We start from the raw sequence: 115343 nt of genomic DNA, 5'->3' as shown, positions 1-115343 counted from the left end.
ACTCGTTGGCCGGCGGCGACAAGTCCTGGGCCCATCGGCGCGAGGCTGGCGATGGTGCCGCCGTGACCGCCCCAGGTGTAGAAGGTGGAGCATGTATTGATGGTGTCGTCGGTGCCCATGCGGATACGGATTCGCTTGGTGATCCCGAAGGTCAAGGTGTCGCCGAACGCGGCGGACCAGTCCCCGGCGTCCTGGATCCAGTCGAGTCCGAGGGGGTCGGCGTATTGCAGTGGGTTGCCGCCGGTGTATCCGTAGGGGTTGCGGGTGGTGTCAACGAGGGCGTCGATGGTGAGGAACTGAGCGGTGGCAGGGTCGTAGTAGCGGGCGCGGAGGTAGATGTACCCGGTGGGGTCGGTGTATTCCCCGGCGTACCCGAACCGGGTGATCTCCGCGATTGGGTCGGCGGTGACGGTTTGGGGTTGGCCGTAGGTGTCGTAGTCGGCGTCGGAGGTCACCGTGCCGGTCGCGTTAGTGGTGGTGCGCACGGATCCGAGGGCGTCGGTGTGCAGGTAGTCGACCGCGCCGTTGGTCAGCGAGATCTGGGCCAGGGGCGTGGACCTGGCGCCGTAGATGTAGGCGTGGGTGGCGTCGGTGAGCAGTTCTGGGATCCCCGCCTGGGTGTCCCAGGTGAACTCCTCGGTCGTGGACTGACCGCCGGTGGTGGTGGTCGCCGTGGCGCGTAGCCCGGTCGCGCCGTACGTGTAGGCGGTGACGCCACCATCGGCGCCGGTCACGGTGGCGAGCTGGTTGGCCTGGTTGTAGGTGTGGGTGATCGTGCCTGCCGCGACCCCGCCGTCGGTGGTGGTGGCGGCGCGGTTGCCCCGGACGTCGTAGGCGAACGTCGCGGTCACGGCCGCGGTGTCGCCGGTGGCGGGAGTGGTGGCGGTGGTGAGTTGGCGGGCGGCGTCGTAGGCCAGGGTCCGCCCGCCCGCGAGGGTCGTAACCGAACCGGCGGCGTCGAACGCGAACGTCCCGGCGTCGTCGCCGGTGACCTGGGAGATCCGGGCCAGGGCATCCCATGTGAACGCGGACGTGGTCGTGGGGGTGATGGGTGGGGCGCGGGACCCGGTGGAGCGGGTGGTCGACTGCTGCGCCATCAAGCCGCTGTCGGTGTAGCTGTAGGCGAGGTCGAGCAGGTCCTCACCCGCCGAGCTCGTCGCGGTGATACCCAGGGTCTGGCCGGACGCGTCGCGGTCGTAGGCCGTGACCACGCCGTTGGGGTAGGTGACCTGCGCGGTCGCCCCGTCCGGGTCGTAGCCGAACGTGTAGGTCCCGTTGGTCCAGTCCGTGACCGCAGTGAGCTGCCCGGCGGCGTCGTAGGTGCGGTGCACCATGTCCCCGCTCGGGTACGTCAGGTCGGTCAGCTGATTGACGTCGTCCCACGCGTATCCGACGGACGTTGACCCGTGGGTGACCTGCAGGACCCGGCCCAGCACGTCGTAGGTGTACCCGGTGGTGCCGGTCGCGTCGGTGACCGACGTGACCCGCCCGGCCACGTCGAACACCGTGGCGATGTCCGCGGTCGCATCGGAGTAGTCGGTGCCGCTCGCGCGGCCCACCGCGTCGTAGGTGTACGTCGTGACGGCGCCGCCGGGCTGGGTCAGGGTGGTCAGGTTCCCTGCCCGGTCATACCCGTAGACGGTGACGCGCCCGGCGGTGTCGGTGGACATGGCCCGCCGCCCCGCGCCGTCGTAGGTGTACGCCGTCGTGGCGCCGGCGGCGTCAACGTAGGTCGTGACCTGCCCGGCCGCGTTGTACTCCCACACCAGCGCCGAACCGTCGGCCCGCACCACGCGCACCGGACGGCCTGCCTGGTCGAAGGTGCTCGTCGCAGCCCGGCCATCGGCGTCGGTGACCGACGTCGCCCGACCGGCCAGGTCATAGGTCGTCGTGGTCGCGTTCCCCAATGCATCGGTGACTGTTAGTACCTGGTCGGCGGCGTCGTAGCCGTAGGTCGTGCGGGCCCCGGACGGGCGGGCCGTGGCGGTGACCCGGTTCCCGGCGTCGTACTCGGTGCGGCTCACCCGACCCAAAGCGTCGGTGACCGACGTCGTGCGCCCGAGGACGTCATACGCGCTCGAGGTGGTCGACCCGGCCGCGTCCGTCACACTCAGCACCCGGCCCGCGCCGTCGTACGTCATCGACGTCACCGCCCCGGCGGCGTCGGACACCGCCACGAGCTGACCGGCCAGGTCGAACTGGCTGGTCGTGATCCCACCGGCGGCGTCGGTGAGCGTGGTGGGTTGGCCGGCTGCGTCGTACACGGCGGCGACCAGTCCGCCCAGCGCGTCCGTGCCCGTCAGCTGACGCCCGACGGCGTCGTAGGTGAACGCGGACGTGAACTGCGCCCCGACCGCCCCGGGCGCGGTGCCGCGAGGATCAGTGGCGGACACCTTGTTGCCGGCCGTGTCGTACACGGTCAGCGCCTGCGCCCCGTCGGGGCCGGTGACCGAGGACGTGAACCCGCGCGCGTCATAGGTGAACGACGTCACCCGACCGGCCGGGTCCGTCGCGGTGGCGATCGTGCCCTCTGGGTTGACCGTGAACGCGGTGACCCCGCCGTCGGCAGCCGTGCTCGACACCAGGTTCCCCCGCGCGTCGTAGCCCATCGTCGTGGTCTCACCGGCCGGGTTCGTCGTGGACGTCGCGTTGTTCAGGGCGTCGTAGGTGGCGGTGGAGACCCGGCCCAGCGGGTCCGTCACGCTCGTGCGGTTCCCGACCGCGTCGTAGGAGAACCGTGTGACCCGCCCGAGCGGGTCCGTCGTGGACTCGACCTGATTGGTCGGCCCATAGGTGAAGAACGTCGTCGCCTCGACAGTGGTGCCATACGCCTTGGTCTCGGAGAGCACCTGACCGTCGAGGTACCGCTCGATCGTGACCGCGCCGTCAGGGTCGGTGATCGTCGTCTGATCTGGTGTGTACGCGAAGGACGTCACTCGACCCAGCGGGTCGGTCTGGTTGATCACGCGACTGGCGGTGTCGTATGCGTTCGTCGTGACACCGCCCGACGCGTTCGTCATCGACACGACCCGGTGCGCCGAGTCGTACACGTAGGCCTTGGTCGAATCGTCGGCCGCGACCACGCCACTCAAGTCACCCGCGCCCGAATAGGTGTATGTCACCACGCGACCGGCCTGGTCCGTCACCGAGATCACACGAGAACCCGACCAGACGAAATCGAGGGACGCGCCCCGCCCATCGGCGGCGCGCGTGACGTGACCATCGGTGTAGGTCAAGGTCACGCTGTTGGCGTTCAGGTCCTGAAGCGAGGCAAGGCGCCCCGTGGCGTCAAACGCGAACACCTGCCGGTGTTCGCGGGTGAAGACGAACGTGCCATCCGGGCGCTGCTCAAGGGTCGCCTTGACCCGCGCGGGTGCGGCGAACTGTCCGTTCCCGGTGCGGGTGAACACGAGCACGCTGCCGTTCTCCTGCCGGACCTGTGCCTGCAGTGCGCTCCCCAGCGGACCGGTGACCCCGACTGGCACCGTCATCGTCATGTCGAAGTTGCTGGTCCACCCGAACCCCATCGGACCATCAACGCTGTTCCGGGAGGTCGCGAAGCTGCGCGTGAACACCAACGCCGGCGAGGCGTTGCCTGCACCCAGGTCCGTGGCACTCTCCCAGAACTCGCCCGTCACCGAGTTCACCGGGTCTCCGTGACACCGCTGGCTGCACGACACTGACGGGTTCGAGCCACCCGTGGTTTCACCGGCCGCGGTCGGGCCATTGCCCGCCGTGCTCAAACGGCCGCTGATCGCGCGCACGTCATTGGTCGGGATCGAGGCGTTCGGGACGTCTTGGGCCACGTAAGCAGTGAACGTGCGGTTTGCCGCGATCTGGAGATTTTGGGTCAACGTGGTCGCCGCAGTTCCGCACGGACCGTAGTAGTCGTTCGTGCACGACGCGATCAGCGTGCCCAAGTCGTCATAGATCGATAACCAGTACGGACCGTCGAGCTTGGCGCTGGCGATCGCGGTCAACTGGGTCTGCCCGGATGCCTCATTCCAGCCACGAGTCAAGGTGACCGATCCGTTCCAGCCAAAATTCCGAACGCTGATCGTGTTGGAGGTCGCGCGGAGATCGTCGCTAGGAACCGATCCGTCCGGTGCGTGCTGGGCGACGTACGCGGTGAACGTCCGAGTCACGTTCGTGTCCGCGTACACCCGGCGGGTCAACGTCGTAGCCGCCGACCCGCACAAGCCGTACGCGTCGTTCTGACACGAGGCGATTAACACCCCCGCTTCGTCATAGATCGACAACCAGTACGGACCATCCAGCTTGGGGCTGACCGTCGCCGTCAACGTCGCAAACGGGTCATGCACATCCACCTGCGTCCGGTCCACCGACAACAAGACCGTCCCCGACCACCCCGTGTTCGTGGCCGAGGAGGTGTTTGAAATCGCCCGCACATCATCGGTAGGCAAGGATCCTTCCGGGGCGTCCTGGGCGACGTACGCGGTGAACGTCCGGGTCACGTTCGTGTCCGCGTACACCCGGCGGGTCAACGTCGTAGCCGCCGACCCGCACAAGCCGTACGCGTCGTTCTGACACGAGGCGATTAACACCCCCGCTTCGTCATAGATCGACAACCAGTACGGACCATCCAGCTTGGGGCTGACCGTCGCCGTCAACGTCGCAAACGGGTCATGCACATCCACCTGCGTCCGGTCCACCGACAACAAGACCGTCCCCGACCACCCCGTGTTCGTGGCCGAGGAGGTGTTTGAAATCGCCCGCACATCATCGGTAGGCAAGGATCCTTCCGGGGCGTCCTGGGCGACATACGCGGTGAACGTCCGGGTCACGTTCGTGTCCGCATACACCCGGCGGGTCAACGTCATAGCCGCCGACCCGCATAACCCGTAGTAGTCGTTCTGACACGAGGCGATCAACACCCCCGCTTCGTCATAGATCGACAACCAGTACGGACCATCCAGCTTGGGGCTGACCGTCGCCGTCAACGTCGCGAACGGGTCATGCACATCCACCTGCGTCCGGTCCACCGACAACAAGACCGTCCCCGACCACCCCGTGTTGTGAGTGCCCACCGTGTTGGACGTCGCGCGGAGATCGTCGCTAGGAACCGATCCCTCCGGAGCATCCAGGGCGACGTACGCCGTAAACGTCCGGGTCACGTTCGTGTCCGCAAACACCCGGCGGGTCAACGTCGTAGCCGCCGACCCGCAAAAGCCGTACGCGTCGTTCTGACACGACGCGACCAACGCCCCCGCATCGTCATAGATCGACAACCAATACGGACCATCCAGCTTGGGGCTGACCGTCGCCGTCAACATCGCGAACGGGTCATGCACATCCACCTGCGCCCGGTCCACCGACAACGACACCGTCCCCGACCACGGCCCCTCGTCGGCGACCGCGGACACTGCGGGGACCACGACAAAGAGCGAGCTCCCAACGACGAGCGTTATCACCATCGACACGAGCCGCGCGAACCGCAACGTGGCCGAAACCGTGTAGCGCCCCATGACACCCTCCAAGTGAAGGGTGCGCCCGATGTGCCGGACTTTTCCCTGCGTGGATACTAGATGCGCAAGCAATGGAATCACCACGCAAGCGTCTCGATTAACCCAAACGGCGGACCGCCGTTCGGGGCTATCCGGGGGCTGCCGAGAGCCGGTCATGAGCTCCGCTCGACACGGCGTCGACCGAGTCGCGACTACTTCGCTTGTGCCTCTGTGGCGACGCGGGAGGACGAGGGCGACGTCGCCGGACCCGTTTTGTCCGGGCGGTGGTGCGGCGGCGGTGCTGCGCGGCGGACCCTCATCTCCGGGCCTAACGGCATCTTTGGCTCCACCAACGGCCAGACCACGCATACCAAGATGGGCAACGTGCAGGCTCGCGCTCAGGAGTGGCAAAACCTGGTGGGGTGGCTCTCGCCCGCCAAAGTACGAAAGGGAGGGGGTAAACCACGGTCCCATCGGCGCGCGCAGACGCGCGAGACGTGACGCCCTGTCAGTGGACGTCGAGATCCCAAGTCCGCCAGTTTGGCCGTCTGCTAAAGGGCCGTCGTTGGATCCCGTTGTGCCTGTATCGCCCGCAACTCGGCGACGAGCCCGTCGACGCGGGCCCGCTCGTCCGTGTCTGCGGCTTCGGCTGCCGTGATCGAAGCGTCCCGGGCTCGCAGGTCCACGTCATCTCGGGCCAGCAGCGCCGTCGCGCTGGCCAACGTCTCTTCTGCTGGGGCCATGGCCAGGTTCGTCCCGTCCCACCACACCCACGACAGCCTGGTCTGCTGCCCCTGCTCAGGAGACATCGACGCGAGCTTGGTCACTTCGACCTGCAACCTCTGGCGGTAGATGTCGACCGAAGACCTGTCGGTGTCGTACTGGGCGCGGTCTTGTGCGGTGGTGGCCGAACTGATGGCGGAAGCTTGCGAGGTCGCCGTGATGTCGGCCTGCATTCGTTCGAGCAGGCTGCGCTGGCCGGTGTACACCGCGACGACGGCTGCCCGGTCGGTAAAGACGGTGGAGTAAGTCGCCTCGAGCTGCGGGGCCAGTCCCCCATCACGCCAGACCTGTGTGCCGACGTAGGCGAACAGTTCCGTTGGCCGGTTTTCCTGATGGGAGCCGACCGAGCCTGCGATCTGGGCGCGCATGGGGTGGTCCGCTGCCAGCGCCGCGACCTCTACCTCCAGGAGCGCACCGAGCCGGGTACGCGTCTCCCGGCTGAGGCGATCCCATGCAGCGTGCAAGGTTTCGTGGGCAGCGCTCTCGACGACGGACCCTCGCAGCCGAGGGTCGGCCGGGGCGTACAGGACGATGCCCACTCCGTTGTAGCACCCCACCGCGCCGTCACTACGCAGAGTTCCCGCCAGCAACGCGTGCGCTGCTCGCGCTTCAACGCAGCGGCCGGCGAACTCCCGGGCGCCAAGAACCTCAGGCTTCGCGGCGTAGAAGAGCTCCCTGCCTTCGACCGAAAGGTGCGCTTCGTCAGCGAGCGCTACGACCTCAGCGGTCGGAGCCACCGGGGCGGGGGGCGGTACGACGGTGACCGGCGGTGGGGCCGGCTGCTCGATGGCGACGGCGGGCGGAAGTGCCGCGCGGACGTCGTCCGGTAGGGCGGAGGTGCCACTGTTCAGCCACCATGCTCCGCCAATGACGGTGACGAATACCGTTGCGGTGACCGCCAAGCCGCGCCGCGAACCTCGCCGAGCGGGCTGCCAGCCGGGCTGCGTACTGGTCCGCCAACCTTCCGGTTCAAGCCGGTTGCCGGCCGCTTCGTCGAGAACCCACTGAGGTATACGACCGCTGGGCGATCGAGGGAGGTGGTCTGGCACAAGGGGCACAGGTATGACCATCGGCCACTCCAGGCCCGTGGTTGAGTCCCTGATCCGAAGCGATTCGCCTGCGCGCTCACCGAGCCGAGAACCTGATACCCAACCGTCCCGAAGGTCGGGCCCGGACTCGGAGACGGCCCAAGAAAACCATCACATAGGTGGTCTGTTCTCGGCCTGGCGTAGTCCACGCGGTATGCACCGACTCTCGCGAAGCGATGCTCGAGTCCGCAGCCACCCCGCGGAACCACGCGATCGTCGAGCGGACCTTCGCGGATTTGGGGGCCGGGCAAATCGTCCACGTGCCCAGCCCGTGCGGAGTGAACAGCGCATGGACCGTCCTGGCCGCGATCGCACCTGGAAGAGCCGGACAGACCGGTCGCTTCCTCACGCAAGTTCGGAATACCCGGCGCCCAGAACAGTGCCGAGGTCCATTCTCGCGTGAACCGCCACCTTGTTCCAGAGGCCTTAAGGCCCCGCGAAGTAGCGACGAGGCCGAAGGGTGAACGATCAACTAGAGTCATAATCACCATGACTTTGCGTCCTAAATCTGTGACAACCTCGGACATTCGCCGCGAAGTATCTAATTAGTGCACCAAGCAATGGATTCTCGGGACCTACGGGATTGGTGTGACAACAGCGATCTAAAGTGCTACCGTTCGGAACAGACCCTCGGCCGGCTCTCGGATTCTTTCTTGTCAATAGTTCTTCGGGAACAAACACGGGAGCCCCCTAATGGCGCAAGCGGAGTCGCACGTCAAAGGTGCGCTAAATCCCTCTCCGGTAACTCCGATAATTCCACGCCAGGCTCAACGTGCCGTATCTGAGACCACGCCGATCAGCGTGGTGGACAAGCTTGTTTCCGGGTACGGCTTGGTCTCGCGATCCTTCCGGCTCGGCGCCACCGAGGGGGATCCGCGATACCCGATATTCACAGCGTCGCTCGGAAATCCCGGCGAGGTCTTGGTCAATCAGAAGCATTGGCAGCACAACCCCGCGTCCGGGAATTTCGACGGCGCAGGAGGGTCCATCGACCCGGCGTTCGCTCTCCGCCTCGCCGTCGCGGAGTCGTTGGAGCGCTACTCGAGCTGCGCCTGGACCGAGGATGCGCTCGTCTGGGCGACCGAAGAGGAACTGGGCGACGAGTGCATCTCCCTCAGTCGCTGGCCAAGGTGCAGCGAGCGCGAGTACGTGCACCCGGACTCCAACCTCATCGCAGCGGACCCGCGCATTCCGCTGCGATGGGTCAAGGGCTGGTCCGTCACTCGCGAGCGGAGCGTGTACGTCCCCGCCGTGCAGGTGTACCTGCAGTTCCCTGCCCTGACTGCGAGCGAGCGGTTCACCCACCCGGTCTCGACCGGCTGCGCTACCCACTCGAGCTGGGAGTCGGCTGTCGTGAGTGGGCTCGTTGAAGTGGTGGAGCGCGACTCGATTTCGTTGACCTGGCTCCAGCAGCTCCGGCTGCCGGAGATCGACATCTCCACCTTCCCCAGCTCCGCGGAGCTCGACGCCTACCTCGCACCGCAGCGAGCGTCACACATCAGGACGCGTTTCTTCGACGCCACCACGGACTTCGGGATTCCGGTGGTCTACGCGGTGCAGCTGGCCGACCACGACCCGGACCTTGCTCAGATCGTTGCAGCCACCGGGTGCCTCTCCCCTGTCGAGGGTGTCAAGAAGCTTCTGCGGGAGCTCGCTTCTCTGAGGATCGCGCTGCGCTCGTTCACCGGCGACATCGCCAAGTACCGCGCGGAAGAGAACATCACCGACGTCATCGGCGGGGCGCTCCGGCAAGGGCGCCTAGACCGGCGCGGGGTCATGTCTTTCCTGCTCGACCAGCGGCAACCCCCGCGGGACGTGTCGACGATGCCGGCGGTCGGCAACAAGCGCCCGCTTGCATGGATGGTCGACAAGCTCGACGCGGCTGGTGCGGAGGCGATCGTCGTCGATCTCACGACGGATGAGGCCCGAGAGTGCGGGATGAAGGTCGTGAAGGTCCTCGTCCCAGAAGCAATGCCCTTGTCCTTCGCGCACAGGTCCCGCTACCTCGGCCATCCACGGCTCTACGCAGCGCCGGCCGCGATGGGGATGTCGGTGCACGACGAGGACGACATCAATTCCGAGGCCCAACCCTTCGCCTGAGCGTGAAGTGGCGGACGACTACAAGTGGGAGACAAGGATGACGCAAGCAATCGGGCCCGCGATTCTGTACATCACTGATGGCAGTTTCGCCGACGCCGTCGTCGACCGGTGGAGTGAGTCCAGGCCTGCCGGCTTGCGGTTACCGCTCGACGCCGCGTTCATGCCATGGCGTTGGCCGTATGTGGATGCCATCGTGCTTGTTACCGCGGCACCGGCCGACGACGCAGCCAACATGCTCGACGAGATCTGCGCGACCACGCGAATCAAGTGGATGCCGGTTGCCATGGACGAGGCGCGGATCTTCGTCGGTCCGGCAGTCTCCCCTGGGATCAGCGCGAGTTTCGACTGCTTCTTGCGGCGCGGCCGACAGCACGCTCGGTTCGCTCTGGACCGGGGGCTTCCGCGAGGCGTCGACCTCGGGTACGCACCTCATGACGTGGCTTTGACCGCCGCCCTCGCCGAGCAGTCCCTCGCGGGACTCCTGTGCGACGACGTCGACGTGATGGGAACGGTCGTCGAGGTCGACCTGGTCACCGGCCTTGTCCAGCGGTCCCGGGTGATCCCGGTCAACAACTCGCCACGGCGCAAGTCCTCGCACCATAGCCAGAGTTCCCCGGAAGAGATCGGCGCGGCATTGCACCTGGCTCGGCAGCCAGTCGAGCTCTCGAGGAGGAATTGATGTCCAAATCCAGCGAGTACGACGCCCGCAAGATCGGTGCGGCGGCTCGATATGACATGCAACTACGGGTGCCGGTTCGCCCACGGCTCCGGCGCGGACTGGTGCCTGAGTTGACGCACGGCGTGGTCGTCGTGAGCGGCGTGCCCCGCCGGCAGACATTCAAGGGTGTCTTCGCCGCGGAGCACCTGATACCGCTCCTTGAGCTCTCATCGGGCGAGAACTCGCACGAGCAGATCGCGGAGCGACTCGGTATCGAGGAGGAGCAGGTCTTCGACGCGTTGGCGCTGTTGTGGAAGTCGGGAGTCATCGAGGATTCCCCCCACCAGGGCTCGCGAAAACCGAGGTGCCGGAATCCGTTGCGACGCAGCTATCACGGCTCGGCGACACGACGGCGGCGAACGACAGCTGGGAAGTGGCGGCTCGGCGGATGGCCGAGGTCCACGTGCGTGTCGTCGGTGCGAGCGCTCTCGCCGAGCAGCTGCGCGCGCTCCTGAGTTTCTGCAGTCAGGAGTCGGGCCCCCTGGGCGGGGAGTCGACCGACAGCTCCCTCACGATCGTCGTGCTCGAGGATGACGACGAGCTCCCCGTCGACCTGGTTGACGCGGTCTGGCAAGACGGCGGACAACTTCTCCGAGTCATGCTCACGCGCGGCCGAGTTCGCGTCGGGCCCTACGTGCGGCGGGGATCCACCGCGTGTCTCGAGTGCCTGACGGCGACCGAGACCGAGGTCCCCCCACGCCCCGCGCCGACCGACCCGGGCGTGACGACCCAGATTGCCGCCGCGCTGTCGGCCCGTCAGGTGTACGCGCTGCTCTCCAGGTCCTTGCCCAGCCACCTCCCGCTCCACATCCGCCAGACGGACACGGAGACTTTCGAACTCGTCGAGTACACGGCCGCCACCCGCCCCGGGTGCCCTCGATGCTCCGCTCGGGTGCTCGAGCAGCCTCGACCGGCACCCCTGAGCGCCGTGTACGAAGCAGCCGTCGCGATTCCGCCGCGCGAGTTCGCTGATCTCAAGGGCCACCAGAACCACTACAAACCCGGGAATCTGTCCCTGCAGCGGAAGTTCCGTACGTGGCCGACGTGCCCGCACCTACCCCTCACGGCGCCGGCACTTGATCGCCTTGCGGTGCCGTGGGCCCGCGCGACGGAGCCGTCGGCATCAGCTGCGGTCACCGAGGCCGAGGTCTCCATCCTGCTGAAGATCTCCGTCGGCCTCCAGGGCATCACCGAACAACGGGTTCTCCGTTGGACTGCGGCGGGCGGGAACATCGGGTCCGCCCACGCATATCTCATCGTGCGGGACTGCGAAGGGATCAAGCCGGGGCTGTATGCGTACCTCGAAGAGAAACACGAGCTCGCGCAACTCGTCGGCTCGGTCGACGGCCTCGGCGGGGACAGCCCAGTCACCGTCGTCATGACAGGGGACGTCGGCAAGGTGGCGCAGAAGTACGGGCCGTTCGGCCTCCGCGTCACGCTTCAAGACGGCGGATGTTCCCTCGCCTCGCTGGCCATTGCGGGTAACGCCCTCGGGATCGGGATCCGAACGAGGAACGCGTGGGACACCGACAAGATCATGGGCGCGCTCACGATCGGACCCGACTCCGAACTGGTCACCTCCGTTACCGACCTGGTGAGGGCACGATGAAGAGCACGCTGGACACGGTGACCGATCTCGTCGCGCAGTTCAGGATCCCGCACACCGAGCACGGTGGGCCGGTCGAGATCCCTTCGCTTCCCGAAGTCGGGAGCGCCGTCGACGTGGTGTGCGCGACCGACGTGGAGCGAACGGACGTCCTGGGAACATTCGTTGCGCGGCGCTCGAAGCTCAATTTCGCGCCGCACGCGCTGCCGAGGGACGACGTCTTGGACGACGTCATCCAGGGCTTGCTCTTCGACTGCTCCCTTCGGGGAGCGCTCGCGACCCAGGTCCCCCTTGAAGCGTTCGTCTTTCTGAAGCGCGAAGGCAGCGACGCATCTGCGGTCTACTCCGTCAGGGCGGGCGGCGCGCGGAGTTTGCAGATGACGCTCACTCCGCAGGAGATGGAGGACCTCGGCGTACAGCGCGAGTTCGGCAGGGCCTCGGCGATCATCACGATCGCGGGCGACCTCGACCAGGCGGAGATGGCGCAGGGCGGATCCGGCTACCCGATGCTCATCGTGCGCGCGGCCTCGGCCGCGTACGAGATGTGCCTTTCTGCGGTGTCCCGAGGATGGATCTGCACCGTCTACGCCGGCCTGATCCCGGCCTCGGTCCGAGGTCGGCTGGGAAGTGATGGCAGCAGCCGTCACCAACTCTTTGCCCTCGCTATCGGAACAGAGAGGAGGTGAAGAAATTGTCGAACCTTGATCTCACGCTCGCCGTCGACGAACTCGAACTCGAGTCGCTGGCGGAGTCCAGCGCACTTGCGTCGGTCTCAACGGCAGGATCCGCCAGCACGACGTCGTGCCCACTCACGACGGCGTCGTCGTTCACGAGCTTCTCGAGCTACACCTGACTGGTGCTGCACATCAGCCTTGCGATTCGCAACAGGGGGTGAATATGCAGAACATCGACCTCACCGCGGTCGATTCGGGCATCGATTTTGAGTTGGAGACAATGCCTGAATCAGCCGCACTCGGCACATTTTCGACTACGTCGACGGCATCAACCGCGAGCTGCCCGGTCTCGTCAGCAACCAGCGTGATGTGCGCTGGGTGCTCCGGGTAATTGTGGAACGGTAAGGACCTCCACTCGTCGGACGCGAACTCGTCGCAGTGCGGCGGGTCGGGACCCATGAAGTGATCATTCAAATGGAAAGGAGAATAGCGTGCCACGTGAAATTGACCTTGTCGGAACGGAAGGTGCGTTCGACATGGAGCTGCTACCGGACGCGAATGCGCTCGGCTGCTTCTCGTCCGGAACAAGCGCAAGCACGGCCTCGTGCCCGTTGACTTCTGCTTCGACGCTCTCGACCGCATCGACGGCGAGCGCATGAGCGGGGGTAGGTCATGACGCCATCGGGCATCGATTTCGTTTGTCTGGAGGATCAGGGTCTGGACATCGAGTCCCTTCCCGAGTCCAGCGCCCTCGGGTGCTGGTTCTCATCCTCGACGGCCTCGACGGCGTCGTGCCCGCTGACCAGCGCATCCAGCGCGACCTCGGCGTCGACCTTCGGCTGAGTTACACCCGAGCCGCCGCTGGTGCACAGCGGACGTAGTACCAGCTCACAGGAGAGAGTCGAAGTGGGAGAAAGCATCGTAGGCCCTGAGCTCTTAGCCCGTCCGCAACTAAGGGCGGGACTCGAGATCCTCAAGGGGATGGACGGCCTCGACCTGATCTTTGATCCAGGGACAGGTTCCTACCATCGGCTCTCTCCTGCGAGTCTGGCAGTTGTCAAGGTGCTTGATGGAAGCCGGACGATCGACGAAGTCGTCGCGGCGATCGGACCGGCCGGGGCACCGGCGTCGGCCGACCTTCGAGAGCGCGTCGAGGAGTTTGTCGGAACTCTCGCAGAGCGGGGCCTGCTCGAGGGGTCCCAACCGCAGGTCACCCGCCCGATTCGGCGCTACTCCTTCGCCCGCCTCATGCCGCGCATCATCCTCGTGCGCAACATGAGTGCCCTGCTCGAGCCCTTCGCCGCCGTCGTCCGCGGGTGGAACCCGGCCGTCCTCGGTGCCCTGCTCTCAATGGTCGCGATGGTCGGCTTCGGGTTCGGCCTGGTCGAGCAATTGAGGCACGGTGCCGGGATCGCCCCCATGTCGCTCGCCGCCGTCCGCTTGACGCTCCTTGCGACGGCCGTCCAGATCGTCGCGGTTGCTTTCCATGAGACGTCGCATGCATTCGCAGCCCAGGTGTTGAAGGTGCCGGTCCGGGGGCTCGGGGTCGCGATGCTCTTCTACGTCATGCCCGTCGCGTACGTCGACCGGACCGACGCGTACAGGCTCGAGTCGCGCAGGTCACGCATCGCCATCGCGGTGGCGGGGATGGTCCATGACGGCATCTTCACCGGTTTGGTCGCGCTCGTCGCCGGCCACGCGACCGGTGACCTCGGGCAGGTCGCGCGGGTTGTCCTGCTGTTCCAACTGATCATGCTGGCCACGAACCTCAATCCGCTGATCCCCTCGGACGGGTACTCCGCAGTCGAGATCGCGATCGGCGTCGTCGATGCGCGCGGCCGATCCGCCGCCTTCTTGAAGCACGCCCTCCTACGACGTGAGCTTCCCCCGCACCTGCGAGCGATGAGTGCGCGCCAGAAGGCGATGTACCGGGTCTTCGGGGCGATCTGCGCGATCTATGTGGCCTTGCTTGTGGGCATCATCCTGCTGCACACGCTCCAGGTGTTCCAGGCGGCTGTTACTGAGGCCGCTCGATGAGCCTTGACGTACTCGGGACGGGCGTCGTTGTGGCGCCGCTCACTCTCCAACGCGTCGGTGGTCTGCCTGCCGACGTCCTGGACATCGTGAGCGATCGCCTGAGGTCAGTCCTCCTCGAGCACAGGAAAGCCGTTCTGGGTCTGGACGACCTCGCCCTGCGCCTCGGCGACGCGCTCTATGCCGTGATCCCGCGGTTCGAAGACAAGCGCCTACGACGTCAGGTCCTGAGGATCCGGCGGCTCGTGCACCAGCGATCCGGCCTGCAGTGGGAACCGGGGGTCCGGGACGCGCTCGACCAGGAATTGGAGCCGGGCCAACGGGCGGATCTCGACCGGTGGGATGTACTCAGCAATCAGGCGGCAAGGGCTGCGGCTGAGCTCGGCCCGCTCGTCGAGAATGACCACCGGCTCGTGGTTGAGCAGTTGGCGTATGCGTTCGAGGCGGCCGGCTACGCGGAGTCCCTCGCCCTCGTCGCGGCCGATTGGAGCCGATGGGCGGCGACGAGCGCGAAGCACGGTGGGGCGAAGTCGCGCCGGACCGAGCTCCTGTACGCGATGCGCAGCGCCGCCAAGACCAGTCCGCTCTCGGGTCTGACCACGGTCCGTGTGGCTGGCTCGCGGGGAGCAGGGCGTGCTACGAGCCGCGTCTCGTGCCAGGACGCGGTCGGCGTGCTGTACGGGCTGGCGGCGTCGAGCGAGACCGCGTCCTCGCTGAGGTATCGGGCGGCGGAGTCCGTGCTGAGCGGCCCGGCGGCAGATGCGAGCCTGATGATGGTTTCCCTGCCGGCCTTTCGCAACGGACTCGTCTACCGGGACGACCAGGTCGTCCGGTCGAGCTCGGTTCTCCGGTGGCTCGACGCGCTCGGGATTGACGAGCTGGGCTATGACGAGGTGACTCGCGCACTTGGCGGCACACGACCTCGGACACGGTTCACTCGACTGCTCGAGGCCGGCGTGCTGCGCCCGGTGCGGCCCTGGGCGCCGGGCGAGGACCCCTTCGTCGCGATGAGCGAGTTGCCACACCTGCCCGCCGACATCGCGGGCAGGCTCCGGCAGGTCAGCCGTTCCGGCGAGGCTATCGCCGAGGAAGGTGTGCGCGAGCGGCTCGCGCTGATCGACGGCGTCGCCAAGCTCCTGGATGGGCATTTTGCCGACATGGCGCGGCCATCGCCCGCCGGATCGATCTACGAGGATCGGGAGACGCCGGCCCACCTGTCACCCGAGGAATCGTGCCTCACCGAGGAGGTCCTGGGGAGCCTGGCGAGCACGATCCGGCCGCACCTCTTCCGCTCGCATGCCTACGACCTGCTCGTCGAGCGGCTCGTCGCTGAGGTCGGGGTAGGCGGTACCTGCGACGACCCGTTGACCTTCTTCATGCGTATGTGCGTCGACGAGGACGGGGACTCGGGACTCTTGGCGGCGCAGATGCTCGACCTGAGGATGCGCGACGATCCCGGCGAGCGCGCGTGGCTGCCGGTCAGCCCGACGAGCGCGGCTCCGCATGTGGGCGTCTACCTCCAGTCGTGGGCGGCGCGCGACCCGCACGACTCGACGCTCGTCGTCAACCAGCTCGGCACTGGTACCGGCTCGCTCTTCGCGCGGTTCCACGGGCTACTCGGTAGTGAGCTGGCGGACGCCATCCGCGAGCACATCGCCGGGCTCTGGAGCGCGTCGACCTGCTACGAGCTTCGTGTCTGGACGGACGTCAACACGGTCCAGTCAGCGTGCTCCGGGCTGCTTCCTGCCCTGCAGTTGCCGGGGGAACCCATCGAGCCCGACGGGCTGAGCCTTCAGGACTGCAAGCTCGTGCACGACCCGGTACTCGACACCGTCGCTCTGCTCGGAACTGACGGAGAACCGGTCGGGATCGCCTACCTCGGACTCCTCCCTTCGTTCCAGCTCCCCTCGTTGGCGCGCTGGCTGACAATCCTCTCGGACCCTTGGGTCAACTTGTTTGCACCGTGCGACAAGCAGAGCCCGTTCGCCAGTCCGCCGCGGTTCGCGGATGGTCAACAGGTGGTGCACGAACCGCGCCAGGTCTCCGGACAGGTCGTGACTCGACGGGCGTCGTGGACGTTGAGGCGCGCGTCCGTACCGCCGACGGACGGCACCGACGAGGTGGGTCTGCTGCTTGCTTTTGACGCGATCCGTGCGGCCCACGCGATCCCGGAGGAGGTCTACGCATTCCAGGCGACGACCGGTGCGTCCAGAGGCGGGGACACCCGAAAGCCGCTGTGGGTCAACCTCTCGTCCGTCGACGCGATCAGGATGCTCGGAAGTTGGATCTCCCCCGACGCCACGCATCTGCGACTGGTCGAGGCGCTTCCCACCCGGTCGCAATACCAGGTTCGGGACGATCAGGGGAGGAAGTTCGTGAGCGAGGAAGTCGCGCTGCTGAGGTGGTCCCGATGAGTCACGACGACGGCCGGCTGGACCTTGGGCCCGAGTGGTGGTCTGCGAACCTGTACGTCGAGCGGCGGGACGCGGTCGACGCCGTCGCGGCTCGCGTGGTTCCCTGGCTCGGCGCAGTGACCCAGGAGATCGGTGCGCCACGCTGGTTCTTCATGCGCTACTTCGACATGCGCGGGCATCACCTGCGACTTCGCGTACGCGCGCAGCCGGAGAGGGTCGACGACCTGTGCGAGCGGGCGGCCGATCTCGTGGAACTCGCCCGAATGGGAGCAGGCGACAGCCTCGATCCCAGTTTCGTCCCGGACCGGATGATCCCGGACATCGTGTCCCGTCCCGCGCTCGTCAGTCGCGTGTACTCCCCGGAGTATGCGAAGTACGGGGGGGTGCGCGGGATCGAGATCGCAGAGGGGCTCTTCACTTGGACCTCGTCCTGGCACGCCGAGCACGAGGTGCTCAAGCTGCCGAAGTACCCGGACCGGGCCGCATTCGCGCTGGCCCTCGGCCGGGAGCTCGACTGTGCCTTGCCGGCGGACCTGAGGGACCCGCTCTGGCGTGCGCACTTCCAACGTTGGGGTCGCCGGCTGCAGGGATTCGGACGCGGGCCGGGAGAAGACGTGGCGAGCGTCAGGCGCAGGGTCAGCGCCGAACTCGAACCGACGGTCACCTGGCACAAGTCGGGCGCACAGACGCTCGCGGCGCGGATCGTTGATTCTATTGACGAGATTTCAGAGTATCTGGATGAATCAAAGCGGACAATCGTCCTCCTTGACTACTTTCATATGGAGATGAACCGGCTTGGCCTTAATCCCGTCGAAGAGTGCATCGTCGGAACATTGGTAGACGGTGGCGTCGGCGCGTCGCACGCGTTTCCGGTACGCAAGAAAGTGGAGGTAGTCGCGTGACACTGCTCGTAGAACTGAAGGACGTCTTCAAGAAGTATGGCGGAGAAACGTCACGAGAGGCTGCGGTCGACGGGGTGAGCTTCCAGTGCCAGGAGGGACGGGTCCTGGCACTGCTCGGCCCGAATGGGGCAGGGAAGTCGACCTGCATCGACATGATTGCCGGGCTGAAGCGACCCACCGCAGGATCGGTCACCACTCTCGGGGTGGATCCCTTCGTGTCGCGACAAGTGGTGCAGGCCGGTGTGGGGGTGCAGCCGCAGCACGCGGATCTCTTCGAGAACATCACGGTGCAGGAGGTGTTCGAGCTCTGGACCTCCTTTTACGCGAAGGCAGCTACGACGCGGGAGATGCTGCAGCTCCTCAACCTAGAGGCCTCCGCGAAGATGCGGGTGCGGCAGCTCTCCGGCGGTCAACGACAGCGGGTGCTCGTGGGCCTCGCACTGGTGTCCCGGCCGCGGCTCGTGGTGCTCGACGAACCGACGAGCGGGCTCGATCCCAATGCACGCGAAGACCTCTGGAAGATCATCAAAGAACGTCGCGACGAAGGTATGACCGTCCTGTTGTCAACACACAACATGGAGGAAGCGGAGCAGGTTGCCGATGACGTCGTGATCCTCTCCGATGGTGTCGTCGTCGCTGACGGAACGGCCAAGGGGCTCGTCGCACGCTACGGCGCAGGCGACACCGTCACCCTGACTGTGCCAGCCGGTTCCCTTACCGAAGCGCTCGCGTCCATCGCCGGAGTCCAGCAAGTCGTGGTTGAACCCGCGGGAGAACAGTTGCGGGTGACGCTCATGACCCGCAAGGACGTGTTCAAAATTTCGGACGTGATGAGCGCCCTTCCCGTTACGAGCGTCAACATGAGCGAAGGTAGCCTCGCGACGGTCTTCTCACGCGTGACGCGCAGTGCGCCCGTCGACGCCGCCGCCATGGCGGACACGGAGGTATGAAAAGTGAAGAAGCAGCTGTTCTTACTCAATGCTCGCGAGCTCTTCCGTGACCGGAAGTTCTTCATATTTGCGATGATATTCCCCTTCGGGATGCTTCTGATGTTCATATTGATGGGAAAGGCCATCGGCTCGCCGGAGGGTGGGCCGAACATGTCAGTGATATCCGTCCCGATGGCGATCTACCTGGCGGTCACAGGCAGCGGCCTGACCGTGACTGCGGGACCGCTCGCTAGCCTGCGCAAGCAAGGGGTTCTTCGACTCCTCGGCACAACACCCGTGCGTCAATTCTGGTTCATAGGCATGCATCTGCTGGTACGGGTCCTCATGCTGGCCGTCCAGCTCGTGGGACTCTTGCTCGTCGCGTGGGCGTTCGGATCGATTACCCTCGATTCGCTCGCGCCCTTGTTTTTCGCCGGCCTACTGTGTTTGGTGTTCTTCCTTGCCGTCGGGTACTTTATCGGGAGTGTCGTCTCCTCGCCGGATGCGGCTAGCGGAACGTCGACCGCAATCCAGCTGGGTAGTCTCTTCGCGAGCGGCCTCGTGCTGCCGTTTGCTTTCCTGCCCAAAGCCGTTGTGGCCGTCCTGACACTTCTGCCCACCACCTTCGCCGCTGATCTCCTTGTCGGATCCATCCCAACGCTCGATGCGGCGCACCCGGCAGTGATGTCGGTGCTCGTCGTTATGGGTTCGGCGTTATCCGTGCTTTGCTTGGCGGTGTGGAAGTTCCGTTGGAACGATCTTGACAGTTAATAGAGAGGTTGCAGGCGATGACAGAGAATAAGACAGTTGACGGTATTTCGGTTTACGCGATGGGGACGCTCCGGGTCGAGCTCTCGGACGGCAAGAAGGTCAATGCGCAGCGGCGTGCACCACTGCTCGCGCGCGTCGACCTTGAGACCGGACGGGTCGAGCTCTACGTCGACGAGAAGGGCATCCAGATCCTGACCCCGTAGGTGTGCTAACGCGGGTGTTCACGACGCGAGCTGTCATGGACCGATGAAGACTTCCGTGTCGAGGTGGGGCAAGCCCCCCCAACGCGACGCGGAAGTCTTCACGTCTCAGAATGCTGATCACAAGGCGGTGCCGGCGTGGGCCAGGAATCCGGGGCACGGTAGTTGTCGCTGGCAGTAGGCCCGGACTGACGACTTACGTCCTCTGGAGGTCTCCGCCCTCCTGTGCGCCACCTCGCGAGCCCGACCCCCGACAGCGCGGAGCCCCCAGCCGCGCCACCATGAGCTTCCGTTGCGCTGGCTCAGCGCGCCGTCGCTCACGGACCGCGCGCCGGTGGGGCGCAGCCACGCCAAGGGCTCCATCAGCGTCGTCGCGCGGGACAAGATGCGCAGAGGCGGGAACTGCGCTCCGCTCGAGGGCAGGCTTGCCGCCGTACCAACAGGGGAAGCCTGCACTCCCCCGCTCAAAGCAAGTGGGGTAGCCCTCGCCCGCCAAAGTACGAATGGGAGGGGGTAAGCGGACTCGCCTGCCAGATCTACCTAACCTTCAGCGCAGCCGTCGCCGGCCCCAGCCCGGCGCACCACGACGCGGGAGGGGCCCCAAGAGTTGCCCTCCTTGCCGCGCAATCACGTGACTGCAGGCACCTCCGGGGCCGATCCACGGATGGGGTAACAGCGCGTCTCAGGACCGCCTCCGAGTTGCAGCCTGCTGTCCGCGTCAGCGGTCGACGCGGGCGCCGCCGCCGCCGGCGAGTTTGAGCACCTCAGCCTTGGTGGCCATCGTGGTGTCGCCCGGGGTGGTCATCGCCAGGGCGCCGTGCGAGGCGCCGTACTCGACAGCGGTGGCCAGCGGCTCATCGGAGAGCAGGCCGTAGATCAGGCCGGACGCGAACGAGTCGCCCCCGCCCACGCGGTCCATGATCTCCAGGCGTTCGCGGTGGGTGGCCTGCACGACGCCGGTCGCCGGCGACCAGGCGATCGCACCCCAGTCGTTGACCGACGCCGACCGCACGGTACGCATCGTGGTGGCGATCACCTGGAAGTTCGGGTACGCCGCGGCGGCGGTGGCGATCATGGCGGCGAACTTGTCGACCTGCAGCTCAGCCAGGTTCTCGTCGGTGCCCTCGACCTCGAACCCCAGCGACGCGGTGAAGTCCTCCTCGTTGCCGATCATCACGTCGATGAACGGCGCGATCGCCCGGTTGACCTCCTGCGCCTTGGCCTGGCCGCCGATCGCCTTCCACAGGGACGGGCGGTAGTTCAGGTCGTACGAGACCACGGTGCCGTACTTCTTCGCGGCCTTGACCGCCTCGAGCACGGTGTCCGCGGCCGACTCCGACAAAGCCGCGAAGATGCCCCCGGTGTGCAGCCACCGCACGCCGAGCTCACCGAACAGGTGGTCCCAGTCGACGTCACCCGGCTTGAGTTGCGACACGGCGGTGTGGCCGCGGTCGGAGACCCCGACCGCGCCGCGCACCCCGAAGCCGCGCTCGGTGAAGTTCAGCCCGTTGCGCACCGCGCGCCCGATCCCGTCGTACGGGACCCAGGAGATGAACGACGGGTCGACCCCGCCGGCCAGCACGAGGTCCTCGACCAGCCGGCCGATCTCGTTGTCGGCCAGAGCGGTGACCACCGCGGTGCGCAGCCCGAACGCCCGCCGCAGGCCGCGGGCCACGTTGTACTCCCCGCCGCCCTCCCAGACCTTAAAGGAGCGCGCGGTTCGGATCCGGCCCTCGCCGGGGTCCAGCCGCAGCATCACCTCCCCGAGGGACACCGCGTCGAAACGGCACTCGGACGCCGGGCGGATCGTCAGGCCGGTCATCGCTGGGCCCCCGTCGAGGCGGCACCCGTCAGGGACGCGGCCAGGGCCACGGCCTCGGCCGTCAGGGCGGTGATGGCGGCGAAGTCGCCGGCCGCCACCAGGTCGCGCGGGCACATCCACGAGCCGCCGACGGCGACCACCGCGTCGATGGCGAGGTATTCGGCCAGGTTCTTCGGGCCCACGCCGCCGGTCGGGACGAACTGCACCCCGCCGAACGGGGCCGAGAGGGCCTTGATCGCCGGCGCGCCGCCCGAGGTACCGGCGGGGAAGAACTTCACCGTCGTCAGGCCGAGCTCGAGCGCGGCGGTGACCTCGGTCGCGCTGGTCGCCCCGGGCAGGGCGAGCACGCCGAGCTCGGCGCACCGCTCGACCACTGCGCGGGACAGCCCGGGCGAGACCACGTAGCTGGCGCCCGCGGCCACCGCCTGGTCGACCTGCGCGACCGTCAGGACAGTGCCCGCACCGACAAGGATGTCGCCGCGCGCAGCCATCGCGCGGATCGAGTCCAGCGCGGCGGCGGTGCGGAAGGTGACCTCGGCGACCGGCAGGCCACCGGCGACCAGCGCCGCGGCCAGCGGGTCGGCGTCGGCGGCGTCGTCGAGCACGACGACGGGCACGAGGAGGGAAGCGCTCAGGGCTGACAGGACGTCCATTAGAGATCCAATGCGGTGGGGGAACACGGGTGGGTCGCCGGTCGGAAGATCAGCGAGCGGACAGTGCGGTGGCCAGGAGTCGGCGGTCGGCCGTTCGGGTGGGAGTGCGGAGTGAAGTCAGCGAGCCATCCAGCCGCCGTCGGACCGCGGTGGGGCGTTAGCCCTCGTGCTTGGCCGCGTCCCAGACTCCGAGCAGGTACTGGATGCCGAGCGCACGGTCGTACAACCCGTAGCCGGGCCGCGGTTTGCGGGTGGTGTTCTCGTCCCACAGGTGCCGGCCATGGTCGGGACGGATGTACCCGGCGTATCCGGCCTTCGCGTACTGGGTCATGATCCCGACGGTGTCGACGTCGCCCTCCTGCGCCCGGTGGCCGACCTCAGAGAAGTCGCCGTTCGGGTAGTGCTTGATGTTGCGCACGTGCGAGAAGTGGATGCGATCCATGAACGTCGTCACGGCGTCGACCGCGTCGTTGTCGGGGTTTGCCGAGAACGAGCCGAGACACAGCGTGAGCCCGTTGTAGGTGCTGTCGTTGAGCGACAGGACGGTCGCCAGGTCCTTCTTGGTCGACACCACGCGGGGCCAGCCGAACAGGTCGAAGGGCGGGTCGTCGGGGTGGACACCCATCTTGACGTCGTACTCCTCGCACGTGGGGATGATCGCGTCCAGGAAGTACTTGTAGTTGACGTACATGTCGTCGTGGGTCACCCCCTCGTAGGCCGCGTTGAGCTCGTTGAAGCTCGCGAGCCGCTCGGGCTCCCAGCCCGGCAAGGTGAGCTCACCCGCACTGGCCTCCATGTCGGCGATCAGCTTCTGCGGGGTCATCTGGTCCACGACGGCCTTCTCGAAGTACAGGGCCGTCGAGCCGTCGGGCAGCGGGTGCCACAGGTCGGTGCGCAGCCAGTCGAAGACCGGCATGAAGTTGTAGCAGATCACCTTCACGCCGGCGCGCCCGAGCCGCCCGATGGTGGTGATGTAGTTCTCGATCGCCTCGTCGCGGCTGAGCCCGAGCACGGTCTTGCCCAGCTTGATCGACTCGTGCACGTTGACCGACTCGACCACCGTGGCGTCGAGGTTCTTGGTGACGCCGCGCGCGGCGGCCTCGGCAGGGATCGTGGTGATCCTGGCGATCTCCGCCTCGATCTCCGCGGTCTCCCACACCTCACCGGCCTGCTTGTGGTGCAGGCTCCAGACGATCGTCTCGACCCCGGGGATCTGCCGGATCTCGTCGAGCGTGACCGTGTCGTTCCCCTCGCCGTACCAGCGAAAGCCCATCTTCATCGTCGTTCCTCCTCGTGCGGGAGGCCACCGTGCTGCGCAGCGCAGTCAGGCGGCGTCGGATCAGGTCAGTGGGAGCCGAGGTCGGCGGACGCGAGTGCGGTGGCATGCTCGACCACAGCCGCCACGAGTCCCGAATGCGTGCCTGTGCCGTCTGGCAGCACGCCGGGTAGCGCTACGAGCGCTGTCGCCACGGCGGGGACGTCGTCGAGGCCGACCGCGCGCACCGCACTCGTCAGCTGCGCCGCGCCCGCGGGGTCGCCCAGTTCCACGCCGTCGCGCACGGCGCGCCGCACGAACTCGCTCCAGGCGGCAAGGCCGTAGGCCACGCCCTGCGGAACGCGGCCCCGCTCTAGGCTCCACGTCGCCGCGACGCCCCAGCGGAAGGGGATCTTCTGGGTCCCGTCTGTGGAGACCTGGCGCGTGGTGTGTCCGGTTGCCGGGTTGGCGAATCGGCGCAGCAGCTCCTCGCCGTAGGCGCGCAGGTCCGCACCGGCCGGCGCCGTGAGCGTCGGGAGCGCGTCGTCGAACATGAATGCTCGGGCATGGTCCACGATCGCGGCGTCCGTCACGGCCTCTGCGAGGGTGGTGTGCCCGGCCAGGCGGCCGGCGTAGGCCAGCAGGGAGTGCGTCCCGTTGAGCAGGCGAAGCTTCGCGTTCTCCCAGGGGACGACGTCGTCGGTCAGTTCCGCGCCGACCAGTTCCCAGGCCGGGCGCGGCGCGGCGAAGTTGTCCTCAATGACCCACTGGGTGAAGGGCTCGGCGAGAATTGCGCCCTCGTCGCGAGCTCCGATCATGGTGGCCACCCTGTCGAGCACCTCGGGGGTGGTGGCGGGCGTGATGCGGTCGACCATCGAGCCCGGGAAGGTCACCGATCCGACGAGCCAGGTGCGCAGAGCCGCGCCGGCGGCGCCAGGGAGGGCGATGTCGATGAACTCGTCGACGACGGCTTTGAGCACCTTGCCGTTGTCGGGCATGTTGTCGCAGGAGAGCACCGTGAGGGGGTGTCCGCCTGCACGCCGCCGCGCGGCCAGGCCGCGTACGAGCAGCCCGATTGCGGTGGCAGCTGGCGATGCAGCGGACACTTCGTCGGAGCCGGCGGCCTCTTCGTCCGCGAGGGCCTTGAGGTCCGGGGCGGCCTGGCCGGAGTCAAGGTGCCCGTCAGGGCGGCGGGTGTATCCCTTCTCCGTGACCGTCAGCGTCACCAGGTGCGTGGTCGGCGCGGTCATGGCTCGAAGCAGGCGCGGAGTCTCGTCGCCCGGGTAGGCGACGTCGACCACGGATCCGACCACTCGCGCCGACTCAACGACCGTCCCCTCATCGTCCAGGCCGACCGAGAGCACGGTGTACAACCCGCCCTGCGTGCGCACCGCGTCGACGAGTTGCGGCGTCCTTTCGACGTCCCCGAGGATTCCCCATCGCAGGTCGCCGGTCGCGGCCATGGCGTCCTCGGTGTAGACCGCCTGGTGACCGCGGTGGAAGGCTCCCCAGCCCAGGTGCACGATCCCGATTCCCTCCGGGGTCACCCGGGGAGAGGTCACCCCTTCTGCGAGTGGAATACCTGCTCGCAGGCGGGGTAGGTCGGCACTCGGCTCGGTGTTAGCCATCACGTTCCTTAGATGTTGCGGTCGGTGGTCTGGTGTGAGGGGCGAGGCGAGCGATCTCGGCGGGCAGCACGCGCCACCTGGCCCGGCCTCGGTAGAGCTGGAGGCCGTTACTCCCTCGGTAGCGGCTCCGTGGGGTGCTCGGACGGCTGTGCGCCGTCCGAGCACCTCCTTGGTTAGCTCAGACGGAGCATCACTTTGCTGCTGCCGGTGCTGCGGTCCGCTGCCACGCGCATGGCTTCGGCTGCGTCCTCGATCCCGAAGGTGTGGGTCATGAGCGGGTCGACGTCCAGGCCCGCGGCGAGGGCGGCGATGGAGTCGTCGATCTCCTCGGAGAACCGGTAGGAGCCGATCCAGGTGATCTCGCGACTGACCAGATCGCCGAGGGCGGCGGTCATCTCGGGGCCGGGAAGGTTCCCGACCTGGACGAGAGTGCCGCCCTTCGCGGTGGCATGGAGCACTGCGCCGATGGCCGCGGGGACGCCGGAGGCCTCGAAGACCAGCTCGACGTCGGACGGAAGTTGCCCGCTGGATACGTCGACGATGTGGTCTGCGCCCATTGCCCGGGCGACTTCGAGGGACGATGCCGAGACGTCCGCAGCCACGACCGTCGCGGCGCCGGCGAACTTGGCTGCCGCCACGATGAGAGCTCCGATCGGGCCGCAGCCGTTGACGAGCACCGTGCGTCCGGCGACGTTGACCCGCTGTATGGCGTGGATTGCGACGGCTAGGGGCTCCGCGACGGCGCCCTGCTTGGTCGTGACGCCCACCGGCAGCGGCCTGATCTGGTCGGCCCGCACGGCCTTAAGTTGGCAGAAGCCGCCGTCGGTGTGGGGGTCGAACCCTGCGGAGCCGAAGTAGCGCACCTTCGGGTAGAGGTTGGTGCGTCCAGCGAGCCGGGCAGGCAGGAGTCCGTCGCCGACGAGTTGTGCCGGCTGGAAGGTGACCGGCTGTCCCAGCTCTAGGTGCGACACGTCCGACGCGAGGCCGACGATGCGGCCGGCGACCTCATGCCCGAGAACCATCGGGTGCTTGAGGACAGCTGTTCCGGAACGGCCGTGGTGCCAGTAGGCCAGATCCGATCCGCAGATACCGCCCCACTCCATTTCGACCAGAACCTCCCCGAGCGCGGGGATCGGATCGGGCACGTCGTCGACCCGGAGGTCTCCGGCGCCGTGGACCACGACGGCCTTCATACTGCGTCCTCCAGTCGGACCAGGTCCCGTCCGCGCACCTCGGGTGAGAGGACGGCCGAGACGAGGGTGATGAGGCTGTAGCCGACGAGCATCGCGGCGATGGGCCACCAGGAACCCGTGACGGCGGTGAGTGTGGCGGCGAGCAGCGGGCCGATTGCGGTGGCGAGGATGCCACCGATCTCCTTGGCGAGGGCCAGCTGGGTGAACCGGGTCCTCGCTCCGAACAGCTCAGCCATCGTGACGCTCTCGAGCGAGAACAGGCCCAGCACCGCGATGTTGTGCAGCAAGATCATCGAGATGGTCAGTGCGACAGGGTGGCCCTGCTGGATGAGGTTCATGAGCGGGAAGGCGAGGATCGCTGAGATCAACGTCAGGACCATGTAGACCGGGCGGCGCCCGTACTTGTCGCCGAGGAGACCCACGATCGGCACGGTGGCGAAGCCGATCATGGAGCTGTACAGGATCGCGTTTGTCGCGATGGAGCGGTCGAGGAGCATCGTCGTGGCGATGTATCCGATGAGGAAGGTCTGGATCAGGCCGGAGTTGCCAGCCTGTCCGAACCGCAATCCGAGGGCGATAAAGAACGCCTTGCCCTTGCGCTGATGCAGTGCCGCCTCGAGCACACCTGCTTCCTCCGCCTCTGCGGCGGCAGCTTTGAGCTCGTCGCGGGTCAGCGCGACTCCCTCGTCGGTGACGTCGGCACGGCTCTCGAAGACCGGGCTCTCCTTGAGGTGGGTCCGGATCCAGATCGCGAAGATCATGAGCAGGAAGCTGAACAGGAACGGGATGCGCCAGCCCCAGGCCAGCAGCTGCTCGTCGGAAAGCACCCCCAGCAGGATCGCCCACATGCCCGTGGCGGCGAGGGTCCCCGTGTTAGTTCCGAGGCTGACGAGCGACCCGATCACGCCCCGCTTCCGCGGCGGCGCGTACTCGGCGAGCATCACCGTCGCGCCCGCGATCTCGGCACCCGCGCCGAATCCCTGGATGAGCCGGAGCACGACGAGCAAGATCGGCGCGAGGAGCCCGACCTGACCGTAGGTCGGGAGCGCACCGATGAGCGTCGTGGAGGCACCCATCAGAGCGATCGTGATGAACAGGACCCTCTTGCGGCCGATGCGGTCGCCCATTCGCCCGAAGTAGATGGCGCCTGCGAGCCTGGCGACGTAGCCGACGCCGTAGGTCCCCATCGCGGCGATCAGTCCGACTGCCGGGGAGACCTCAGGGAAGAAGATCTGGTTGAAGACGATCGCTGCGGCGAGCGAGTACAGCTGGAAATCCATGAACTCCATGGCAGTGCCCGCCCATCCGGAGATGGCTGCCTTCTTGAGGTCCCCGGAGGTTCGTTCAACGTCAGCCCGGATCGTGACTGGCGGCTTTTCCTGCACCATCGTGTGCTCCTTTGCCTGATGATTCGTTCGAGCTTCGTTCACTCACAGGAGCGTCTGTCGAGCAGCTGTTTGCGCATGACTGCGTTGTTCGCCAAGTGCGACGAGAAGACGGCCGAGCGCCGGCGCTCACGCTTGCTCCTTTGAAACGCGTGGACGACCAGCGCGGCCCGACCAACGGCCAGACCACTGCCGTGCATGTCTTGTATACAAGCCTGTTATGCAAGTGAAGTCAACTCCTGCCGAGCCTCGACTCACCCGGAAGACCATCGGGACGGGATGCGCCCCAACCATCCAGCAAGAGACGCATCAGGGCGAACTACACGATTGGTGCGGTCGACACGTCGTGGGATACTTGGGTTGTATGCAAGGGCGTCCAGCCTGGGTAGCGCTGACTCTCTCTCGACGTATCCCACTGCCGCATGAATCGATGTGAGGAACGAGCGTTGACCGCGACCAAGACAGTCAAATCGAAGGACTCGCGCAGCGGGACTCCCCACGCCGCAGTGCCACGCTCAACCGGCCACGCAGTCTTCACCGAGTTGCGTCGTCGCGTGATCACTCTCGAGCTCGCACCAGGTGCCGTCTTGTCGGAGAACGAGCTTGCCTCCGAGCTTGGAATCTCCCGGACACCAGTCCGCGACGCGCTCATGCTCCTGTCGCAGGAGGGGCTCGTGCAGATCTTCCCGAGGGTCGGAACGTTCGTCTCACGAGTGGACCCCCAACGTGTGGCCGACGCGCAGTTCCTTCGAGAGGCAGTCGAGCTCGCGTCGCTGACCGACGTGCCGCTCGAGCCGGACGCCGAGGTGACCCGACTACTTCGCGAGAACCTGGCGCTGCAGCGACTCGTCGAAAGCGACTTCGAGCAGTTCTTCATACTTGACGAGCTCTTTCATCAGGGCCTCATGCGCCTGGCGGGACACGAGGGCACATGGCCGTCTGTTGTGGCAGCGAAGGGGCACCTCGACCGAGCCCGACGCCTCGGGCTCAACGAGGTAGGCACCGTCCAGATTTTCGTCGAGCAGCACACCCACGTTCTAGACGCGCTGCTGCGCGGCGGCGCAACAGAGGCGCAGCCGCTCATGCGCAAGCACTTACGCGAGGTCTTCGAAGACATCGAACGCGTCCGCGAACGATCTCCGGAACTCTTCGCGACCAACATGGGGACTCCCACGCGCAAGAGCATCGCCATCTGGGACTGACACCAAATGGGCAGCGCCTGCTGCCGTCGCGACCCCGGCCGATAGAACCGTGAGCCAAGAACCAACAGGGGAAGCGTGCACTCCCCGCCTCAACCTTGGCGAAATCGAGAGGTGTAGCCCTCCCCCGCCAAAGTACGAAAGGGAGGGGGTAAGCCGACGCCCCGTCAGCCCTGGCAAGCGCGGGTTCTGGTGCCCCTCGTGCAGGACTGTGAGGACTCAATCCTGCATGACGCCCGCCTGATCCATCGTCCGCGCCAACCCCGTGACGCTGAGCGGGGCTCGATACCGCCGTCACCCCGACGGGCGCGTGCCCAAGCCAAAGCAGCGGGGGTTCGCTCACGCGATTCGCCCTCAAGCTCGACCAAGCCGACCCGTCACCCGACCGCCGCCAGAGTCAGGCCGGCGGCAAAGACGGCCGCGCGCCATCGACGCATAGGTGGCAATTAGCTCTGTTCGACGTGGCCGACACTCAGAGGCTGAGGGGCCAGGGGGTTCCCGCTGAGCGAGTCGCTCGTCCTTCTGGGAAGCGCCAACGACACCCTCAACGTCGTCTGCCAGGTCATGGGCATGACCTACTAGACCGCCGGATCCCGAGCAAGGCCGTGCCCCCACTGCTGTCGACGCCACTCGTGAGCCCGGCCGGATGAAGGCAGCCGAGCGATTAGCGGCATTTCGGCATGACACCACCTTCCGACAGGCAGTTGGTGCCAAGTGCTGAGTCGGCCATCCACACCCTGCGCGACTCGGGCATCGTCGTGCTCCTCATCAGCCATAACTTCGACCAGGTCATGCGTCTGGCCGACCACATCTGGGTGATGCGAGCGGGCGTCGCCGTCGCTGGGCGGCGCGCGTCCGAGACCACGGGCGACGAACTCGTCGCGCTCATCACCGGCGCACGAGCGGCGTAGGGGCGACATGTTCCCTCCGACAGGCGACGCCACGGCGCGCAACCCCCTCCGAGGCGTGGTTCTGCGAGACGTCGGGCGACGAGCGCATGACCAGGCTCGTCGACCGCCACCAGCGGCACGGACGCAGCCCCGCAGTTGCACGGCAGTGGGCGGAGTCCGTCGACGGCAAGAACGCCGTGCTCATTGAGGCGACAAGAAACCGCGCCGACCTGGTCGTCTCGGGCTCGGCCGGGTCTGTGAGCTTGCGGCGCCCACCCCGGGCGTCAGGTCCAGCCCTGCGTCTGGTCGCGCAGCTCGGCGTAGCCGTCGTAGATCTGCGGCTGTGGAGCGGCCTCGAAAGTGGTGAACGCGGCGCCCTTCCAGTCGGGCGGGGTGGCGTCGCCGCTCAGCGCCCACACAGCCTGGCGGGCGGCGCCCAGTGCGACGTACTCGCCGGCATCGGGCACGTCGACACCGACGCCGAACACCTGCGGGGCGATCCGCCGCACCGCCTCCGACTGGGCGCCGCCGCCGATCAGCAGGATGCGCTGTGTGGTGACGCCCGTTGCGGCCTCGAGCGCCAAGACTGCGTCGCGCATCGAGCAGAGCAGGCCCTCCACGAGGCCGCGTGCGAGGTCTTCCCGGCTCGTCGTCGACGTGAGGCCGCGGAGCACGCCGTTGGCGTCGGGCCGGTTCGGGGTCCGCTCACCGTCCAGGTACGGCAGGACGGACACGCCGTTGGAGCCGGGCTTGGCCGTCAGCGCCAGGCGACTGAACTCCTCGTGGCCGACGCCGAGCAACCGCGCGCCGAGCTCGAGGACGCGGGCGCCGTTGAGGGTGCAGGCCAGCGGGAGGTAGCGGCCGGTGGCGTCAGCGAAGCCGGTGACCATGCCGGTGCCGTCATGCACGCTGTGCTCGGCGACCGCCGAGGCGACCCCCGAGGTGCCGATCGAGAGGCAGACGTCACCGGGCCGCAGGCCGAGCCCCAGCGCCGCCGCCATGTTGTCCCCGGTGCCGGGGGCGATCGGGGCGCCGTGCACGGTCTCGCCGACGATCTCGCTCGGGCCGGCGATCCGGGGCAGGCCCACCGCGTGGCCGAGGGCGCGACCGGCCAAGCCGGGCAGGAAGGCCCGGTCGGACGTGGAGTAGTAGCCGGTACCGGACGCGTCACCGTGATCGGTCGTCATCTCCTTGCACCCACCGAGGTGCCAGGTCAGGTAGTCGTGCGGCAGCAGGACGTGCGTGGTGCGCGCGGCGTTCTTCGGCTCGTTGTCCCGCAACCAGCGAAGCTTGGACGCCGTCAGCGACGCGACCATGACCGAGCCGATGGAGTCGGCGCAGCGCTGCGGGCCGCCCAGCTCGTCGATGAGATCGCGGGCCTGGGACGCCGACGACGTGTCGTTCCACAGCATCGCGGGCCGCACGACCTCGCCGTCGGCGTCGAGCGCGACCATGCCGTGCTGCTGACCCGCCACGGAGACGGCCGCGACCTGGGACATCAGGTCGTCGCACGAGTCGGTGAGCGCGGCGCGCCAGGCCATCGGCGCCACCTGGGTGCCGTCGGGGTGCGGCGCGCGCCGCAGATCGTGGATCTTTCCGGTCTCGGCGTCAACCAGCACCGACTTGCAGGACTGGGTGGACGAGTCGATTCCAAGCACGAACTGAGGGGACATCGGTGGCTCCTGGTGGGTGATGCGGGATGGGTCAGACGTAGTGGACCGTGAGGTCGAACCGCTCGAGAGGGGCCCGGTGCTCCGCGGGCAGGTCTGCGTCGACGAAGACGTCGTCGAAGGCCGTCAGGTCGACCACGAAGTAGAGGCCGTTCTTCACCTCGAACTTGGTGGAGTCGACGAGCAGGACCTTCCTGTCGGCCATCGCGACCATGGCCCGTTTGGTCAGGGCCGCCTCGGCGTCGGGGTGGTAGAGCGCGTCGTTCTTCAGCGAGGTCGTGGACACGAAGACGATGTCGGCGGCGACGCGCTTGATCTGGTCGACGACCACCGTGCCGAGGAAAGAGTCGGTCTCCGGGTAGTACTGCCCGCCCAGGCCGACGAGGGTGATGTCCGGGTGGTCCTGCGTCATGCGGCGCATCAGCCCCAACGAGTGGGTGATGAGGGCGGAGGGCCGTCGACCGGCGAGGTGCGGTGCCATCGCCGCGACCGTCGTGGAGTCGTCGAGCGCGACGATGTCGCCCTCGTGCACCAGGCCCGACGCCGCCTTGGCCAGCGCCTCCTTCTGCGGGGAGCGGGTAGCGCGCCGCAGCTGGACGTCCCGCTCCGAGAAGTGCCGCGGGATGGCGCGGGCCCCACCGCGGATGCGCTCGAGCAGGCCCTCGCCGGTGAGCACGTCCAGGTCACGGTGCACAGTCATCGCGCTCACCGAGAACCGCTGGGCGAGGTCTTCGACCCTCGCCGTGGACTGCTCCTCGACGTAGCTCAGGATCCCGACGCGCCGGTTCTCGGGCGTCAGTCCGTCACGTGAGGCGTTCACGTTGTTGTCATCATCGACCGTCTCAGACTTCACAAGCAGGATGCTATCGCATGTGAGAAGTGTGAGCCAAGTCGTGACGTTGGTGTTAAGAGTGTTAAATCGGTGATACTTTTGTGAAGCCCGAGAACTGACGGACCATCGCAAGGACGCGACATGGCTTCACAAGCAGTGCATCAGCAGGCCCCCGGAACGCAGCGGTTTGCGGCCGAGGGCATCCTCGATCGGCTCGGACTGCCCCGCCCCCTCATCTGGGGGTTCGTCGGCCTGGCCCTGTTCATGATCGGCGACGGCGTCGAGACGAACATCCTGTCGCCGTTCCTGCACGCCGACCACGGCTTCTCGATCCCCATGGTCGGGACGCTGGTGACGGTCTACGGCGTCGCCGTCGCGATCGCCGCGTTCTTCTCCGCCGCGCTCTCCGACCTGTGGGGTCCGCGCCGCGTCATGATGATCGGCGCCGGGATCTGGCTGTTCTTCGGCCTGGCCTTCCTCGTCGTCGCCCTCACCCAGAGCAGCGTCTGGCTCATCTTCGTCACCTACGGGCTCCGCGGCTTCGGCTACCCGTTCTTCGCGTACGGGTTCCTCGTGTGGATCACCGCGACCGCCGACGCCCGGCGCATGGCCAGCGCGATCGGCTGGTTCTACGTCGCGTTCACGTCGGGGCTGCCGACCCTCGGCGCGCTCGTCGCCACCACGACGCTCGACGTGTTCCACCTGTCGATGTACCAGACCCTGTGGGTGTCGCTGGCGCTCGTGCTGGCCGGCGCCGTCGTGGCCCTGGTCGGCGTCAAGGAGAAGACCGGTCGGGCACCCCTGGTCGCGCACTCCGACCAGGTGTTCGAGGTCCTCACCTTCGGGCTCCGGCTGCTCGTCACCAAGCCGCGCGTGCTGCTGGTGATGCTCACCCGGATGATCAACTCGATCCCGACCTACGGCATGGCGATCTTCTTTCCGGCGCTGTTCGTCGAGCGCTTCGGCTGGTCCATCGGCCGGTTCCTCATCCTCACGACCGTCATCTACGCCGTGAACATCCCGTTCAACCTGTTCTTCGGCTGGCTCGGCGACCGGCTCGGCTGGAGCCGGACGGTCGTGTGGTTCGGCGCGGTGCTCTGCTCGGTGTCGATGCTCGGGCTGTACGTCGTGCCCGACTACGCGATCAGCCACGGTTGGCCGTTCGCCTACGGCCTCACCCTGCTCGTCGGGGCGGTCTTCGGCATCGGCCTCGCGGGCTTCGTCCCGCTGTCGGCGATCGCGGTCTCGCTCGCCCCGAAGAGCCCGGGCGCCGCCATGAGCTCGTACAACCTCGGGATCGGCGCCGCCGTCTTCGCCGGCCCGCTGCTCGTCGCGCTGCTCTACGACTCGCTCGGTGCCCGCGGCCTCGTGATCCTGTTCGCGCTCCTGTACCTCGTGGCCGCCGTGATGGCCGCCGTCCTGCGCGGAACCCAGCCCGGGTTCCACGGTGTCGGCGCCGCGCCCGACCAGGCAACCGCCGTCGGCCATGAAGCCGACCCCCGCTCCACGGACGAGCTCGCCGCATTGAGCCCCACTGCCCGCTAGCCAGCCGCACGACCACAAGGAGTCACCATGTTGCTCGACAACGCCCACCTGGGGCAGGTCCTCGCACCCGTCGCCACCCCGACCTACGACCGCTCGACGCTGACGGCCGGCATCATCCACTTCGGCGTCGGCGGATTCCACCGCGGACACCAGGCCAAGTACCTCGACGCGCTGATGAACGACGGCAAGGCCACCGACTGGGCCATCTGCGGCATGGGGGTCATGCCGTCCGACGCCCACATGCGCGACGTGATGAAGGCGTCGGACGGGCTGTACACGCTCGTCGCGAAGAACCCCGACGGGACCCGCGACGTCCGCGTGATCGGCTCGATCATCGACTACGTCTTCGCCCCGGACGACCCGATGGCGGCCGTCGAACGGCTCGCCGATCCCGCGATCCGGATCGTCTCGCTCACGATCACCGAGGGCGCGTACAACTTCCATCACGTCACCGGGGAGTTCGACCTCGACAACCCCGCGGTGCAGGCGGACCTGGCCGATCCGACGAGGCCCAGCACGGTCTTCGGACTCGTGTGCGCCGGGCTGCGGCTGCGCCGGGAGCGCGGGATCACCCCGTTCACCGTCATGAGCTGCGACAACATCCAGGGCAACGGGCACGTGGCCCAGGCCATGTTCACGGCGTACGCCCGGGCACTGGACCCGGAGTTCGGCGAGTGGGTGACGGCGCGGGTGCCATTCCCGAACTCGATGGTCGACCGGATCACGCCGTCGACCACCGACGCCGACCGCGCCGACGTCACGGCGACGTACGGCATCGAGGACGCCTGGCCGGTGGTGTGCGAGGACTTCTGCCAGTGGGTCCTCGAGGACTCGTTCGCGGACGGCCGCCCGCCGTACCAGGACGCGGGGGTGCAGGTCGTCAAGGACGTCGCGCCGTATGAGCTGATGAAGCTGCGCCTGCTCAACGCCAGCCACCAGGGCCTGTGCTACTTCGGCCACCTCGCCGGGTATCGCGCCGTGCACGACGTCGCCCGGAACCCGCTGTTCGCGCAGTTCCTGCTCAAGTACATGGACGAGGAGGCCACCCCGACGCTCGCCGCGCTGCCCGGGGTCGACCTCGACGCGTACAAGCACCAGCTGATCGACCGGTTCAGCAACGAGTACGTCGCGGACACGGTCGCCCGCCTGTGCAACGAGAGCTCCGATCGCATCCCGAAGTGGCTCATGCCAGTGGTTCGGGACAACCTCGCCAGCGGGGGAAGCATCGACCTTTCTGCCGCGATCGTGGCCAGCTGGGCGCGGTACGCCGAGGGCACCGACGAGCAGGGTGCGCCGATCGAGATCTGCGACCGGCTCGCGGACAGCCTCCAGGCGGTCGCGGCCCGGAACACCACCGACATCGACGCCTTCATCTCCCAGCGCGAGCTGTTCGGCAACGTGGTGGATGACGAACGGTTCCGCGCCGCGTACGCGCGCGCCCTGCGGTCGCTGCACGAGAAGGGCGCGCTGGCGACCCTGGCCGAGCTCGTCGAGTGAGTTTGGTCGCCCGAGGGACTCTCGTCGCCTGAGGAACACGCTCCCAAGGATCTACGCTGCCGTGCTCGATCGACGGTCTCGCTCGATCAGCTCCGAGATACGCCGGCCCGGGACTCCCCCGGGCCGGCATTCCCGCGTCACGCCCGAGGTCGGCGAGATCCCACCCGGCCGCCGCAGAAAGGAAGTCAGCCACATGCCCACAGCCCTGCGCTACCCCCTCGATCCGCCGGTGTTCACCGTGCGCCCCCACATCCGGCTGATCGCGGCCGACATGGACGGCACCCTGCTCGACGACGACGGCAACCTGCCCGCGGACTTCCTGCCGGTGCTGGGCGAGCTGCGGCGGCGCGGGATCGTGTTCTGCCCGGCGAGCGGACGGCAGTACTACAACCTCTTGGAGCGGTTCGGGAGGTTGGGGGTCGCCGAGGAGATGGTCTTCGTCGCCGAGAACGGAGCGTACGTCGTGCGCCAGGGACGCGAGGTGTCCGCAGACTGCCTGGCCGACGACGCCGTCGGCCGCCTGGTCGTCGCCGCCCGCTCGATCGAAGCGACCGGGGTCGATCTGGGCGCGGTGCTGTGCGGCAAGCGGTCGGCGTACGTCGAGCGGGGCGACGCGCAGTTCCTCGCCGAGGTCAAGAAGTACTTCACCCGCCTGCAGGTGGTCGACGACCTGCTCGACACGCCCGACGACGACATCGTCAAGGTTGCGCTCTTCGACTTCGGCTCCGCGGAACACACCACAGCGCCAGCGTTGGAGCCCTTCCGCGACGAGCTCCAGGTCGTCGTCTCCGGCAAGCATTGGGTCGACGTCATGAACCGCACGGCCAACAAGGGCTGCGGCATCCGTGCTCTCCAACGCGAGCTCGGCATCACCGCGGCGCAGACCATGGTGTTCGGCGACTTCCTCAACGACCTCGAGATGATGGATGCCGCCGAGTTCTCGTTCGCGATGGGCAACGCACACCCGGCGCTACGGGCCCGCGCGCGATACGTCGCACCACACAACACAGACAACGGCGTGCTGCGGACCATTGCGTCGGTGCTCAAGATCGGCGGAATCGAGGGGGCCGCGTAGGTAGGTTCAATCACCCACGCAACGGCGCAGAGCTGTCGTCAACCCGCACCGCGACGCGGGCCCAGATTTGCCGCGCCCCAGGGGCTGCTGTGCTAGTTCAGATGTGGTTCTCGGGCAGGAGCGCCTGGAACGGCCAGGGCTCTACGTCGAGGTAGCGGCGGTGGACCAGGGCTCGCACGTAGGACTCGTCCGCCGGCGGGGCATGGGCATCTTTGAGGTCCTGCAAAAAAAGCCTGCTCAATTTGCGCGACCTGCGCGGCTCAATTGGTGGTAAGCGACGATCACGACCACGTTGGCGTGGCGGGCAGCGATCTCCCCGCGGTTCCCTCGTGTTCGGGCCAACGGGCGAGGCTAGATCGTGCTCACCAACAGGGGAAGGGTGCACTCCCCCGCTCAACAGTTGCGAAAGCGAGCGTGGTAGTCCTCGCCCGCCAAAGTACGAAAGGGAGGGGGTAAGCCAGCGCCCCGTCGCCCTACCCAACGCGCGGCTCTGGTGCTCCTCGTGCAGGACTATGAGGACTCAATCGTGCATGACGCCAGCCGGATCCATCGTTCGCGCCAACCCCGTGACGCTGAGCGGGACTCAATACCGCCGTCACCCCGACGGGCGCGTGCCCAAGCCAAAGCAGCGGGGGTTCGCTCACGCGATTCGCCCTCCAGCTTGACCAAGCCGACCCGTCACCCGACCGCCGCCAGAGTCGGGCCGGCGGCAAAGACGGCCGCGCGCCATCGACGCATAGGTGGCACGAAGACATAATCGTTGGCCGGGCAGTGCCACCACCAGGACACACCCCTGTGCCGTGTGCAGGTCAGGTTCCCTCTCGCAGAACGACGACGCCGCGAGCTGGTACGGGCTCTCCGTTCAGGTGTGGGGACCCGCCAACGAGGTCGAACCCGGCAGCGTGGAACGGGACTTCGGCGTCCGAATGGTTGATCGCGAACAGCCAGCTGCCCTTCTCGCCGGTACGCCGCACGACCTCAAGCCCGCAGGTCCCCTCCACGACGGGTGTCACCCCGGCAGCGTCGACCATGCGCGCGACGAACGCCGCGATGGAGGGCCGGTCGAGCCGCGTCGACAGGTACCAGGCCGCTCCACCGCCTTCCACGGTGCGCCGGGTGAGCGCCGGGCCTCCAACCGACGGACCATCCTCATAGGTGGCCAGCACCTCAGCGCCGTCGGTGGTGAGCCGCTCGGTCCACACCTCACCCGTGGAACCGTCACTGAGCCGGACCGTGGCGTTCTCACGCAGCGGCGCGAACTCCTCTCCCCGCACGCCGAGCAGGTCCCGGAACGCTCCGGGGTAGCCGCCCAGCAGCACACGGTCGGTCTCGTCGACGATGCCCGAGAAATATGACACGAGCACCTGCCCGCCGCGCTCTACCACCGCCGTGAGCCGGTCGGACAGGTCCGGCGGCGCCAGGTAAAGCGTCGGGACCAGGACGACGTCGTAGCCGTCAAGGTCGGTCGAAGCCGGCAGCACGTCGACGGCGACCCCTGAGTCGACCAGTGCGCCGTGCAGGCGTCGGGCCAGGTCGAGGTAGTGCAGGTCGACGGTCGGGTGCGCCTCGAGCTCGGCCGCCCACCACGCCTGCGTGTCCCACAGCAACGCGACGTGCGCCTTCTCGACGACGCTGCCCTGCACCTCGGCCAGCCGGCCGAGCGTGGCGCCGAGTTGGATCACCTCGCGGAACAGGGCCGAGTCGGCGCCGGCGTGCGGCACCATCCCGGAGTGGAACTTCTCGGCGCCCGCCCGGGACTGGCGCCACTGGAAGAACAACACCCCGTCCGCTCCCCGAGCCACGTGCTGCAGGGAGTTGCGCAGCATCTGGCCCGGCTCCTTGGCCAAGTTGCGCGGCTGCCAGTTCACCGCACTGGTTGAGTGCTCCATCAGCACCCACGGATCACCCCCGACGAGCCCGCGGACGCGGTCCGCACTGAACGCCAGCTCAGCCCAGCCGCGCGGATCCTCGGCCGCCAAGTAGTGGTCGTTGGACACGATGTCGAGCAGGGGTGTGGTGGCCGTGTAGTCGATCTGGTCGAAGCTGCCCATGACCATGTAGTTGGTGGTCACGGGCAGGTGGGGCGTCACCTCACGGAGCACGGCCGCCTCGGCCTCCAGGTGCGCGACGAAGGCGTCTGAGGAGAACCGCTCGAAGTCGAGCCGCTGGCCCGGGTTGGGGATCGCCGTCGTGCGGCGAGGCGGCAGGACCTGCTCGAACGACGCGTACCGCTGACCCCAGAACGCGGTGCCCCAGGCGAGGTTGAGGGCGTCGACGTCCGCATACTTGGTGCCCAGCCAGTCACGGAAGGCCGCGGCGGACACGTCGCAGTAGCAGCGTCCGTTGTGGCAGCCCAGTTCGTTCGAGATGTGCCACATGCGGACCGCCGGGTGGTGGCCGTAGCGTTCCGCGAGGACCCGCGCGATGCGGGTGGCGTGCGCGCGGATGACCGGCGAGCTCACGCACCACGACTCGCGACTGCCGTGGGTGTAGCGCAGGCCGTCGGCGTCGACCGGCAGCATCTCGGGGTGGGCCAAGTGCAGCCACACCGGGGGTGCGGCGCTCGGGGTCGCGAGGTCGACGCCGATCCCGGCCTCGTGCAGCAGGTCCAGGATGCGGTCCAGCCAGCCGAACTCGTACCGTCCTTCCTCAGGCTCGAGTTGGCCCCACGAGAAGATGCCGACGCTGACCAGGTTCACGCCGGCCTGGCCCATGAGTTCGATGTCCTCGGCCCACACCTCCTCGGGCCACTGCTCGGGGTTGTAGTCGGCACCGAACGCGATGCCGTCCGTGGGCCATGGGCCCGCCCGGCGCGTCATCGGGTCACGGCCACGAAGACGTCCCAAGACCCGAGGGTGACGGTGTCGCCGGCGGCAAGCGCGCCGCCGGGGGCGTCCGCCGGCGGCGGGTCGGCGGGGGCACCACCGCGGGCGGGGACGAGGATCTCGAGTTCGGTCGGGGCTGTCACGGTGGCGGCCTCCCAGGACCAGTTGTGCACGACGTGGATTCGGGTGCCGTCCGGTCGGGTGGAGGTGTGCGCGGTGACGCTCGCGGGCAGGTTCGCCCAGGCTGCGAGGGGTGTCGGCACCAGCCACGCGGCGAGCGAGCGGGCGAGGGTGAGACCCGGGACCGTGCCGACGACGGTGATCCGGCCGGCGCCGTGCACTCTGGTGGTGATCGCCGACCAGGCACCGAGGTGGGGGTGCACGTAGCGCGCGAGCACCTCGGCGCCGTCCGTGACGAGGCACTCGGCCCAGGCGGTCGCCTCGCCGGTCAGCGTGCCGACCACCGGGACGGGCTCGGCGAGGTTGTCGAACTCGTCGTACCAGGCGCCCGCCGCAGTAGCGAGCCGCGCCGGCTGAACCTCGTCGCGCGCGCGAGCCTCGCGGTCGGCGTACCCGGTTCGAGGGCCGACGACAAGGTGTCCGCCAGCGGCCGCGTACCGCAAGAGCCAGTCGAGGTCGGCGTCCGACGCCGAGTAGTACCCGGCTGCCACGAGCACCGGATGCCTCTCGACGATGGCGGCGGGCGCCTCGTCGAAGAGGTACCGCGGGCGCACCACGCGCACCTGGAGCCCAGCGTCGAAGGCGCCCCGGTAGAAGGCACCGACGATCCGGGGGTAGCTGTTCGGGTCACCGGTACCGTCAGCCTGCTGCAGGGGCGGCTGGGCCGCGAGCGCGAAGCGCGATTGGGTGGACACCAGGATGGCGATGTCGGCGTCGGGCGTTGCGTCGGCGATCGCACCCCCGATGCGCGCGAACTCCGCGCCGAGGTGTGCGATCTCGCGGTAGGCGCGGCCGGGCATCCCGCTGTGCGGCAGCACGCCGCCCCAATAGGTTTCGGCGCCGTAGTGCAGCGTGTGCCAGTGCCAGTACTCGATCATTCGGGCACCGCGGCTCACGAGCGCCCACGCGGCCTGGCGCCATTGGCCTGGATAGGCGGGGTAGTTCGTGCTCGGACCGCCGATGGATTGGGCGTCGGTCTCGGTGACCAGGAAGGGCTCGCCGCGGCTGGAGAACATCGCGTCGCCACCCTGGAACAGGGCCCACGTACCGTTCGCGGTCCAGTTCTGCGGTTCGGACGAGATGCTCGGGTGGGCGAGCGCGTCCTGCATGACGTAGTAGGGGTTGCCGCTGGTGACGTCGAGGACTGCGGCGAGGTCCGCGTCCTCGAGCGCCGGCCGCTCATAGGAGATGCAGGTGGTGACGAATTGGTCGGGCCGTGCGAGCTTGCGCACCGCGCGGGCCTGCCAGTCGATCATCTCGGTGGTCAGGGACGCTTGGAACCGCCGCCAGGCGAGGTCGTACTGCGGTTGGGTGTTGCCGTCCGGGGTCCACAGGTCCGCCCAGGTGGACAGCCGGTGCGACCAGTAGACAAGGCCCCACTCGCGGTTGAGGGTCTCGACGTCGCCATAGGTGTGGCGCAGGTGGTCGACGAACCGCTCGAACACGCCCCGGTTGTGCAGCAGGTGCAAGCCGGGCTCGTTGTCCACCTGGAACCCGACCACGGCCGGGTGGTCGGCGTATCGCGCAACGATCTGAGTGAGGATGCGTTCGGCGTGGAAGCGGAAGGCGGGGTGGGTGAAGTCGGCCTCCTGCCGCGCGCCCCAGCCCATCGGCTGCCCGGTGCGGAGCTCACCGGCGATCTCGGGGTAGCGCCGTACGAGCCACATGGGCAACGCGTAGGTCGGGGTTCCGATCACGACGTCGATGCCGCGGGCGAGCGCGCCGTCCAGGACGGGCTCGAGCCAGTCGAGGTCGAATCTGCCTTCGTCGGGTTCCCAGGTGGACCACACCGACTCCCCGACGCGAATCACCGAGAACCCGGCGGTGTGCATGAGGTCGAGGTCGCGCTCCAGGGTCTCCGGTTTGGGGTCCCGTCCGGGGCCGGCGTACTCGTAGTAGTAGGCCGCGCCGAAGCGCACCGTGTCGTGCTTGATAGCCATGTGTATTTTCTCCACCTTGTCCGGGCTCAGCCCTTGACCGCGCCGCTAGCGAGGCCGGACTGCCAGTACCGCTGCAAGAACAGGAACGCGACGACGAGCGGGATGATCGAGAGGAACGAGCCGGTGATGATGCTCGAGAACAGGGCCCGCGACCCCGAGCCGCCGGCGGCGGTGGCCTGCCACTGGGCCAAGCCGACCGTGAGCGGGTACAGGTTTGGGCTGTTGAGCATGATCAGTGGCAGGAAGTAGTTGTTCCAGGTCGTGACCAGGGCGAACAGCAGCACGGTGACCATCCCAGGGACGAGCAGTCTCAGAGCGACGCGGAAGAAGATCCGCAGTTCGCTGGCGCCGTCCACGCGTGCCGCTTCGATCAGGGTGTCGTCGACGGCGTCGGCTGCGTAGACGCGCATGAGGTAGACGCCGAACGGGCTGACCAGCGACGGCAGGATGACCGCCCAGGGCGTGTTGGTCAGACCGGCGTTGGCGAACAGCAGATAGGTCGGGATGGTGAGCGCCGTCATCGGGATCATGATCGCGCCCAGGACCCCGCTGAAGATCGCGTTGCCGCCGGGGAACCGGTACTTCGCGAACGCGTAGCCGGCCATGGTCGCCAGGAATGCCGCACCCACGGCGCTGACCACGGAGTAGACGAGCGAGTTCCGTAGCCACAGCAGGTAGACGCCGCCGTCCGCGGTGAACACCGCCTGGATGTTGACCCACAGCGAGTTGGTGCCCGAGAACCACAGGCCGAACGTCGAGAACAGGTCCGCGTTGGACTTGGTCGACGCGACCATGAGCCACCACAGCGGGACCAGGAAGTACAGCAGGACGGCGAACATCATGACGGTGAGCACCTTGCTGCGGCGCGGCTTGTCGGAGGAGTGCTTGCGGCCTTTGCGGGGTCGGCCTTGCGGAGGGGTGGGGCTCGGGTGCTCGCCGGTCATGGTGGGACCGGCGGTGGCGGAGGTCGTCATCGTGCTGCACGCTCCTTGCGCTGGGCGGACAGCTGTACCGAGTACGACACGGCCATGATCACGATGCCGAGGATGAAGGCGATGGCGGCCGCGTAGTTGCTGTCGCGGTTGATGAACGCGAGGTTGTACGCGTACATGTTGGGCGTGTAGTCGATGCCGATCACGTTGGGCGCGATCGTGCGGAGCAGGTTGGGCTCGTTGAAGAGCTGGAACGAGCCGATCACCGAGAAGATCGCCGTGAGGAGGATCGCGGGGCGGATCGCGGGGATCTTGATGCTCCAGGCGGTGCGCACCGTGCCGGCGCCGTCCACCGCGGCCGCATCGAACAGGTCGCTGGGGATGGACCGCAGCGCGGCGTACAGGATGATCATGTTGTAGCCGACGAACTCCCACGTGACGATGTTCATGATCGAGCCGAGCATCCAGCCCTGGGACAAGAAGGGCGGCGCGGTGATCCCCAGCGTCTCAGCGATCTGCGCGGCCGGGCCGAAGTCGGGGCCGTACAGGTACCCCCACATGAGTGCGGCGATGACGCTCGGCACGGCGTAGGGGATGAAGATGCCGAGCCGGATGAACTTCTGCAGGTAAAGCACACCCGCGTCCAGCAGCAGGGCGAACACCAGCGCCAGGCCCAGCATGATCGGCACCTGGATGACGAGGAACACCGCCATCCGCCCGACTCCGGACAGGAACGACGAGTCGGTCAGTGCCCGCGTGTAGTTCTCGATCCCGACGAAGGTCGTCCCGCCCACCAGCTGGTCGCGGTACAGGCTCAGGTAGCCCGAGTACACCAGCGGAACGACGATGAACAGTGCGAACACGACCAGGAAGGGCGTGATCAGGAGGTAGGCGGCCGCATGCTCGCGACGACGCATCGGCGACCGGCCGCGACGCTTGAGCGGCTCGGTCGACGCTGGAGTTGGTCTTTGGGGCAGACGGGTGTCAGCTGCAGTCATGGTGATCTCCCTGGATCGAGCGGGGTTGCGCCGCCCCACGGCCGGTGTGGGTCGTGAGGCGGCGCCACGCGTTACTTGACGGTGAAGCCCTGCTGCTTGGCGTAGCTGACGAGATCGTCCTGCCAGGTCTGCAACGCCCCCACGATGTCGCCCTTGTCAGCGATCGCCTTGCCGACTGATTCCTGGCCGGCGGAGTACGCGTAGTCCATGAACGGCAGCCAGCTGAAGTCGTCGGGCACGGTCGTCGAGATCTCCGCGAACAGCTTGTTCACCTGCTGACCGCCGTAGAACTCAGCCTCCTGATCGGTGAACTCGGGGTCGGTGAGCGTGTGGTTCGTCGTCGGGAACAAGAACTGCTCGTTCGCCATCATCAACGTCGAGGCCGGGTCGTGGTTGAGCCAAAGGGCGAACTGCGCCGCGGCGATCGGGTTCTTGGTGCCCTTCATCACCGCGTCGGACGAACCTCCCCAGTTCGCCGAGACCGGGTCACCGGTCGCGTTCCACTGCGGCATGTCGGCGGCGCGCCACAGCCCGGAGGTGCTCGCCGCAGTGCCCGTCAGGAACACCGGACCCCAAGCGGCCGTCGGCGTCCAGCCGGCGTACTTGCCGTTCGCCAGGCCCTGGTACCAGGTGTCGGTGAAGTCCGGGTCGACCGAGACGACGTCGGCCTGGATGAGGTCCTGCCAGTACTGCGCCACCTTTGTCGCCTCGGGCGAGGTGACGTCGATGGTGACCTCCGTGTCGCCGTTCCAGCCGAATGGGCGGGCCCCGGCCTGCCACAGCATGGCCGTGAACTGGCCCATGTCGTTGCCCGGGAGGTTGGTCAGGTAGACGTTCGGATCCGCAGCGTGCAGCGTCGTCGCAGCTGTGGCGAACTCGTCCCAGGTCTTGGGCACCGTGATGTTGTTCGCCTTGAGGATGTCCTCGCGGTACAGCTGGCCCATCGGGCCCGAGTCCTGCGGGATGCTCCAGATCTTCGAGCCGTCCGTCGACTGGACCTGCTTCCACACCCATGGCACGTAGTCGTCGCCCGTGGTCGCCGGGATGTACGGCGTGAGGTCGAGCAGGTTGTCGCCCAACGCGAAGGACTGCACGTGCTGGAACTCGATCTGCGAGACGTCGGGCGCGCCCTTGCCCGCCTGCAGCGCGCTGCGCATCTTCTTGTAGTGGTCGGCACCCTGGCCGACGTTAACCACCTCGACCTTGATCGCCGGGTACGCCGCCTCGAACAGCTTGACCTCGTTCTCGATGTCAGGCACCCACGTCCAGAACGTGAGGGTAGTCGGCGTCGTCATCGCCGTGTCGATGTCGGCCTGGCTGACCGCTTCCGCCGTCCCCGTGGAATCGCCCCCCGAGCTCCCGCCGCTGCACGCGGTGAGCGACAGTGCGGCCACAGCCACCCCTGCGGTAAGTCCCATGGCCTTGCCGCGCCATGTGTTGCTTGTTCTCGACATGCTCCACTCCTTCGTGTGCATTTCGCGTGTGCTGGTTGGGTCCGTCATCGCCCGGGTGGCGGTGCGGCCGTTGTCTCCCGGACCACGAGCTCGACCGGGACGTTCTCGCGGCGGTCTTGCCGCCGCGGGTTCTCGATGGCGTCGATGAGCATGCCGACGCCGAATGTGGCCATCTGACCGAGGTCCTGACGGATGGTCGTGAGGGCCCGCGTCAGGTACGCGGCCTCGGGGATGTCGTCGAAACCGACGACGCTCACCTCACCCGGTACGTCTCGGCCTGCTTCTGCGAAGGCGCGGAGCACACCGATGGCCATCTGGTCGTTGGCGACGAACAAGGCCGTGACCTCAGGGTCGCAAGCCAGTCGGACGCCGAGCTCGTAGCCGGACCGGGTGCTCCAGTCGCCGAACAGGACGGCCGGCTCTCGTGCGCCCGCAGCCTTGATCGAGCTGCGCCAGCCCTCGTGCCTGACCTTCGCCGAATGCCAGTTCGCGGGCCCCGCGATGTGGTGCACCGTGCGATGTCCCAGCCCGAGCAGGTGCTCCGTCGCGCTCCGTGCGCCCGACGCCTGGTCAACGTCCGCGGACACTTCGTTCGTCGAGATGCCGTAGGGGCCGGACAGGCTCAGCAGCGGTAGGTCACCGAGGGCACCCTTGTCCAGGGTGAACGCCCCAACCGGCTCGTTCACCACGATCCCGTCAACACCCTGGTCAACAAGAGCCCGCAGCGAACTGGTGATCATCTCCGGCTCGTCCTCGAACGTGTTGATGACCGACATCGCGTATCCGGCGCGGCGGATGGCTTGCTCCGCGGCAATCATCAGCGAGGACGGCCCGAAGTCCGTCGACCCGACCGACAGCACGCCGATGGTGTGGTTCCGGCCCAGGACGAGGTTGCGGGCAGCGCGGTTGGGTCGATAGCCCAACGCCACGATCGCGCTGTTCACGCGCTCGTGCACCTTGTTGCTCACGTGCGGGTCGCCGTTGATGACGCGAGAGACCGTCTTCTGCGAAACCCCCGCGACCCGTGCCACGTCCATCGCGACAACGCGACGGGGCTTGCTGGCTACGATCTCGTCGCTCACTGCCACGGTCCCTCTCGACGTTCGGTCCGGATGTCTACGTAGTCAAGCACTGGATTGACTGCGTAGTCAATCCAGAAAGGTCACAAGACTGCATCGGTCCTGAGCACAGGCTCCCCGCCCTCACAAACCCCGTCGGCTACCGGAAACCGGGGCACATCCACTTCACCAACAAGACCGGCCACTTACCCGTGTCCGGCGGTGTCGCCGACCCGCCCCGCCAACGAGTGGAGCTGATCGCCAGCCTCGCGGTCGTCGACTCGACCCTCAACGCCCAGACACCCGGTAGGCCTTGATGGCCGAACTCACCAACCCCGCATCGTCGCGCCGGGCTTTCTCGCTACGTGCGATCAAAGTGGGACAGGTCCTATGACGACTTGGTTGGCGCCAAGCGGTGCCACGGTCAGCAAAGACGGCGGCAGGTGCGTCTGCGGATCGGGCCGCTACCTGTCAGTGCCGGACCACAGGTCGAGCACCTGCTGCGCCCACAGCCGGTTGGTCACGCCGTACTCGGGGAAGTTGAACCCCATGAGGGTGTCCTGCGCCGAGCGGACCGAGCCAGGCACCTCAAAGTATCCGCCCGGGACGTAGGCCGTCGTGTTCTGCTCGCGCATCGCCACCAGTGCCTCCGGGGTCGGGCCAAAACCGACTGCTGTCATCTCCTTCGCCCAGTAGTCCAGCTGGTCGTCGTACTCGCCCAGGTGGTCGGACCACCACCCTTCGGCGCGGACCTGGCTGTCGGCGCAGGAGGGCCAGAAGGCGTTCCGGGGTTCGAAGTCGTACCCGCGTTCCCGACCGACGTACTCGTCGGCGAACCCGAACATGGCGTGGCCGAGCTCGTGCGGCAGGTGCCGGATCGACCCGGCCGGATACCCAGGATCCACGATGACCGTGGCGTTCTCGAACGGTTGGTCCGTCTCGCGCGCCAGGTAGACCGGATCCGTGAAGACGCCGTTCTGGCCCGAGGACGAGTTGCCGGTCGAGCCGTCCTGACGCTGCACGGCGAGCACCACGATGACCTGGTCGGTGGCCAAGTTCGGGGCGAGGTCCCGGTCGAACCAGTCGTAGGGCTGGTCGGGTGACTGCGTGGTCGTCCAGACGTTCATCGAGTTGCGGTGACTGCGGAACGGCTCGAAGCCGAACAGCCCGAGGTCGGCGCCACCAGCCTGCGACGGATCGGCTCCGGCACCGAGCGGCAGGCCGTCCTGCCCCCAGAGCTGAGCGTGACCAGACCAGTCGACGAAGGTGCTCGCGACGGTGCGGAACTCGTCGAGATCGTCCCAGCCCCACGGCGCCAAGACGAGGTTGATGCGGTCGGCGCTCGCCCGGTTGTGGCCCGCCACCAGCGGTTCGAGGCCCTGCGGCGCGGGTTCGAGCTCGGTGGGCGGCGGGGAAGGAAGGGGCGGCGAGGCCGGAAGGGGCGCCGACGTCGTGCTCTGCGTGGGCTCGGGCGCGGACCCAGTCACCAACGACGTGGAGGTCGGGCTGGGCGACTGGGTCGGCGAACAACCCACCAGTCCCACGAGAACCAGAAAGGCGGCTGTGGCCGTGGCCACAGAGCGACCACAGGCTCCCGAGGCGCGTTCCCCCCGCGCGGCACGAAGCACGCTGGAGTCTCCACGCCCGGGGACACTGCCCGCGTGGCCGGGTGTTCGGCCCGTCGGAACCGACGGCGCGCGCGGGGACCAGGTCGTTCTTGGTGATCGGTCACGCTCGACGGCGGGTCGGGTGTCACCACCCAGTCGTCGAGCCGGTATCGGTCCACGTCGTGTCATCGGCCGAGCGTCCAGCTGGCTGGGCCGGTCAGCCACGCACCGCCGTCGGGGGGAGCGCCTGCGGGCAGGCCGAGCAAGGAGGTCGCGGCGCCCGTGGTGAGGTTCACCGAGGTCAGCACCGACGCGGCGGTGTCGGTGACGCAGCCCGTTGAGCTCTCCACGACGATCGACCCGCCGGCGACCTTGGTCGTGAACACGGTGGCACGGCGCGAGTCACTCAAGGCGAGCGGTGTGAAGCCGGTGTCGGTGATCAGGAAGGCGCCATCAGGGCAGACATCACCGAGCATCGAGAGATTCGCGTCAAGGACCGGTCCTTGGGCTACCACCTGACGATCGGCGACCCACGCGCTTCCCACGCTCCACGGGTCGATGTCGCCAGCAACGAGCGTCCGGACCAGGTCGCCGGGCTCGGAGGCCGGGCGTTCGAGGCCGATGCTGACCAGCCGTGGGTGAAGGTCGAGGTAGGGCTCCTCCCACTGGCGGGTCGGCTGATCGGTGCACGTGGTGAGAACGGTGTCTGCCGTCCACCACGACACGAATGTGCAAAAGCCGTCCGCCCTCGGGGCGGTGAAGTCCGTGCTGATCGTCCCCGTGGTCACGTCCACCACGACGCTGCCAGCAATGACATGTTGACCGTCGGGTCCCACAGCGACGGGATAGGAAGAGTCGATGGCGATGCTGGACCGGCCGGCCGGGCCGTCGAGCACCAGTGCGTCACGGCCCGTGGTAAGCCACACCAGGGTCTGGCCCGATCGGGCAGCCAGGACCAGGCCGTCGTGCGCAGGCAGGCCCGGGTCGCTGAGCTGCCCCGTCGTCAGGTCGAGCGTGGCGTACTCAGGTGGCGCCCAGGTGTCGGGGGACTCGCCGGCGGCGACCGGGATCCGGGCGACCAGTGCGTCGCTCGCACCGTTGACCCAGTCGACGACGAGCGTCTGGGTCCACGCCGTTGCCCCGCTCGCGCCGGCCACGGGGTCGAGCCGGGTCACCTCGTAGGCCATGCCATCCGGCGACGCGAGCACGACGACGGTGGTGGTCGGCACGGTGAACCCCGTGGTGGCCGCGGCGATCGGGGTGTAGGTCGCCAGGACCCAGCCCGGACCGGCCTGCCCGATCGCGCCCTCGGGAAGGGCATACCGGTCGGGAACGCCCGGTTCGCTCGGCAGCAGGACGGCCGACGCCGAGGACGGCGACGGGGAGGGGCTTGAGGTCGGCGCCGAGTTCGTCGCGATCGGCAGGGGGGTGCGGTCGCTCAGGACCATCCCGCCCAGGGCGATCGCGGCGGCGACCGGAACCACGACCGCGACCCGCACCAGGTGGCGACGGGCACGGCGCGCCCGGATGCGTCCGGTCAGGACCGCAAGCGAATCGTCGGACATGCTCAGCCCCGCCAGGGAACGTCCTCGTTCGTCCTCCGCATGAGCGAGGACCTCGTCAAGTTCACGCATCAGTGCTCCTCCCGTCCGTGACCATCACTCGAACCGTGTCCCGTGAATCCGTGGTGCCCAGTGCACTGTTCAGGGAGGCGACCGCGTCGGAGGTGTACCGCTTGACCGCCCCCTCCGACAGCTGAAGGAGCCCGGCCACGTCCCGGACCGACAGATCCTCCAGATGTCGCAGCACCACGCACGCTCGCTCCCGCGGGCTCAGCCGTGCGAGCGCGGCCTCGACCGACGGGGCAAGGCCTGGCACGAGGATCTCGTCCACGGATTCGCGCTCGAGACGGAGCCGGCTCAACGCGCGACGTTCCACCGCGCGCCGACGACCCGTATCGATCGAGCGCGACACGATCGCGCGCCGAACGTAGGCCTCCGCCTCCGCCAGGCTGGTGAACCGGGCCCGGCCACTGAAGGAGGCGATCAGGGCGTCGGAGACCAGGTCCTCAGCCTCGGATCGGGACGAGGACACGAGCATCGCCCGAGCGACGAGGCGCGGATAACGCTCACGCGCGACCTGTTCAAGCAGAGGTTGCCACGCAGCCATGCCGGTCCTCCTGTCGAAACGCCTTCCCACCCAAGAGAACGAGACAGCCGCCGCCGGGGTTGGGGTCCCAGCTCGATCCTTCTGCGCAAGGCGTCACGCTACGGCCAGCCGGTGCACCATGAACACCGCCGGTCGCGAGTTGAGTCCAGCAGAGTGGTGTACCGGTAGCCCGGTGGTCGTGTCGTCGTCGAGAACGTAGACGTAGGCGCGGCCACCGCGTGATCCTTCGAGAGACCGTCCAAAGCCCACTCGAAGAGGACAACACGATGACCGCTCCGTCGAGTATTGACCCTGCTGACTTCCTGCACGAGCACCTGGCCCAGTCCTCTCCGGACCTGATGCGTCAGATGCTCACCACGTTCATCAACACCCTGCTGTCCGCCGACGCCGACGCCGTGTGCGGCGCGGCCTGGGGCCAGGTCAGCGAGGCCCGCACCACCCAGCGCAACGGGTACCGCCACCGCGACCTGGACACCCGCACCGGGACCCTGGACGTGGCGATCCCCAAGCTGCGGGCCGGCACCTACTTCCCCGAGTGGCTCCTCGAGCGGCGCCGCCGCGCCGAGGCCGCCCTGACCTCGGTCGTAGCGACCTGCTACCTGCTCGGCGTCTCGACCCGCCGGATGGACAAACTCGTCCAGTCGTTGGGCATCACCGGGCTGTCGCGGTCGCAGGTCTCAGTGATGGCCAGGGACCTGGACGCCCAGGTCGAGGACTTCCGCACCCGACCCCTGGACGCCGGCCCCTACACGTTCCTGGCCGCGGACGCGCTGACGATGAAGGTCCGCGAGGGCGGGCGGGTAGTCAAGGTCGCCGTCATGGTCGCCACCGGCGTCAACGGCGACGGATTCAGGGAGATCCTGGGCGTCCAGGTCGCCTCCGCCGAGTCCGGGGCCGGGTGGTTGACGTTCTTCCGCGACCTGGTCGCCCGCGGCCTGACCGGCGTCCAGCTCATCACTTCCGACGCGCACGCCGGTCTGGTCGAGGCGATCGGGGCGACCCTGCCCGGGGCGACCTGGCAACGGTGCCGCACCCACTACGCGGCGAACCTGATGAGCGTGTGTCCGAAGTCGGCCTGGCCCGCGGTCAAGGCCATGCTCCACTCCACCTACGACCAGGTCGACGAACCCGCGGTCAACGCCCAGTTCGACAAGCTCCTGGACGCCGTCGAAACCCAGCTGCCGGCCGTGCACGCGCACCTGGACGGCGCCCGGGCGGACGTCCTGGCGTTCGCGACGTTCCCCAAGGCGCTGTGGCGCCAGGTCTGGTCGAACAACCCCAACGAGCGGTTGAACAGGGAGATCCGCCGGCGCACCGACGTCGTGGGGATCTTCCCCGACCGCACCAGCATCATCCGACTCGTCGGCGCCGTGTTGGCCGAGCAGCACGACGAATGGGCCGAAGGACGCCGCTACTTCGGCCTGGAGGTCCTGAGCCGAGCCCGACTGACCCTCATCGACAACCCCCACCACAACCAGGAGGACGCACCCACCCTGAACACCCTGAGCGCATAGCTCACCGCGAAGAATCACGCCGAACCGCTACACCACTCCCCAGGACTTGACCCGGTCGCGCTCCAATGCGCCACATCATTGGCGGTACGCGACGATCACGACCGCGTTGGCGTGGCGGTCGGCGGTCTCCCCGCGGTTCCCTCGTGATCGGGCCGACGGGCGAGCCTAGATTGTGCTCACCAACAGGGGAAGGGTGCACTCCCCCGCTCAACAGTTGCGAAAGCGAGCGTGGTAGTCCTCGCCCGCCAAAGTACGAAAGGGAGGGGGTGAGCCCGGGTGCCCGTCGATGGTGCAAGCGCGCAAGGTGCAAGCAGATCACGCAGCCGACAACGGACCTGTCGGCGTCGGGTCGAGCACAGCCACCCTCGTCCGAGACCCGCATGGACAGGACCTTGATGGACCCGGTGTCGTACTCAAGCCGTGGGGCCTCAGCCCTCAGCTCCTCGGGATGAGCGTGCCGGCCCAGGCGCGGGCAGAAGTGAGCTCGCCGTCGACCAGACCGCCCGACTTCCCGTTCACGGAGAACGTGTGCGGCGGGCAGGCGCGCACCGCGCCAGCGGACCGCAGGTGCTTGTCGATCGCCTTCGCCGCCGAACCAGGCAGTCGCGGGGTGAGGACCTTGGTGTCGAAGGTGGCGCAGCGCAGTCCAGACCGGACGATCAGGTCATCGAGCCACTCGCGGACCCCGATCGTCGCCGAGATCACCGGACTCATCTCTTTTGTGGCGTCCAGGCGGGTCGAGGCCCTGCTCATCCCGAAGGCGTGCACCGGAGCCCCGACCACAAGGAGGTCGACGTCAGCCGGGAGCATCGGGCCTTCAGCTGCGAGCGCTCCCACCTCGACGACGCGGACCGGGCCCGCCTCACCCAGCGTCTGCGCGATCTCCTCCGCGAGGGCTTTGGTGGCGCCGAACATGGATTCGTACACGACCAGGGATGTCATACGCCCACCATCCGACCAGGCCCGGGTCTTCGCCCCGGCCGTAGGTCCCGGTGCGCTCGCTGACTCGAGTGATCAAGGGATACGCCCCGCTCCCTTCTGGGATGTCGGTGGTCCCTGCGATGATCCGGTCACGGCAACTGGCAGGGGGTGAAGCACATGCCTGAATACGACGTCTACAAGGACGGCGACGCGTGGAAGGCGAAGCGGGACGATGCAAGTCGCGCCTCGTCGAGCCATGACACGCAGGCTGACGCGGTGAGCGCAGCTCGGGGATATCTGGGGAACCAGGGTGGTGGCGAGCTGAAGATCCACGGCACCGACGGGAAGATCCGAGCGAAGGACACCATCGCGCCGGGGCACGACCCGCGCTCCACGAAGGGGTAGTCGGTGAGGCAGGGGCCTGGTCCGCTATGGGCCGGGCCCCCGCCATCTGGTGGGAAGACCGGGACGGCGCTGGGCGCTGCCGACAACGCAACGGCGTGCGCGAGGTCCCGGCGCGACACGTCTCAGGACAAGTTCAAGGCTCCGTTGGACTCGACCCACCAGACCTCGATCTGAGCGGCGGTGAGCGAGCCAACTGTCGCAGCGTGAAGGTCGCGATAGCGCGGGAAGTCGGGCAATGCAATGGCGCTCCGCCACGCTGGCTCCTTGCCGCGCAATCGCATGGCTGCCAGCACCGCCTGAGCGAACCAGTGTCCAGCCTGGGTGCTCGGGCTCGTCGGTTTTGTCTCGTGCGCGCGTGAAGAGTCGGCATACGAACGACTCGGAAAGCCCTTCACCTCGACACCGACCGTCTGATCCTCTCGCTCGGCGATGACGTCGACACCGTGCTCCTTCGTCGCGGTGTTGGCCACAGAGAGGATCTGCCACCCGGCCGCGGCAAGCGCAGTCACGATCGCGGCCTGAACGTTGGCCTCCGTGTGCCACTCACTCGGCGGCCGAACATCGGGAACGCTTCCAGAACCAGAGTCCACCTCGAGCTTTATGGCAGGAGTTCTGACCACGGTCCGCGAGTCGATCTCTCCGTGCACTTCGAACCCGAGTGCGGCGAGGTGGCGGCGAGCGGTGTGCGAGATGAACTCTGATCGCGGGACTCCCCCAGCCACCTCGAACGCCTGGATTGCCGGATACCAGATTCCATTGACTCGCACCGCGTGCTTGCGGATCGCCTCAGGCGCGACATCGCGCAGCCGAGACTCGACCACCGCACGGGACAACTCGTACCGGCGCCCCTTCAGGGTGAACGTAATCCGCTCCATGTCGGCCAACTATGGCACCGGCTTCGAACCCGAACGGTCGTGAGCCGCTACCTGAGCCGTCCCCGTTCGTTATCCGGCGCGTCCTCGGCGTCCAGGTGGGAGGAGTCCTCGCGTGCGTGCTTTGGCGACCCAGCCTTGCGCGGTGCTCAGCGCGACGCGGGGAGGCGCTCGACTACCTGGCGGCAGCTGAGCTGACTCCACTTGCTTCCGGGGCCGGTGCCCGCCGGCGGGGCCATGCGCGGCTTGGTGCCCGCGATACCCGTCACCGGAGGGTCACTCCCCCGGTCGCCTGCTATCGGAGTCGTTTCCCTGGGCCGGTGCCAGGACCGAGATGGCTGAACCGACTGGGAAGCACGCGGATAGCCAGTCGTGTCGCGTACCTAGCTTCAGCTAATATTGCCGAACAGGCGTTCGAGCAATGTGGAGGTTAGCGTGGCTCCGGGCCAGCGGCGGAGCCGCTTCGCCCTGCCCTCTTGACAAACTCGCCTACATATCAGGTGGCATTTAGCGGTGTTCGGCGGCATGTGGAGTAGATCCGCTCCGCGCCGGCCTACCGCCTCAGACAGCATGAAGCCCGGCGACGTCGGGGAGGTCACTCATGGGCTCGATAGATGGGTCTACGCAATGTGGCCGCTCGGCAGCGAGCACAGAGTGCCACTCGAGCACGTCCGGTCGGCGAAGGCGCTGTAGTGCGGTCGGAAGGCGCACGGATCGTGGCTTGAATGCTCGCCGCGAAGCCCTACGCTCGCGACATGGCTCTCTCACGAATCATCGATATCAACGGTGACTTCTCGCTGACGTTTTACTGCGGAGAACTACCCGCGGACGCTGCGATCAGCGCATCGGGCCATGAACCGAATGGATACTTCTGGGAGGGGGTCGCGACGATTCTCGCTCCTGACCTGGTGAACGACCTGGAACTGGATTCCGAAGCCGGCATGTTCAGCGCCGCAGGTACGCGCAGTGACCTCGAACACCTTCAGGAGCTGATCGAGCCCGTGCTAGCGAGCTCCGCCGCCGTCCGCGCGGTGATCGAGCGAGCTGGATCTGAAGGTTTCGAGTTCGATGACTGACCGCGCCCGCTAGTGCCGCATAGCGGTCGCTACATGGCGTTTCCCCGGCCGGCTCGGACGTAGTCGCTTCTCGGGAGCCTGTTGCGGAGTGCCGCGGCGCGGAGGTTTGCCTCAGCGGCCTGCCTCTGTGGGTCGGGCGCTGCCGCCGGGATCCACGGCATTTGTTTGGCGGCCAGTTGCCTGCAGTGCAACGATGTGACCTGCACGGTGTGCGGTTCGGCCGGATCCTCGGGCCACGCCTCCAGCAGGTAGTCCTCGACTGGCTCCTCGGCAACGAGGTCGAAGCGCAGGTCTCGACCGCGGGCGTGCGCCCGCACCCGATACCACCCGACACCTCCATCGACCAGGTCATAGCGCAGGTCGCGGTGCTCGACCCACGGCCCGCGTACGAAGACGGGCCTGCCGTCCGCGAAGAAGCTCACCTCGCCAACGTCCTCCCAGCCCGCCTCGACGACGTCGGGCCGGGCATCGAGCGTACGAATCGTCACGCGGGCCGGGCATCGAGCGTACGAATCGTCACGCGGGCCGGGCATCGAGCGTACGAATCGTCACGCGGGCCGGGCATCGAGCGTACGAATCGTCACGCGGGCAGGTCCCATCACGATGCCAGCGAGGAGACAGACCTGATGCTCCGGGCCCAGGCGGACGATCAAACCCCCGGCAGCGACGTTGGTCGCTGTTGACGCCTGGTCGTACGAGCCCACCTCGAGCACGTGCAGGTCGACCCGGGTGACGTAGCTCGCCTCCACCATGGAGAGCACACTAGCCAAAGCCCTCCGTCTCCGGCCTCACCAGCGTCGCATCTACCCGGGTGAGAGCCGCGTACCGATCTCGACCACGCCGCCAACCGGTCGTCAGCTGTCGCGAAGTGCTGGGTCGTCGGCGACCTGAGTGGCACCGAGGGCCGTCCTATCGGAGACCGAGGCAGCGTCCGCGGCGCAACAGACCGGTGGCCACTTGGTAACGTCAAAACCATGCCCATCAAGTTCGAGAACGTCGGCATCGCAGTCCGTGACCTCGAAGCGACGATCGCCTTCTTCACCGACCTCGGACTGACCGTCGCGGGCCGGGACACGGTCAGTGGAGAGTGGACGGACACCGCCGTCGGCCTCGACGGCAACCACGCCAACATCGCCATGCTCCAGACGCCAGACGGTAACGGTCGCCTCGAGCTCTTCGAGTACATCCACCCCGACGCGATCGAGACGGAACCCACGCGGCCCAACGAGATCGGCATGCACCGCGTCGCCTTCTCGGTCGACAACCTCGACGAGGCGCTCGAGATCGCCGCGAGGCACGGCTGCTACCCGCTGCGCGGGGTGGCCACATACGGGGACGTCTACAAGCTCACCTATGTCCGCGGCCCCAGCGGCATACTCGTGATGCTCGCCGAGGAGCTGAAGAAGAGCTAGATCGATCTGGGTCCAGCTCGTTCGGGGTTTCGCGACGAAATGACCCGCACCCCAGACTCTCAACGAGATGAGCAGACGGCGATGTGGAAGAACACCACGCACGACTGGGCGGCAACAGTAGACGTCGCGCATCTCGCGGATATCCGCGCCGACCCCACCAAGTACGCCCCGAGTGGAGCCCTTCACTTGGTTCTCGAGACCATCGCGTACCCCCTTGACGAGGCGCTCGACACCGGCGGCGGAAGGTGCACCGTGACCCTGCACACCGACGGGTCGGTCTCGGTCCGCGACGACGGACGCGGCACAGACACACGCCACGGCCCTGACGGGGCACCGGTGAGGAAACCCATCATGGCCACCAAAGACCTGCGGTTCTTCGACGCCCTTGAAACGCAGGTGCTCCCGGATGGCCACCCCCGGCGCGGGATGTCCGTCGTGGCGGCTCTGACCGTGTGGCTAGTACACACCAACCACCGCCGAAACGGCGCCTGGACCCAGCGGTACGAGCACGGGATCCCTGTGACAGATCTTGTTCCACTCGACGAGGACGGGCGTGCCGGTACAACGGTTCACTTCATGCCCGACGTTGCGCTGCTCGGACCAACCGCCGTCTCGGCCACTCAGCTCAGCAGTTGCTCCTGGCCGGCACAATTGTTGGTCAGCGTGAGGGACGAGGCCGGCCCGTCCGCTGCGACCACCGCTTGATTGGCGTGATCCGATGCCCGCTGCCCCGCCGCTTCACTGTCGCTACCTAGGGCATGTCTCCTAATCCTGTAGCCAGGTGATGACAGCTGCCAGGAGTGCTGCGGCGCGGTAGACGATGGCGAGCTTGTCGTAGCGGGTGGCCAAGCCGCGCCATTGCTTGAGGCGGGCGAAGGAACGTTCGACGACGTTGCGGCCTTTGTAGGTGACCCGGTCGTAGGTCACTGGTCGTCCGCCGCGTGAGCCACGGCGCGCCCGGTTGGCGCGTTGGTCACGCGGCTCGGGGATGACCGAGACGATCCCACGCCTTCGCAGCAGGGTGCGGATCGCCCGCGAGGAGTACGCCTTGTCGCCCAGGACCTTGACCGGTTTGGTCCTGGGGCGGCCGGCCCCGGAGTGCGCGACCCGGATCTCGGCGAGCAGGTCCGCGAGCATCGACCCGTCGTGTCCTTGCCCGGGAGCGACTATCACCGCGAGCGGTCGCCCGCGCCCGTCGACGGCGTGGTGGATCTTCGTGGACAGCCCGCCACGAGAGCGCCCGATCCCGTGACCTGCAGGTTCACTGAGCTCGCCGGTCCGATTCCTGTGATTCGATCGTGCCCCCTGTGGCGTTCTCGGGGCGCTTGGTGTTCGTGGCGTGCTGGTGGGCCCGGTTGATCGTGGAGTCCACCGAGACAGTCCAGTCCAGGTCCCCGGCCTCGTCGGCCTGCGTCAGCAGCGCGCCCAGGACCCGGTCCCAGGTCCCGTCCCCGGCGAACCGGCGGTGCCGCTTCCACACCGTCTGCCATGGTCCGAACTGCTCACGTGGCAGGTCCCGCCACGCGATCCCGGTCCGGTACCGGTAGACGATCCCCTCCACCACCTGACGATGGTTGCGAAACGGGCGCGACTGCTTGCCCTCCGACGACGGGAGCAACGGCTCGACTCGAGCCCATTGCTCATCTGACAACACGGCGTAGCGACTCACCCGGACAGCATGCCAACGAGCACCAAACGGAGATTAGGAGACATGCCCTAGCGGCCTGCCCGGCTCTCGGACCGATCGGCATGCGAGATCTCAGATCTTTCACCTCGCGCCAACTCCACGCGTTTGGACGGGATCGCATCCTTCATCCGCGAGCTCGTCGAGCGTCTCGACGATCGCGGTCGCGAAACCGCTCGGGTTGTCCAGCATCATGCAGTGCGCGGCTCCCACGACGGTACGGATCGGGACAGTCGAGGTGAAGATCGCCGGATCGTAGGCCAGGTCAGCGGTGAGCTCACCGAGCACGAGCGCACACGGCACTGCGAGGTTGAGCAGGAGGTCCCGAGATACCAGTGCCGCCTGCGACCCGAGCGCGGTCTCGGTGCGGTAGAACGCCACAGGGTCGGCGAGCCGCATCGTGGCCGCCCAGGCCGGCCCTGCCTCGAGCAACGCCTGGCGAAAGCCATGCTCGACGAACTCGGCTTCCGTGAACTCCTCGACGCGGGGGCGCACGCACGGGCCTGACGTCGGCTCGGCGAGCACGAGGCGGCGCACGAGGTCGGGGCGGCGGCGGGCGAGCACGAGCGCGATCGTGCCTCCCATGCTGTGCGCGACGACGTCGACCCGGCTGAGCCCGAGCGAGTCGAACGCGCGCGCGATCGAGTCCGCATGGTCCTCGAGCGTGTAGCCGAGCGTGGCCGGGCGATCGCTGATGCCGAACCCGAGGAAGTCGATCATCAGGATGCGACGCCCAGCCAAGCCCGGCTCCTGGGCCGTCCTGGTGAAGTAGATCGGGGCGCTGGCACCCAGCCCGTGCAGGTAGACCAGCGCAGGATCGGTGCCCTCGAGCTCGACGTAGCCAAGGTGTGCGTCCTCGGGCCCGACCAAAACCTGCTTCACGCTTCTCCCCCGCTCATCGCCCCAACAGCTTCGGAGCGGCGCGCCGAAGCGTAGCTCTCGGCGACGAGCAGGCAGAGGCAATGCGCGGAAGTTGGCCCCAGCCCAGGTCCCCACGCACGCAGCGGTCGTCAAGCACCAGCCCCGCCAGCGACGTGCGCAGCATTAGTTCGATTGTGGCCGGTTCCGCTTGACCACGGTTGCCCCGACGGGCGCTTCCACGTCGTCTGCGATAACCGGGCACTTGACTTGCAGAAGGCAGAACACCCGGGGTCCGGCTTCGCTCAACGTCTCGTAGTGGGCTTGCCCCTTCGCGATAATCAGCGGAGCACTCGCGAAGGCGTCACGAAACTCCGCTGAGCACAGGTCGAGAATCGTGCCAGGGGCGGCGGATCCGTTGTCGACGATGGTTGAGCAGGCCTCAAGTCCTGCGGCGAGTGCGTCTTCTCGGGTGGCGTCATTCAGCACCGGGCCCCCTTTGACGGCATAGACCACCGGCGGATCCAGCTGCTCGATCAGCACCCGGTCGAAGACCGTCTCACCTGCGTTGTCGGCCAGATAGAGCACATGGTCGGCGGTGGCGAGCTCAGTGCGCAGCTCCGCGAGATGGTCGATCGCCAGCGGGGATGCCATGACGCGCTCGACCGTCGCCCAGAGATCTGGAACGTCGTCGCGGACACCGAGGTCGATGATGTTGCCGGCGAGGCTCACCCGAACCGCGGTGTCCAGCGGGTCCGCGCTCTGGGCGACGAGGGCCTTGAGCCGCGGATACAGCGCCAGGGCCTGCCCGGTGCTCTCTGCCTTGATCTTCCGGTAAGGGTCGCTATCGCCTGACACTTGTCGAACGATGCGGTGCACGAGGTGAACGATCTCCGGCGGCCTGGCATTCGATGGTGGGGCCTGGAGAAGAGTCAGCGTCTTGGTCATGACGGACTGTTGCACGTCGTGGTCCGCTCCAGCCATCCGTGCCGCCATGAGCGCCTGTCGCAAAAGGCACGGGTAGCAGTCGAGGTAGGTTCGCATCCGATCAATACTCCTCCGGCCAAGTGCCACGAGCGGAGCCGAAAGTCCCGCAGAGTGCCGCAGTGGTCGCCCTGGCGTCTTTCACCGATTAGGTAGCCCTTCAGTGATTGACGCCAACAGAAAATGGGCGACATCGATCGGGCCACCCGCAGTGCGGGAATTCCCGAGGGCGCGAGCGTCGGACTCCGAGCGAATGACCACCCGATAGTCTCTCGGTCATGCTGACCTGGATGGACCGCGCAACTTCCCGTCTGGTGCTCGGCGCGGTCGCGCCGGTCATTGGTCTCCTGACCGGATGGTGGGGAACGCTCGGCGTGCTGGGCGACCACCCGGCCATCGGTCCGGTAGCGCTGGGCGGCCTCGCCCTCGGCGTCACACTCGACCTCACCGTGCTGCGCAAGCACCTCGACTCATTGTTCGACCTCGGGCCCACTGCACTCGGTGCGCTGGCGCTGTTCTACTCGGTCATGATCTACGGCTTCTTCATGGGACTGCCGGTAGGCAACCTCCTGGTCGGGCTCCTCGGCGGTTACGCGGTCGGTCGCAAGGCCGCGCTGCGCGGCTGGTCACCCGAGCGTGCCCAACCTGCGGCCCGCACCACGGCCGCGATCGCGACCTCGATCCTGGCGGTGCTCTGCGTCGCGACCGCATGGATGGCGCTCAACGAGCCGACGATCGGGCTGCAGGTGCGCGGAATGCTCGGGCTGTCGTTCGAGGTCACCACGCCGATGATCTACGCCACGATCGCGGGCGGCGGCGCAGCGCTGCTCGCAGCGCAGTACAGCGGAACCATCCTGATCGCGCGCCGAGCGAGCCAGATCGCCTAGCGCCGCAGGCCGAAGGGCGCAGCGCGCTGCTCAACTCGGCCAGTTGGGGCAATTCCGGTTCGGACCAGTATCCGCATCCGCACGAGATCCGCGGTTGCCAACTACCGGTCCCGCCTGCGCCTCGAGGACCCAAAGCGTCGACGTGGTTCGTTTCGGATGCTGATCGCTGAATCTTCTCGCGGCAGCCTCCGTGATGCGCCGGCCATGCAGATCAGGCCGTTTCCGGTGCTGTCATCCGCCAGTTCATTCGCCGCGTTGTCGCGAAGGCCGGACACCCCTACCTAGGTCTACGAGGCCCCGAGAGAGAGCGAAACCACCAGCGCTACGAGGGCTCTCGTGGACTGTTCAAGGGCTCCAGCTGAGGGCTTCGGGTCGAACGGTCTGCCAGCTCGCCGCCACAACGGATTCCGTAAGGACAGTTGCGTAAATCGCTGAGCCCCTGTTACGTTATGCGCGCTACGTAATAGGGAGCTGAGTTCACGATGGCAACAGACATTCGAGCCGTGCGCCGCCCGGGCGGCGGGGGAAGCGACCGTGGCCGACCGCGGGACCCGGCTGTCGACGAGGCGATCATCATGGCCACCCTCGAACTGCTGGCCGAGCGCGGGTACGCGGACCTGACCCTGGCGGCGGTCGCGCGCCGGGCGGGGGTGAGCACCCCCGCCCTGTACCGGCGGTGGTCGGACAAGGCCCAGCTCGTCGTGGAAGCCATGGTCAGCCGACAGCCCACGACCCCGCTGCCGGACACCGGCACTACGCGCGGAGACCTCCTGGCCTTCACCGACCAGCTTCTCACCACGTTCACCCACACCCCGGCCGGTGGCGTACTGCCTGGGTTGGTGGCCGCCGTGGCCGCCGACCCGATGCTCGCCGCCAGCTACCGCGAGCTGCTCGTGGAACCCCTGCGCCGACGCATGCGCGCCGCCGTCGTGCGCGGCATCGGCCGCGGCGACCTTCGCGATGACACCGACGTCGAGTTCGCCCTGGACGCCCTGGTGGGCCCGCTGTATGTCCGACTCCTGATCACCGGAGCCCCGATCGACCCGGACTACTCCCACGCCGCCGTCGACCTCGTGCTGGCCCGCTACATCTCGCTCTGACCCGCTCCGGGGTGACCGCAAACCCAACCACCACCCCTTATTCCTGCGCGCTCTCGGCGCCGGCCACTCCCGAACGGACCCGCATGAGCACCCCGAACCCGACCCAGTACCAGAGCACCGAACCTGCACTGGCCACCCGCGAGGCCCTCACAGTGTTCCGGGCGCACGCCACCGACTATGCCGTAGTAAGCCCCGTCCTCGCACTGATCAACCTGGTCGCGGTGCCGCAGTTCTACGGTTCGAGTTCCCCATGCTCGGCCGGGTCGTAGGGCTGTTCGCGCACCACTGGTTCGGCCTGCGCGGCGCCGCCGAGCAGACCACCCGCCGCCAGGGACTCCTCACCCTCGCCGCCACCCAACCCTGACCCCAATCCCCGCCCCCCGTTTCGCCACCGAACGGTCGCGCGGCCGACAACCCCCATTGGAGCTCGTGATGACAGCAACCGCGATCCACACCCACCCCCCAACAGATTCCGACGACCGTCGGCGTCGATCACGGCCCGCACAGCTCGCGTGGCTCGCCGGTGGGCTCGCCCTGTCCTTCGCCATCCCCTATGTGGGCTCCGACGTGCTCGAGCTCCCGCTCACCGGCTACTACCTGTGCTACTTCGTCCTGACGCTGACGTTCCTCAGCGCGTACGTCCGCACCACCGAGATCAACGTGGGCGCACTCCTGCGTCGGCGCTGGCGGACCAGCCTCATTCTCGGGGTCCTGGCCGGGGTCCTGGTCATCACCCGGGTGCTGTCCGAGGTCACCACACCGGGTCCCAGCGGCATCCGGTTCGCCTTCGAACTGATCTGGCGCGGAGCTGCCTACGGCACCGTCGACGCGCTCCTGCTGACCGCGTTCCCGTGCCTGGTCACCCTGAGCCTGGTTGGCGGCAACCTGTCCGGGGCAATCCGCAAGCTCGCCTACGTCGCATGCTCGATGGTCCTGATCTTGACCATCACGACCGTCTACCACCTGGGCTTCGAACAGTTCCGCCGCGACGGCATCAGCGCACCCCTGATCGGCAACACCATGATCTCCATGCCCATGCTCGTCACGACCAACCCGATCGGATCGATCCTCGCCCACGCGTCCATGCACATCGCCGCCACCACCCACGCCTACGAAACCCCCACCTTCCTCCCGCCGCAATCCGCAGCCAACGGCGACCGCTTCACGCATTGAATCGCCCGACGCGACTCGGAGAGTCGTCCGCTAGGTAATGCACGAGCTGATCACGAAACGCCACCAACTTCCCGGAATTCGTCCCGGGAACACCAACGACGAAAAGCACCAACTCATCGGCCAGCCGCGGCGGCGGAAACTCAGCCCTCGCCGCGGACGTACCCGAAACGCCCCGACGTTTCCACCCGACAGCGCAGTGCATCAACGCGGCGCTGTCGGCCCGATCACGACTGGCGACGACACGGTCGGTTTCGTCACACCATCAAGGCGTACGGTGCAAGTACACCCAGTGGCGACGGGACACGGACTCTGGCGACAGTGCCCAACGGTCTACGTCGGCGACGTCCCCACTTGCGGTGAGCAGGGGCCTCGTAATCCCAGAGAATGTTGCCCGCGCCGACATAGCGAATGCCCTTGGCCTCAATCACGAGGCCAGGGGCATTCGACACACCTCCGGCGGCACCCCAGCGGGGGGCCGTGTGGCGCCGTCGACTACGCAACGCTACGCGTCTCGAGAGCCCCACCTCGTCGCTTTGGGACACCCACACTCGACACGGGGCGCACGGCGCCGTACAAGTAGCCGGCTAGGAAGGTTGCACCGATCGCCGCCCGAAAGATGGTTGACGCCAAGTGCTGGGTTCGCCCGACCCGCGCGTTAACTGTCGCGAAGGTGCCTTCGGCGCCGACCTGCGTTGCGGTCTTGGCTGCTCGGCTCAGAGCAGGTTCGCCCGGGAGCACCGTGCGATGTAGGGCAGGTGGATGCGCTGCGCGCCGGCGAGCGAGGGGTGCGTGTCGATGAGATGCCTGACCCGGGTGAGTAGGTCGTGGCGTTCGTCGGCGGGGAGGGTGATGACGTAGCTCCGGGATGCGACCAGGTCGAGCAGGTCGTGGGGGGTGAGGTGGTGCGTCCATTCGACGTCGAACCGCTCGACGGGTCCGAACGGGGCCCCGATGCGCGGATTCGTGGCGCCCATGTCTTGTTCGATGCCTTGGTGCATGAGGCGTCCGAGCTGGGCGACCCAGTCCTCGCGTTCGTCGCGGATGTTCCAGACCAGGCCGAGCCGGCCCCCGGGTGTGAGCACGCGGGCGACCTCGGGGACTGCCTTTTCGACGTCGACCCAGTGCCACGCCTGGGCAACCAGCACGACGTCGACCGACTGGTCGGGCAGGGGGATCTGCTCGGCCCTTCCTGCCAGCGCCCGCACAGCGGGAAGTGCGCGAGTCAGCTCGTCCCGCATCCCGTCGGAGGGTTCCACGGCCACCACGTCCAGGTTCCGCGTCAGGAGTGGGCGGGTGAGTTGGCCGGTGCCGGCCCCGAGGTCGAGGACCGTGCGCGCACCGTCCGGGAGCAGCCAATCGATCGCGACCTCGGGATAGCTCGGCCGGCCGGTGTCGTACTGGCGCGCCGCCGCGCCGAAGGAACGGGCCTGGACCGCGTGCTCGTGATTGCTGATCGACATGGTCACAGTCTCGCGCCGCTCGGCCGAGCGGCGGTCCCACACCCACCGGCTGCGCCCGGTCGGTCCCTGTCGTGCGCACCTCCCTTGGCCGGTGGGCCTGATCCAATCGAGATCGTGAAAAGCGGCAAATAGTTATTGATAATCGGTAACTATGCGCTAGCGTGCTGCCCATGATCCGAGAGACCAAGATCCTCCGTGCACTGTTGGTGATGTTCACGGTCGGCCTCGTCCTGGCGGGCGGAGTGCTGTACTCCATCAGCCTGGACTTTGCCGCGTTCAATCCCGAGCTCGCCCACCTCAGGGCGCCCATCTACCTCGCGGTCGTCGCCGGCCTCGTCCCGACACTCGTGGCCGTCAAGGTCGTGTTTGATCTCCTCGAGGTCGTCGACCTGGGCGAGTCGTTCTCGCCACGAACCGTCCAGTTGCTGCGTCGGCTCAAGCTGCTCTTCGGGATCACCGCTGCCTACCTCGTGCTCGGTTTCGTCGGCGTCACGGTCGCCATCTGGGCCGCCATAGGGCAGTCCCACCCCTCGATCGTGCTGGGCTGGTTCGCCGCCGAGGTCGTGGCGTTGTTCCTGTTCACCTTGGCTGCGCTGCTCGAGCGACTGTTCGCCGCCGCGCTCGAGCTCCGCCAGGACAACGAGCTGACGGTCTGAGCCATGCCGATCATCGTGAACCTCGACGTCATGCTCGCCCGACGCAAGATGCGCCTGAATGAGCTCAGCGACCGCGTGGGCATCACCATGGCCAACCTCAGCAACCTCAAGACCGGCAAGGCCCGCGCCATCCGGTTCACCACTCTCGAAGCCATCTGCGCAGCACTGGACTGCCAACCGGGAGACCTCATCGAATTCCGTCCGGACGAGGAGCCCACCAGCCACGACTGACGACTCGACCCGCCAGTTGGTTGTCGTTGAGCGGCGATGGAATCGGTGGGCAGGAACGAATGATCCGAGTCGGGGGCCGTCTCTTGGGTGTGCGGAATCGACAAGCCGAGCCCACGCCTTATCCTCCCCGGCAGCCGAGTTGCACGAGATCCGCGTTGCACAACAAGGGAGCCTGGCCAGATGCGTTGATTTGGTCGGCTCACTTGTTCGGCTGCAATCGACTGCGAACATCTCAAAGGCCACGGTGAAACATGCGGAATAATACGATCGCCCGCGAAGCTTGGCGTGACATCGGCATGCTCATTATGTGGTCAATTGCCCTTCTACTGAGCGTCATCATTGCTCTAGCAGCATTCGCATCGTCGACGCCCACTCCCAACAAGTCGGACGACGAGATGTGCCAGGACCGCGTTGCTTCTGATCGCCCGTCTGGCTTTTCGGAAGCGAGAGTGTCGGGCGAGTGGAACTGGCTGCCATTGGGCGTGGCGTGTGAATGGAGGTCTGAGGACTCGCTCCTGGTTCAGGACCCTGACTGGACAGCAACGGCGTTTGTGATTCTTCCGTTCGTCACGGCCGGCTTCTGCGTGAACGCGGTTCGCCGTCGGAGTCGAGGGCATCGCATCGGAGGAGTGACCGGGACCTAGCTGGCTGTACTACCTGTCAAGAGCGGGCCGGGGTGTGCGGGATCGTCCGCGGGTCGCGGGGGCGGGTTGCGCTGTCACCGGCGGTGTTTGTCGCGGATCGGTGCCGGGCGCCCACGCTGACTTATGCGACCTCGCCCGGCTGTGCGCGGGGCGGGTCATCTGGCGTCGTTCGGGCTGCCACATGGCGAAGGACCGGGCACCAAGCTATTGATCCGGCATCACCTCGGGAGGTGTGCCATAGCTGTCACGGTGTCTGGTCCGGCCCTTCGTCCGGTCCAGCGTGGCACCGCCGGTGGAGGTTGTGAAGAGGGTCGTGCTCCCTTCGTTCGATGACCAGGGCGTGGGGGGTCGGTCGTCCTCGCCGGCCGGTCAGGGTGCGTCCAGTCGCGGTCGCCGTCAACGTCGTTCGTCCTCGCTGCGCTGCGGGCGCTCCACGTTGACCGCTCGCGCTCCTGGACGGTGGGGCCGGGACGCGGGGACGGCCTCGCTCGGGGCAAGGTGTTCGGTCAGCCCCAGCGGGCAGGGTCGTAGACGTCGTGGTCGCGGACCAGGGCGTAGGCGATCCGGTTGGCGCGGTGCGCCATCGCGCAGGCGACGATCCCGCCGGGCTTACCGCGGGCTTTGAGGCTGGCCGCGTAGGCGCGGGACGGTTTGTCGAACTGCCACAGGCCGATGCCGAGGTCGATCAGCGACCGGCGCAACGGCACGGACCCTTCGCGGGTGATGGACCCGTCACGGCGTTTGCCCGCGGACTCGTACTGCGTCGGGGTCAGGCCCGACGCCCGGTAGAGCTCGCGGTGACCAGGCCACCGGGCCGGGTCACCCACGGCCGCCCCGTAGGTCCCGGCGAGCACCACGCCCCACCCGGGCACGGTCGTCAACGGTGCGAACGGGCTCGCCGGCACGAGCCGGGCGAGCTCGACGTCGGCCTTGTTGACCTGCACGTTCAGGTTGGCCAGCAAGGTCAGGTCCGCGGCCAGCATGCCCCGCGCCACGTCGGCGTCCGAGGTGGGCAGGGCATCTTTGGCGGCCTGCACCAACCGGTCGGCCATGGGCCGGTGCACCCGCAGACCGCGGCCCGCCGCGAACCGGATGAACCGGGTAGCGCCCAACGCCGCCAACCGGGCCGGGTCGGCGAACTCCGCGATGATCAGATACCCGACCTGGGTGGACAGCACGTCCGGCAGCGCCAACGTCAGCCCGGGGAACGTCCGGTCGAGCTGACCGAGGAGTTGGTTCTTTGTCGCGGTGCGCGTCGCGATCCGGCGCCCGCGCATCCCGGCCCACGCTGCGAGCTCACCAAAGACGTGGTCCCTCGCGGTGATGGGTATCCCGCGTCCGGCCAGGACGAGCTCGGTGATCGCCTCGAGGTCGATCGCGTCGGTCTTGACCCGACGCCGCCCCGCGACCCGGCGCTGCTCGGCGACGTGGGCCGGGTTGAGCTCGAGCACCTCCCACCCTGCCGGCCACGTCGAGGGTGCGGTCAACGGCCGGTGGTAGCGGCCGGCCGCCTCGATCCCGACCTTGACCACCCCAGCCCCGGGCAGAACCTGCTGGACCCGGGTCAGAACACCAGCCAGACCGGGCCGGGTCATTGGAAAGACGACCGGGCCGAGCAGCCGAGAACGTGCCGAGTCGGTCACCGACAACGCGACCGAAGTCTTGCCGACGTCGACCGCGACGACGACAGTGGAAGACGTCACAGGGGCAGCATGCTGAACGGACACGACCCACCTCCGGGGGTGCCGGAAGGCCGACGCGTCAGCGTCAGACCTTCGGTTGGGGAACCTGACAGGTCCCTTCCTGGCACCTCCGGAGGTGTCCTGTGAAGGACTCCTCGAGATATATCAGCTGTCGCCAAGTGCTGGGTCGGGCCGTCCAGTCAGCCCGCGAAAGCGGCCCGCAGCGCGTTCCAGCTCTGGGCGCGGCAGTAGACGGGGACGATGTCGCGGGGCACGTCGCGCTCGATCGTGCGGCCGCCGTTGTGGACCTGGCCGGTCCAGACGTCGACCCATTGCCCGGCGGGTAGGTAGGTGGTCCAGGTCGTTGCTCCTGGGTCGGTGACGGGGTGGACCAGGAGGTCGTCGCCGAGCAGGAACTGACCTGGCCAGGCCCACACGGTCGCGTCGTCGGGCCAGTCGAAGAACAGCCCGCGCATGAGCGGGCGGTTCGTCTCGATCGTGGCGCGGGCCTGCTCGGCGAGGTAGGGCACGAGGCGTTCGCGCAGGTGGGCGTAGCGGCGAAAGACGTCGACGACGTCGGGGTCGTCGTTGGTCTCGGCGACGAACCAGGGGGTCCGGTCGCGTAGCGGGAGCTGGTGGTGGTTGAACTCGGAGTGGTACTGCATGACAGGCATGAACGTGGCTGCGGCGGTCGCGCGCAGGTAGAGCTCGGAATCAGGGACGGGCCCGGAGAAGCCGGACAGGTCCCAGCCCCAGTAGACGATCCCGCACGCTGAGGCGGTGATCCCGGCGGTGACCGAGCTGCGGAACGCGTCCCAGGTGGAGTCCTCGTCGCCGGCCCAGAACACCCCGTGTGCCTGGGATCCGGTGAACCCTGACCGCGAGAACGTGACCGGGGCCTTGCCCTGGGAGCGCAGCAGGTCGCCGAACGCGCGGGCGTAGTGGACGGGGTAGAGGTTGTTGCCTTCGTCGCCGCGGCGCCCATCGGCGTAGGTGAGGTCGTGGCCCCAGGCGTGCTCGCCGCCGTCGGTCTTGAAGCCGTCGACGTCGAGGTCGGCCACGAGGTAGCGGCGTTTGGCCGTCCACCAGTCGCGGCCCGGCTGCGTCGACAGGTCCGCCATCAGTGCCTGCGGGAACCACCAGCCGCGGTTGTGGTACTCGGTGCCGTCAGCCTCGCGCACGGCGTGGCCGCCGGCGACCATGGCGCGGGCGTCGGTGAGCACCTGGCTGTCGGCGGGGACGTCGGGCCCGAGGTCGAAGGAGGTCTTCTGCAGCGGGATCTGCCAGAGGATGACCTTGATGCCGCGCGCGTGCAGGTCGTCGATCATCGCCTTCGGGTCCGGCCACGCGCCCCCGGCGGGGTAGGTGAAGTCGCTCGCCTGGTGCGCGGCGCCGTCGGTGGTGACGGTGTACTGGGCGTCGCGGAAGATCGTGATGCCCTCCTCGTCGCTCCAGGCCTCGATCACCACCACACCGACGGGGATGTCCAGGTCGCGGTGGGAGTCCATGCGCGCGGTGACCAGGGCCTGGGTGTTCCACTCGTTGCCCGAGGCCCACAGGTGGAAGACCCAGTCGGGCAGCTCCTCGGCGCGGCCGACGTCGTCGGTGAACGCGCCCAGGACTTCGTGCGGGGCGCCGTCGTACAGGGCAACCTCGAGGTGCTCGTGCGCTGCGCCACCGAGGGCGACGTCGATGACGATCCGGTCGCTCTGGGAGCGGGCGACGTCGAACCAGGTGCGCCGGCTGGTGCGCACGTGCAGGCCCCAGCCGGGGGTGCTCTCGCCGATAATGTGCGCGAAGGGCATGGGCAGGTAGGTGCGGCCGTGCACGCCTTGAGACTTGTACTGCTCGAACACGACGGCGTCCAGGGCGCGGCCGCGCTGGTCGACGGCGTCGAACCGTTCGCCGAAGCCGACGACGTGCTCTCCGGGTGCCAGGCGCAGCGCGAACCGCACGCGGCGCACGCCGGTGGAGTCGCGCAGCCACTGCACGGAGCCGGGCACCAGGCGCAGGTCCGCGACAGCGGCACCCACGAGGGTGAGGTCGCCGCCTTGGTCGGACCAGACCCCGGCGGACACGTCGAACCACTCGGTCGCGGCGTCGGCGCCGCTCTCGCCGGTGCCGCCGCCCTCGACCTGGGCGAGGAAGCGGTAGCGGTAGTCGGTGCCGGCCGCCACGGGCGGGGACTGGACACACCAGCCGCCGTCGGCCGCGAGCTGGGCGGCCTGCGCCTCGGCGAGGTGGCCGTCACCGCCGGCCAGCGCAGCGGTGTCGGCGGCCGAAGCGGCCGCGGTCCGCAGCGGCAGCTCGACGATCGGTCCGCCGGTGGCCTGCCACTGGCAGATGACGGCGGTGACGTCGGCGCGGGCGATCACGCCCAGGCAGATCGTTTCGCCGGCCTCGGGGAGCACGGGGACGCGTTGGTCGGCCGAGGTGGCGTAGGGGTGCTCGATGCCGTGCGGGCGGTGGGTGAGCGCTGGCGCTGTCGTGGTGGTGGCGGTCATCGCTGGGAGCCTTCCGGGAGCAGGCCGAGCTCGTCGGCCAGGATGAGGAACATGCCGTGGGACCACAGCAGCGGGGTCGCCACGGGGCCCCACTTGTCGAGCCATTCGTCGAGGTGCTCGGGGTGGAGCAGGTCGTCGGGTGCCTGTTCGGGCAGGTCGCCGTTGGCGCGGGCGTGGTCGGCGACCCAGAGCAGGTGCCGCAGGGCGCCGTCGTGGTCGCCGGTGGCGGCGAGGTTCCAGCCGAGCAGGCAGGCGAGCAGCAGCCATTGTCCGCCGCCGTAGAACACGTCGGCGCGGAAGCGGTGCACTCCCCCGCCGGAGTCCAGGTCGCGGCTGATCGCGTCCAGGGTGGCGGTTGCGATCGCGCTGCCGGGGGCGACCAGGCCGAACGGGACCACGCAGGCGGCCAGGGACCCGTCCACGGCGTCGGCGCCGAGCCACTTGGCTAGGTGCACGGTGTGCGGGTTGGTGGCGCGCCCGGTGGTCGTGCCCTTGCTCAGGGCGAGGTCGCGGGCGGCGGCTGCGGCGGTGCGGGCGGCGTGGGTGCGGGCGGGGTCGAGGATCTGGGTGTCGGCGACGGCGGTCAGTCCGCTGGCGATGGCGGCCAGGGTGGACACGTGCCGGTGCTCGCAGTGCTCCTCCCACCAGTCGAAGCAGGGGCGGTCCCAGAATCCGGTGAGGTAGTCCACGGCCACCTCCAGGCCGGAGAGCCACCGGTCCAGCGGGAGGTCGTGGCGTTCGGCGTGGGTGACCACGGCCCACAGCCACATGCCGTACCCGTCGGTCTGGAAGTCCCACCACGGGTCGGATCCGTTGGCGCCGTCGAACGTGAACCGGGTCGGGAGCATGCGGTCCAGCGGAAGGTCCTCACCGCGCGCGCTGGCGGCGAGGAGCTCGTCGACCTGCCCGCGCCGCGCCGTCAGGACCTGCGTCGCCCAGTCGTGGAAGCGGTCGGCCGAGGCGAGGTCCCCGTACCGGGAGATGCCCTCGGCGGTGAACGCGCCGTCGCGCAGCCACGCGTAGCCGCGGTAGGCGGAGAACGTGGGTGAGGCGGGGTAGGCGCCACCGGGGTCCTGGTGGGTCGTGATGACCGCGTGGCTGTGGGCGGCCAGGTCGGCCAGCCGGACGCGGTCGACGGTGGCAACGGGGAGGTCGGTCATGGCTCACTGTTCTGGCGAGGGCTGGTCCGGCCGCGGGGCGGACCGGTAGGGCTGAAGGCGGGCAAAGACGTTGCGGGGCCGGCCGACCGATCGGGTCGGCCGGCCCCGCGGTGGGTCAGCCGAGGAGGGCGTCGACCCGGGTCTGGGCGTCGGTCAGGGCGACCTCGACGGTCTTGCGACCGGCCGCGGCGTTGCCGAGCTCTTCGGTGACGATGTCCTGCATCTCCTGCTGGGCCTCGATGACCGGCGGCAGCACGACGGCGTCGAGGGAGTCGAACACGGCCTGGCGGTTGGCCGGGACGGGCTGGTCGAGGTAGGCGGCGAGCTTGGACTCATCCGCGACGGGCGGCAGCTCCCAGGACGTGGACAGCCGGGTCTCGACCATCGCGTCCGAGGCGGTCAGGAACGCGGCCCACTTCTGGGCGGCTTCCTTCTGCTCGCTCTTGGCCGACACGACCACGCCGTTGGTGAACATGGCGGACGCCTTGGTGGTGTTGCCCGGCTCCACTGCGATGTCCCAGCTCAGGTCGGCCTGCTCGGCCATCCCGGAGAACATCCAGATGCCGGTGTGCCACATCGCGAGCTTGCCGGACTTGAACAGGGTCGAGTCGAAGTCGGGGCTGCCCGCGCCCTGGGCCTCGGTCGGCATCGTGGTGCCGGACTTGCCGACCAGCCACGTCGCGGCCTCGATGCCTTCGGGGCTGGAGAACGTGGCCTTGGTCTTGTCCTTGTTGAAGAACTCGCCGCCGGACTGGGCCAGGGCCTTGTAGAACTCGTTGTAGGTGATCGGCTGGTAGTCGCCGAAGGTGCCCGCAGCGGCGTTGGTCAGCTTCTCGGCGGCGGCCTTCTCGTCCTTCCAGGTCCAGTCGGCGGTCGGCGCGGGGATGCCGGCGGCGTCGAACATGCCCTTGTTGTATAAGAGCACGACGTTGGAGAACGACTCGGGCAGGCCGTACTGCTTGCCATCGAGCGTGAAGGCGGTCAGCAGCGACTCCTTGTACGCGGCGGCGTCCACGCCGCTGAGCTCGGCCAGCGAGCCGTTGGTGGCGTAGGTTACGAAGTTCTCGTAGTTCAGCTCGAAGGTGTCCGCCACGGTGCCGCCGGCGACGGCGGTCTGCAGCTTGGTGAAGTAGTCGGCGTACGGCAGCGTCTCGGTCTGGACCGTGATGCCCGGGTTCTCGTCCTGGAACGTGGTGACCAGGGCAGCGAGGTCGGCCTCGTGGCCGTCGTTGGAGGAGAAGTCCATGAACTTCACCGTCACCGGGCCATCCGATGCTGCGGGGGCGGCGTCGCGGGTGGCCGAACCCTGCGCGCACGCGGTGAGCGTCAGGGCCAGGGCCACGCCGGTCGCGACGGTCAGGGCCGTTCGCGAGGGGCGGGTCGTCATGCTGCGGTGCATGGTGTTCCTTTCATAGCCGGTGGCGTCGTCACCATCGGGGTGGAGCACGGAAAATCTGGTCGACGTCGGTCGGGGTGACCGGCGCCAGGTGGGGTGGGCGCGGGGGCCGGCTACTTGAGCCCAGAGGTCGCCATCCCGGCGATGATGTGCCGCTGGGCGAAGAAGTAGACCAGCGCGATCGGCACGATCGACACGACGGAACCCGCCATCACGACCGACCACTGGGTGGTGAACTGGCCCTGCAGGGTGGACAGCCCCAGGGGCAGGGTCATGAGCTCCGGGGAGCGGATGGCGACCAGTGGCCACAGGAAGCTGTTCCAGCTGCCCATGAACGCGAAGATCGCCAGGGTCGCCAGGGCCGGCTTCACCAGCGGGAGCACGATCATCGTGAAGATCCGCAGGTGCCCGGCGCCGTCGATGGTCGCGGCCTCGTCCAGCTCGCGTGGCACGCCCTCGACGGCCTGCTTGAGCAGGAAGATGCCGAACGCCGACGCGATCGAGGGGGCGAGCAGCGCGAAGTAGGTGTCGTGCAGGTTGAGGCGGGTCATCTCGATGAACAGCGGCACGATCAGCACCTGCAGCGGGATCATCAACGTCGCCAGGTAGATGCCGAAGATCGCGGTCTTGCCGCGGAACTGCAGGCGGCCGAACGCGTAGGCGGCCATCGACCCGGTGATGAGCTGCGCGACGGTGGACACGGCCGCGATGCCGAAGGAGTTGGCCACGATCCGCCACATCGGCAGCGCGGCGAACAGGGTGCGGTAGGCGTCGAGGGTCGGGTCCTTGACGATCAGGGTCGGCCCGCCGGCGAGGGTGCCCTGCGGGGTGATGGACGTGATGATCGTCCACAGGAACGGGAAGAGCATCGCGATCGCGCCGAGGGTGACGCCGGCGATCAGGGCCCACCGGCGCCAGGTGGTGGGCAGCGGTGGCTTACGCATGGACGACCCACTTCTTCTGTCCGCGGAGCTGGATGGCGGTGATGGCCAGGATGACGGCGAACAACATCCAGGACAGGGCCGAGGCCTCGCCTGCTCGCCCGTACCGGAAGGTCAGGTCGTAGATCTGCCCGACGACGACCTGGCTGGACCCGGCGGGCCCGCCGCCTGTCATCACGAACACCTGGTCGAAGACCTGGAAGCCGTTGACCAGGGAGATCACGAGCACGAAGAACGTCGAGGGCGACAGCAGCGGCAGCGTGATGAGCCGGAACCGCTGCCATGCGTTGGCGCCGTCCACGCGGGCGGCTTCCTGGACCTCGGCCGGGATGGACTGCAGCCCGGCGAGCAGGATGACCATGACGAACCCGAGGTCTTTCCACGCCGAGGCGAGGATCACCGAGGCCAGCGACCAGGACGGGTCGGTCCACCATCCCGGCTCGGGCAGGTTGAAGAAGCCCAGGACCTGGTTGACGAGCCCGCTGTTCGGGTTGAGCAGCCACTGCCACACCAGCGCCACCACGACCCAGCTCGTGACCACCGGCAGGAAGTACGCGGCCCGGAAGAAGTTGCGGCCGCGGAAGGCCTGGTTCAGCGCGACCGCCAGGGCGAGCCCGCCGATGTACACCAGCGGCAGGTACCCCGCGATGTACAGCAGCGTGTGGCCGAACACACGGCGGGTGGTCGGGTCGGAGAAGAGCTTGACGTAGTTGTCCAGCCCCACCCACTGCATCGGCGAGATGAGGTTCCACTTGTGCAGGCTCACCCACGCCGAGCCGATCATCGGGGCCAAGGTGAAGGCGATCAGCGGGATGGCGGACGGCGCCAGGAAGAACAGCACCCACCACACGTTGCGGCGCGCACGACGCTTGCGGGTGCGCAGGACCTCGGGCGGGACGGCGCGGGTCGAGGTCGGCGCGAGGGCCGGCGCAAGCGCGGCTAGATCAGTGGTGGTCATCGCCGGGCCCCGACTGATACGGCGATGCCGCGCGCGCCGGCGTGCAGGCGTTCGCGCACCAGGCGGCCCTGGTCACCCGACGCGCCGGTGGCGTCGAACGGGGTGGCCAGCACCAGGGCGGCGGCGCCCAGCGCCCACTTGTCCTCGTCCCACGGCTCCACCACGAACGGGATCCCGCGGCGCGCGGGCATGAGGTGGCCGCGGAACGACGGCTCGAAGCCGGGCTCCCAGTGGCCCCACGCGTCGATGCCCTCACCGAGCAGCACGATCACCTCGGGGTCGATGGTGTGCACGACGCCGGCCAGCGCGCGCCCCAGCGTCGCGCCGGCCTCGCGGTAGATCTCCCGGGCGACCAGGTCGCCGTCGTCGGCCGCCCGGCGCAGGTCCGTCGCAGTGCCGGCGAGGCCAAGGACCCCGCGCTCGACGGCGGCGCGCAGCAGCGCGTCCTGGCCGACGTGCGCCTCGAGGCAGCCGTGCAGGCCGCACCCGCACAGGGGGCCGTCGAGGGTGACCGGGACGTGGCCGATCTCGCCGGCGCCGCCGGACGCGCCGCGGTACACGGCTCCGTCTACGACGATGCCGCAGCCCACGCCCCGGCCGATGGTGATCACGAGGTAGGACCCGTGCTCGCGCCCGGCCCCATACAGCCGCTCGGCGACCGCGAGGGCGTTGACGTCGTTCTCGACGAGTACCGGGACGCCGAGCGCACTGCGCAGCACGGCCCCGACCCGCGCGTCCGTCCAGCCCAACGTCGGGGCCTGGACCACACCGGAGGCCTGGGAGTCCACCGAGCCGGGGATCCCGACGCCGATCCCGAGCAGGTGCCCGGGGTGGACAGCGATCGCGGAACGAAGGATGTGCCCGAGCGCATCCAACGCGTCCGGCGCATCGGGGTCGAACGGGTGGGAGGTCGTGTCACGCACGGTGCCGTCCAGGTCGACGTCGACGATCGCGACGTGGTCGGCCGTGACCTTCGCGCCGATGACCCCGCCGGCCGAGCGCACCAGGCCGAGCAGGCGTCCGGGGCGCCCACCCTGGGACGGCGCGGTGTCGAGCTCGACGACCAGGCCGCGTGCGATGAGGTCCTTCGTGAGCTGGGTGACCGTCGCGGGGCTCACGTCCAAAGCCCGAGCGACATCGGCCCGCGAGGTCGGGCCACGGGTACCGAGGAGCCCGAGGATCGCCGACGGGACCAGGTCACCGCGAGCAGTGGGGCGATACGGGCTAGACATCGAACTCCTTCGTTCGTGACTTTCTTTAGACCAAAAGTAACTGAGGAACTGCTCCCCGTCAAGCAGAGGTTCAGCTCGGCGCCGCTTGGGCCCGTACCCGCTGGCGTGAATGCGGGCTCACCCACCACTCGTCTGGCGGGACGCCACTCACGACACAGGGGTTCTCACATCCGGGCGTCGCATGGGGCCATCGTTGGGGAGCGCTCATCACCTTCCGCGTGACCTGACTCGCCCCGGGTGATCCGGTCAGTTCCTTGCGTGCCGATTCGTATCGTTGAGCGCATGGCGAGAGCCGCCCGGTTGGTCGGCCGGGCGGCCCTCGGGAGCTACGTGCAACGCTCAGAATCCGCCGGTTGTCACCCCGCCGCTCCCCGTGGCTGGCGAGGTGAATACGGTGTTGGCGGTTGTCTGCCATTGGTCAGCCGTTCCCGGCAAGTTGGCGTCCTGACGCTTGATGCACTTCCACTCGATCGTGGTTGACGCTGGAAGACCGGTGACTGTGCCGGTCCAGGTCGGGTAGCTCGTCGGGGACAGTTTGAACGCACTGTCCACCGCCCAGCCCCCGAGCTGAGGGACGGATCCAACCGCGTAGACCGACTGGCCTGCCGTTGTGGTGCCGTTGGTGCAGGTGAGCGTCTCCGACACCACGGCCTGGCCGAGAGTCACCTGGAACGCTTTGCTCGCCGAGACGGCCAGGGCCGCGGACTTGGCGATCACGAGGTTGCCCCCTGCGTTGTACCAGCCGCTCGCGGCCGCGTCGAAGGCAGCCTTGTTGGCGAGCTTCGTCAGCGCCGTCCCGTTCAACGTCACCACAGATGCCTGCGTCGAGTCGACGACGAGCTCGACGACGTTGCGGCGGCTTGCCGGTGCCCCCGTGTAGGTGCCTGTTGAGGGCGCGATGGTGACGGTGGCGGTTGAGCCGGACAGCTGTTGGCTGATGACGGTGGTCCGTTTTGCACCAGCCTGGTACGCGGTGCTCGCTCCGTCGTCTTCGGCCAGGGTGAAGTTCGATGCGGTTGTGGACGCGAATACGCGAGCGATGAGCTCGTCCCTTGTGGTTCCGTCGGCGCGTTTGCCCACCACGTTCATGGTCTGGTCGTCGACGAATGCCTTGGGCAGGATGGCTCCGGCCCGTGCGTAGACCGGCAGTTGGAACTTGCCGTTCACCCAGACGGGGCGGTCGATAAACCACTGGCCCGTGCTCGTGAGCTTTTGGTTCGTGTGGTAATCGATCCAGGTGCCGGCGGGCAGGTAGATGTCGCGCTTGCGCTCACCGGCGGAGGCAACGACCCCGACGAGGAGGTCTTTGCCGATCATCTTCTCGTTGCCCATCTCTCGCACGTTCGGGTCGTTCTGGTAGTAGTAGACGAGTGGTGGGACCAGGGGTTCGCCCGAGGTGCTGGCCTTGTGCGCCAGCGAGTAGTAGTACGGGGTGAGCTCGTAGCGCTGCTGGATGTTGGCGAGGTTGCTGGCGACGTCGCCGATCGCGTTGGGCGCGGTCTTGTTGGTTCCGCTGAGGTTCTCGGTGTGCGGGCGTACCGGGACGTCGAACCAGGACGAGTTCGCGAACCATTGCGTGTAGAGCTCGTTGAGGTCGGTGTTGAGCATCTCCCGCCGGAAGCCGCCGATGTCGGAGCCGAAGTAGTCGATCCCCGACATCGACATGTGCATCTGCACGTTCTGCTGATCTGCCAGCGCGGTCAGCTTCGACCCGATGTCCCCGGACCACATCGCGACCCCGTCGCGCTGGATGCCAGCGGCTCCGGCGCGCGCAAGGACGAACGGGCGTTGGGTGCTGCCGCTGTCGGCGTAGCCCTTGGCGACGCTGTCGGCCCAGTTGAGGCTGTACAGGTTGTGGTAGTCGGCGTGGGAGTTCTTGCCTGGCAGAACCCCGGCAGTCCAGTCGGCGCCGTCGTACATCTCCGGCTCACCGAGGTCGAGCCAGTGACCCATGACGCCCGCGTCCACGAGCGGCTTGCGCTGGTTCGTGTGCCACCAGGAGCCGGCGGCTGGCTGAGTCCAGTCGATCATCCCGCCGCGGCCCCACCAGTCGTTGGTTGTGAGGTAGGTGGGGGCGCAGGTGGAGCAGCCTTGCCGTACCAGGAATCCCTGGCTGGCCATGCTCGCGTGCTCGGGTAGGGCCTTGCCGATGTAGGACTCCTCGATCGGAATCACCCCGACGCCCTGGTTCGCCTTCAGGCTGGCGATCTTGCCGGTGGGATCGGGGAAGTTCGTGGTGTCCCAGTCGAGGGAGCCCATCCGGGTGCTGTCCGACCCGGCGGTCACGCCACCGAACCAGTTCAGGTCGAGCATGACTCCGTCGACGGGGAACTTGGCGGCACGAAGGCCTGCGAGGATCCCGTCCACCTCGGCCCAGTTGTCGTAGCCGAACTCGGAGTTCCACAGCCCGAAGACCTTCTTCGGGGGCACGGGGGGCATGCCGGTGAGCTCGAGGTAGTCGGCTCGCAGGTTCGGCAGGTCCGGTCCGCTCATGACATACCAGCGGACCTGGTCGCCGTAGCTGTCCATCGACCAGGGGTCACCGGTCAGGTCCCAGGTCTGCTTGTATATCTGGTCGACGAAGATCCCGTAGTTGGCGTTGTTCGCCCCGACGGCGAAGAGCACGGGGATCTGCGTGTTCCCGACCGGGCCGTTGTCGGTGTCGTAGAGCATGGCGTTGCCGAAGGAGCCCGCCGAGGTGCGCTGCCGGCCGACCCAGTCGCCGTCGGCGCTGCCGCCCATGAAGAACTGCTCGCCCAAGCCGTAGGCGTTTTGCATCGCGGACTTGGTGAAGGTGAGTCCTTTGTATGCCGCCCCGAGGTTGCGCGCGCATGTCGTGCTGAGCAGCAGGTCCGGGGTGCGCGTGGTGTCGGTGACGGTCGCGCATAGGGAGGTGGGGTCGATCACGACCTGAAGGTCTGCGGTCGTGATGGTGCCGCCCACGTGGGTGAAGCTCGTGGGTCCGGGGTAGTTTCGCTTGGCGACCTGGGCGGTTGCGAACAGCGCAGCCCCGGTGCCGGGTCCGGCGCCTGCGCCGGTCTCGAAGTGGACCAGGTCGTCGTCGAGGACTTCGACGAGCAGGTAGTTGCCGCCCGCGGTGTATTGGACGACTTGGGTGGCCGCCTGCGCGGCCGGGGCGCTGGCGACGCCGATGCCGCTCAGGAGGGTGCCGGCGAGGCACAGGACGCCAAAGCCCGCGATGGGTCCGAACCCACGGCGGGTCATGGCCGGGCCGCCGTGACGTTGTCGAGGTTGATGGCCCCGGTGTTGGCGGCGTCGTAGGCGACCTTGATCGTGTGCTTGCCGGCCGTCATCGTCGTGGTGAGGGTCGCGGTTCCCCAGGTGTCCCAGGTGGCCAGTGACGGCAACGAGACCGTGCCCACGCTGACGCCGTCGACGTAGAGGGTTCGGGTAGCGGCCGTTCCGGTCGCGTTGGCGTAGCGCAGTTTGAGGGCGTGACTTCCCGCAACAGTGCTGACCTGGACGCTCACCGATTCGCCGCTGGCGTCGAAGCCGTCAACGAATCCGGTGCCGGTGAACCCGACGTGGTTGGTGTTGGTCGTCGCACCGGTGCGGTCACCGAACTCGGCCTCGTAGGCGGCCTTGTTCACTCCCGCGAGCACGACGCTGCGCGCCGCAGCGCTTGACGCGACCTTCACGTGCGTGAGCTGCTGGATGGGGTCCCAGTACCAACCCTCGGTCGCGGCGGACAGAGCCGCGATGCTGGCCTGCGCGGTCAGAGCCACTCCGCCTCGGGTGACACCGGTCGGTGAGCTGCTGGCGACCTGCAGGGTGCTGGTCGTGGTCAGCGCGGGGACCGAGACGGTCACCTGATGGCTGGCCCAAGCCTCGGTCGAGGTCAGGGTCCGCATCTGGTTGGCCGAGTCCTCGAAGTAGGCGTAGCTCGAGGTCCCCGACGGGTAGACCCGGAACACGAGGTTCGGGTAAGTGGTGACGCTGTTGCCGATCGTCCCGCCGAGCTCGTAGTTCGCGTTCAGGTTGAGCGGGATGATCGCACCGGCTTTGGCATAGACGGGGATCGTGTCGGTGCCGGCGTTGTACACCTTCGTGCCGGGGCCGGTCGCGCGGCCGCCGGTGAAGAAGTCGTACCACTCACCATCGGGCAGGTAGACGTTCTTGGACGTCGCACCCTGAGTCGTGATCGGTGCGACGAGGAGCTGGCGACCGAAGAGGTACTGCTGGTCCAGCGCCGCGGCGGTCGCATCCGCGGGATAGGCGATGCTCATCGCCTGCATCAACGGGAGCCCGGTGACGCTGGCGTTCTTGGCCTCCGTGTAGACGTACGGGATCAGGTTCATCCGAAGGTTGGCGAACTTGCGGAAGGACGGGATGACGCTGGCGTCACCGGTGCGCGCCTGCACGTTCCACGGGGTGCGGGCCTCGGAGACGGCGGGGTTGGACTTCTCCGAGTGGTACTGCATGACCGGGGAGAAGGTCGCCTGGGCTGCGGCGCGCAGGTAGAGCTCGCTGCTCGGGAACGTGCCTGTGAAGCCGGCCATGTCCGAGGCGAAGAACGGAACACCTGACTGACCGGCGCTCAAGCCAGCCCGCACGGCCTCCTGGAAGGCGCCGAACGTCGAGGACTGGTCGCCGGCCCAGAAGATCGAGTTGGCCTGGGCGCCTGCGGTGCCTGCGCGGCTGAAGATGACTCCCTGGCCGGCGGTCTTCGACTTGACGAAGGTGTTGTAGGCGCGGGTGTACTCGTTCGGGTACGCGTTGTGCAGCTCGTCGCCCTTGCGGCCGTCCGCGGCGGTGACGTTGCGGCCCGAGACCGCCTCACTTCCATCGGTCTTCAGCCCGTCGATGCCGATGTCGTCGAATAGGTACGCGCGCTTGCTCATCCACCAATTCGTCGCAGCGACGCTGGTGAAGTCCGGCACGGTGCTGTCACCGAACCACTGACCAGTCGGGATGCGGTACGGGGCACCGGTGCCGTTGCCCAGCACGAAGCCCTGGGTTGCGGCGTAGTCGCGGTCGTTGATGTGCTGCTGGGGTGCTGTTGCCGGGTTGGTGTCGAAGTTCTGCTTGAGAACCGGGATCTGCCACAGGACAACCTTGACGTTCTGGTTGTGGGCGGCGGTGACCATCGCCTTGGGGTCCGTCCACTCACCGCCGGCCGGGAATGTCAGGTCCGGCAGCGTCAGTGCGCTGGCTCCCGGCTTCGGGGTGTACTGCGCGCCGTGCCACAGGTAGAACGTTGCCTCGTCGCTCCACTGTTCGAGAACCATCGCGGAGTGCGGGATCGCGTAGTTGGTGACGTTGGCGAGCTCGGCGTTGACCTCGGCTTGGGTGTTCCACTCGTTGGCCGACATCCACAGGCCGAAGGACCACTTCGGGGGCAGCTGGGGACGGGCGGTCGTGGCGGTGTAGGCGTCGAGTACTTCGGTTCTGGTTCCGGTGAAGAAGTAGTAGTCCAGCGTCGAGGTGGCCGCTCCGCCGGTGTCGGCGGTGAACCCGGCCAGGTCCGGCAGGTAGGTCCCGACGTTGAAGATCGAGTAGCGGGTGCTCGGGATGTAGATCCCGTAGCCGGCCGAGTTCGTGAAGAAGGGCGTGGAGAGATACGTGCGCCGCGTGGCGCCCTGATCCTGGTACTGGTTGTACACGTAGTTGTTGACGTCGGTGCCGCGCTGGTCGATGCGGTCGTAGCGTGCTCCGAAACCCTCGAAGCGCTCGCCCGCGGGTGTGAGCCAGTGGTCTTCGATCTTGGTGACCGTGCTGGTGCCGTCGCTGGCCCAGCCGACGTTGCGGAAGGTCGCGGGGTCGTACTGGCGGGCGATCAGTGTGACGCCGTCACCCTTGTAGACCGACACGCGGTACGGGGACTTCTGGATCTTGAGCTGCAGTTTCGCCGTGGCGATCGTCAGCGTCCCCGCACTGTCTGTGACCGTGTACGCGGCACCGCCGGCAATGTTCAGCCCAGTACCGGTCGGGGCAATCTGCACATGAAAGCGATCGTCGGCCGGAAAGGCGAACCGGACCTTCGGTGTGTAGGAACCCGCGGTATCACCGGTCGTCACGTCGACCGACGTGCCGTTGTTCGTGAAGCCCGTGACGTTGCTCAGCCCGCTCCACGAGGTCACGGTAAATGAGAAGGGGAGCGTCGCCTTGGCGTTGGCGCCGTCGACGTCGGCGTTGACCGTGTAGGTGATCTTGTCACCGCGGACGAACGTGCCCAACGCCGTCTTCCAGTACGAGTTGGTGCCGCTGTTGTAGTCGAAGCTCGCCCCGATCGGGGTCTGGTTGACACCGTTCTTGGTCCAAGTGACCCACACGGTCTGCCCGGTGGAGATCGGCCACGTGCTGGCGTTGAGCACTACCGCCTGACCCGCCATCGGATCACGCGGAGCCCGCTCAGTTGGCCCGCTCGCGTACAGCTCATCGGCACCGGTGGGGTCGTGAGACACCCCGCCGAGACTGCCCGCCCAGGCCGTCGTCGGCAGCAGCGCGACAAGCATCGCCCCCACGACCACGAGCAACGGTGTTCGGATCCTCTTGCGATAGCCGACACGGGCAAGGGTCATGGCGAAGTCTCGTCTCCCCGGCCGAAGCCGGTCTGGTTGCCGTCAACTCACTCAACGGGCGGCCTCTTGCGTCGAGCCGTCGTTGGCTCGCCGGTCTTTCGTTGGGAAACGATCTCCGGTGTGATCGGATCACTCGCCACAGGCGCGGACGGCGCCGAGGTTGACCGTGGTCCAGCCTTCGCGCGATCTGGGCGAAACCAAGCCTGGTTGTCACTGGCGATCACGATCTCGGTTGGCCAGCGATCGGATAGGTAGGCACACGCGTGGTGGCGGCTTCGGCCCGCGAGACCACTTCGTCTCAACGAGCAGCCATGCGCTACATCGAACTCCTATGTTCGGGACTTCATTTAGTTTTAAAATAACGGATCGGGGGCACGGCGTCAAGCCAGCGACCCGTCGGGACCGCACGTGATTAGGGCTGGAGAGCTTCGCGAATCTGGACCACCAGCACGTTGCCGACCTCGTGGTCGATGAACAGCCCCGAGTACTACTCGCTCCTCACCCACCGGGGCTGGACCCCACAGCGGATCGGCGACCACCTCGCCGACGTTAGGACGCGCCCTCTGATCGACCCAGCCATCTGGATGCCCCACGCGAGGGGCAGAGCCTGAGCGCTCCCCTTTAGCCATCCGACACGTACAACGCAGCAACCCGAAAACGGCGACCGCTATCAGCAACGACTCGCCGGTTCGTCGGCGCTAGGTGCCGTCGCCGAGGCGATGCATAGTTCGCTACCGCCCTCCCGTCGTTATCCGGCGCGTCCTCGACGCCCGTGTGGGAGGAGTCCGCGGATGCGGGCCTTCGCCACCCAGCCTTGAGCGGTGCTAATCGCGACTCTGCTGAGTTCGGCCATCGTCGCGGAGGGGTTCGCGTCACCATGCGCGGTGAGTTGGCCGTGCTGGAGCGCGACGAGCTCGTAGAATTCTGGGGTCTGCTTTGGATTGCCCAGCGGTTTGAGCAGGTCGCGCTCGGCAATCTTGCGACCGCTCGCCAGTTCAATCTTGCCTCCGGTGATCGTGCGATCGACGGCGAACAGCCGCTTGTTGATCGCCGCTTCGATGCGGGCCGTCGGCAGTTCTCTCAGGAGCTGGCCCGTGATCGGGTCACCGGGCCGCCAGGGCAGGGAGACGACGCCCATGATGCGGATCTCGTCGGGAACCGCGGACTGGCGCTGAAGCCGGAGGTACACGCGAGTCTTGGTCTTCGCGTGCTTGATGTGGCGCCATCGGCCGTCGACCGTCGCGTTCTGCTCACGGTCGAGCGGTGCGACCTGCTCCTCATCGGTAACGGTCGGGTCTTCGTAGCCGAGGAGCGCGTCGATCTCGCCGCTCGAGTCGTCAGGACGCTTGCCGGGGAGCCAGAGTAGGAACCAGCCAACAGTAGGGTCTTCTTGGACGAGAACGTCGTCCTCCGCCTGATCTCCGTGCCGGTAACGCGCGGTCGACATCGCGGCAGGCTGCCGGGAGGAAGACGCAATCTCGCGTACTTGCGATTACCCAGGTAGGCGTGTTGCCGTGCATCGCCGGCGCCGGCAAGGCGAGGTAAGCGAGCGTCAAAATGAAGGCCGCAGACCCCACGAACGGCCTCGACGGCGCGCAGCCACCCGAGAGTCCCCGCGACTGGGTTCGGCGCCCCGTGGCGCGCATTGCCCTGCGGAACAGACGCCCGCTCAGCTTGCCTTGGCTACCGCCGTGAGGGCATCGACGTGGGCCTTTGCGCAGTCGAACACCGCAAAGCCAGGGTCGAACCCGTTGAAGGCAAGCCCGAGGTCCGTCCCTGCAAGCAGCACGGCTTGCGCGCCGCGCTCTTCGACCATGGCGCGACCGGCGTCAAAGAAGGTGCTGCGCTGCTCGTCGGTGCACCGTGCCGTGGAGGCCATCGCCACGTAGGCCTCGTGAACGTCTTCGAGGGCCGCGCCGGGCGGCGCAATAGCCTCAAGGCCGCGCAGCGCGCCGTAGAACCTGGACTCCATGACGCCCCGGGTCCCCAGGAGACCGACCCGGCGGTAGCCGCGTGCCTGGACGGCGTCGTTCACCACGCTCAGAATGTCGACGACGGGCAAAGGTGAGAGCCGCTCGAACTCCTCGATGCAGAAGTGGCCCGCGATAGAGGTCACCGCCACCTGGTGAGCCCCCGCCGCAGCCAGCCTGCGAGCGAGGCGATCGTAGATGCCGACCTGCGCGGGCACGTTCCCCGCTGCTTGATTCGCCAGGAGCGTCGCGGTGTCGGCGTGTGCCATCGTGAGTTCGAGGTCGCATTGCGCGGCCATCATCCGCCCGATGAGCGAGCGATAGTAGTAGTCCGTCGCGGCCGGCCCGATGCCAACGATCAGTCCGAGGTGCACTGGGGTCCTCCCCCGTCGACGTGCGCGAGTCCTAGCGAGCTGACGGCCAAGCCGTGTGTGGTCGCAAGTTACCGCTCATCGCGACACGGGGACCCGATGACGACGTGGGGCCCGAGCACGTGCCGCTCATCGGCCAGCAGGCCAGACGACGATGTCCGTGGCCATGAGAAAGTCGACCACTGCGAGCGGCTCGCCCAATCTGGAGCTCAGGGGGTGAAGCCCTCCCACGAGTGTCGGGCGGGCTGGGATACCCACATGAAGCGTTCGGGATCCTGGGTGTATTGCTTCCACACGTGTGAAGTCTCAGGACTTCGTGGACGGTTCTGTCTCAGGACAACGTGGACGGTCTGGTTCATGACTTCGTGGCCACTTGACCTGTGTGCTCGTCTCGGGCATGGACTTCAACCACGTGCCCGCCGACGTGCGGTGGGCGATTGCGAACTGGCCCGAGAACTCCGAGCGCGGTGCCGTGACGCGCTTCTGCGAACGGCACGGCATTAGCCGTTCCGTCTTCTACAAGATTCGCGCCCAGGTCCGCGAACTGGGGCGGGTCGGCGCGACCGAGCCGGGCTCGCGGCGCCCGCATCACAGCCCGAGCCGCACGGACCCAGCCGTGCTCGAGCACGCGCTGGCGGTGCGCACCTGGCTCGTCGAACAAGGGCTCGACGCCGGGCCGCTGTCGGTCGCGGACCGGATGCGGCGGCAGGGTCTGACGGCGCCCTCGCGGGCCACTCTTGCCCGCGCGTTCGCGGCCGCCGGGGTGTCCAAACCCGAGCCACGCAAGCGGCCGCGGGCCGCGAACCGCCGGTTCGTCTACCCGGCCTCGAACTGCTGCTGGCAGATCGACGCCTTCGCCTGGTCCCGGGCCGATGGCACGCCCGTGGCGATCCACCAGGTCATCGACGACCACTCACGGATGGCCGTCGCGACGCTCGTCGCGGACGGTGAGACGGCCAAGGCCGCCGTGCTCGTCGTGTCCACAGCCGTGCGCCGCTGGGGCGTGCCGCAGCGGCTGCTGTCGGACAACGGGCTCGCGTTCAACCCCACCCGTCGCGGCTTCACCGGCAAGCTCGTGGACTACCTGATCGATCTGGGCGTCAAGCCCATCACGGGCAAGCCGGAGCGACCGACCACCCAGGGAAAGAACGAACGTTTCCACCAGACCCTGCAGAAATGGCTCAACGCCCGGCCGCCGGCCAAGACGATCGCCACCTTGCAGTTGCTGGTCGACGAGTTCGACCTGTACTACAACCACGAACGCGGCCACCAGGCATTGGGCGGCACGACCCCGGCTGAGGCATGGGCTGCCACGGAGCCCGCCCCCGAGCCGACCGCCGAACCCCGGATGCCCTCGATCCCACCCTCCGCGCGCACAACCACGAGCACGAGCCCGCCGGATACCGGGATGAGTGCCACCCCGACGGCGGGGACGCGCAGCAGGACGCCGCTGGCCCTGCACGCGGCCGAAGGCACCGTCACCGTGAGGATCAAGAGAAACGGCCAGGTCAAGGTGTTGAGCTGCCTGTTCTACGTCAGCACGAGCCGTGCCGGGCAGCAGGTGCACGTCCTGTGGAACGAGCAGAGCGTGGAGATCTTCACCCACGACGGTGAGCACCTCATCGACTACCCACGGCCATCGACGACCGGGCTCTACTACGGACCGCGGACCGCAAGGCAGGGCACCCCGATGAAGACCGCCGGCCAGAGCCCTTCCGCGGGGATCAACGGGACCGCGCAACGGACCGTCTCCAAGGGCGGATACGTCGGCGTGCTCGCCTCCAAGTTCTACGCCGGCTACAAGCGATGCGGCCAGCAGGTCACCATCACCTGGGACGCGACCACGGTGACGCTCACGGACGCCGGCGGAACAACCATCGCTACATACCCCAAGCCCACCGAACGCCGCGGCTGGCACGGGCCCGCCCAGACAAAGCCGTCAACGAAGTCATGAGACATGCCCGTGTCCACGATGTCCCGAGACATGAACGTGCACGATCTCCTGAGACATCACACCAGACCAGCCGTTACACCGTTACCCGGACAGACCCGCCGAGGTCGACCCGCGATGCCAGGACCGCTCGGTGGACTTTTCGGGCTTGCTCGGCTCGGCGCGTTAGGCGCGTTCGAGGTCGGCGCGTACTTCTAGGGCCATGATGGCGCTCAGGAGGGTTGAGTACGCGGTCTTCGCGGTGGGCCCTGTTGACCAGTCGTTCCCCGCGAGAAGCATGTCCGCCTCCTTGGCGTGTTCCCAAAGCGCATTCGTGCTGGTCCGGATGAAGTCTTCGATCTCCAGTCTCGCCTCAGACTGGGTGTCGAGTTCGCCGCGAAACAAACCCGCGTACCGGTAGTACACGCCCTTGAACAGCCCTTCGTCGCCGCCGGAGCCCTCGACCGTGAATACTCCACCGTTGGCCAGTTCGCGGATCGCGGTAATGGCCGTGCGCGATGCTTGATCAAGATAGGCGCGGTTGCCAGTGGCGCGTGCGAGCTCGACACTCGCGCCGATGTAGAGGCCCTGGTTGTAGGTGAATCGCCATTGCGTGTCGATTCGCCCGTCGCCCTCGCGGTCGATCCCGTCTTCCACGAAGGCGTCGTCGGGACGAACGAGGGTGCTCGTGAGCCAGTCGTAGTCGATCTGCGCGTAGCTCAGGTATCGGGGGTCGGTGCTGTGCGCGGCGAGTCGGCAGGACAAGATGATGAAAGGGCCGTTGGCCGGGGTGTTCTTGTAGTGCAACTGCTGCTTCCGCCAGGCCACGCTTTGGCCGTGCTGGTCGTTCCAGCCGAATTCGACGACGTGGTCCCAGATCGCGCGCGCGTCGTTCAAGTACCCCTGGTCGCCGGTTGCGTCATGTAGCCGGAGTATCGCCAGCCCGAGCCAGAGCATGTCGTCGAAGTAGTCGTTGAAGGGCGATCCGTCGTTTCGTTCGAGGATGTTCCGGTAGACGAGCGCCGCGGCCTCGAGCCAGCGGGGGTCGCCGGTCCGTTGGTAGGCGTCGATTCGGACGTCGATGATGTGGGCGAGCCACCAGTAGTTGAAGGTGTCGTTGTCGCCTGGCTCCAACGGGTAGCTGTTGTTGAAGAGCTGGGGCTCGGACGCGCCGAAGAAGTGCTCGAGGCTTCGCTGAGCGGTGTCCGCTCGGGTGGCCCAGGTGGTTGCGGCTGTTGGGGGCATTGGTTTCCGTCCGGTGTGCTTGTGCTCGTGGGGACCTGACAGGAGGCCGCCTCGCGGAAGGCGAGGCGGCCTCCGTTTCGGGCTATCTGTTGGACGCGAGGATCTGATCGCCTTGGTCTTGCGCCTGCTTGAGGGCCTGCTCTGCTGTGAGTTCACCGGACATGAACTGCTGCAGGGCCGGGATGAGGGCCTTGCCCTCGACGTCGGAGTAGCCGGTCACGCTGGGGCGGACCTTGGCGACGTTCAGTGCCTCGATGAAGGCCGCGTAGTGGTCGTTGGTCGTGAAGTAGGAGTCATTGGCTGCGGTCTTGTTGGCCGGGATCCAACCCGAGATCTTGGCGAAGTCGATACCGCTCTGGGGTTCGGTGGTCCACCACTTCATGAATGCCCAGGCTCCGTCAGTGTTCTTGGCACCTTCAGGAATGACTAGGCCGAACCCGCCCATCGATGTTCCCTGGCCGCCGTCGGGCCCTGCCAGGGGCGGCACGATGCCGTACTCGAGACCAGCGACCTTGTCGAGGTCCGCTAGCGCCCACGGACCGTCGTATTTCATCGCGACGTTGCCTTGCGCGAAGGCGTCGACACCCTCACCGAAGCCCTGCTGGTACACGCCGGCATCGGTCAGGCTCTTCCAGAACGCGAGCACGCTCAGTCCCTCGGGGCTGTTGAACGCCGTCTTGGTGTCATCGGGGTTCAGCGCCTTGCCGCCCGCCTGGGCGAGCCACATGTTGAACAGACCCGGGTCGCTCAGCGAGAAGCCCGCCTGGATCAGTTTGTCGCCGTCCTTGATGGTGACCTTTTCGGCGGCCGCCTTGAGTTCGTCCCAGGTCGTGGGGGGTGTGACGCCGGCTTCGTCGAGGATGGCCTTGTTGTAGAACAAGGACCGGTTGTCGACGAGAAGCGGCAGGCCGTAGAGCTTGTCTCCGACCTTCATCTCGCCCAGTGCCTGGTCGTAGAACTGTGTGAGATCAACCTTGTCCTTGCTGATTTGGTCGTCGATGCTCGCCAGCGCGCCCTTGGGGACGTACAGCGAAGTCTGGTACCGGTCCCAGAGCACCACGTCCGGCACCTGCCCGCTCGCCATTCCGGTCAGGAGCTTCTGCTCGACGAGCTCCTGGGGCACGTAGGTAACCTCGAACGTGCTCTGCGACTTGTTGAACGCCGCCGTCTGAGCGGTGAGCTGGGCGACCTGCTCGGCCGAGGTCCACGATCCCCAGAAGGTCACTTCCTTCGTGGCGGCGTTCGTCTTCACGGTCGAATCGGTACCTGTCCCGGCGCTTGCGCACGCGGTGAGTGTCATCGCTGCGACCAGGGCCACGGCGCCAAGGCCGAGTGCCCTCGTAGGATTCTTCATTGAACTCTCTTTCTTTTTGGGTGCGGATCGCGCGAAAGGCTGAAGCGGTCGTCCATGGAGGTCGCCGCCGCTGGGGGCGTCGGTCACTTTGTTGACACGTGGGAGACGCCTTGGATGATGTAGCGCTGGGCGAAAACGAAGACCAGTAGCACGGGGGCGCTGGACAGGATGGTCCCGGCCATCAACGGTCCGTAGGCGGTCTGGTGCTCGCTGATGAAGGACGACAGTCCGACCTGGACCGTGAGCATGTCGGGGTTGTTCAGCACGATCAGCGGCCACAAGAAGCTGTTCCAGCCGGCTTGGAAAGTAAGGATCCCGAGGACGGCCATGCCCGCGGCGGCCAGCGGGAGGTAGACCTGGGCGAAGATCCGGAACTCCCCCGCCCCATCGATCCGTGCCGCCTCTCCGAGCTCGTCTGGCAGGGACTCGAAGAACTGCTTCATGAAGAACACCGCGAAGGGTCCCGCGGCGAAGGGGATGATCACGGCGCCGTAGGAGTTGATGAGGCCGAATCCTCCTTGGCCGAGAAGGTCGTTCCCGCCGATCAAGGGGAAGTACCTCAGGATGAGGAAGGTCGGAATCATCGTCACGATGGCGGGAACCATCATCGAGGCCAGGAACAGAGCGAACACCGCTCGCCGGCCAGCGAAGTGGAGCTTGGCTAGCGCGTACCCGCCCAGGCTGCCAAAGAAGATGTTCGTGATCGTGCCGGCCATCGCCAGGATGAAGGAGTTGAGCAAGTAGCGGGCGAAGGGTGTCTGGGTGAAGACCGTGACGTAGTTCTCGATGGTCGGGTCGCGAGGGATGAGGTTGAGGTACCCCCCGAGGATCTCCGAGACGGGCTTCAAGGACGTGGACACGGTCCAGACCAGGGGCATCACCGTGGCAAGGCTGACCATCACAACAGCGACGTACCAGGCCACTTTGCCGGCGACCTTACGTCTGCTGGGGCGCCGAACTCGGGTCACGATGGGCAGATGCGTTGTGGCGGTCATGCTCGCCCTGCCTTCGGGTTATTGACTCGTGCGTTGATCAGGGAAAAGACCATGATGATGAGGAACAACACAAATGAGATCGCCGACGCATATCCCATCTGCAGGGCGCCGAAGCCTCGGTCGTAGATGTAGTAGACGAGCGTCAAGGTGGAGTTTCCGGGACCACCCTTTGTCAGCACGAAAGCCTGATCAAAGACCTGGAAGGCCGAGATGATGAGCAGTGTCCCGACCAGGAACGTCGTGCGAGATATTCCCGGCAGAGTCACGTGCCAGAAGTCCTGCCATGCGTTTGCGCCGTCAAGGCGGGCGGCCTCGTGCAGGTCGGGTGAAACACCCTGGAGTCCGCCCAGATAGATGATCATGTTGGCGCCGAAGCCGGCCCACACACTCATCATGACTATGGCGATCATCGCCCATTTCGAGTCGTAGAGCCAGGCGGGACCGTTGATTCCGAACCAACCGAGAATGACGTTGAACATTCCATATTGCGGGTTAAGCAGCCAGAACCAGATGGACGCGGTGGCGACGGTCGAAGAGATCACAGGAATGTAGAACAGGGTGCGGAATATGCGCGACGCACGGCTGCTTCGATTGAGCAGCAAGGCAGTGCCCAGGGAAACGACAAGTCCGAGCGGGACATACAGCAGGGTGTAGTAGGCGGTGTTGCGCAGGGCGATCCAGAAGAACGGGTCGTGAAATATCCGTAGGTAGTTGTCGAGCCCTACCCAGCTGAGGTCACCAATGATCGAGTAGTCGCTCAGGCTCAGGACGAGCGCGATGACGATGGGCAAGAGGAGGAACAGCACGAACAGCGTGATGGGGACGGCGAGGAACAACCATCCGTTGACCGTCTGCTGACGTGCGGCGGCGGTGACGTGCCGGCGGCGCCGATTGCGGCGCCCAGACGGCTGAGCGGCGGCGTGGGCCGTTCCGGGATCGAGCTGGGTCAGTGCTACGGCTGCGCGGCCAAGCTCGGTCGGCGCAGTCATGATTCGACTCTCGCGGCGATCGGTTGGCGGTTGTAGGTCCGCAGACCCGCGACGTCCAGTGCGAGCTCGCAGAACATGGCGTTCGCCCAGGAGAACCAGTCCCTGGTGAACGCGGTCGGATCGTCCTTGTGGAACGACTCGTGCATGCGCCGGGTGCCGGCGTTGGTCGCGACCAAGGTGCGCAGTATCGCGGCCTTCTCCTCGTCCGTGCGCGCAGTGAGGCCTTCGACGGCCAGCCCGATGGGCCAGATCGTGTCACTCGGGGTGTGCGGACTCCCTTGACCGCACGCCGCGGAGCCTCGGTGGTAGTAAGGGTTGCGATCGCTGAGCAGGAACGCCCTGGTGGCCAGGTAGAGCGGGTCGTCATCCGCGCACCAGCCCAGGAGCGGCACCGACAGCAAGCTCGGCACGTTGGCGTCGTCCATCAAAAGGTAGTTTCCGAGACCGTCGACTTCGTACGCATAGATGGTGCCGATCTCGGCGGAGGTGACCACCCCGTGGTTAGCGATCCCGTCTTCGATCTCACGCTGGAGGTCGACGGCGGCCGAGGCCAGGTCGGAGTCGTCGAAGACTCCCAAAGCGATCTCGGCGATGTGCGTCAGCTCGACGGCGGCGAAGACGTTCCCGGGGATGTTGAACCCGAGGGTGCAAGCGTCGTCACTGGGCCGGAAGCCGCTCCAGGTCAAGCCCGTCGGTGCCACGACCGGTCCCCGACCCTGGCGAGCCAGTGTGTCCGAAGCTGCCGAGTTGAGGCGCTGGAACTGGTACGAAGAATTTCTTTCGTGGTCCTGTTCGGTACCCCACAGGGCGATGATTGTTCGAGCCGCCGCGACGAAATCGGTGAGATGATCGGTGCGTTCAGTAATGCGCCAGAAGTCGTACGCAAGCTGGATCGGATAGCACAGGGAGTCAACCTCGTACTTGCGCTCCCATACCCACGGGTCCAGCTCGGTGAGGTCATTGCTGTGACCTGCGCCGTTGGCCGCAACGTTGAATGCATTGGCGTACGGGTCCAGCAACACGTAGCGAAGCTGACGGCGACAGACGCGGGCGACTGTATCGGCGAGCTGCGAATCCTCGTTCAGGAAGTGCAGGTACGGCGTAAGCTGCGCCGACGAGTCACGCAACCACATCGCGGGAATGTCCCCCGTCACCACGAAAGCGGTCCCATCCGGAAAAGCCTCGATCGTCGTGCTGAGCGTATTGGTGAAGCACTCACGGAACACCGCTGCGGTCTGCACATCAAGCCGCTCCGCGACCCGCTGGCAAACACTCTCAAGCGTAACGGGACTGAACAAAGACATGCTGCTCCTTTGCAACGACTGCCTCGGCGCAACGGCCGGGTTGTGTAGCTCCTGGTGTAAGTAAAACCTTTGGAGTAACTCTTGTCAAGCGACTCCGCCCAAGCGAGCTGCGGCCTTCAGGATTCCGATCCACTGCGACCGCCCACGGATTCGCCCACCGACCTTCGCCAACCAACGGACAGGTTCAGCGGCGGGAGACGTGCCGTCCCTGTGACCTGGGAGGCAGTCACGCGAGCTGGTTCCGCGACCTGACAGCGGCCACGAGAAACTGCCCGGAGGCGGCCAAGTAACTGCCCGGTAGCGGACATGAGAGTTGCCCGCTGGCGGTCATGAGATCTGCCCGACACGACGTTCTTCGCCTCGCCGCTTCCCGCGGCTGAGGCCCCTCCCGGGGTGCGGTTGGCGGTGCTGATGCGCCGTTCGCCCCCAGGAGGGACACCGTGAAGTCTGCCGAGGAGATCATGAACATGTTGGAAGCGTTCGACTTGACCGGGTCGTTGCGTGACGCCGCGGAGCTGTCCGGGGTGTCCCACCACACCGTGGCCCGCTATGTCGCGGCCCGCGACGCGGGTGCGTTGTCCGATCGGGCCGCGGCCCGCGCGCAGCTGATCGACGAGTTTCTGCCCAAGATCGAGGAGTGGGTCGAGAGGTCCAAGGGCAAGGTCCGCGCGGACGTCGCCCACGACAAGCTCGTCGCGTTGGGCTTCACCGGCTCCGAGCGCACCACGCGCCGGGCTGTGGCGGTGGTCAAGGCGAGCTTCCGGGTCGGGCGGACCCGGGTCCACCGGCCGTGGGTGACCGAGCCCGGGATGTGGCTGCAGTACGACTTCGGCGACGGGCCCGTCATCGACGGGGCCAAGACCACGCTGTTCATCGCGTGGTTGGCGTGGTCGCGGTTCCGGGTGGTGCTCGCGATCAGGGACAAGACTTCACCGTCGGTGATGGCCGCCCTGGACGTCACGTTGCGGCGCATCGGTGGGGCGCCGACGTATCTGCTCACCGACAACGAGAAGACCGTGACCGTCGAGCACGTGGCCGGCATGCCGGTTCGCAACCCGGCGATGGTTGCCTTCGCCCGCCACTACGGCGTCACCTTGCACACCTGTGTCCCGGTGGACCCGGCCACCAAGGGCGGTAGCGAGTCGTCGGTGAAGATCGCCAAGGCGGACCTGGTCCCCAAGGACACCAACCTCCTGGACGCCTACGCGTCGTTCGCGGACCTCGAGGACGCGTGCGAGGCGTTCTGCGCGCAGGTCAACGCCCGCGTCCACCGCGTCACCAGGCGTGCTCCGGACGCGATGCTCGCCGAGGAACACACCCGCCTGCACCCGGTCCCGGTCGACCCGCACACGGTCGCGTTCGGCCTGACACGGGTCGTGCCACCCAAGACGCCGATGGTCACGTTCGACTCCGGGCAGTACTCCGTGCCGCACGAACTGCTCGGGGCCACGGTCTGGGTGCGGGTCCATGGGCGCGGCGCCGACGAGCAGGTCGTCATCGTCCACGTCGGGGCCACTGGACCGCTCGAGGTCGCCCGCCACCCGCGCGCGACCCCGGGCAGCCCGCAGATCATCGACGCCCACTTCCCACCTCCGCCGCCCGGCGCGCTCGGCCGGGTCCCGCTCGCGCGGACCACCGCCGAGGCCGCGTTCCTGGTCCTCGGCGACGGCGCCAGGGTGTGGTTGGCCGAAGCCGCCGCAGCGGGCACGACCAAGATGCGCGTGAAGATGGCCCAGGCCGTGGAGCTCGCCAAGCTGTTCACCCCCGGCGAGGTCGACTGGGCGCTGGGCCACGCCGCGGTCCATGCCCGGTTCGCCGAGGCCGACCTCGCCTCGATCCTGGACCACCACCACGCGGCCACCGCGGCCGGACCGGTCAACCAGGCCGGCGAGGACCGGTCGTTGACCCAGGGCACCCGCGGCTGGGCCACCCTCGGCACGGCGACCTCTGCGACGGAGGTGACCGCGTGAGCGCCCCGACCCGCACCCGCGAGGCGTCCGTGCCGGTGATCGGGGTCCCGTCGGCGCCGGCGATGCCCGAGGACGTCCAGGCGCTGTTGCACCGGTTGCGGCTGCCGCACATCCGCCGCCACGCCCCGGACGTGATCGCCACCGCCAAGGCCCAACGGTGGGAACCTGTCGAGGTGCTGCGCGCGCTGCTGGTCGAGGAAGCCGCGGGGCGCGAACGCTCCGCGCTGGCGACCCGGCGGGCCGGCGCGGGGTTCCCCACTGGCAAGACGTTCGACGCCTGGAACCCTGCCGCGTCCTCGATCCCGGCCCCGACCCAGCAAGCGCTGCGCACCCTGGAATGGGTGCACCGCCGCGAGAACCTGGTCGTCTGCGGACCGTCCGGGACGGGCAAGACGTTCCTGCTCGAGGCCCTGGGCCAGCACGCCGTCGAGCAAGGACTACGGGTGGCCTGGTTCACCCTGGAGGACCTCGGCACGCTGCTGCGCCGCCACCGCGCGGACGACTCGGTGACCAAGGCCATCGCCCGGGTCCTGCGCGCCGACCTCGTCGTGGTCGATGACATAGGGCTGCTGCCGGTGGCGCAGGACGCGGCCGAGGGCCTCTACCGGCTCGTCGACGCCGCCTACGAGAAACGCTCGGTGGCGATCTCGTCCAACCTGCACCCGGCCGCGTTCGACGAGCTGATGCCCAAGACCCTGGCGACGGCCACCGTCGACCGGCTCCTGCACCACGCGCACGTCTGCCAGACCAGCGGCGAGAGCGTCCGACAGGCACAAGCCCTCGCGGGCCAAGGGGTGAGCCCCTTGAGCTGAGAACCCGGGCCGGCGATGGTCAGCACTGGGCAGATCCCATGGCCATCACCGGGCACATTTCGTGGCCGTCACCGGGCAGGTCTCACGACCGCCTCTGGGCAGAACTCAATGGCCCTTGACAGCGACCCGACCACGCCCACCGTTCAACCGCGCCGTCGGACCGGCACGAACCCGGGACTCGAGGTCAACGAGACGAGGACGACGGCACCCAAATGGGCGTAGTGCACGCCGTCATTCGATGACCGGCACACGTGCTCAGGACGGGCAGTCGGCAACAGGTCGCGTCGACGGCAGGCTTCAGCAGAGCGGTCAGGCAGAGAACAGGAGTGCTGACGAGCGGGGTGCCAGCGCGTTGTCGAGCACCAGGCAAGCCGCACCCACGGCCGCTACGTCGCCTCCAATGGCCGACTGGGCTACCGCAATGGGCTGGGTCGTCACCAAAGCGGTCGACATGTTGATCAGGTCGGGCAAGCGGAGCAGGAGAAAGCCCGACACGCGATCCCAGTACGGACCACCAAAGACAACGCAGTCCAGGTCAAGCAGGCTCACGATCGTCACGACGGCCACCGCGATCCGACGCGCCATGGCGTCGAGGATGCTCACCGCCCCAGCGTTTCCCGCGCCGGCGAGCGCCGTCAACTCCGTGAACAGGTCGTCAAGCTCCGTTGGGCCGGGCGGCGAGCCCGGCGCCTCGAGGACCCCCCGCTCGATCGCGAGCTCGACGAGGGTGCGCGGCATGATCGCGTCCCCCAGACAGCCCCTTCGCCCACAGGAGCACATCGGGCCGTCCGGATCAACGATGATGTGGCCGGCGTCGCCCGCGTTGCTCGTCGATCCACGAACAACTTCATGCCCGTAGGCGAGCCCAACACCGACGCCCGTGCCGTAGTAGAAGAACACGAAGTCGTCCCGCTCGTGCTCCTCACTCATCCATAGCTCGGCCACCGCTGCCGCTGTGACATCCTTCTCGAGCACCACCGGAAGGCCCGTCGCCTTCGCGACAGCGTCGCGGAGCGCGACGCCGTGCCACCCCTTCAACAGGGGTGGGTCGAGGACAAGGCCCCGCACCAGGTCGAGCGGACCAGGGGTCGCTATGCCGATCCCGAGCAGGCGATCCCTGTCAACCCCAGACTCGACGATGAGAGATTCGATCGCCTCGCAGATGCTCGCCAGGACACGGTCCGGCCGCGGCGTCGACGTATGCGCGATAACTCGACCTTTCAGGTCGAGGACGACATACGTGATGACCGCGGGGTCGATGTGGACTCCGATCGCGTACCGGCTCGTTGGAACGAGCTGGAGGATCGTGCGCGGCTTACCAACCCCGAGGATCACCTGCCCGACGTCCCGGATGATCGACCCGTCGAGAAGCCTCCTGGTCACGTTGGACACGGTCTGTGCGCTCAGGCCCGTCTGCTTCGCGATTTCGACCCGGCTGAGGCCGTCCGGCGTACGTCGGATCGTGTCCAGGACGACGGTCTGGTTAAAAACCCCGAGCGCGTGGGAGTTCGTGCCCTTCCGCATGCGACCTCCCCGCAAGCCCGGCCGTCGAGCGACGGCTAGTGGCAAGTATGCCGTCACACCCACCCCCGGCACGTCCTACGACTTCACCCCGAGCAGGTCCGGGCGAGTACGACCCCTCGGATCATGGCCACAGTGCTCGTTGGCGGCACGACGACAACGTTCGTTGTGCCCTCCTACACGAACTTCACGGTCGCGGAGTCGAGATGCACGCCAGGAAAACGCCCAGCAAATCGTCCGTCAGGGCTGGCGACCCGCATATCTGTCGTGAGCGACCATGCGACACGCTAGTCGGCGTCAGCCACGCTGGACCGCCCGCATGAGCGCAACGGCCCGAACCACGAAGAGTGTGCTCACTGCCGTGGGTGGTCAGCGAAGCAACGCGGGAGGCAGGTACTCCATCTCCGTCGAGCCGTCCTGGTGGCCGACCACCCGCCAGGCCGCGCCCTTTTCCGTGAGCATCGCCCGGGCTGTGACCAGACCAGTTTCTCGACCCACTCGAAGCAGCGTTTCGAAGACCTCACCATGGGTGCAGATCGCCCACGGCCCCCCCGCATGCGCCAGAACCCACGGCAGCATCAGGGCGGGATTGGCATCCTTGGCCAGCAACGGATGGTCGAGAATCTCAAGTCCTCGAGCGCCAGCAAGCGGGGCCAGCGTCTGGTGGCACCGCGCGGTCGGGCTTGACCACAGCCCCACGAGATTGTCAGCCGCGAGAGTCAGGACGAGGGCTCGGGCCTGCATCTCCCCACGCGCGGACAGCGGCCGCTCGGATTCTTCGCCACCCCATCGCGACTTGCTCTCAGCATGGGAATGGCGAACGAGGATCACCGCACCAGAGGCTACCCGGCATCGCAATGGAAATCTCAACGCGGTCGAACCGATCTCCGCGAACGAACGGCGAAGCACGCGGAGAGACAGTCGCGTCGCGTACTTCGCTTCAGCTAATGTTGTCGAACAGGCGTTCGAGCAACGTGGAGGTTAGTGTGGCTCCGGGCCAGCGGCGGATCCTGAACGAGTCGCGCCCCATCGCCGCCCCCGTTGGGCCCGCAACACGGCGCATCCCTGTCATCGTCAGGCTGGTGTGGGAAGCCGCCGGCGCGCCAGCAGGCGAGGTCGAGTGGCTCCCCGCCCGAGCGAACCGATGGGTTGATGGGCGGGTCCTCGTGCAGCTCACGGACGACGAAAGCTCCCGCGACGACCGGCTCGTCTGGCTCGGGGCTGAAGACGTCCATAGGTCCCTGCGCTGGCTGGTTCCTCCGGGCAGCCTGGCACCACGCACGCTTGGGGCCGGCGCGTGACTTCACCGCGTTCAAGAGCCGGGTCAGGCTGCAGGTCCCGACCGGCGCCGCGTCCTGATGGTCCGCGTGTCGGCGGGTTGGTCGAAGAGTCCCGTCGTACCGCCCTTCCGTGGCCTCGTGCCCTGGTCACTGCGGTGGTTCGGTGACGGCACCGCCGGTGCAGGTGGGCGACTTGGTGACGTCCGATGACCTCGCGCACGGGGTCTGGGAGGTAGTAGCGGTCCGTCACGGGGGCGCACGGGTCGCTCCGCGGTCGATCAACCTGACGGGCCAGCCAAGGCGTGTGGTTGCGCTGGGGACCTTGCGCCGGTTCGAGCCGGACAACCACGACTCCTAACTCGCGGAGCCGAAAGTACGGCAAATCAGGAGAGACCGTCCGAGCACGGCTTGTTCCACGACGGTGCCAGTGCTGGTCGCGAGGGTTCAAGAAGACGCGCCGTTGGCGACCTTTGAGCAGCCATTGCACGAACTGTTTGCTCGGCTCGAGGGCAGGCTCGCCGCCCACACCAGCAGGGGAAGCATGCACTCCCCCGCTCAAAGCAATCGGGGTAGACCTCGCCCGCCAAAGTACGAAAGGTAGGGGGTAAACCGGGCGCCGCTTCGCGGGGATGCCGGAGGGCCGCCGGCGGCGTCTAGATGTACTCGGCCACGAGGTTGGTGACGGTTGGGGTGTTGACGTGAGGAGGACCTCCGGGCGTAGTGGAGATGTCTGACGTCTTCACCAACCGGAGGTCCTCGTGTCTCACGCTAACGCGCGGCTCACGCCGCATGGCAGATGGTTGCTCGTTCAGCGCGTGCGGGTGCACGGTCGCCCGGTCGCCCACGTCGCCCGGGAGCTCGGTGTCTCGCGCCAGTGCGCGCACCGCTGGGTCGCGCGCTACGACCAGCTCGGCCGGGCCGGCCTGCTGGACAGGTCGTGCCGTCCCCGCGCCAATCCCCGCGCCACCCCCACGCGCGTGGTCGAGGCCGTGGTCGCTGAACGGGTGCGCTCCCGGTGCGGGCCGGACGAACTGTCCCGGACCACCGGGGTCCCCGCGCGCACGATCTCGCGGGTCCTGCGCCGCGCAGGGGTGCCCTACCTGTGGCAGTGCGACCCGATCACCGGCGACGTGATCCGCGCCTCGAAAGCCACCGCCCGGCGCTACGAGCACGACCGGCCCGGTGACCTGGTCCACCTGGACGTCAAGAAGATCGGCCGCATTCCCGACGGCGGCGGCTGGAAATCTCACGGCCGCGCGGCCGGATCCACTTCCCTGCGCCGCAAGACCCGGCTCGGTTTCGACTACGTCCACTGCGCGGTCGATGACCACTCCCGGGTCGCGTACTCCGAGATCCTGCCCGACGAGAAGGGCCCGACCGGTGCCGGGTTCACCGACCGCGCGCTGGACTACTTCGCTGCCTTGAGTGCGCCGGTGCGCGCGATCCTGACCGACAACCACTGGTCCTACTCCCGCAGCCGGGACCTGCGCGAGGTCCTGGCAGCACACGGCGCCGACCACTGGTTCATCAAGGCGCACTGCCCGTGGCAAAACGGCAAGGTCGAACGCTTCAACCGGACTCTGGCCACCGAGTGGGCCTACCGGCGCCCCTACCTGTCCAACGACGAACGCACCGCGGCCTACCCCGCCTGGCTCCACCGGTACAACAATGAACGACACCACTACGCCGTCGGCGGACCACCAATCAGCCGACTGTCACCAACGTGATGGCCGAGTACACCTAGTAGGTCAGCGACGATGCGAACCTGGGGTCCATCGTGCACCACGTGCGCGACACCGAGATGATCTGCGCCAGCAAGCCGCAGCCGCAAGGGGTGCGGTTCTTCGAAGTTGCGCCACCAGGTCTTGCGCCCGGGCGTGCCGACTTGGATGTGAACGGATCGCCCGTTCACGACGTAGGCCGTGACCAGCCGGTGGTCGCGGCCGGAGCGACGACCGCGGTACTCCACGACGGCGAGCCGACGTCCGAGCAGCGAGCCCGCAGGGCTCCTCAGCGCAGCGACCAACACCTTGTTGGCCACGCGGTTGGTCAACGCGAATCCGCGACTGCGCACTGTTGCCATGCGGCCAGCGTCCTGCCCGCTCGGCGGACGGGTTCAGGGCGAAGGTCCCGTGCGTCGGGTGCGCCCATGCGATCACCCACGGTGCTCGGCAATGACACGGCCCAGCCCGACGGCGGCCGCGCGTCCGCGGGCCGGTGCGCCGACCCCACCCCACCACCGCGAGGGGTGGCGAAGGCGACGAACGGGCACACGCCGAGAATCAATCCCGCTCGGCACGCCTGCGGACACCGTCGCGTGGCGTCGCGCCGATCAGATCCGATTCAAGCCAGGCCCTCACCGCCTCCAGTTGACGCTTCACGGGCCCCTGGGCGTCCAGGCGAAGGACGGGGCACGTCAGGGCTGACAGCCACTCCTCGTGTCCGGCCCTGCTGTGCCCGGCGAACTTCGGGTCGTCGTAGCCGCTGGCCCACGCGTAGAACTCCTGGTGCGCGGCCTCGTTCGCTCCGCCTGGTTCGATGGTCGACCCGTACCTGACCGTCTCTCGAGACTTCAAGCGGCAAAGGCGAATGGCCGGATCGAGGGTGAGCAGGACCACCGCGTCAAGGCGCCGAACGACCGGGCCACCCCAGTCGACCAGTGATCCGGACAGGACCCAGGAATCGCGGGGCGCGAAGACCGACTCCATGAGGCTGATGCGATCCGCAATCGGCCTCTTCGTCGTGTAGGGCGGCGATGTCGGCATCCAGAAGTAGTCGTCGACGTCGGCGTGGGGAACGGCCAGACGCTCCGCCACAGCGGAGCCCAGCGTCGTCGTGCCGGAGCCGCTTGCACCCGTGATGAGAAGTCGCATCGGAAACAATTAAGGTCACCCGCTTCCTGGTCTCGGAGCTCGTACCGCCAGCAATTGTCCTTCGCTCACCGCTCGGGTGCGCCGATCACGACGAGATCACGATTCCGGCGGCGAGGACGGCGACGGCGATGGCAAGGACCGCGAGCTCGGTGCGAGCGATCGACCGCTTCGCAATCTCTCGTCGTTCAGCGCGTGGAACAGTACTCCGGCATGTTCGAGCTCCAGCGGCCCCGTTGGAGGCGACGGCAACCGATGGCCGCCGCTGGCGGCCATCGATGTGAGTTCACGACCAAACCCTCGACGTGCAGCCACGCCTACGACTCGCAACTCGTCGGACCCGTCGTGCCCGATCCGGCCCTGTGCGAGCGTGATCGCAACACGTATCACCTCGATCGCGAGCACACGATCCAACAGGCTGGGTCTGAGACTCCCCCGAACATCGTCCGTCCCGGCATCTCGGCCCCCTGCGCCCGCCGCGGCAGCACCTTCGAGCTCACGGGAGTGTGACTTCCCAGATCGTGCCGGGGACGCGTCCCCGCGCGGATGCCGGGCGACCCGGCCTCATGGCGCGCCGAGCGGTTGACCGTCGACGGTGACCTGCAGCGCCGGGCTCTTCTCCGGCCAGAACGCGACCAGCCCGGCGATCTTGGCGGACTCCGGCAGCGGCGTGCGGTACGCCCAGGCGACGTCCGCCAGGCTTGCACCACCGGTGCCCAGGGTCCAGTACGTCGCGGTGCCCTTGTAGGGGCGGTGACTGGTCGTGGCGCTCGGGGCCAGCAGGTCCATGCGCACGTCCGCCTGGGGGAGGTAGTACCGCGCGGTGAGGCCGGTCTCGAAGAGGACGACCGGGCGATGGGACTCCGCGACGGTGACCCCGTTGAAGGTGACCACGACGTGCCGGCTACTGGTCAGTGCGTCGATGCGCACATACGGGCTGCGCGGGTGGGTGTAGACGATCTCGTCCTCTTCCATCCACGGGGCCCCGTGCGGCTTGGCGTGCGGCGTCGACGGCGTGGGTGAGGCGTCGGCTGGACGTCGACGACCGCGACCCCGGCCAGCGGGACGCCCTCACGCATTACTTCACGGACTCGGTCGAGCCAATCCTGACCCCGCTCGCCGCAGACGGCGCCCATCCGTTCCCGTTCATCAGCAGCCTGGGCCTGAACCTGGCGAGCAGGACAACTGCTCAGCCTGGGACATGCAGCCAGACGGGAACTACCGGCAGCGCCAACCTGCATCCGGCCAGGCGCGGCGTGGAGCACGAGACACCTTCATCGAAGCGTCCCAGACGAACTAGCTGGGTCCCATGCGCGGGCTCCGCCGCCGCTCTGCACCGCTTCCCGCATCGCCACCGTCGCGCAGGGCTTTCAGCAGGTCGATGACGGGACCGAGATCTCGTCCCGCCAGGGCAGCATCCAAGTCGGAGTGCACGCTCCTGGGCGACCCCACCGGCCGCCGCGGGTCCGAGAGTCGATCTATCTCTACCAGCTCGACGAACGGTTCCGAAGATGCGCGCGCCACCAACTCACTGAACGCGTCCGCGAACAGTCGCTCTCTCAGAACCGTCATGCCAGTCCCCTTCGTGATTGGGCGAACGTGTTTTGGTGCGCGGCCATGTAGTAACGGGGCCGAGCATCGGCCATCAACGTGGACGACCGATGACCAGAGCGCTTCCAGAGCCTCGCTCCCGGGAGAACACTGCCTCCGGACGCAAGGTGCGGCGCCGGGGTCAGGCCCACAACGCCCCCCCCGATCGACCGGATGGTCGAAACCGCGCGCGTTCGACGTGCGCGCCGACAAACACACTCACCGGATCCCGGCGTCCACCAGCGGTAGATCGCCCAGCGCCTGGGCGCGGGGTGTCAGCGGAGCAGGAGCGGCGGCACATACTCCAACGCGGTCGCGCCGTCCTCGTGCTGCCTGACGCGCCATGCGGCACCCTTCTCGGTGGCGCGCGCCGGCGCGGTCACCCGGCCCGACGACCGCGCCACGATGAGCAACTCGTGCAGCACCTCACCGTGGGTGCACAACGCCCACGGCGCGGTCGGGTTCGACAGGATCCAGTCCAGCAACTCGTCGACCGAACCGTCCTTGGCGAGCAGCGCGTGGTCCTGCACCACGACGCCGCGTGCGGCCGCCAACGGCTCGACCGTCTGACGGCAGCGCACCGCGGCACTGGTCCACACCACGGCGATTTCGTCGTCGGCGAGGGACCGGACCAAGGACTCGGCCTGGACCAGGCCGCGCGCGGTAAGCGGGCGCAAGTTGTCGTCCCGGTCCCAGTCCGCCTTGTGACCGGCATGGGCGTGGCGTACGAGTATCACGGCCCAACTCTAGGCGCGCCCAGTCTGCGGCTAGTCCGGTACAGCGACGTTCTCGGTCTTGGTCGTGGACGGCATCATGAACGTGAACGTCCGCATGAAGAAGAGGGTGATCTTCTGGCGTCCGGACACGTCTCCGCTTTCCACCACGGACTTGAGACTGGCCAGGATTGCCTTCCACGTGGCGTCGACCTTGTCCATCTTGGACTCAGCAGGCCAGCCGCCGTTGACGAGGGTGACCCGGGTGCCTTGGGGGATCGTCTCCAAATGCCACTCGACGACCGTGAGCGGATCGTCGCGCATCGTCAGGACCTGCGTGTGTCGGAACGTGGTCGGCGGATCGAACTCGAGCACCCGACCCACCATGAAGACTCTCGAGCCGTCCTGCGACTTGTAGTACAGCGGGTCACCCGGCCGGAAGCTCGTCTCCAGAACGGAGTCCAGCTGCGCTCTTTGTCGGGCGCCGACCTTCGTGATCTCCGCCCAGACGACCTCGATGGGGGCAGCGATAGTGATGGAATGCCGGATCTCGCTCTCAGCCACTTTTCTTCCCGTCCTCGGTGGTGTCGTCATGCATGAGCGCTGCGCGGGCCGAGGTCTCGGCCTCGTCGCGCACTGCGATCAGGGCCGCGGCCCAGGGTCCGCTGGCCGTGGAGACCCAGCGGTGGTGGATCTGCTGGATCGGGACAGCGTTGAGGTAGTTGATCCGGTACCGACCGCGCTTCTCGGTCACCACCAGGTCCGCCGCCCGCAGGACCGCCAGGTGCACCATCACCACATGCCGGTCCAGGGCGAGGCCGACAACGAGATCTCCCGTCGTCAACGGTGCCTCGGCCAGCAGATCGAGGATCTGGCGTCGGGTGGGATGCGCGAGCGCCTTCCACAGGTCGTCATCGTCGTCACGTAAGAGATCCATTTCGTAATCTTCTCACTACATAGTGGCGTGTCAAGGGGTGTTGCATCAGGGTGGATCGGGGCGGTGGCTAATGGAGAGGTACCCGAACCGCCGCCCAGACGCCGATCGCCCCAGTGGGCGAACCAGCATGGCTGTTAGTCGGCGGCGGCGATGGCTAGCGTGACTTGAGTGGATGCCTTGATGTCTGCCGCGTTGGACTGGCGGCCGTCGACGGCTTCGGACCTACCCCTGCTCGCGAATGGCTGCAGGAGCCACAGGTCGCGCGCTGGTGGAACCACGAGAGCAGTGCCGAGGCTGTTGAGCGTGACTTTGGACCGAGCGTTCGGGGCGAGGAAGCCGGCGAGGATCTCGTCGTGTCGATCGGCGGTCGTCCGATCGGGCGGGTGCAACGGTCATCTATCAGCGACTACCCCAGTGACCTCGCCGAATTCGCAGCGCTCGTTGACGTGCCCGACGGCGCCTCTCCAGTCCGATGGAGCATCGGTGGCGGTCCCGATTCCTCGGATCAAGTCTCTCAGCACGAGCAACCCCGGCACAATCGCCTCTGCGGCTTCGTGCCGCTGAGCCCGGAGTTCTTCGCCTCGGCTCTTCCGCAGGGCCAACTGGTAGGCGCCGGTGGCGGCGACCAGCGGCAGCAATAGTGTCGTCACCACAGTCATCCAGTCCACGCTCACGAGTAAGGCCCGGTCTCGCGAACACACCGAACTATCTACCGTCTCGGCTCGTCTTTGTTCACTCGCGAAATGGCAGAAGCGCCGGGCCTCGACAGGTTTGGATGACTCGATGCCACGCATCCGGGCTTCGGATGCCACCTCCATCACCTAGTTGGCGCGAAGTGCTGGGTCGGCCCGACCCGCGCGTCAGCTGTCGTCAAGCCGCGAGTCCTCGGTTAGCGCGCCGACGTTGAGATCTCCGAGCGGTTCACAGATGCGGCGATTCCCACCAGGTCCCTGACGAGTGCGGGACAAACCCGATGGAGTAGTAGAACTGCTGGTCGGAGCTGACGTAGGCGACCTTGGCCCCCAGGTGTCCGCAACGGCGGGCGGCCTCCAGGACGGCCGCCCGCCCGAGGCCGCGTTTGCGGTGATCGGGATCGGTACACACGGGTTCGACGTACGCGTAGTCAGTGACCGGGTCGTACCAGATGCCGCAGTACGCGACGTACTCGCCGTTGGGGGCGATCACGACGATGTTCAGGTCGCGGATGAGGTGCGGGCCGGAGACGCCGGTTCGGCGCATGTGGATCGCGTCGGGGGTCTCCTGCGGCTCGCCGGGGTTGTTGAACCCGCGGTGCAGCACCCGGTTCAGACGGTGGAGGTCGCAGTCGTCGGCGAGGCTGGCGATCCGGTAGCCGTCCGGAAGTCGGTAGGACAGGTAGCCGGTGAGGTCGAGGGCGGCGTTCGGCTGCCTGTCTTTCGTCCGGGTCAGGCCGTGCGCGGCCGCGATCGGCGGAAGGTCCTGGTCCGTGTCTTCGATGAGCACCCTGATCGCGCCGTTCCGGGTCAGGTTCTGCAGCGCGTAGCGGAGCATGTCCTCGTGCAGGAATGCGTGGTCCTGGTCGGTGAGGAACCACGCGAACCCGGTCGTGTTCTCGTAGGTGACCACCGCGACGATCTCGCCGTCGTCCTCCCAGACTCCGATCCTCGCCAGCGCACTGGTGTCGCAATACCAGGTCTGGGAGAACATCCACTCCCACCGGCCCCACAGGAAGCCCGGCGTGGGTGCCCCGCCCTGGTTGATGCGTACGAGGAAGTCTCGAACGCGATGGAAGTCGTCGGTAAACCCAGCGGAAGCCGTGTAGTTCCGCACTGCCGCAGTCATGGACGTCGCCTCTGCCGTGTCGAGGAAGAGCTCCGCACCGGATGTGCCAAGCGCCGCCTTGACTGTACGACCCGTGTCGAGCGAGACCCGGTCCTGCTGGGCGAGAAGCAATATTGATAGTTCCGTAACTTTCGGTTGCGGAACTAGCTCGGCTCTGTTACGTTACTACCAGAGCCGCAAATAGAGAGTTGGTCCTCATGTCCGAGTCAATGCTGGCACCCCGCCGGCCCGGTGGTCGCGGGAGTGACCGTGGTCGTCCCCGCGACCCGGACATGGACCAGACGATCCTGCGAGCCACCGTCGAGCTGCTCTCCGAAGTCGGCTACGTGCAGGTGACCGTGGCGGAGGTCGCGCGTCGGGCGGGGGTGAGCAAGCCCGCCATCTACCGTCGGTGGTCGCAGAAGTCCCAGCTCGTCGTAGAGGCGATGGTCACCCAGATGCGCCCCGGCAAGGACAACGACTCGGGCAACGCCGCCGACGACCTGCTCGCCCTCACCGAACAGCTCATCGACACCCTGACCCACACACCGCTCGGGCGCGTGCTGCCCGGCCTGGTGGCCGAGATGGCCGCCGATCCCGTGCTCGCGGCCAGCTACCGCGACCTGGTCATCAAGCCCAACCAGGCCCACTGGCGCGCCGCCATCGAACGCGGCATCGCCCGCGGCCAGCTCTCCAACCAGACCGACGTTGACTTCGTACTCAACACCCTTGTCGGCCCCCTGTACTTCAGCCTCCTCATCACCGGCGAGCCCATCGACCCCGGCTACGCCCGCACGGCCGTCGATCTGGTCCTCGCCCGCTACGGCGCCGCCGCCGGCTGAGAACCCGACTGATCCACACCGCTGCACCACAGCACCCGCACACCACAGCACCCGCGTGGATCCCGCACGCCCACTTTCACCTCGCCCCTCTCCCCGTGCACCACCCACCACCCCCTCAGACAGGACCGGCATGACCAGCAACGTGACCATCACCCCTCCCCACACCACTGCCGAGACGGCCACCACGACGTCGGCGATCGCCTCGGCGCGGGGGCTGGTCAAGACCTACGGCACCGGGGACACCGCGGTGCAGGCCCTGGCGGGCATCGACGTGGACTTCGCCCGCGGGGAGCTGACCGCGATCATGGGCCCATCCGGGTCGGGCAAGTCGACCCTGATGCACTGCATGGCCGGCCTGGACACGGTCACCGCCGGCACGGTGGTGATCGACGGTGAGGACGTCGGGTCGATGAACCAGCGCCAGCTGACCAAGCTGCGCCGGACCCGGTTGGGGTTCATCTTCCAGGCGTTCAACCTGGTCCCGACCCTGACCGCGGCGGAGAACATCACGCTGCCGCTGGACATCGCCCGTCGCCCGGTCGACCGCACCCTGTTCGACGCGATCGTGACCGCCGTCGGCCTGGAGAAGCGGCTGAACCACCGCCCGTCCGAGCTGTCCGGTGGGCAGCAGCAGCGGGTGGCGTGCGCCCGGGCCCTGGTCGCGCGGCCCGCGGTGATCTTCGCCGACGAGCCCACCGGGAACCTGGACTCCACGTCCGCCACCGAGCTGCTGGGCTTCTTGCGCCGGTCGGTGGACGACCTGGGCCAGTCCGTGGTCATGGTCACCCACGACCCGCGCGCCGCCGCGTACGCCCACCGGGTGCTGTTCCTGGCTGACGGCCGTCTGGTCGCCGAGCTCACCCACCCGACCCAGGCTGGAGTCCTGGAGATCCTCGGCTCCCTCAACGCCGCCGACGACACCGCCACCGCCCGTGAGCTCACCTCGGTCGGTGCCTGATGGGCCGCGTCGCGCTGCGCGGGATCCGCGAGCACCTGGTCCGGTTCCTGCTGTCCGTCCTGGCCGTGACCCTCGGGGTGGCGTTCGTGGCCGGCACGTTCTCGTTGCGCACCATGATGAGCTCGACCTTCACCGGGATCGTGGAGTCCTCCTTGACCGCCGACGCGTACGTGCGCGGCGCCGAACCCGCCGCCGGGCTGAGCACGACCGGCACCACCGGCGAGACCCGCAACACCATCCCGGCCACCCTCGCAGGCACGATCACGGGCGTGGACGGCGTGGATCGGGCGTTCGCGGACATCTCCGGCCCGATCGTGCTGGTCGGGGCGGAGGGCACCGCAGTGCAGTCCACCCATTCTCCCAGCTTCGGGGGCGCCTTGGACCCCGGCGACACAACCGCAACCGTCGTCGACGGCCACGCCCCCACCCAGTCGGGCGAGATCGCCCTGGAATCGGCAACCCTGGATTCCTCCGGCCTGAGCGTCGGCGACAAGACCCAGGCCGTCATCGCCGGCGTCATCCAGGACGTCCACGTGGTCGGTGAGGTTTCCCTCGGCGGGCCGATGGCCGGCGCCACGATCGTGTACCTCGACGCGGCGACCGCGACCACGGCCTACTCCCCGGACGGCATGGTGCCGACCATCAGCGTCTATGCGGGACCGGGTGTTTCCGAGGCCGACCTGGTCGCGGACCTGGCCCCCGTCCTGGCTGCCGCCAAGGAGGCCCCCGCACAGGCCCTGACCGGTGACGCGATGCGCGCCGAGGCCCGCACCGACATCGAAGGCCAGCTCGGCTTCGTGCAGACCTTCATGCTCGTGTTCGCCGGGATCTCGCTGTTCGTGGGCGCGTTCATCATCTCCAACACGTTCTCCATGTCGGTGCGCCAGCGCATGCGCGAGTTCGCCCTGCTGCGCGCCCTCGGCGCGTCCCCCACCCAGGTGTTCGCCTCCATCCTCATCCAGGCCGCCGTCGTGGGCCTGGCCGGCTCCGCCCTGGGCATCGCCGCCGGCCTCGGCCTCGTCTCCCTGCTGCGCATCGCGTTCGAGAAGATGGGCATGGACCTGTCCGGGTCCATCCCGCTGAGCACGACCACCGTGGTCATCTCCCTGCTCATCGGCACCGTCGTGAGCGTCATCGCCGCGGCCCTGCCCGCCCGCCGCGCCGCCCTGACCGCCCCGGTCGAGGCCATGCGCGACGCCACGGGAACCGAGAAGTCCCTGCGCAACCGCACCATCGCCGGCGTGATCGTCTTCGTACCAGGCATCGCCGGGCTGATCGCGGCCCTGCTCGCGCCGGAGTCCAACGGTTCCACCCTGCTCGGCCTGGGTGCACTCGCGCTGGTGGTCGGGGTGCTGCTCCTGGCACCCGTCATCGCCAAGCACACCCTGGGTGTCCTGGCCGCGGTCTTCGTCACGGGCGTCAAACCCCTGGGCCGTCTGGCCCGCGGCAACGTGATCCGCCACCCGAGGCGCACCGCCAACACCGCCGGCGCCCTGATGATCGGCATGGCCCTGGTCGCGGCCGCCTCGGTCCTGGCCGCCTCCGCCACGGCTTCCACCCGGTCCATCGTCGAGGCCGGGTGGATCTCGGACTTCTCCATCCAGTCCGCCACCGGCAACGTCCCGATCGGCGCCGTCGCGGACGTCCGCGGCCTCGACTCCGTGGCCGCCGTCGACGTGATCAGCTTCGGACCCGCCGTCGCGGCCGGACCGGGCGAGACCGCCTCGCCCGACAGCCCGACCATGGTCGTCGGGATCCCCCCCGCTGCGTTTCACCGCAGCGTCACCATCGACACCGTCGCCGGCTCGCTGGACACCCTCGCCAGCGGCCAGATCGCGGTCAAGAACGACACCGCCACCGAGCGCGGTTGGTCGCTCGGTGACCAGATGACGTTCACCACGCCGGCCGGCATCACCACCGCCCGCATCGGCGCTGTCGTGGACACCCAGCTGATGGGCTCCCCGATCATCGCCTCCGACGACCTGCTCGCACAGGTCGTCGAGCCCGCGAAGACCACGGTCGAGGACCTCCTCATCACGGCCGCACCCGGCACCACCCCTGCCGCGCTGCGCGCCGATCTGGTCGCCGTGGCCGCCCCCTACGTGGTGCTCTCGGTGCTGGACGTCGAGGACTTCGCCGCGGCCCTGGCCGACCAGGTCAACCAGATCCTGGTGATCCTGTACGCGCTGCTCGGGCTGTCGATCGCCATCGCGATCCTCGGCATCGTCAACACGCTCGCGCTGAGCGTCATCGAACGGACCCGCGAGATCGGCCTCATGCGCGCCGTCGGTCTCGGCCGGCTCCAGCTCGCGGGGATCATCACCATCGAGTCCGTCCTGACGGCCGTGTTCGGCACCGTCGTGGGCGTCGTCGTCGGGGTGAGCGTGGCGGCCGCGATGCCGACCGTGTTCGCCGACCTCGGCCTAACCACGCTCGCGATCCCCTGGGTCCAGCTCGCCGGCATGGTGGCCCTGGCCGCCGTCGTCGGGGTCCTGGCCGCACTCTGGCCCGCGACCCGAGCCGCCCGACTGCCCGTCCTCGACGCCGTCTCCTCCGACTGAGGCCCCCCATGACGACCACCCGGCCCGAAACAACCCACCCGAGAACCGAGGCGCACACCATGCCAGCCATGCGACGAACCGTCGTCGGACTCCACCTGTACAACGCGGTCTCGGCAGTGGGCTGTGGGATCGCCCTGATCACGGGCGGCCTCGGCGTCCCGACCGACCTGCTCCGGCACACCCCGTTCGAGTCGTTCGTCGTACCCGGGATCTTCCTCGCCGCGATCATCGGCGGCAGCGCGACGATCGGAGCCACCGCCCTGCTCACCCACCGGCGGCGGGCAACGGTCATCAGCGCGGCAGCGGGCGCTGTCATGGTCGGCTGGATCGCCGGCGAGACCGTCCTCGTCGAAGGCTTCAGCTGGCTCCAGGGCCTGTACCTGCTCACCGGCGCGATCGTCGTGGTCGCCTCGCTCCGCCTGGCCCAGGCGGAGCGGTCCCACACCAACCAGGAGATGCTCCGATGAGAACAGTGGTGCGGTGGTTTGTCGTCGTCGTGACGGTCGGGCATGGCCTGATCCACCTGCCCGGCGCGGCCAAGGGACTGGGCTGGGTCGAGGTGGCCGCCCTACCCGAGCCGATCAGCCCAGCGATGGGCGCCGCCTGGCTGACCGCCGGGGTGACCGTCGTGGCCACCGGGGTGCTGCTCGCCGCCCGCAACCGCCAGTGGTGGGTGGCCGGCACCCTCGCCGTCGTGGTCTCCCAGGCCGTGATCATCACCTCGTGGGACGACGCCCGGACCGGCACGCTCGCGAATATCCTGCTCCTGGGCGCCTTGGGATACACCCTCGCCTCCCGCGGCCCGGCAAGCTACCGCGCCGAGTACCAGCGGCGAACCGCCGTCGCGCTCGGCGAGCCCCACCCGGGAACGGGCGCTGGGGCAGTGGTGAGCGAAGCCGACCTGGCCCCCCTCCCGGACCTGGTCGCCGAGTACATCCGCCGGTCCGGGGCCCTCGGCCAGCCTCGGTTGGTGTCCGTGCACGCCCGATTCCACGGCCGAATTCGGTCGGGTGCCAGCGCGCGCTGGATGACGTACACCGGTGAGCAGGTCAACACGTTCGGTCCCGCACCCAGCCGGTTGTTCTGGATGGACGCCACGATGCTCGGCCTGCCGGTCGACGTCCTGCACGTCCTGGTGGGCCCGACGGCCACCATGCGCGTCAAGGTGTGCTCGGTGGTGCCGATGGTCAACGCCGCAGGGCCCGACATGGACCGGGCCGAGACCGTGACCCTGTTCAACGACCTGTGCATCCTGGCCCCCGCGGCGCTGATCGACGCACCGATCACCTGGCAACCGCTGGACGACCACCACGTGCGCGGGGTGTTCACCAACGGCGCGCAGACCGTTACGGCCGACCTCACGTTCGCCAACGGCGACCTGGTCGACTTCGTCTCCGACGACCGCATGAGCACCACCCTCGACGGCGCCACCACCCCACAACGCTGGTCCACACCCGTGCGGGCCTACGCATGCCTCGGTACCAGGCGGCTCGCCACCTCCGGGGAGGGGCGCTGGGCGTCCGATGCCCACGGCGAGTTCGCCTACCTCGAGTACCGCCTCGACTCGATCACCTCAAATCCCGCGCCGACCGACCCGCCCGACCCCAATCCCAGCACGCCACCGCAGGTCACTACGGAAACGAGGCGAGATTCGCATTCATGAGTCTCGAGTGGAGCACGACGTCGTTCGCACACCGCAGACCGTCGAACTGGGCACGTGGTGGGCCGACGCGATGAGTTGAGCGGTCGTGCGGCAGTCCCGGGACAGGTCGATCAGACCCGCTCCTGACCGACGATTCGGCTCGTCGTCGTCGCGAATCACGACCCCAATGTCGCCAAGAGCCGAGTACATCCGGACTTCCACCCAGACGACGAGTCCGCCGCGGTCGACCACCGTGTGCGCCTCGTGCGCCTCGGCGCGCGCCGGACGATCATCAGCCAGGGCACCCTGCCCTGGGGCTTGCTCACCGACCCGGACGGCGACTCCCGTCTATTCCTGCATGCGAGATCCATTGTGAGGGCGAAAAATGAACCGGCGACCGGGCAGTCATGACAGCCGCGCGTTTCGGAGGACGTTTGACCCCGATCCCGTTCGAGTGCCGAACCTACGGTCAGGCATGGCAAAAATGCTCGGCGGCAAGGTAGCGGACTTGGTTGAGAGTCCGGCTGTCCCCGACATCTTGCGGCGTCCCTACCTCCTCACAACCGTGATCCTCGTGGTCATTGCGGTCTCGATCGCCTCGAGCGCAGTAGCGGCCGCTCTGGGTTTCCCGCGGGGAACTGTCGAGATCTTCGCCGAAGCCGCGTTGGCATGCATTGCAGCCGTCGTGTTGACCCGTTTCCGTCTATGGCGAACCGTCGGCTTCCGCGCGCTCGCGCCGCGCGATCTGCGCCTGTACTGGGTACCGCTGTTCCCGGTACTCGTGATGGTGCCCTCGGTCGCCTCCCGGGTCGGTGACATCGGCCTCAAGCAGGTCGGCTTCTACCTCGTATTGGCGGCACTGGTCGGCTTCACAGAAGAAGTCGCTTTCCGCGGCATGATCCTGCAGTCAATCTCCCGCCGAGGGCCGTGGCAGGCGGCGATCATCTCGGCCGGAAGCTTTGGGCTCATGCACTCGCTCAACATGTTTGCTGGCGCTGACCCGACCGGAACCGGGATCCAAGTGATCTACGCGAGCGCGCTCGGATTCTGTTTCGCCGCGATCACCCTGCGCACCGGTGCCATTTGGCCCTTGGTCATCATTCATGGGTTGACCGACGTCGTGGGATTCACCGCGTCCCGCAGTACGATTCCTGGCGCAGTTTCAAGCGTGGACTTGCTGATCTATTCCACGTACATTGTCTTGTTTGCGGGATACGGCGTAATTCTGATGCGGCAAACGACTCCACCCACCGCGCCTTCACGAACGGACCCTTCACCAAGGTGAGGCGAGCTTGACGACGTCGCCGCCTCGCTTGCCTTGCCCTGGCGCGATCGTGGCGTTCGAATGGAGTGCTGCGTCCCCTGGACGACCAAGGCCTCGCCGACCTCATCCAGGCCATGTGGGTGATCGCCGAGATGTGGCTGGCCATGGGCGAACTGGCCGAAACCCCCGACGAGTCCGCGGACGGCGAACGACTCCTCCGCCTCGTCCTCGAGCCGTACTTGATCACCGGCTCGATCACGCCGCGCTGACTGCGCCTCTGGGTGGCCACCAGCGGGTTCCTATCAAGTTGAGTGCACCGAACCACAACGCAGCCGTTCTACCTCTATCTGACCCGATGAGGCGCCCGCATCCGGCATCCAACCGCCGTGACAACTCGATCGCTCCCAGAAGTGATAACATTCTTAATTATGGGAACGGATGGAGCACGCAAGAGCAAGGTAATCCTGCATCCGCAGCGACTGCGCATCATCCGCACCCTAGCTGCGGGGGCGCTGACCACGAAGGCTCTCGCCACGGCGGTCCCCGACATCCCTCAGGCCAGCCTGTACCGGCACCTGAGCACGCTGCTCGAGGCCGGCGTGATCGAGGTCGTGGCCGAACGCCCCGTGCGCGGTGTCCTGGAGCGCCGTTACGCCCTTGTCACCGGGGCCGCGATGCTGAGCGGCGCGGATCTGGCCGACGCGACCCGCGAGGACCACTTCCGCTTCTTCTCGATGTTCGCCACCGACCTGATCGGTCAGTTCAGTCGCTACCTCGACCGAGACGTCATCGACCTCGAGGCCGACGGCGTGGGGTACCGCGAGGCGGTGCTGCACCTGACGGACGACGAGTTCGCCGCGTTCATCACCTCACTGCGCGCCCTCCTTGCTCCCCTCGCGCAGAACGAGGCCGGCGATGGCCGCACGCCCCGACTGCTCGCCACCGTGCTGTTCCCGCTCGACCCCACCCAGAAGGAAGACCTGTGACCGCGCTTGAGCTGGACACCGATCTGCAGAAGTTGGCCGCCCAGTCCCGCGTGAACGGAATCGCCGTGCTGGGCGTTCCCGTGGTCGTGTTCCTGGCGCTGGCCATGTGGCTCGGCCCGCCTCAGGTGGTGCCCGCGGCCCTCGGCGCGGCGGGCTGGATTCTCGCCCTCGCGCTGCGTCAACCCGTTGCGCTGATCGCGAGCCGGCTCACGACCAAGGAACGGGCCACGACCGTCGTCGGGCTGGCATCGGGCCCGGCAGAGGAGAGCGTCCGGCTGCTTCTCGTCGTGCTGGTCCTGCGCAGCAGCCCCGCCGCGGCGTGGGCGGGCGCGGGCTGGATGGCGATCGAAGTGGTGATGATCGCCGTCAATGTGCTCGTGATCGCGAGCCTGCTGACAAAGGACGGCCCCAAGTCCGTCGAGCTTCGAGAACTCCTTCTCGACCAGGCCGGGCCGCAGAGCACCGGCCCGTTCTGGGCGATCCTTGAGCGCTTCAGCGCCGCCGGACTGCACCTCGGGTTCACCCTCCTGATCTTCGCCCAGCCGTGGCTGGTGCTGGTCACGGTCGTGGTGCACACGCTCACGAACATGCTGGCCGTTCGCTACGCGAAGCGCTCCGTCGCTCGCGTCGAGCTCGCCGTGCTCGGTACCGCGATCGTGGTGCTCGCCGCCGGCATCGTCGCCTCGGGTATCGCCGTCGTGGGGTGAGGCTTCCGAATCCGCTGCTGGCGCGCAGCCGCGGCGGATTCCCTGGACTGTCTGGAAGCTGCGCTGCTCTAGAACCCGCACTGCCTAGAAGAGGAATGTCCTGATGCCCTCCAACCTGTCCTCGCTCCCCGTCGGCGTCCTCGTGGCGCTGGTCGTCGTCGGCCTGGTCCAGATCACCCTCGAGGTGATTGCGCTGCTCGATCTCTACCGCAGGCCGACCGACCGGGTGCTGCTCGCGAACAAGTGGGTCTGGGTGGCGGTCATCGTGCTGGCGAACATCATCGGTCCGATCCTCTACCTCGTAACCGCGCGCAAGCCGGCCGCGATCGACGAGATCTCAGCACCGGCCGGGACGTCATCGACGCGCACCGACACGATCGCCGACGCCCTGTACAGCCCGCGCAGCGATACGGAGCGGGCATGACCGCCGCGATCCTCACCGCGGGGCTGACGAAGGTCTACGGCGACAAGCGCGCGCTTGACGGCGTGGACCTGGTGGTCGAGGAGGGCTCGGTGTTCGGGTTCCTCGGACCCAACGGGGCAGGCAAAACGACCATGCTCCGGCTTCTGACCGGGCTCGCCCGGCCCACCGCCGGCTCGGTGCAGATCCTCGGGCGCGACGTCGCCTCGACCAGCAACTGGGTTCGTGCCCAGATCGGTTTCCTGCCCGACGTCCCGGGCTTCTACGAATGGATGACGGCGCAGGAGTTCCTGCGGTTCGCCGGGGGGCTGTTCGGGATCCGGGGGCCGGTCCTGGACGAACGGACCGGGATGCTGCTCGACCTGGCGGGGCTGTGCGGGGTGACCACGAAGATCGGCGGGTTCTCGCGCGGCATGAAGCAGCGGCTCGGGGTGGCCCAGGCCCTCATCAACGCGCCGCGCCTGCTGCTGCTCGACGAGCCGACCAGCGCTCTCGACCCGATGGGCCGCAAGGACGTGCTGGACATGC

Annotated in this window: 99 protein-coding genes and 1 pseudogene (2 of these 100 only partly in view); 48 read left to right on the top strand and 52 right to left on the bottom strand. The window is 67.6% G+C overall.

The features are described from left to right. Both VTA80_RS15500 and VTA80_RS15495 read right to left on the bottom strand, forming a co-directional pair. Positions 1–5486, bottom strand: partial view of an RHS repeat-associated core domain-containing protein gene (locus VTA80_RS15500; RefSeq protein ID WP_407341987.1) — the 5' portion only. 382 nt of this gene lie to the left of the window's left edge; the window shows 5486 of its 5868 coding nt (coding positions 1–5486); it begins with the start codon at positions 5484–5486; the stop codon falls past the left edge of the window. A gap of 530 nt (positions 5487–6016) precedes the next feature. Continuing rightward, complete coding sequence (locus VTA80_RS15495; RefSeq protein ID WP_407341986.1) at positions 6017–7150, bottom strand: hypothetical protein; 1134 nt, start codon at positions 7148–7150, stop codon at positions 6017–6019. Between the two features lie 987 nt (positions 7151–8137). Between VTA80_RS15495 and VTA80_RS15490 the strand changes: the two genes are divergently transcribed. The 14 genes and pseudogenes from VTA80_RS15490 (at position 8138) to VTA80_RS15425 (ending at position 19687) form a co-directional block, all read left to right on the top strand. After that, positions 8138–9436: a YcaO-like family protein gene (locus tag VTA80_RS15490; protein ID WP_407341985.1), complete on the top strand. Its 1299-nt coding sequence runs from the start codon at positions 8138–8140 to the stop codon at positions 9434–9436. A 7-nt stretch (positions 9437–9443) separates the two neighbouring features. Beyond that, a complete protein-coding gene (locus VTA80_RS15485; protein ID WP_407341984.1) occupies positions 9444–10115 on the top strand; it encodes a hypothetical protein in 672 nt (223 codons plus the stop codon). Between the two features lie 427 nt (positions 10116–10542). Beyond that, the gene (locus tag VTA80_RS15480; protein ID WP_407341983.1) at positions 10543–11763 is read left to right on the top strand and encodes a TOMM precursor leader peptide-binding protein; all 1221 of its coding nucleotides are present in this window, start codon (positions 10543–10545) and stop codon (positions 11761–11763) included. Beyond that, positions 11760–12446 carry a hypothetical protein gene (locus VTA80_RS15475; RefSeq protein WP_407341982.1) on the top strand — a complete coding sequence of 229 codons (687 nt, stop codon included), beginning with the start codon at positions 11760–11762 and terminating at the stop codon, positions 12444–12446. Before VTA80_RS15480 ends, VTA80_RS15475 begins: the two co-directional genes overlap by 4 nt. 5 nt (positions 12447–12451) lie before the next feature. Continuing rightward, a complete protein-coding gene (locus VTA80_RS15470) occupies positions 12452–12613 on the top strand; it encodes a thiocillin family RiPP (protein WP_407341981.1) in 162 nt (53 codons plus the stop codon). Positions 12614–12657: 44 nt separating this feature from the next. Continuing rightward, on the top strand, positions 12658–12825 hold the full coding sequence (locus VTA80_RS15465) for a thiocillin family RiPP (RefSeq protein ID WP_407341980.1): 168 nt from the start codon (positions 12658–12660) through the stop codon (positions 12823–12825). A gap of 100 nt (positions 12826–12925) precedes the next feature. Further along, positions 12926–13093, top strand: coding sequence for a thiocillin family RiPP (locus tag VTA80_RS15460; RefSeq protein ID WP_407341979.1), 168 nt, complete (start codon positions 12926–12928; stop codon positions 13091–13093). A 13-nt stretch (positions 13094–13106) separates the two neighbouring features. Then, positions 13107–13277 carry a thiocillin family RiPP gene (locus tag VTA80_RS15455; RefSeq protein ID WP_407341978.1) on the top strand — a complete coding sequence of 57 codons (171 nt, stop codon included), beginning with the start codon at positions 13107–13109 and terminating at the stop codon, positions 13275–13277. Between the two features lie 138 nt (positions 13278–13415). Further along, positions 13416–14471 carry a PqqD family peptide modification chaperone gene (locus tag VTA80_RS15450; protein ID WP_407341977.1) on the top strand — a complete coding sequence of 352 codons (1056 nt, stop codon included), beginning with the start codon at positions 13416–13418 and terminating at the stop codon, positions 14469–14471. Then, the gene (locus VTA80_RS15445; RefSeq protein ID WP_407341976.1) at positions 14468–16882 is read left to right on the top strand and encodes a hypothetical protein; all 2415 of its coding nucleotides are present in this window, start codon (positions 14468–14470) and stop codon (positions 16880–16882) included. Before VTA80_RS15450 ends, VTA80_RS15445 begins: the two co-directional genes overlap by 4 nt. Further along, positions 16879–17700, top strand: a pseudogene (locus tag VTA80_RS15440) (lantibiotic dehydratase C-terminal domain-containing protein); the annotation flags it as partial. The gene VTA80_RS15445 and the pseudogene VTA80_RS15440, both read left to right, overlap by 4 nt. A gap of 80 nt (positions 17701–17780) precedes the next feature. Then, positions 17781–18734, top strand: coding sequence for an ABC transporter ATP-binding protein (locus VTA80_RS15435; RefSeq protein WP_407341975.1), 954 nt, complete (start codon positions 17781–17783; stop codon positions 18732–18734). A 3-nt stretch (positions 18735–18737) separates the two neighbouring features. Next, positions 18738–19484 (top strand): ABC transporter permease, encoded by a 747-nt coding sequence (locus VTA80_RS15430; RefSeq protein WP_407341974.1) that lies wholly within the window; start codon positions 18738–18740, stop codon positions 19482–19484. Between the two features lie 17 nt (positions 19485–19501). Further along, positions 19502–19687 (top strand): hypothetical protein, encoded by a 186-nt coding sequence (locus VTA80_RS15425; protein WP_407341973.1) that lies wholly within the window; start codon positions 19502–19504, stop codon positions 19685–19687. A 715-nt stretch (positions 19688–20402) separates the two neighbouring features. On the opposite strand, the gene VTA80_RS15420 is transcribed toward VTA80_RS15425, so the two are convergent. The 6 genes from VTA80_RS15420 to VTA80_RS15395 all read right to left on the bottom strand — a co-directional run bounded on the left by VTA80_RS15420 (position 20403) and on the right by VTA80_RS15395 (position 27623). Beyond that, on the bottom strand, positions 20403–21506 hold the full coding sequence (locus tag VTA80_RS15420) for a sugar kinase (protein WP_407341972.1): 1104 nt from the start codon (positions 21504–21506) through the stop codon (positions 20403–20405). After that, the gene (eda, locus tag VTA80_RS15415) at positions 21503–22159 is read right to left on the bottom strand and encodes a bifunctional 4-hydroxy-2-oxoglutarate aldolase/2-dehydro-3-deoxy-phosphogluconate aldolase (RefSeq protein ID WP_407341971.1); all 657 of its coding nucleotides are present in this window, start codon (positions 22157–22159) and stop codon (positions 21503–21505) included. Before eda ends, VTA80_RS15420 begins: the two co-directional genes overlap by 4 nt. A gap of 157 nt (positions 22160–22316) precedes the next feature. Then, the gene (locus tag VTA80_RS15410; protein ID WP_407341970.1) at positions 22317–23438 is read right to left on the bottom strand and encodes a mannonate dehydratase; all 1122 of its coding nucleotides are present in this window, start codon (positions 23436–23438) and stop codon (positions 22317–22319) included. Between the two features lie 65 nt (positions 23439–23503). Next, positions 23504–24976, bottom strand: a complete 1473-nt coding sequence (locus VTA80_RS15405; protein ID WP_407341969.1) for a mannitol dehydrogenase family protein — start codon at positions 24974–24976, stop codon at positions 23504–23506. Between the two features lie 239 nt (positions 24977–25215). Further along, positions 25216–26235: an L-idonate 5-dehydrogenase gene (locus tag VTA80_RS15400; RefSeq protein ID WP_407341968.1), complete on the bottom strand. Its 1020-nt coding sequence runs from the start codon at positions 26233–26235 to the stop codon at positions 25216–25218. After that, positions 26232–27623 (bottom strand): MFS transporter, encoded by a 1392-nt coding sequence (locus VTA80_RS15395; RefSeq protein WP_407341967.1) that lies wholly within the window; start codon positions 27621–27623, stop codon positions 26232–26234. The genes VTA80_RS15400 and VTA80_RS15395 overlap by 4 nt, the downstream gene beginning before the upstream one ends. 443 nt (positions 27624–28066) lie before the next feature. Between VTA80_RS15395 and VTA80_RS15390 the strand changes: the two genes are divergently transcribed. Then, positions 28067–28822, top strand: a complete 756-nt coding sequence (locus VTA80_RS15390) for a GntR family transcriptional regulator (RefSeq protein WP_407341966.1) — start codon at positions 28067–28069, stop codon at positions 28820–28822. 704 nt (positions 28823–29526) lie between these two features. Further along, positions 29527–29730, top strand: a complete 204-nt coding sequence (locus tag VTA80_RS15385) for a hypothetical protein (RefSeq protein WP_407341965.1) — start codon at positions 29527–29529, stop codon at positions 29728–29730. Positions 29731–29993: 263 nt separating this feature from the next. Here the strand turns inward: VTA80_RS15385 and xylB are convergent, their stop codons facing one another. Continuing rightward, positions 29994–31382, bottom strand: coding sequence for a xylulokinase (xylB, locus tag VTA80_RS15380; protein WP_407341964.1), 1389 nt, complete (start codon positions 31380–31382; stop codon positions 29994–29996). A 31-nt stretch (positions 31383–31413) separates the two neighbouring features. Beyond that, positions 31414–32232 (bottom strand): DeoR/GlpR family DNA-binding transcription regulator, encoded by an 819-nt coding sequence (locus VTA80_RS15375; RefSeq protein ID WP_407341963.1) that lies wholly within the window; start codon positions 32230–32232, stop codon positions 31414–31416. 120 nt (positions 32233–32352) lie between these two features. Here VTA80_RS15375 and VTA80_RS15370 point away from each other — a divergent pair, with 120 nt between their 5' ends. The 3 genes from VTA80_RS15370 to VTA80_RS15360 all read left to right on the top strand — a co-directional run bounded on the left by VTA80_RS15370 (position 32353) and on the right by VTA80_RS15360 (position 36328). Continuing rightward, on the top strand, positions 32353–33756 hold the full coding sequence (locus tag VTA80_RS15370; RefSeq protein ID WP_407341962.1) for an MFS transporter: 1404 nt from the start codon (positions 32353–32355) through the stop codon (positions 33754–33756). 27 nt (positions 33757–33783) lie between these two features. Further along, on the top strand, positions 33784–35253 hold the full coding sequence (locus VTA80_RS15365) for a mannitol dehydrogenase family protein (RefSeq protein WP_407341961.1): 1470 nt from the start codon (positions 33784–33786) through the stop codon (positions 35251–35253). A gap of 193 nt (positions 35254–35446) precedes the next feature. Continuing rightward, a complete protein-coding gene (locus VTA80_RS15360; RefSeq protein WP_407341960.1) occupies positions 35447–36328 on the top strand; it encodes a Cof-type HAD-IIB family hydrolase in 882 nt (293 codons plus the stop codon). 97 nt (positions 36329–36425) lie between these two features. Here VTA80_RS15360 and VTA80_RS15355 read toward each other — a convergent pair whose 3' ends face one another. From VTA80_RS15355 to VTA80_RS15310, 10 genes are all read right to left on the bottom strand, one after another. Next, positions 36426–36569 carry a hypothetical protein gene (locus tag VTA80_RS15355; RefSeq protein WP_407341959.1) on the bottom strand — a complete coding sequence of 48 codons (144 nt, stop codon included), beginning with the start codon at positions 36567–36569 and terminating at the stop codon, positions 36426–36428. Between the two features lie 568 nt (positions 36570–37137). Continuing rightward, a complete protein-coding gene (locus tag VTA80_RS15350) occupies positions 37138–39174 on the bottom strand; it encodes a beta-galactosidase (protein WP_407341958.1) in 2037 nt (678 codons plus the stop codon). Next, complete coding sequence (locus tag VTA80_RS15345) at positions 39144–41273, bottom strand: beta-galactosidase (protein ID WP_407341957.1); 2130 nt, start codon at positions 41271–41273, stop codon at positions 39144–39146. The genes VTA80_RS15350 and VTA80_RS15345 overlap by 31 nt, the downstream gene beginning before the upstream one ends. A 26-nt stretch (positions 41274–41299) precedes the next feature. Beyond that, on the bottom strand, positions 41300–42247 hold the full coding sequence (locus tag VTA80_RS15340; RefSeq protein ID WP_407341956.1) for a carbohydrate ABC transporter permease: 948 nt from the start codon (positions 42245–42247) through the stop codon (positions 41300–41302). Continuing rightward, positions 42244–43203 carry a carbohydrate ABC transporter permease gene (locus VTA80_RS15335; protein WP_407341955.1) on the bottom strand — a complete coding sequence of 320 codons (960 nt, stop codon included), beginning with the start codon at positions 43201–43203 and terminating at the stop codon, positions 42244–42246. The genes VTA80_RS15340 and VTA80_RS15335 overlap by 4 nt, the downstream gene beginning before the upstream one ends. 71 nt (positions 43204–43274) lie before the next feature. After that, the gene (locus tag VTA80_RS15330) at positions 43275–44657 is read right to left on the bottom strand and encodes an extracellular solute-binding protein (protein WP_407341954.1); all 1383 of its coding nucleotides are present in this window, start codon (positions 44655–44657) and stop codon (positions 43275–43277) included. Positions 44658–44701: 44 nt separating this feature from the next. After that, the gene (locus VTA80_RS15325; protein ID WP_407341953.1) at positions 44702–45739 is read right to left on the bottom strand and encodes a LacI family DNA-binding transcriptional regulator; all 1038 of its coding nucleotides are present in this window, start codon (positions 45737–45739) and stop codon (positions 44702–44704) included. A gap of 440 nt (positions 45740–46179) precedes the next feature. Further along, on the bottom strand, positions 46180–47202 hold the full coding sequence (locus VTA80_RS15320) for a hypothetical protein (protein ID WP_407341952.1): 1023 nt from the start codon (positions 47200–47202) through the stop codon (positions 46180–46182). A gap of 305 nt (positions 47203–47507) precedes the next feature. Then, positions 47508–48956: a hypothetical protein gene (locus tag VTA80_RS15315; RefSeq protein ID WP_407341951.1), complete on the bottom strand. Its 1449-nt coding sequence runs from the start codon at positions 48954–48956 to the stop codon at positions 47508–47510. Continuing rightward, a complete protein-coding gene (locus VTA80_RS15310) occupies positions 48949–49491 on the bottom strand; it encodes a sigma-70 family RNA polymerase sigma factor (RefSeq protein WP_407341950.1) in 543 nt (180 codons plus the stop codon). The genes VTA80_RS15315 and VTA80_RS15310 overlap by 8 nt, the downstream gene beginning before the upstream one ends. A gap of 266 nt (positions 49492–49757) precedes the next feature. On the opposite strand from VTA80_RS15310, the gene VTA80_RS15305 reads away from it, so the two are divergent. Further along, positions 49758–51005 carry an IS256 family transposase gene (locus VTA80_RS15305; protein WP_407341857.1) on the top strand — a complete coding sequence of 416 codons (1248 nt, stop codon included), beginning with the start codon at positions 49758–49760 and terminating at the stop codon, positions 51003–51005. Positions 51006–51440: 435 nt separating this feature from the next. Here VTA80_RS15305 and VTA80_RS15300 read toward each other — a convergent pair whose 3' ends face one another. Then, positions 51441–51947, bottom strand: coding sequence for a flavodoxin family protein (locus VTA80_RS15300; RefSeq protein WP_407341949.1), 507 nt, complete (start codon positions 51945–51947; stop codon positions 51441–51443). A gap of 156 nt (positions 51948–52103) precedes the next feature. On the opposite strand from VTA80_RS15300, the gene VTA80_RS15295 reads away from it, so the two are divergent. Then, the gene (locus VTA80_RS15295; RefSeq protein ID WP_407341948.1) at positions 52104–52331 is read left to right on the top strand and encodes a DUF2188 domain-containing protein; all 228 of its coding nucleotides are present in this window, start codon (positions 52104–52106) and stop codon (positions 52329–52331) included. A gap of 122 nt (positions 52332–52453) precedes the next feature. Here the strand turns inward: VTA80_RS15295 and VTA80_RS15290 are convergent, their stop codons facing one another. Further along, positions 52454–53206, bottom strand: a complete 753-nt coding sequence (locus tag VTA80_RS15290) for a hypothetical protein (RefSeq protein ID WP_407345789.1) — start codon at positions 53204–53206, stop codon at positions 52454–52456. A 752-nt stretch (positions 53207–53958) separates the two neighbouring features. Between VTA80_RS15290 and VTA80_RS15285 the strand changes: the two genes are divergently transcribed. Beyond that, positions 53959–54279, top strand: coding sequence for an Imm51 family immunity protein (locus tag VTA80_RS15285; RefSeq protein ID WP_407341947.1), 321 nt, complete (start codon positions 53959–53961; stop codon positions 54277–54279). A 29-nt stretch (positions 54280–54308) separates the two neighbouring features. On the opposite strand, the gene VTA80_RS15280 is transcribed toward VTA80_RS15285, so the two are convergent. Both VTA80_RS15280 and VTA80_RS15275 read right to left on the bottom strand, forming a co-directional pair. Further along, positions 54309–54767 (bottom strand): hypothetical protein, encoded by a 459-nt coding sequence (locus VTA80_RS15280; protein ID WP_407341946.1) that lies wholly within the window; start codon positions 54765–54767, stop codon positions 54309–54311. Between the two features lie 60 nt (positions 54768–54827). After that, positions 54828–55031, bottom strand: a complete 204-nt coding sequence (locus VTA80_RS15275; protein WP_407341945.1) for a hypothetical protein — start codon at positions 55029–55031, stop codon at positions 54828–54830. A gap of 222 nt (positions 55032–55253) precedes the next feature. Here VTA80_RS15275 and VTA80_RS15270 point away from each other — a divergent pair, with 222 nt between their 5' ends. Next, entirely contained in the window at positions 55254–55691 is a 438-nt protein-coding gene (locus VTA80_RS15270) for a VOC family protein (RefSeq protein WP_407341944.1), read from the top strand. Positions 55692–55772: 81 nt separating this feature from the next. Next, positions 55773–56396, top strand: coding sequence for an ATP-binding protein (locus VTA80_RS15265; protein ID WP_407341943.1), 624 nt, complete (start codon positions 55773–55775; stop codon positions 56394–56396). Positions 56397–56456: 60 nt separating this feature from the next. Here VTA80_RS15265 and VTA80_RS15260 read toward each other — a convergent pair. The 3 genes from VTA80_RS15260 to VTA80_RS15250 form a co-directional block, all read right to left on the bottom strand. Further along, positions 56457–57360 (bottom strand): IS5 family transposase gene (locus VTA80_RS15260; protein ID WP_407341942.1). Its coding sequence is split into 2 segments (ribosomal slippage): positions 56457–57002 and positions 57004–57360, totalling 903 coding nucleotides; the frame shifts between segments, so codons are not numbered across the junction. Between the two features lie 99 nt (positions 57361–57459). Beyond that, positions 57460–58257, bottom strand: coding sequence for an alpha/beta fold hydrolase (locus tag VTA80_RS15255; RefSeq protein ID WP_407341941.1), 798 nt, complete (start codon positions 58255–58257; stop codon positions 57460–57462). Positions 58258–58419: 162 nt separating this feature from the next. Next, a complete protein-coding gene (locus tag VTA80_RS15250) occupies positions 58420–59277 on the bottom strand; it encodes a damage-control phosphatase ARMT1 family protein (RefSeq protein ID WP_407341940.1) in 858 nt (285 codons plus the stop codon). A 230-nt stretch (positions 59278–59507) separates the two neighbouring features. Here VTA80_RS15250 and VTA80_RS15245 point away from each other — a divergent pair, with 230 nt between their 5' ends. The 4 genes from VTA80_RS15245 (at position 59508) to VTA80_RS15230 (ending at position 62377) form a co-directional block, all read left to right on the top strand. Continuing rightward, positions 59508–60104, top strand: a complete 597-nt coding sequence (locus VTA80_RS15245; protein ID WP_407341939.1) for a hypothetical protein — start codon at positions 59508–59510, stop codon at positions 60102–60104. A gap of 482 nt (positions 60105–60586) precedes the next feature. After that, complete coding sequence (locus VTA80_RS15240) at positions 60587–61204, top strand: TetR/AcrR family transcriptional regulator (RefSeq protein WP_407341938.1); 618 nt, start codon at positions 60587–60589, stop codon at positions 61202–61204. A gap of 83 nt (positions 61205–61287) precedes the next feature. Continuing rightward, positions 61288–61473 (top strand): hypothetical protein, encoded by a 186-nt coding sequence (locus tag VTA80_RS15235; protein ID WP_407341937.1) that lies wholly within the window; start codon positions 61288–61290, stop codon positions 61471–61473. A gap of 163 nt (positions 61474–61636) precedes the next feature. Beyond that, on the top strand, positions 61637–62377 hold the full coding sequence (locus VTA80_RS15230) for a hypothetical protein (protein WP_407341936.1): 741 nt from the start codon (positions 61637–61639) through the stop codon (positions 62375–62377). A 713-nt stretch (positions 62378–63090) separates the two neighbouring features. On the opposite strand, the gene VTA80_RS15225 is transcribed toward VTA80_RS15230, so the two are convergent. Continuing rightward, the gene (locus VTA80_RS15225) at positions 63091–63837 is read right to left on the bottom strand and encodes a class I SAM-dependent methyltransferase (RefSeq protein WP_407341935.1); all 747 of its coding nucleotides are present in this window, start codon (positions 63835–63837) and stop codon (positions 63091–63093) included. A gap of 170 nt (positions 63838–64007) precedes the next feature. On the opposite strand from VTA80_RS15225, the gene VTA80_RS15220 reads away from it, so the two are divergent. Beyond that, positions 64008–64493, top strand: a complete 486-nt coding sequence (locus VTA80_RS15220) for a DUF2975 domain-containing protein (protein ID WP_407341934.1) — start codon at positions 64008–64010, stop codon at positions 64491–64493. Between the two features lie 3 nt (positions 64494–64496). After that, positions 64497–64724: a helix-turn-helix domain-containing protein gene (locus tag VTA80_RS15215; protein WP_407341933.1), complete on the top strand. Its 228-nt coding sequence runs from the start codon at positions 64497–64499 to the stop codon at positions 64722–64724. Positions 64725–65874: 1150 nt separating this feature from the next. On the opposite strand, the gene VTA80_RS15210 is transcribed toward VTA80_RS15215, so the two are convergent. The 11 genes from VTA80_RS15210 to VTA80_RS15160 form a co-directional block, all read right to left on the bottom strand. Continuing rightward, a complete protein-coding gene (locus VTA80_RS15210; RefSeq protein WP_407341932.1) occupies positions 65875–67071 on the bottom strand; it encodes an IS110 family transposase in 1197 nt (398 codons plus the stop codon). A gap of 179 nt (positions 67072–67250) precedes the next feature. Next, positions 67251–69554, bottom strand: coding sequence for a TIM-barrel domain-containing protein (locus VTA80_RS15205; RefSeq protein WP_407341931.1), 2304 nt, complete (start codon positions 69552–69554; stop codon positions 67251–67253). Next, positions 69551–70714, bottom strand: coding sequence for a glycoside hydrolase family 15 protein (locus VTA80_RS15200; RefSeq protein ID WP_407341930.1), 1164 nt, complete (start codon positions 70712–70714; stop codon positions 69551–69553). The genes VTA80_RS15205 and VTA80_RS15200 overlap by 4 nt, the downstream gene beginning before the upstream one ends. Before the next feature lie 115 nt (positions 70715–70829). After that, the gene (locus tag VTA80_RS15195; RefSeq protein WP_407341929.1) at positions 70830–72101 is read right to left on the bottom strand and encodes an ABC transporter substrate-binding protein; all 1272 of its coding nucleotides are present in this window, start codon (positions 72099–72101) and stop codon (positions 70830–70832) included. A gap of 122 nt (positions 72102–72223) precedes the next feature. Then, positions 72224–73054 carry a carbohydrate ABC transporter permease gene (locus tag VTA80_RS15190; protein WP_407341928.1) on the bottom strand — a complete coding sequence of 277 codons (831 nt, stop codon included), beginning with the start codon at positions 73052–73054 and terminating at the stop codon, positions 72224–72226. Continuing rightward, complete coding sequence (locus VTA80_RS15185) at positions 73047–74009, bottom strand: carbohydrate ABC transporter permease (RefSeq protein WP_407341927.1); 963 nt, start codon at positions 74007–74009, stop codon at positions 73047–73049. Before VTA80_RS15185 ends, VTA80_RS15190 begins: the two co-directional genes overlap by 8 nt. Continuing rightward, positions 74006–75241: an ROK family protein gene (locus VTA80_RS15180; RefSeq protein WP_407341926.1), complete on the bottom strand. Its 1236-nt coding sequence runs from the start codon at positions 75239–75241 to the stop codon at positions 74006–74008. The genes VTA80_RS15185 and VTA80_RS15180 overlap by 4 nt, the downstream gene beginning before the upstream one ends. A gap of 339 nt (positions 75242–75580) precedes the next feature. After that, the gene (locus VTA80_RS15175) at positions 75581–78466 is read right to left on the bottom strand and encodes a TIM-barrel domain-containing protein (RefSeq protein WP_407341925.1); all 2886 of its coding nucleotides are present in this window, start codon (positions 78464–78466) and stop codon (positions 75581–75583) included. Continuing rightward, on the bottom strand, positions 78463–81783 hold the full coding sequence (locus VTA80_RS15170) for a TIM-barrel domain-containing protein (protein WP_407341924.1): 3321 nt from the start codon (positions 81781–81783) through the stop codon (positions 78463–78465). The genes VTA80_RS15175 and VTA80_RS15170 overlap by 4 nt, the downstream gene beginning before the upstream one ends. 748 nt (positions 81784–82531) lie before the next feature. Further along, positions 82532–83230: a hypothetical protein gene (locus VTA80_RS15165; protein ID WP_407341923.1), complete on the bottom strand. Its 699-nt coding sequence runs from the start codon at positions 83228–83230 to the stop codon at positions 82532–82534. Positions 83231–83452: 222 nt separating this feature from the next. Next, positions 83453–84127 (bottom strand): aspartate/glutamate racemase family protein, encoded by a 675-nt coding sequence (locus VTA80_RS15160; protein ID WP_407341922.1) that lies wholly within the window; start codon positions 84125–84127, stop codon positions 83453–83455. Between the two features lie 394 nt (positions 84128–84521). On the opposite strand from VTA80_RS15160, the gene VTA80_RS15155 reads away from it, so the two are divergent. After that, complete coding sequence (locus VTA80_RS15155) at positions 84522–86078, top strand: integrase core domain-containing protein (protein WP_407341921.1); 1557 nt, start codon at positions 84522–84524, stop codon at positions 86076–86078. Between the two features lie 162 nt (positions 86079–86240). On the opposite strand, the gene VTA80_RS15150 is transcribed toward VTA80_RS15155, so the two are convergent. The 5 genes from VTA80_RS15150 to VTA80_RS15130 all read right to left on the bottom strand — a co-directional run bounded on the left by VTA80_RS15150 (position 86241) and on the right by VTA80_RS15130 (position 91941). Continuing rightward, the gene (locus tag VTA80_RS15150) at positions 86241–87299 is read right to left on the bottom strand and encodes a glycoside hydrolase family 76 protein (protein ID WP_407341920.1); all 1059 of its coding nucleotides are present in this window, start codon (positions 87297–87299) and stop codon (positions 86241–86243) included. Positions 87300–87381: 82 nt separating this feature from the next. Beyond that, positions 87382–88740 carry an ABC transporter substrate-binding protein gene (locus VTA80_RS15145; protein WP_407341919.1) on the bottom strand — a complete coding sequence of 453 codons (1359 nt, stop codon included), beginning with the start codon at positions 88738–88740 and terminating at the stop codon, positions 87382–87384. Beyond that, positions 88737–89576 carry a carbohydrate ABC transporter permease gene (locus VTA80_RS15140; protein ID WP_407341918.1) on the bottom strand — a complete coding sequence of 280 codons (840 nt, stop codon included), beginning with the start codon at positions 89574–89576 and terminating at the stop codon, positions 88737–88739. The genes VTA80_RS15145 and VTA80_RS15140 overlap by 4 nt, the downstream gene beginning before the upstream one ends. Positions 89577–89644: 68 nt before the next feature. Then, positions 89645–90637 carry a carbohydrate ABC transporter permease gene (locus tag VTA80_RS15135; protein ID WP_407341917.1) on the bottom strand — a complete coding sequence of 331 codons (993 nt, stop codon included), beginning with the start codon at positions 90635–90637 and terminating at the stop codon, positions 89645–89647. Further along, positions 90634–91941 (bottom strand): glycoside hydrolase family 125 protein, encoded by a 1308-nt coding sequence (locus tag VTA80_RS15130; RefSeq protein ID WP_407341916.1) that lies wholly within the window; start codon positions 91939–91941, stop codon positions 90634–90636. The genes VTA80_RS15135 and VTA80_RS15130 overlap by 4 nt, the downstream gene beginning before the upstream one ends. 440 nt (positions 91942–92381) lie before the next feature. Between VTA80_RS15130 and istA the strand changes: the two genes are divergently transcribed. Both istA and istB read left to right on the top strand, forming a co-directional pair. Further along, positions 92382–93911, top strand: a complete 1530-nt coding sequence (istA, locus tag VTA80_RS15125; protein WP_407341915.1) for an IS21 family transposase — start codon at positions 92382–92384, stop codon at positions 93909–93911. Further along, positions 93908–94723, top strand: coding sequence for an IS21-like element helper ATPase IstB (istB, locus tag VTA80_RS15120; RefSeq protein ID WP_407341914.1), 816 nt, complete (start codon positions 93908–93910; stop codon positions 94721–94723). Before istA ends, istB begins: the two co-directional genes overlap by 4 nt. Positions 94724–95032: 309 nt before the next feature. On the opposite strand, the gene VTA80_RS15115 is transcribed toward istB, so the two are convergent. After that, positions 95033–96247: an ROK family protein gene (locus VTA80_RS15115; protein WP_407341913.1), complete on the bottom strand. Its 1215-nt coding sequence runs from the start codon at positions 96245–96247 to the stop codon at positions 95033–95035. Positions 96248–96613: 366 nt separating this feature from the next. Continuing rightward, on the bottom strand, positions 96614–97075 hold the full coding sequence (locus tag VTA80_RS15110) for a SixA phosphatase family protein (RefSeq protein ID WP_407341912.1): 462 nt from the start codon (positions 97073–97075) through the stop codon (positions 96614–96616). A 1207-nt stretch (positions 97076–98282) separates the two neighbouring features. Between VTA80_RS15110 and VTA80_RS15105 the strand changes: the two genes are divergently transcribed. Further along, positions 98283–99251, top strand: coding sequence for an IS481 family transposase (locus VTA80_RS15105; protein WP_407341911.1), 969 nt, complete (start codon positions 98283–98285; stop codon positions 99249–99251). Between the two features lie 555 nt (positions 99252–99806). Here VTA80_RS15105 and VTA80_RS15100 read toward each other — a convergent pair. Both VTA80_RS15100 and VTA80_RS15095 read right to left on the bottom strand, forming a co-directional pair. Further along, on the bottom strand, positions 99807–100397 hold the full coding sequence (locus VTA80_RS15100; RefSeq protein WP_407341910.1) for an AAA family ATPase: 591 nt from the start codon (positions 100395–100397) through the stop codon (positions 99807–99809). 561 nt (positions 100398–100958) lie between these two features. Beyond that, positions 100959–101369, bottom strand: coding sequence for a DUF427 domain-containing protein (locus VTA80_RS15095; protein WP_407341909.1), 411 nt, complete (start codon positions 101367–101369; stop codon positions 100959–100961). Between VTA80_RS15095 and VTA80_RS15090 the strand changes: the two genes are divergently transcribed. Continuing rightward, entirely contained in the window at positions 101309–101779 is a 471-nt protein-coding gene (locus tag VTA80_RS15090) for a hypothetical protein (protein ID WP_407341908.1), read from the top strand. The genes VTA80_RS15095 and VTA80_RS15090 overlap by 61 nt on opposite strands. Positions 101780–102259: 480 nt before the next feature. Here VTA80_RS15090 and VTA80_RS15085 read toward each other — a convergent pair whose 3' ends face one another. From VTA80_RS15085 to VTA80_RS15075, 3 genes are read right to left on the bottom strand one after another with little or no spacing between them, the layout of a single operon-like run. Beyond that, positions 102260–102721 carry a SixA phosphatase family protein gene (locus tag VTA80_RS15085; protein WP_407341907.1) on the bottom strand — a complete coding sequence of 154 codons (462 nt, stop codon included), beginning with the start codon at positions 102719–102721 and terminating at the stop codon, positions 102260–102262. A gap of 30 nt (positions 102722–102751) precedes the next feature. Beyond that, on the bottom strand, positions 102752–103261 hold the full coding sequence (locus VTA80_RS15080; RefSeq protein ID WP_407341906.1) for an SRPBCC domain-containing protein: 510 nt from the start codon (positions 103259–103261) through the stop codon (positions 102752–102754). Next, on the bottom strand, positions 103254–103634 hold the full coding sequence (locus tag VTA80_RS15075; RefSeq protein WP_407341905.1) for an ArsR/SmtB family transcription factor: 381 nt from the start codon (positions 103632–103634) through the stop codon (positions 103254–103256). The genes VTA80_RS15080 and VTA80_RS15075 overlap by 8 nt, the downstream gene beginning before the upstream one ends. A 353-nt stretch (positions 103635–103987) precedes the next feature. On the opposite strand from VTA80_RS15075, the gene VTA80_RS15070 reads away from it, so the two are divergent. Further along, positions 103988–104275, top strand: a complete 288-nt coding sequence (locus VTA80_RS15070) for a hypothetical protein (protein ID WP_407341904.1) — start codon at positions 103988–103990, stop codon at positions 104273–104275. A 280-nt stretch (positions 104276–104555) separates the two neighbouring features. Here VTA80_RS15070 and VTA80_RS15065 read toward each other — a convergent pair whose 3' ends face one another. Continuing rightward, positions 104556–105455, bottom strand: coding sequence for a GNAT family N-acetyltransferase (locus tag VTA80_RS15065; RefSeq protein WP_407341903.1), 900 nt, complete (start codon positions 105453–105455; stop codon positions 104556–104558). A gap of 272 nt (positions 105456–105727) precedes the next feature. Here VTA80_RS15065 and VTA80_RS15060 point away from each other — a divergent pair, with 272 nt between their 5' ends. The 12 genes from VTA80_RS15060 to VTA80_RS15005 form a co-directional block, all read left to right on the top strand. After that, positions 105728–106276: a TetR/AcrR family transcriptional regulator gene (locus tag VTA80_RS15060; RefSeq protein ID WP_407341902.1), complete on the top strand. Its 549-nt coding sequence runs from the start codon at positions 105728–105730 to the stop codon at positions 106274–106276. A 130-nt stretch (positions 106277–106406) separates the two neighbouring features. Then, the gene (locus tag VTA80_RS15055; protein WP_407341901.1) at positions 106407–107234 is read left to right on the top strand and encodes an ABC transporter ATP-binding protein; all 828 of its coding nucleotides are present in this window, start codon (positions 106407–106409) and stop codon (positions 107232–107234) included. Next, complete coding sequence (locus tag VTA80_RS15050) at positions 107234–109795, top strand: ABC transporter permease (protein WP_407341900.1); 2562 nt, start codon at positions 107234–107236, stop codon at positions 109793–109795. Before VTA80_RS15055 ends, VTA80_RS15050 begins: the two co-directional genes overlap by 1 nt. Positions 109796–109863: 68 nt before the next feature. Beyond that, positions 109864–110262, top strand: coding sequence for a hypothetical protein (locus VTA80_RS15045; RefSeq protein WP_407341899.1), 399 nt, complete (start codon positions 109864–109866; stop codon positions 110260–110262). Then, entirely contained in the window at positions 110259–111458 is a 1200-nt protein-coding gene (locus tag VTA80_RS15040; protein ID WP_407341898.1) for a DUF6544 family protein, read from the top strand. The genes VTA80_RS15045 and VTA80_RS15040 overlap by 4 nt, the downstream gene beginning before the upstream one ends. 132 nt (positions 111459–111590) lie before the next feature. Then, positions 111591–111848, top strand: a complete 258-nt coding sequence (locus tag VTA80_RS15035) for a VOC family protein (RefSeq protein WP_407345788.1) — start codon at positions 111591–111593, stop codon at positions 111846–111848. A 64-nt stretch (positions 111849–111912) separates the two neighbouring features. Beyond that, positions 111913–112722 carry a CPBP family intramembrane glutamic endopeptidase gene (locus VTA80_RS15030; protein ID WP_407341897.1) on the top strand — a complete coding sequence of 270 codons (810 nt, stop codon included), beginning with the start codon at positions 111913–111915 and terminating at the stop codon, positions 112720–112722. A 65-nt stretch (positions 112723–112787) separates the two neighbouring features. Further along, positions 112788–112970: a hypothetical protein gene (locus VTA80_RS15025; protein ID WP_407341896.1), complete on the top strand. Its 183-nt coding sequence runs from the start codon at positions 112788–112790 to the stop codon at positions 112968–112970. 159 nt (positions 112971–113129) lie between these two features. Beyond that, positions 113130–113687 carry a helix-turn-helix domain-containing protein gene (locus VTA80_RS15020; RefSeq protein WP_407341895.1) on the top strand — a complete coding sequence of 186 codons (558 nt, stop codon included), beginning with the start codon at positions 113130–113132 and terminating at the stop codon, positions 113685–113687. After that, positions 113684–114394: a hypothetical protein gene (locus VTA80_RS15015; protein ID WP_407341894.1), complete on the top strand. Its 711-nt coding sequence runs from the start codon at positions 113684–113686 to the stop codon at positions 114392–114394. The genes VTA80_RS15020 and VTA80_RS15015 overlap by 4 nt, the downstream gene beginning before the upstream one ends. A 103-nt stretch (positions 114395–114497) precedes the next feature. After that, positions 114498–114818 (top strand): PLD nuclease N-terminal domain-containing protein, encoded by a 321-nt coding sequence (locus VTA80_RS15010; RefSeq protein ID WP_407341893.1) that lies wholly within the window; start codon positions 114498–114500, stop codon positions 114816–114818. Next, positions 114815–115343 carry the 5' portion of an ATP-binding cassette domain-containing protein gene (locus VTA80_RS15005; RefSeq protein ID WP_407341892.1) on the top strand. It continues 401 nt past the right edge of the window, so 529 of the gene's 930 nt are visible here — the first part of the coding sequence; it begins with the start codon at positions 114815–114817; its stop codon lies off the right edge, out of view. The genes VTA80_RS15010 and VTA80_RS15005 overlap by 4 nt, the downstream gene beginning before the upstream one ends.

Source organism: Pengzhenrongella phosphoraccumulans, from assembly GCF_045689905.1.
Lineage (GTDB): Bacteria > Actinomycetota > Actinomycetes > Actinomycetales > Cellulomonadaceae > Pengzhenrongella > Pengzhenrongella phosphoraccumulans.
The sequence above is the reverse complement of the archived record's forward strand: the minus strand, read 5'-3'. Positions and strand labels throughout refer to the sequence as shown.

What these genes read in the sequence shown, in the direction of transcription:
- VTA80_RS15480 (WP_407341983.1), top strand. Translation starts at nt 10,543, where the DNA reads ATGGCCGAGGTCCACGTGCGTGTCGTCGGTGCGAGCGCTCTCGCCGAG.
- VTA80_RS15475 (WP_407341982.1), top strand. Translation starts at nt 11,760, where the DNA reads ATGAAGAGCACGCTGGACACGGTGACCGATCTCGTCGCGCAGTTCAGG.
- VTA80_RS15465 (WP_407341980.1), top strand. Translation starts at nt 12,658, where the DNA reads ATGCAGAACATCGACCTCACCGCGGTCGATTCGGGCATCGATTTTGAG.
- VTA80_RS15455 (WP_407341978.1), top strand. Translation starts at nt 13,107, where the DNA reads ATGACGCCATCGGGCATCGATTTCGTTTGTCTGGAGGATCAGGGTCTG.
- VTA80_RS15450 (WP_407341977.1), top strand. Translation starts at nt 13,416, where the DNA reads ATGGACGGCCTCGACCTGATCTTTGATCCAGGGACAGGTTCCTACCAT.
- VTA80_RS15445 (WP_407341976.1), top strand. Translation starts at nt 14,468, where the DNA reads ATGAGCCTTGACGTACTCGGGACGGGCGTCGTTGTGGCGCCGCTCACT.
- VTA80_RS15425 (WP_407341973.1), top strand. Translation starts at nt 19,502, where the DNA reads ATGACAGAGAATAAGACAGTTGACGGTATTTCGGTTTACGCGATGGGG.
- VTA80_RS15420 (WP_407341972.1), bottom strand. Translation starts at nt 21,506, where the DNA reads ATGACCGGCCTGACGATCCGCCCGGCGTCCGAGTGCCGTTTCGACGCG.
- eda (WP_407341971.1), bottom strand. Translation starts at nt 22,159, where the DNA reads ATGGACGTCCTGTCAGCCCTGAGCGCTTCCCTCCTCGTGCCCGTCGTC.
- VTA80_RS15410 (WP_407341970.1), bottom strand. Translation starts at nt 23,438, where the DNA reads ATGAAGATGGGCTTTCGCTGGTACGGCGAGGGGAACGACACGGTCACG.
- VTA80_RS15400 (WP_407341968.1), bottom strand. Translation starts at nt 26,235, where the DNA reads ATGAAGGCCGTCGTGGTCCACGGCGCCGGAGACCTCCGGGTCGACGAC.
- VTA80_RS15395 (WP_407341967.1), bottom strand. Translation starts at nt 27,623, where the DNA reads ATGGTGCAGGAAAAGCCGCCAGTCACGATCCGGGCTGACGTTGAACGA.
- xylB (WP_407341964.1), bottom strand. Translation starts at nt 31,382, where the DNA reads ATGTCCCCTCAGTTCGTGCTTGGAATCGACTCGTCCACCCAGTCCTGC.
- VTA80_RS15370 (WP_407341962.1), top strand. Translation starts at nt 32,353, where the DNA reads ATGGCTTCACAAGCAGTGCATCAGCAGGCCCCCGGAACGCAGCGGTTT.
- VTA80_RS15365 (WP_407341961.1), top strand. Translation starts at nt 33,784, where the DNA reads ATGTTGCTCGACAACGCCCACCTGGGGCAGGTCCTCGCACCCGTCGCC.
- VTA80_RS15360 (WP_407341960.1), top strand. Translation starts at nt 35,447, where the DNA reads ATGCCCACAGCCCTGCGCTACCCCCTCGATCCGCCGGTGTTCACCGTG.
- VTA80_RS15345 (WP_407341957.1), bottom strand. Translation starts at nt 41,273, where the DNA reads ATGGCTATCAAGCACGACACGGTGCGCTTCGGCGCGGCCTACTACTAC.
- VTA80_RS15340 (WP_407341956.1), bottom strand. Translation starts at nt 42,247, where the DNA reads ATGACGACCTCCGCCACCGCCGGTCCCACCATGACCGGCGAGCACCCG.
- VTA80_RS15335 (WP_407341955.1), bottom strand. Translation starts at nt 43,203, where the DNA reads ATGACTGCAGCTGACACCCGTCTGCCCCAAAGACCAACTCCAGCGTCG.
- VTA80_RS15330 (WP_407341954.1), bottom strand. Translation starts at nt 44,657, where the DNA reads ATGTCGAGAACAAGCAACACATGGCGCGGCAAGGCCATGGGACTTACC.
- VTA80_RS15315 (WP_407341951.1), bottom strand. Translation starts at nt 48,956, where the DNA reads ATGCGTGAACTTGACGAGGTCCTCGCTCATGCGGAGGACGAACGAGGA.
- VTA80_RS15310 (WP_407341950.1), bottom strand. Translation starts at nt 49,491, where the DNA reads ATGGCTGCGTGGCAACCTCTGCTTGAACAGGTCGCGCGTGAGCGTTAT.
- VTA80_RS15305 (WP_407341857.1), top strand. Translation starts at nt 49,758, where the DNA reads ATGACCGCTCCGTCGAGTATTGACCCTGCTGACTTCCTGCACGAGCAC.
- VTA80_RS15300 (WP_407341949.1), bottom strand. Translation starts at nt 51,947, where the DNA reads ATGACATCCCTGGTCGTGTACGAATCCATGTTCGGCGCCACCAAAGCC.
- VTA80_RS15295 (WP_407341948.1), top strand. Translation starts at nt 52,104, where the DNA reads ATGCCTGAATACGACGTCTACAAGGACGGCGACGCGTGGAAGGCGAAG.
- VTA80_RS15290 (WP_407345789.1), bottom strand. Translation starts at nt 53,206, where the DNA reads ATGGAGCGGATTACGTTCACCCTGAAGGGGCGCCGGTACGAGTTGTCC.
- VTA80_RS15285 (WP_407341947.1), top strand. Translation starts at nt 53,959, where the DNA reads ATGGCTCTCTCACGAATCATCGATATCAACGGTGACTTCTCGCTGACG.
- VTA80_RS15275 (WP_407341945.1), bottom strand. Translation starts at nt 55,031, where the DNA reads ATGGTGGAGGCGAGCTACGTCACCCGGGTCGACCTGCACGTGCTCGAG.
- VTA80_RS15270 (WP_407341944.1), top strand. Translation starts at nt 55,254, where the DNA reads ATGCCCATCAAGTTCGAGAACGTCGGCATCGCAGTCCGTGACCTCGAA.
- VTA80_RS15265 (WP_407341943.1), top strand. Translation starts at nt 55,773, where the DNA reads ATGTGGAAGAACACCACGCACGACTGGGCGGCAACAGTAGACGTCGCG.
- VTA80_RS15250 (WP_407341940.1), bottom strand. Translation starts at nt 59,277, where the DNA reads ATGCGAACCTACCTCGACTGCTACCCGTGCCTTTTGCGACAGGCGCTC.
- VTA80_RS15245 (WP_407341939.1), top strand. Translation starts at nt 59,508, where the DNA reads ATGGACCGCGCAACTTCCCGTCTGGTGCTCGGCGCGGTCGCGCCGGTC.
- VTA80_RS15240 (WP_407341938.1), top strand. Translation starts at nt 60,587, where the DNA reads ATGGCAACAGACATTCGAGCCGTGCGCCGCCCGGGCGGCGGGGGAAGC.
- VTA80_RS15235 (WP_407341937.1), top strand. Translation starts at nt 61,288, where the DNA reads ATGAGCACCCCGAACCCGACCCAGTACCAGAGCACCGAACCTGCACTG.
- VTA80_RS15230 (WP_407341936.1), top strand. Translation starts at nt 61,637, where the DNA reads ATGACAGCAACCGCGATCCACACCCACCCCCCAACAGATTCCGACGAC.
- VTA80_RS15225 (WP_407341935.1), bottom strand. Translation starts at nt 63,837, where the DNA reads ATGTCGATCAGCAATCACGAGCACGCGGTCCAGGCCCGTTCCTTCGGC.
- VTA80_RS15220 (WP_407341934.1), top strand. Translation starts at nt 64,008, where the DNA reads ATGATCCGAGAGACCAAGATCCTCCGTGCACTGTTGGTGATGTTCACG.
- VTA80_RS15215 (WP_407341933.1), top strand. Translation starts at nt 64,497, where the DNA reads ATGCCGATCATCGTGAACCTCGACGTCATGCTCGCCCGACGCAAGATG.
- VTA80_RS15205 (WP_407341931.1), bottom strand. Translation starts at nt 69,554, where the DNA reads ATGACCGCCACCACCACGACAGCGCCAGCGCTCACCCACCGCCCGCAC.
- VTA80_RS15200 (WP_407341930.1), bottom strand. Translation starts at nt 70,714, where the DNA reads ATGACCGACCTCCCCGTTGCCACCGTCGACCGCGTCCGGCTGGCCGAC.
- VTA80_RS15195 (WP_407341929.1), bottom strand. Translation starts at nt 72,101, where the DNA reads ATGACGACCCGCCCCTCGCGAACGGCCCTGACCGTCGCGACCGGCGTG.
- VTA80_RS15190 (WP_407341928.1), bottom strand. Translation starts at nt 73,054, where the DNA reads ATGCGTAAGCCACCGCTGCCCACCACCTGGCGCCGGTGGGCCCTGATC.
- VTA80_RS15185 (WP_407341927.1), bottom strand. Translation starts at nt 74,009, where the DNA reads ATGACCACCACTGATCTAGCCGCGCTTGCGCCGGCCCTCGCGCCGACC.
- VTA80_RS15180 (WP_407341926.1), bottom strand. Translation starts at nt 75,241, where the DNA reads ATGTCTAGCCCGTATCGCCCCACTGCTCGCGGTGACCTGGTCCCGTCG.
- VTA80_RS15175 (WP_407341925.1), bottom strand. Translation starts at nt 78,466, where the DNA reads ATGACCCGCCGTGGGTTCGGACCCATCGCGGGCTTTGGCGTCCTGTGC.
- VTA80_RS15170 (WP_407341924.1), bottom strand. Translation starts at nt 81,783, where the DNA reads ATGACCCTTGCCCGTGTCGGCTATCGCAAGAGGATCCGAACACCGTTG.
- VTA80_RS15165 (WP_407341923.1), bottom strand. Translation starts at nt 83,230, where the DNA reads ATGTCGACCGCGCGTTACCGGCACGGAGATCAGGCGGAGGACGACGTT.
- VTA80_RS15155 (WP_407341921.1), top strand. Translation starts at nt 84,522, where the DNA reads ATGGACTTCAACCACGTGCCCGCCGACGTGCGGTGGGCGATTGCGAAC.
- VTA80_RS15150 (WP_407341920.1), bottom strand. Translation starts at nt 87,299, where the DNA reads ATGCCCCCAACAGCCGCAACCACCTGGGCCACCCGAGCGGACACCGCT.
- VTA80_RS15135 (WP_407341917.1), bottom strand. Translation starts at nt 90,637, where the DNA reads ATGACTGCGCCGACCGAGCTTGGCCGCGCAGCCGTAGCACTGACCCAG.
- VTA80_RS15130 (WP_407341916.1), bottom strand. Translation starts at nt 91,941, where the DNA reads ATGTCTTTGTTCAGTCCCGTTACGCTTGAGAGTGTTTGCCAGCGGGTC.
- VTA80_RS15115 (WP_407341913.1), bottom strand. Translation starts at nt 96,247, where the DNA reads ATGCGGAAGGGCACGAACTCCCACGCGCTCGGGGTTTTTAACCAGACC.
- VTA80_RS15100 (WP_407341910.1), bottom strand. Translation starts at nt 100,397, where the DNA reads ATGCGACTTCTCATCACGGGTGCAAGCGGCTCCGGCACGACGACGCTG.
- VTA80_RS15095 (WP_407341909.1), bottom strand. Translation starts at nt 101,369, where the DNA reads ATGGAAGAGGACGAGATCGTCTACACCCACCCGCGCAGCCCGTATGTG.
- VTA80_RS15075 (WP_407341905.1), bottom strand. Translation starts at nt 103,634, where the DNA reads ATGGATCTCTTACGTGACGACGATGACGACCTGTGGAAGGCGCTCGCG.
- VTA80_RS15065 (WP_407341903.1), bottom strand. Translation starts at nt 105,455, where the DNA reads ATGACTGCGGCAGTGCGGAACTACACGGCTTCCGCTGGGTTTACCGAC.
- VTA80_RS15060 (WP_407341902.1), top strand. Translation starts at nt 105,728, where the DNA reads ATGGACCAGACGATCCTGCGAGCCACCGTCGAGCTGCTCTCCGAAGTC.
- VTA80_RS15055 (WP_407341901.1), top strand. Translation starts at nt 106,407, where the DNA reads ATGACCAGCAACGTGACCATCACCCCTCCCCACACCACTGCCGAGACG.
- VTA80_RS15050 (WP_407341900.1), top strand. Translation starts at nt 107,234, where the DNA reads ATGGGCCGCGTCGCGCTGCGCGGGATCCGCGAGCACCTGGTCCGGTTC.
- VTA80_RS15045 (WP_407341899.1), top strand. Translation starts at nt 109,864, where the DNA reads ATGCGACGAACCGTCGTCGGACTCCACCTGTACAACGCGGTCTCGGCA.
- VTA80_RS15040 (WP_407341898.1), top strand. Translation starts at nt 110,259, where the DNA reads ATGAGAACAGTGGTGCGGTGGTTTGTCGTCGTCGTGACGGTCGGGCAT.
- VTA80_RS15030 (WP_407341897.1), top strand. Translation starts at nt 111,913, where the DNA reads ATGGCAAAAATGCTCGGCGGCAAGGTAGCGGACTTGGTTGAGAGTCCG.
- VTA80_RS15020 (WP_407341895.1), top strand. Translation starts at nt 113,130, where the DNA reads ATGGGAACGGATGGAGCACGCAAGAGCAAGGTAATCCTGCATCCGCAG.
- VTA80_RS15010 (WP_407341893.1), top strand. Translation starts at nt 114,498, where the DNA reads ATGCCCTCCAACCTGTCCTCGCTCCCCGTCGGCGTCCTCGTGGCGCTG.